This is a genomic window from Polaribacter sp. Asnod6-C07 (assembly GCF_045063625.1).
Lineage (GTDB): Bacteria > Bacteroidota > Bacteroidia > Flavobacteriales > Flavobacteriaceae > Polaribacter > Polaribacter vadi_A.
Map to the genome: position 1 here is coordinate 3632902 of NZ_JBEFOF010000005.1, position 115343 is coordinate 3748244.

At 29.2% G+C, this 115343-nt stretch carries 84 protein-coding genes, 1 tRNA gene and 3 pseudogenes (1 of these 88 running past the window's edge); 47 read left to right on the forward strand and 41 right to left on the reverse strand.

Going from position 1 to position 115343, the window contains the following annotated elements:
• Positions 1-147 precede the first annotated feature (147 nt).
• The 4 genes from ACJJVK_RS15880 to ACJJVK_RS15895 all read left to right on the forward strand — a co-directional run bounded on the left by ACJJVK_RS15880 (position 148) and on the right by ACJJVK_RS15895 (position 3170).
• Positions 148-867, forward strand: a complete 720-nt coding sequence (locus ACJJVK_RS15880; protein ID WP_405567778.1) for a hypothetical protein — start codon at positions 148-150, stop codon at positions 865-867.
• Positions 868-1028: 161 nt separating this feature from the next.
• Positions 1029-1622, forward strand: coding sequence for a phosphopantetheine-binding protein (locus ACJJVK_RS15885; RefSeq protein WP_405567781.1), 594 nt, complete (start codon positions 1029-1031; stop codon positions 1620-1622).
• A 185-nt stretch (positions 1623-1807) separates the two neighbouring features.
• Positions 1808-2248 carry an SMI1/KNR4 family protein gene (locus tag ACJJVK_RS15890; RefSeq protein WP_405567783.1) on the forward strand — a complete coding sequence of 147 codons (441 nt, stop codon included), beginning with the start codon at positions 1808-1810 and terminating at the stop codon, positions 2246-2248.
• Positions 2249-2483: 235 nt separating this feature from the next.
• A complete protein-coding gene (locus ACJJVK_RS15895; protein ID WP_405567786.1) occupies positions 2484-3170 on the forward strand; it encodes an SLATT domain-containing protein in 687 nt (228 codons plus the stop codon).
• Between the two features lie 159 nt (positions 3171-3329).
• Here the strand turns inward: ACJJVK_RS15895 and ACJJVK_RS15900 are convergent.
• Positions 3330-3449, reverse strand: a pseudogene (locus ACJJVK_RS15900) (IS110 family transposase); the annotation flags it as partial.
• 850 nt (positions 3450-4299) lie between these two features.
• Between ACJJVK_RS15900 and ACJJVK_RS15905 the strand changes: the two are divergent.
• A complete protein-coding gene (locus tag ACJJVK_RS15905) occupies positions 4300-6324 on the forward strand; it encodes a hypothetical protein (RefSeq protein WP_405567788.1) in 2025 nt (674 codons plus the stop codon).
• Positions 6325-6494: 170 nt separating this feature from the next.
• On the forward strand, positions 6495-8096 hold the full coding sequence (locus ACJJVK_RS15910; RefSeq protein ID WP_405567791.1) for a hypothetical protein: 1602 nt from the start codon (positions 6495-6497) through the stop codon (positions 8094-8096).
• A 335-nt stretch (positions 8097-8431) separates the two neighbouring features.
• Here the strand turns inward: ACJJVK_RS15910 and ACJJVK_RS15915 are convergent, their stop codons facing one another.
• The gene (locus ACJJVK_RS15915; RefSeq protein ID WP_405567793.1) at positions 8432-14542 is read right to left on the reverse strand and encodes a beta strand repeat-containing protein; all 6111 of its coding nucleotides are present in this window, start codon (positions 14540-14542) and stop codon (positions 8432-8434) included.
• 633 nt (positions 14543-15175) lie between these two features.
• Between ACJJVK_RS15915 and ACJJVK_RS15920 the strand changes: the two genes are divergently transcribed.
• From ACJJVK_RS15920 to ACJJVK_RS15955, 8 genes are all read left to right on the forward strand, one after another.
• Positions 15176-16387, forward strand: a complete 1212-nt coding sequence (locus tag ACJJVK_RS15920) for an RsmB/NOP family class I SAM-dependent RNA methyltransferase (RefSeq protein WP_405567796.1) — start codon at positions 15176-15178, stop codon at positions 16385-16387.
• Between the two features lie 74 nt (positions 16388-16461).
• The gene (locus tag ACJJVK_RS15925; protein WP_405567799.1) at positions 16462-18633 is read left to right on the forward strand and encodes an endonuclease; all 2172 of its coding nucleotides are present in this window, start codon (positions 16462-16464) and stop codon (positions 18631-18633) included.
• Positions 18634-19632 (forward strand): endonuclease, encoded by a 999-nt coding sequence (locus tag ACJJVK_RS15930; RefSeq protein WP_405567801.1) that lies wholly within the window; start codon positions 18634-18636, stop codon positions 19630-19632. It begins immediately after the preceding gene.
• A gap of 152 nt (positions 19633-19784) precedes the next feature.
• The gene (purL, locus tag ACJJVK_RS15935; protein WP_405567803.1) at positions 19785-23456 is read left to right on the forward strand and encodes a phosphoribosylformylglycinamidine synthase; all 3672 of its coding nucleotides are present in this window, start codon (positions 19785-19787) and stop codon (positions 23454-23456) included.
• Between the two features lie 94 nt (positions 23457-23550).
• Complete coding sequence (locus ACJJVK_RS15940) at positions 23551-24759, forward strand: threonine/serine exporter ThrE family protein (protein WP_405567806.1); 1209 nt, start codon at positions 23551-23553, stop codon at positions 24757-24759.
• Between the two features lie 302 nt (positions 24760-25061).
• A complete protein-coding gene (locus tag ACJJVK_RS15945; RefSeq protein ID WP_405567809.1) occupies positions 25062-25844 on the forward strand; it encodes a pentapeptide repeat-containing protein in 783 nt (260 codons plus the stop codon).
• 278 nt (positions 25845-26122) lie between these two features.
• Positions 26123-27898, forward strand: coding sequence for an AMP-dependent synthetase/ligase (locus tag ACJJVK_RS15950; protein ID WP_405567811.1), 1776 nt, complete (start codon positions 26123-26125; stop codon positions 27896-27898).
• A gap of 31 nt (positions 27899-27929) precedes the next feature.
• Positions 27930-28346: a BLUF domain-containing protein gene (locus ACJJVK_RS15955; protein ID WP_405567814.1), complete on the forward strand. Its 417-nt coding sequence runs from the start codon at positions 27930-27932 to the stop codon at positions 28344-28346.
• Positions 28347-28400: 54 nt separating this feature from the next.
• Here ACJJVK_RS15955 and ACJJVK_RS15960 read toward each other — a convergent pair whose 3' ends face one another.
• The gene (locus tag ACJJVK_RS15960) at positions 28401-29006 is read right to left on the reverse strand and encodes a thioredoxin family protein (RefSeq protein ID WP_405567817.1); all 606 of its coding nucleotides are present in this window, start codon (positions 29004-29006) and stop codon (positions 28401-28403) included.
• Positions 29007-29012: 6 nt separating this feature from the next.
• Positions 29013-29546 carry a redoxin domain-containing protein gene (locus tag ACJJVK_RS15965; protein ID WP_405567837.1) on the reverse strand — a complete coding sequence of 178 codons (534 nt, stop codon included), beginning with the start codon at positions 29544-29546 and terminating at the stop codon, positions 29013-29015.
• A 159-nt stretch (positions 29547-29705) separates the two neighbouring features.
• Here ACJJVK_RS15965 and ACJJVK_RS15970 point away from each other — a divergent pair, with 159 nt between their 5' ends.
• Positions 29706-32381, forward strand: a complete 2676-nt coding sequence (locus ACJJVK_RS15970) for a chondroitinase-B domain-containing protein (protein WP_405567840.1) — start codon at positions 29706-29708, stop codon at positions 32379-32381.
• Positions 32382-32459: 78 nt separating this feature from the next.
• On the opposite strand, the gene ACJJVK_RS15975 is transcribed toward ACJJVK_RS15970, so the two are convergent.
• The gene (locus ACJJVK_RS15975) at positions 32460-33242 is read right to left on the reverse strand and encodes a S1/P1 nuclease (protein ID WP_405567843.1); all 783 of its coding nucleotides are present in this window, start codon (positions 33240-33242) and stop codon (positions 32460-32462) included.
• A gap of 122 nt (positions 33243-33364) precedes the next feature.
• On the opposite strand from ACJJVK_RS15975, the gene ACJJVK_RS15980 reads away from it, so the two are divergent.
• The 10 genes from ACJJVK_RS15980 to ACJJVK_RS16025 all read left to right on the forward strand — a co-directional run bounded on the left by ACJJVK_RS15980 (position 33365) and on the right by ACJJVK_RS16025 (position 42139).
• Positions 33365-34225 (forward strand): SPFH domain-containing protein, encoded by an 861-nt coding sequence (locus tag ACJJVK_RS15980; protein ID WP_405567845.1) that lies wholly within the window; start codon positions 33365-33367, stop codon positions 34223-34225.
• A gap of 3 nt (positions 34226-34228) precedes the next feature.
• On the forward strand, positions 34229-34387 hold the full coding sequence (locus tag ACJJVK_RS15985; RefSeq protein ID WP_215995236.1) for a hypothetical protein: 159 nt from the start codon (positions 34229-34231) through the stop codon (positions 34385-34387).
• Positions 34384-34542 carry a DUF4177 domain-containing protein gene (locus tag ACJJVK_RS15990; RefSeq protein WP_215995237.1) on the forward strand — a complete coding sequence of 53 codons (159 nt, stop codon included), beginning with the start codon at positions 34384-34386 and terminating at the stop codon, positions 34540-34542. The genes ACJJVK_RS15985 and ACJJVK_RS15990 overlap by 4 nt, the downstream gene beginning before the upstream one ends.
• Before the next feature lie 2 nt (positions 34543-34544).
• Positions 34545-35045, forward strand: a complete 501-nt coding sequence (locus tag ACJJVK_RS15995) for a hypothetical protein (protein WP_215995238.1) — start codon at positions 34545-34547, stop codon at positions 35043-35045.
• Complete coding sequence (locus ACJJVK_RS16000) at positions 35042-35953, forward strand: alpha/beta hydrolase (protein WP_405567848.1); 912 nt, start codon at positions 35042-35044, stop codon at positions 35951-35953. Before ACJJVK_RS15995 ends, ACJJVK_RS16000 begins: the two co-directional genes overlap by 4 nt.
• Position 35954: 1 nt before the next feature.
• A complete protein-coding gene (locus ACJJVK_RS16005; protein ID WP_068364181.1) occupies positions 35955-36119 on the forward strand; it encodes an Arc family DNA binding domain-containing protein in 165 nt (54 codons plus the stop codon).
• 104 nt (positions 36120-36223) lie between these two features.
• On the forward strand, positions 36224-39400 hold the full coding sequence (locus ACJJVK_RS16010) for a hypothetical protein (protein WP_405567852.1): 3177 nt from the start codon (positions 36224-36226) through the stop codon (positions 39398-39400).
• A gap of 5 nt (positions 39401-39405) precedes the next feature.
• Complete coding sequence (locus ACJJVK_RS16015) at positions 39406-40086, forward strand: DUF2490 domain-containing protein (RefSeq protein ID WP_405567853.1); 681 nt, start codon at positions 39406-39408, stop codon at positions 40084-40086.
• Positions 40086-41393, forward strand: coding sequence for a DUF819 domain-containing protein (locus ACJJVK_RS16020; protein ID WP_405567856.1), 1308 nt, complete (start codon positions 40086-40088; stop codon positions 41391-41393). The genes ACJJVK_RS16015 and ACJJVK_RS16020 overlap by 1 nt, the downstream gene beginning before the upstream one ends.
• Before the next feature lie 41 nt (positions 41394-41434).
• On the forward strand, positions 41435-42139 hold the full coding sequence (locus tag ACJJVK_RS16025) for a DUF4369 domain-containing protein (protein WP_405567859.1): 705 nt from the start codon (positions 41435-41437) through the stop codon (positions 42137-42139).
• Between the two features lie 258 nt (positions 42140-42397).
• On the opposite strand, the gene ACJJVK_RS16030 is transcribed toward ACJJVK_RS16025, so the two are convergent.
• From ACJJVK_RS16030 to ACJJVK_RS16065, 8 genes are all read right to left on the reverse strand, one after another.
• On the reverse strand, positions 42398-44044 hold the full coding sequence (locus ACJJVK_RS16030) for an alpha-amylase family glycosyl hydrolase (RefSeq protein ID WP_405567861.1): 1647 nt from the start codon (positions 44042-44044) through the stop codon (positions 42398-42400).
• Between the two features lie 62 nt (positions 44045-44106).
• Positions 44107-45981: an alpha-amylase family glycosyl hydrolase gene (locus ACJJVK_RS16035; RefSeq protein ID WP_405567863.1), complete on the reverse strand. Its 1875-nt coding sequence runs from the start codon at positions 45979-45981 to the stop codon at positions 44107-44109.
• Between the two features lie 9 nt (positions 45982-45990).
• Positions 45991-48414 carry a TIM-barrel domain-containing protein gene (locus ACJJVK_RS16040; RefSeq protein WP_405567866.1) on the reverse strand — a complete coding sequence of 808 codons (2424 nt, stop codon included), beginning with the start codon at positions 48412-48414 and terminating at the stop codon, positions 45991-45993.
• Positions 48415-48479: 65 nt separating this feature from the next.
• Positions 48480-50414, reverse strand: coding sequence for a glycoside hydrolase family 13 protein (locus ACJJVK_RS16045; protein ID WP_405567870.1), 1935 nt, complete (start codon positions 50412-50414; stop codon positions 48480-48482).
• An 18-nt stretch (positions 50415-50432) separates the two neighbouring features.
• Positions 50433-52724, reverse strand: coding sequence for a glycoside hydrolase family 65 protein (locus ACJJVK_RS16050; RefSeq protein WP_405567873.1), 2292 nt, complete (start codon positions 52722-52724; stop codon positions 50433-50435).
• Between the two features lies 1 nt (position 52725).
• The gene (pgmB, locus tag ACJJVK_RS16055; RefSeq protein WP_405567876.1) at positions 52726-53379 is read right to left on the reverse strand and encodes a beta-phosphoglucomutase; all 654 of its coding nucleotides are present in this window, start codon (positions 53377-53379) and stop codon (positions 52726-52728) included.
• An 8-nt stretch (positions 53380-53387) separates the two neighbouring features.
• Positions 53388-54758, reverse strand: a complete 1371-nt coding sequence (locus ACJJVK_RS16060; protein WP_405567879.1) for an MFS transporter — start codon at positions 54756-54758, stop codon at positions 53388-53390.
• A gap of 140 nt (positions 54759-54898) precedes the next feature.
• Positions 54899-55921, reverse strand: a complete 1023-nt coding sequence (locus ACJJVK_RS16065) for a LacI family DNA-binding transcriptional regulator (RefSeq protein ID WP_215995252.1) — start codon at positions 55919-55921, stop codon at positions 54899-54901.
• 198 nt (positions 55922-56119) lie between these two features.
• On the opposite strand from ACJJVK_RS16065, the gene ACJJVK_RS16070 reads away from it, so the two are divergent.
• The 4 genes from ACJJVK_RS16070 (at position 56120) to ACJJVK_RS16085 (ending at position 65103) form a co-directional block, all read left to right on the forward strand.
• Positions 56120-59032 (forward strand): SusC/RagA family TonB-linked outer membrane protein, encoded by a 2913-nt coding sequence (locus tag ACJJVK_RS16070; RefSeq protein ID WP_405567883.1) that lies wholly within the window; start codon positions 56120-56122, stop codon positions 59030-59032.
• A gap of 10 nt (positions 59033-59042) precedes the next feature.
• The gene (locus ACJJVK_RS16075; protein ID WP_405567885.1) at positions 59043-60932 is read left to right on the forward strand and encodes a RagB/SusD family nutrient uptake outer membrane protein; all 1890 of its coding nucleotides are present in this window, start codon (positions 59043-59045) and stop codon (positions 60930-60932) included.
• 11 nt (positions 60933-60943) lie between these two features.
• Positions 60944-62263 (forward strand): SusE domain-containing protein, encoded by a 1320-nt coding sequence (locus tag ACJJVK_RS16080; protein WP_405567887.1) that lies wholly within the window; start codon positions 60944-60946, stop codon positions 62261-62263.
• A 62-nt stretch (positions 62264-62325) separates the two neighbouring features.
• Positions 62326-65103, forward strand: coding sequence for an alpha-amylase family glycosyl hydrolase (locus ACJJVK_RS16085; protein ID WP_405567890.1), 2778 nt, complete (start codon positions 62326-62328; stop codon positions 65101-65103).
• A gap of 39 nt (positions 65104-65142) precedes the next feature.
• On the opposite strand, the gene ACJJVK_RS16090 is transcribed toward ACJJVK_RS16085, so the two are convergent.
• Both ACJJVK_RS16090 and ACJJVK_RS16095 read right to left on the reverse strand, forming a co-directional pair.
• A complete protein-coding gene (locus ACJJVK_RS16090) occupies positions 65143-66276 on the reverse strand; it encodes a cysteine desulfurase family protein (protein ID WP_405567892.1) in 1134 nt (377 codons plus the stop codon).
• Between the two features lie 15 nt (positions 66277-66291).
• Positions 66292-66837, reverse strand: a complete 546-nt coding sequence (locus tag ACJJVK_RS16095; RefSeq protein ID WP_405567893.1) for a Smr/MutS family protein — start codon at positions 66835-66837, stop codon at positions 66292-66294.
• Between the two features lie 67 nt (positions 66838-66904).
• On the opposite strand from ACJJVK_RS16095, the gene ACJJVK_RS16100 reads away from it, so the two are divergent.
• The gene (locus ACJJVK_RS16100) at positions 66905-67537 is read left to right on the forward strand and encodes a hypothetical protein (protein WP_405567896.1); all 633 of its coding nucleotides are present in this window, start codon (positions 66905-66907) and stop codon (positions 67535-67537) included.
• Positions 67538-67561: 24 nt separating this feature from the next.
• On the opposite strand, the gene ACJJVK_RS16105 is transcribed toward ACJJVK_RS16100, so the two are convergent.
• Genes ACJJVK_RS16105 through ppk2 (ACJJVK_RS16120) form a run of 4 tightly spaced genes read right to left on the reverse strand, consistent with a single transcriptional unit; the run spans position 67562 to position 75239 of the window.
• Complete coding sequence (locus ACJJVK_RS16105; RefSeq protein ID WP_405567898.1) at positions 67562-68518, reverse strand: type IX secretion system membrane protein PorP/SprF; 957 nt, start codon at positions 68516-68518, stop codon at positions 67562-67564.
• The gene (locus ACJJVK_RS16110; RefSeq protein ID WP_405567899.1) at positions 68518-73554 is read right to left on the reverse strand and encodes a cadherin-like domain-containing protein; all 5037 of its coding nucleotides are present in this window, start codon (positions 73552-73554) and stop codon (positions 68518-68520) included. Before ACJJVK_RS16110 ends, ACJJVK_RS16105 begins: the two co-directional genes overlap by 1 nt.
• Before the next feature lie 34 nt (positions 73555-73588).
• A complete protein-coding gene (gene ppk2, locus ACJJVK_RS16115; protein WP_215995262.1) occupies positions 73589-74374 on the reverse strand; it encodes a polyphosphate kinase 2 in 786 nt (261 codons plus the stop codon).
• Between the two features lie 4 nt (positions 74375-74378).
• The gene (gene ppk2, locus ACJJVK_RS16120; protein ID WP_215995263.1) at positions 74379-75239 is read right to left on the reverse strand and encodes a polyphosphate kinase 2; all 861 of its coding nucleotides are present in this window, start codon (positions 75237-75239) and stop codon (positions 74379-74381) included.
• A gap of 92 nt (positions 75240-75331) precedes the next feature.
• Here ppk2 (ACJJVK_RS16120) and ACJJVK_RS16125 point away from each other — a divergent pair, with 92 nt between their 5' ends.
• On the forward strand, positions 75332-76282 hold the full coding sequence (locus tag ACJJVK_RS16125; protein WP_405567902.1) for a lipid A deacylase LpxR family protein: 951 nt from the start codon (positions 75332-75334) through the stop codon (positions 76280-76282).
• Here ACJJVK_RS16125 and ACJJVK_RS16130 read toward each other — a convergent pair.
• Positions 76279-77706, reverse strand: a complete 1428-nt coding sequence (locus tag ACJJVK_RS16130; protein WP_405567904.1) for an ATP-dependent RecD-like DNA helicase — start codon at positions 77704-77706, stop codon at positions 76279-76281. The two genes, ACJJVK_RS16125 and ACJJVK_RS16130, sit on opposite strands and share 4 nt — an antisense overlap.
• A gap of 102 nt (positions 77707-77808) precedes the next feature.
• Here ACJJVK_RS16130 and ACJJVK_RS16135 point away from each other — a divergent pair, with 102 nt between their 5' ends.
• Genes ACJJVK_RS16135 through ACJJVK_RS16145 form a run of 3 tightly spaced genes read left to right on the forward strand, consistent with a single transcriptional unit; the run spans position 77809 to position 79905 of the window.
• Positions 77809-78543, forward strand: a complete 735-nt coding sequence (locus ACJJVK_RS16135) for a hypothetical protein (RefSeq protein ID WP_405567906.1) — start codon at positions 77809-77811, stop codon at positions 78541-78543.
• The gene (locus ACJJVK_RS16140; protein ID WP_405567908.1) at positions 78512-79345 is read left to right on the forward strand and encodes a DUF3822 family protein; all 834 of its coding nucleotides are present in this window, start codon (positions 78512-78514) and stop codon (positions 79343-79345) included. Before ACJJVK_RS16135 ends, ACJJVK_RS16140 begins: the two co-directional genes overlap by 32 nt.
• Positions 79345-79905, forward strand: a complete 561-nt coding sequence (locus ACJJVK_RS16145) for an RsmD family RNA methyltransferase (RefSeq protein WP_405567911.1) — start codon at positions 79345-79347, stop codon at positions 79903-79905. Before ACJJVK_RS16140 ends, ACJJVK_RS16145 begins: the two co-directional genes overlap by 1 nt.
• On the opposite strand, the gene ACJJVK_RS16150 is transcribed toward ACJJVK_RS16145, so the two are convergent.
• From ACJJVK_RS16150 to ACJJVK_RS16170, 5 genes are read right to left on the reverse strand one after another with little or no spacing between them, the layout of a single operon-like run.
• The gene (locus ACJJVK_RS16150; RefSeq protein WP_405567913.1) at positions 79902-80855 is read right to left on the reverse strand and encodes an AAA family ATPase; all 954 of its coding nucleotides are present in this window, start codon (positions 80853-80855) and stop codon (positions 79902-79904) included. The two genes, ACJJVK_RS16145 and ACJJVK_RS16150, sit on opposite strands and share 4 nt — an antisense overlap.
• Positions 80855-82234, reverse strand: coding sequence for a peptidylprolyl isomerase (locus tag ACJJVK_RS16155; protein ID WP_405567915.1), 1380 nt, complete (start codon positions 82232-82234; stop codon positions 80855-80857). Before ACJJVK_RS16155 ends, ACJJVK_RS16150 begins: the two co-directional genes overlap by 1 nt.
• Positions 82200-83048, reverse strand: coding sequence for a hypothetical protein (locus ACJJVK_RS16160; RefSeq protein WP_405567917.1), 849 nt, complete (start codon positions 83046-83048; stop codon positions 82200-82202). The genes ACJJVK_RS16155 and ACJJVK_RS16160 overlap by 35 nt, the downstream gene beginning before the upstream one ends.
• Positions 83048-84682 carry a peptidylprolyl isomerase gene (locus ACJJVK_RS16165; protein ID WP_405567920.1) on the reverse strand — a complete coding sequence of 545 codons (1635 nt, stop codon included), beginning with the start codon at positions 84680-84682 and terminating at the stop codon, positions 83048-83050. The genes ACJJVK_RS16160 and ACJJVK_RS16165 overlap by 1 nt, the downstream gene beginning before the upstream one ends.
• A gap of 4 nt (positions 84683-84686) precedes the next feature.
• Complete coding sequence (locus ACJJVK_RS16170) at positions 84687-84968, reverse strand: DUF493 family protein (RefSeq protein WP_215995273.1); 282 nt, start codon at positions 84966-84968, stop codon at positions 84687-84689.
• A 252-nt stretch (positions 84969-85220) separates the two neighbouring features.
• Between ACJJVK_RS16170 and ACJJVK_RS16175 the strand changes: the two genes are divergently transcribed.
• The 5 genes from ACJJVK_RS16175 (at position 85221) to ACJJVK_RS16195 (ending at position 89705) form a co-directional block, all read left to right on the forward strand.
• Positions 85221-85772 carry an AAA family ATPase gene (locus tag ACJJVK_RS16175; RefSeq protein WP_405567923.1) on the forward strand — a complete coding sequence of 184 codons (552 nt, stop codon included), beginning with the start codon at positions 85221-85223 and terminating at the stop codon, positions 85770-85772.
• Positions 85769-87658 (forward strand): ATP-dependent DNA helicase RecQ, encoded by a 1890-nt coding sequence (locus ACJJVK_RS16180; protein ID WP_405567926.1) that lies wholly within the window; start codon positions 85769-85771, stop codon positions 87656-87658. Before ACJJVK_RS16175 ends, ACJJVK_RS16180 begins: the two co-directional genes overlap by 4 nt.
• Before the next feature lie 5 nt (positions 87659-87663).
• A complete protein-coding gene (gene fmt / locus ACJJVK_RS16185; RefSeq protein WP_405567929.1) occupies positions 87664-88608 on the forward strand; it encodes a methionyl-tRNA formyltransferase in 945 nt (314 codons plus the stop codon).
• A gap of 164 nt (positions 88609-88772) precedes the next feature.
• Positions 88773-89069, forward strand: a complete 297-nt coding sequence (locus ACJJVK_RS16190) for an HU family DNA-binding protein (RefSeq protein ID WP_303436773.1) — start codon at positions 88773-88775, stop codon at positions 89067-89069.
• Between the two features lie 78 nt (positions 89070-89147).
• The gene (locus tag ACJJVK_RS16195) at positions 89148-89705 is read left to right on the forward strand and encodes a YqgE/AlgH family protein (protein ID WP_405567932.1); all 558 of its coding nucleotides are present in this window, start codon (positions 89148-89150) and stop codon (positions 89703-89705) included.
• On the opposite strand, the gene ACJJVK_RS16200 is transcribed toward ACJJVK_RS16195, so the two are convergent.
• Both ACJJVK_RS16200 and ACJJVK_RS16205 read right to left on the reverse strand, forming a co-directional pair.
• On the reverse strand, positions 89702-90535 hold the full coding sequence (locus ACJJVK_RS16200) for an aminotransferase class IV (protein ID WP_215995277.1): 834 nt from the start codon (positions 90533-90535) through the stop codon (positions 89702-89704). The genes ACJJVK_RS16195 and ACJJVK_RS16200 overlap by 4 nt on opposite strands.
• A 104-nt stretch (positions 90536-90639) precedes the next feature.
• On the reverse strand, positions 90640-91023 hold the full coding sequence (locus tag ACJJVK_RS16205) for an START-like domain-containing protein (RefSeq protein WP_405567934.1): 384 nt from the start codon (positions 91021-91023) through the stop codon (positions 90640-90642).
• A gap of 110 nt (positions 91024-91133) precedes the next feature.
• Between ACJJVK_RS16205 and ACJJVK_RS16210 the strand changes: the two genes are divergently transcribed.
• The 7 genes and pseudogenes from ACJJVK_RS16210 to ACJJVK_RS16240 all read left to right on the forward strand — a co-directional run bounded on the left by ACJJVK_RS16210 (position 91134) and on the right by ACJJVK_RS16240 (position 96168).
• A tRNA-Met gene (locus tag ACJJVK_RS16210) sits at positions 91134-91207 on the forward strand.
• Between the two features lie 53 nt (positions 91208-91260).
• Positions 91261-92625 (forward strand): tyrosine-type recombinase/integrase, encoded by a 1365-nt coding sequence (locus ACJJVK_RS16215; protein ID WP_405567936.1) that lies wholly within the window; start codon positions 91261-91263, stop codon positions 92623-92625.
• Complete coding sequence (locus ACJJVK_RS16220; RefSeq protein ID WP_405567938.1) at positions 92622-93599, forward strand: hypothetical protein; 978 nt, start codon at positions 92622-92624, stop codon at positions 93597-93599. The genes ACJJVK_RS16215 and ACJJVK_RS16220 overlap by 4 nt, the downstream gene beginning before the upstream one ends.
• Positions 93600-93800: 201 nt before the next feature.
• On the forward strand, positions 93801-94019 hold the full coding sequence (locus ACJJVK_RS16225) for a hypothetical protein (protein ID WP_405567941.1): 219 nt from the start codon (positions 93801-93803) through the stop codon (positions 94017-94019).
• An 11-nt stretch (positions 94020-94030) separates the two neighbouring features.
• Positions 94031-95026: an AAA family ATPase gene (locus ACJJVK_RS16230; RefSeq protein WP_405567944.1), complete on the forward strand. Its 996-nt coding sequence runs from the start codon at positions 94031-94033 to the stop codon at positions 95024-95026.
• Between the two features lie 40 nt (positions 95027-95066).
• Positions 95067-95267 (forward strand): hypothetical protein, encoded by a 201-nt coding sequence (locus tag ACJJVK_RS16235; RefSeq protein WP_405567947.1) that lies wholly within the window; start codon positions 95067-95069, stop codon positions 95265-95267.
• A gap of 37 nt (positions 95268-95304) precedes the next feature.
• Positions 95305-96168, forward strand: a pseudogene (locus tag ACJJVK_RS16240) (DUF6371 domain-containing protein).
• Positions 96169-96348: 180 nt separating this feature from the next.
• On the opposite strand, the pseudogene ACJJVK_RS16245 reads toward ACJJVK_RS16240, so the two are convergent.
• Positions 96349-96903 (reverse strand): annotated as a pseudogene (locus ACJJVK_RS16245) (REP-associated tyrosine transposase).
• A 381-nt stretch (positions 96904-97284) separates the two neighbouring features.
• Between ACJJVK_RS16245 and ACJJVK_RS16250 the strand changes: the two are divergent.
• On the forward strand, positions 97285-98289 hold the full coding sequence (locus tag ACJJVK_RS16250; protein ID WP_405567949.1) for an IS110 family transposase: 1005 nt from the start codon (positions 97285-97287) through the stop codon (positions 98287-98289).
• Between the two features lie 343 nt (positions 98290-98632).
• On the opposite strand, the gene ACJJVK_RS16255 is transcribed toward ACJJVK_RS16250, so the two are convergent.
• From ACJJVK_RS16255 to ACJJVK_RS16315, 13 genes are all read right to left on the reverse strand, one after another.
• Positions 98633-99460 carry a hypothetical protein gene (locus ACJJVK_RS16255; RefSeq protein ID WP_405567951.1) on the reverse strand — a complete coding sequence of 276 codons (828 nt, stop codon included), beginning with the start codon at positions 99458-99460 and terminating at the stop codon, positions 98633-98635.
• Positions 99461-99623: 163 nt separating this feature from the next.
• Entirely contained in the window at positions 99624-103868 is a 4245-nt protein-coding gene (locus ACJJVK_RS16260) for a DUF6443 domain-containing protein (RefSeq protein ID WP_405567953.1), read from the reverse strand.
• A 2-nt stretch (positions 103869-103870) separates the two neighbouring features.
• Positions 103871-105358: a tetratricopeptide repeat protein gene (locus ACJJVK_RS16265; protein WP_405567955.1), complete on the reverse strand. Its 1488-nt coding sequence runs from the start codon at positions 105356-105358 to the stop codon at positions 103871-103873.
• 143 nt (positions 105359-105501) lie between these two features.
• Entirely contained in the window at positions 105502-108642 is a 3141-nt protein-coding gene (locus tag ACJJVK_RS16270; protein WP_405567956.1) for a hypothetical protein, read from the reverse strand.
• Between the two features lie 326 nt (positions 108643-108968).
• Positions 108969-110096 (reverse strand): type II secretion system F family protein, encoded by a 1128-nt coding sequence (locus ACJJVK_RS16275; RefSeq protein ID WP_405567958.1) that lies wholly within the window; start codon positions 110094-110096, stop codon positions 108969-108971.
• A gap of 17 nt (positions 110097-110113) precedes the next feature.
• Positions 110114-110599 carry a type II secretion system protein J gene (locus ACJJVK_RS16280; RefSeq protein WP_405567961.1) on the reverse strand — a complete coding sequence of 162 codons (486 nt, stop codon included), beginning with the start codon at positions 110597-110599 and terminating at the stop codon, positions 110114-110116.
• The gene (locus ACJJVK_RS16285; protein WP_405567963.1) at positions 110589-110918 is read right to left on the reverse strand and encodes a hypothetical protein; all 330 of its coding nucleotides are present in this window, start codon (positions 110916-110918) and stop codon (positions 110589-110591) included. Before ACJJVK_RS16285 ends, ACJJVK_RS16280 begins: the two co-directional genes overlap by 11 nt.
• 20 nt (positions 110919-110938) lie before the next feature.
• Entirely contained in the window at positions 110939-112219 is a 1281-nt protein-coding gene (locus ACJJVK_RS16290; RefSeq protein ID WP_405567965.1) for a hypothetical protein, read from the reverse strand.
• Complete coding sequence (locus ACJJVK_RS16295) at positions 112219-112677, reverse strand: hypothetical protein (protein WP_405567968.1); 459 nt, start codon at positions 112675-112677, stop codon at positions 112219-112221. Before ACJJVK_RS16295 ends, ACJJVK_RS16290 begins: the two co-directional genes overlap by 1 nt.
• Before the next feature lie 12 nt (positions 112678-112689).
• Positions 112690-114102: a GspE/PulE family protein gene (locus tag ACJJVK_RS16300; protein ID WP_405567971.1), complete on the reverse strand. Its 1413-nt coding sequence runs from the start codon at positions 114100-114102 to the stop codon at positions 112690-112692.
• Entirely contained in the window at positions 114102-114584 is a 483-nt protein-coding gene (locus tag ACJJVK_RS16305) for a prepilin peptidase (RefSeq protein WP_405567974.1), read from the reverse strand. Before ACJJVK_RS16305 ends, ACJJVK_RS16300 begins: the two co-directional genes overlap by 1 nt.
• A 7-nt stretch (positions 114585-114591) precedes the next feature.
• On the reverse strand, positions 114592-115116 hold the full coding sequence (locus ACJJVK_RS16310) for a hypothetical protein (protein ID WP_405567976.1): 525 nt from the start codon (positions 115114-115116) through the stop codon (positions 114592-114594).
• Positions 115109-115343, reverse strand: partial view of a hypothetical protein gene (locus ACJJVK_RS16315; RefSeq protein ID WP_405567978.1) — the end only. 938 nt of this gene lie beyond the right edge of the window; 235 of the gene's 1173 nt are visible here — the last part of the coding sequence; its start codon lies off the right edge, out of view; it ends in the stop codon at positions 115109-115111. Before ACJJVK_RS16315 ends, ACJJVK_RS16310 begins: the two co-directional genes overlap by 8 nt.

A 115343-nucleotide genomic window follows, 5' to 3' on the forward strand; every position in this document is an offset into this window, starting at 1 on the left:
TATTGCTGGCTTCTTGCTTACTTACGAAAGTCCTCGCGGACTTTCTTGGTCGGTAATTATTTACTAAATTAGTTGCTTGAAACACGCAACAAACCATATACAACAACGTTGGCAGTAATTTAAGAAAAACCCGAACAAACGAACAAAATGAAAATATTAATTATTTCAGGAATTGTAGCATTTATTGCATTATCTGTTTGGTATGCTAAAAGAAATGGAGCGACAGTTGAATACAAATCTGAACCAAAAAAAATTCTGTCAGAACAAGACAAACCGATTGATTTTGGTTATAAAATAGTTTGGATTGCTGTAAAAACAGATAATAAATCGGAATTATCAAAAATACTTGGACTAAAAAATGTAAAACCTTCTAATTGGACAAGCGGAATTGAAAATGCGTACGAAAATAGCGTATTTATAACACCTCAAATTGGAGATTGGACTTTAGCAGTTGGAATGGGATTGCCACTTGGAGATAACAAGGAAAGTATTGAAAAGCTAGAGAAAGTGCTTAACAAATTAAGTTCTGAATTTGGAGAAGCTCATTTTTTCGGAACACACAGAGTTGTTGAATATCATAACTGGATGAAATCTGTTAATGGAAAAATGGAAAGAATATATTCTTACGTTGGAGAAAGTATGGAAAACATAAAAGTATTTGGAAATCCGACTGAACCAGAAAAAGGACTAAAGTTATTTAATTCACTTTCCGAAGAGGCAAAATCAGACGAATATTTTGACAGAGAAGATTTGGATTATGCAGACGAAGAACTTGTTATGAAAATAGCGGGAAATTGGAGCATAAATCCAACTCAATTGACTGAACGAACTGATATAAAAAACGAATTAGGAATGGTAGGAAAATAAAAACTACTGCCAACATCGTGTATAAAAAAATGCTACATTAGTGCTTAAATAAAGTTAGTTGCACTTTTGTTACGTCTGATTTTCCTACGGAAAATCCTCGCTTACAAAAACGCAACTTTTCATACACAAACACGTTGGCAAACATTTAAAACGAACCGATAATGGGATTAGATTCAGTAGAATTATTGATGTCAGTTGAGGACAAATTTGGAATTCAAATTGAGGATTCCGAAGCGGAAAAAATATATACCGTTCAAAATTTTGTAGATTCTGTTTACAGCAAAATCATTACAAATCCGAATGACAAATGTCTGACACAAATCGTGTTTTACCGAATCAGAAAAGCAGTTCGGAATCTAAAACTGACCGATAAAGAAATTAAACCCGATACAAAAATAACGGAATTACTCTCTCAAACAGAATTGAAAGAAAATTGGCACCTATTGAAAACAGAAATCGGACTTGAATTACCTGAATTGGTTGCACTTGATTTCAATCCAAAATTAGGTTCTCACGTCAAAATATTTGGAATTAAAACCATAAAACGAACAACACCAGTTTCAAGCGGAACAATACGTGAATTAATTGATTGGACAATCGCTTTGAATCAGGAAAAACTGATTGATATAAAAAAAATCACAAACAAATACGAGATTGAACGAATTATAATCGGAATAATAAACAGAAATTTAGGAATTCCAATTAGTGAAATAAAATTAGAACACTCAATTACGAACGATTTAGGAATTGATTAAATAATAAAAAACGATTTGCCAACACCGTATATAATTTATTGCTGGCTTCTTGCCTACTTACGAAAGTCCTCGCGGACTTTCTTTGTCCGTAATTATTTACTAAATTAGTTGCTTAAAACACGCAACAAACCATATACAACAACGTTAGCTGTAATAAAATCGAACTCCTAAACCATATCGTTTGTATGAAAGAATTAATAGACTTAATAGTCAGAAAACATAAGGAAAACGGAATTGAAATAAATAAACCTGCTACTCATTCTGAAATTATTGACTTTGAAAATGAAATTGGATTTAAACTACCAAACGATTTGAAAGAATTCTATTTAATCTGTAACGGATTTGGTTGTACTGAAGATATATTTAATATTACTCCGCTTTCTGAAATAACGGAATATCAAAAAGATTATGGAAAGAATTGGTTTTACTTTTCTGAATATATGATTTACTCAGATATGTGGGGAATTAGAATTTCGAAAATTGGAGAATATGAAATATTTAATGGAAGTTATCCTGAAAAAAAATTGACATCATCTTTTGTGGAATTTTTAAAACGATTTTTAAAAGGAGATGTATTTGAAAACGGAGGACTTTATGAATGGCAAGAAGAACTCGGAATAAAATAAACTACAGCTAACACCGTGTAAAATTTATTGCTTTTTAAGGTTTTTCTGGCGAAAAACCTCGCAAGCTTAAAAGTCTGGTTTTATTAGTTATTTTTAGCTAAATTTACGCAACAAACCTTACACAACAACGTTAGGTATAATTACTCACTTTTACGAAAAAAAAACTCTGAAAATCAAAAAAAACACTAACAATTGATTTTCATAACACTATAAAATTGTTAGTCAAAAGAAAAAAATGTACAGTACAAAAGAAAAAAGGAGAGTAAGCGCAGGTCATAATTTAGCATTTAAAATGTGGTCGACTAAAGGAGCAAGATTTGTTGCAGATGAAAGATGTAAGAAATCTTACAGATTATCAAGCTTCACTATTGCATTTCTATCTTTTGAAGTAATTGCCATAAGTATATATTCACTAACTGGAAGTTTTGATAGTTTAATTGAATCTAAAATAATAACTTCTTGGACATTAATTCTTTCAATACTATTCTTAGTTTTAAGTATTTTTGAAAACACAAAGAACTATAATGTTAAAGCTAAAGATTATCATAATTGTGGTTTAGAAATTGGTAAAGTTTATAGCAAACTTAAAATGATATTAGCAACAAATAAAGATGGGGATTTTAATGACCTGAAAATACTCAATCCTTTACAAGATGAATATGACAAAATTTTAGATAAATACGAAAATCACGAGGAAGTTGATTATGCTCAATATAAAATTAATAAGAAAAAAGATTTCAAAATTAATTACGGGTACGTATTAAAAAACCAAGCAATAATATATTTTAACACTAAATTTTTATATCATTTTCTTATTATAATTGTTCCCATAATATTAATAACCTCAATAGTGTTAATCAAGGAGACGAATACTAAAAAAAATGATTTAGATATTGAAAATAATATTGAGATTACGGAATAAAAAAACTATACCTAACAAAGAACTGAGTTAAAAAACAAATAAATTCTTCATTAAATTTAGGCAATAGTTTTCTGGCATTGTTGAAGTAGAATAAATCTCCTTTAGTCGATTTATTTCCAATTCAACAAGCTATAATTATCATTATTATCTTTTATTTTTTTATTCAGTTTTTAATACTGATATATGATTTGCATCATAGGGCTTGCCTGATTTTGCAATCGCAAATGCTTGTTTTAATAACTTGTTTGAAACGGCAATTAATGCTAACTTTTTACTCTTCCGCATAACAAAGTATATAATTTATTGCTAGTTCTAGCTTGCTTACGAAAATTCTCGCGAATTTTCTATTCGGTTTTTATTTGCTAAATTAGGTGCTTAATCACGCAACAAACCATATACAGAAGCGTTGCAAGTAATAGCGGAAACCACTCAGATTCTTAAAATATAAAGCATAAATGAAAACTTTTTTTTCAGAAAACATAATTTGGAAAAAACTTGAAAATCAGAAAATCAAAACATTTTCAATAATCGGAATATTTTTATTCTACATTATTTACAATTTGAATTTCAATAATCAAAATAATGTGGAAATGTCTTTTTTGGAATTATTATTAGGTTTAATAATATCAATGAGTTTGGGAATATTTGTTTCTGGAGTAATTCTTTATAGTTGGTTTAATATAGAGCAGAAAAAAAATAGTTTTCTTAACAAATCTGAAATCTTGAATTTTGATTACTTCTTAAGAATTTACATTCTTTATTATCTAATTATGTTACCAATTGGAATATTATTCTAACTTTTGGAATAGTTCTTTACTCATAAAAGACTTTGAAAATTTATAATAATAGGAAATCACTCAAACTCTGAAAATTAGAATTGAAAACTTAGAAATTGTCGTTTATAGTCTAAATTTTAAAAATCGGAAAAGTAAAATAAAACGGAATTATAAACTGAAAATAAACTACTACTTGCAACACCGTATAAAAAAAATTGCTAAATTAGTGCTTAACCAAAGTTAGTTGCATTTTTTGCTACTTCTGAATTTCCTACGGAAATTCCTCGCACGCAAAAACGCAACTTTCTTTATACAACAACGTTGTCTATAATACCAAATAAGAACTCAAAAGAATGATTGTACCTGTAGAAAATATTGTTGAAACCGTTGATTTAACAGCTGATGACGTTCTATTGCCAATGATGGAATGTATTGTAAATTCCGTTATTAGTTTACAACAATCAGATAAACCATTTAATGAAAAAGTAATTCAGGTTAAAATTCAAAGAGGAAGTTCACCTAAACAAACAAACCTGAATAATATTAACACCATTAAAAGTATAATTATTACGGATAATGGAATCGGTTTTAACGAAAAGAACTACAAATCTTTTGAAACACCTTTTTCTAAAATAAATAAGGAATTTGGATGTAAAGGAATTGGTCGTTTTACAGTACTTGCTGCTTTTGAGAATCTTAAAACAAGAAGTAATTATTTTGAAAATGGACAATGGAATTATAGAGAATTTGAATTTAATTCAGATGATGAACTTAAACCTTTAAAGTTTGAAAAATCTGAAGTTAAAGAATATAAAACGACAGTTGAGTTAAGTAATTGTTTTAATGAAATCATAAAGGAAAAATCAGCTTTATCTTTATTACAGATTTCAGAAAAAATAATGGAACATTGTTTAATCTATTACCTCAATGATTCCTTGCCAAGTATCGTTGTTTATGACGAAGATGAAAAAGAAGCTGAATATATAAATGATTTATTTGCAAAAGTTTCTAAAGAAAAAGAGAGAAGTTTTAAAGTCAAAAACAAACCTTTTAAAATTTATATTACAAAAACACTAAAAGAAGGGAACAGGAAAAACAATTATGTTTATTACTGTGCAAATTCTCGAGTAGTTGGAAATCCAAAAAATATTAAAAATTTTAATAGTTTATTTAATTATCCTATTTCTAAAAATGGTAATCTATATTTTTTAGATGTTTATGTTGTTTCTGAATTCTTAAATCAAAAAGCATTTAGCACTAGAAATGGATTTAATATTCCAAAAGAAAATGAAAATCTACTTTTTCACAATAATGAAATTATCGCATTTCAAGATATTGAAGAAAATTTGACAGAAATTTTAGAAGATGAATATGACCAATTTGTAAAAGAGTCTAAAATTAAAAGCCAAAAACAAATAGAAAACTATATAATTGATAATGCACCTAGGTATAGAAGTTTTTTAAAAAATCCCGCTATTTTAGATGCTATTCCACCAAATCTATCAGAAGATAAACTTGAAGAACATTTATATAAAATATCATATTCTGCTCGAAAAAAAGTTGAAAACCATATTGAAAAATTTATTTCCAATAAACAAATCAACGAAGAATCAATTGAAAAAATTAAAGACGACATAAGGGAAAAAACAGCTTATGACATCGATAGTTTAGCAGATTATATGACTAGACGAAGAGCTATAATTCAATTATTTGAAAAGTTTTTAGATGCAGACGAAGAAGGAAAATATAAATTAGAAGAAGATGTACATAATATAATCTTTCCTATGGGTTTAACTAATAATGAAACCTCATACGAAAACCATAATCTTTGGCTTTTAGACGAAAGATTTATTAATTATAAATTTATTGCTTCTGACAAATCAATTACTTCATTTTCACAAAAGAAAAGTCGTAAAGAACCTGATTTACTTCTTACAGATAGCGCAGATATGTTTGAAAACCCAATTAGTTTTGGGAATCGAAATTCAGGAGAAGTTAACTCAATGGTTATTTTTGAATTTAAACGACCAGGAGAAATTGCCCATCAAAAAAACAAAGGAGATTATAGATGGGAATTTTCAGATTTAGTTGAACCATATTTTGATGAATTTCTATATAAACAAGACAAGAAGAACTATAAAGGAAATCAAGTCATAATAACAGAAAACACACCAAAATTTGGTTTTATAGTTTTAGATGTTATTCCATCTCAATTAGAAAAATATAATAAAGGAAAAGGATGGAAAAAAACACCATTTGGAACTTATTACAAAATACAATCTGAATTAAATTTACATATAGAAGTTATGACATTCAGAAAGTTATTAGATATAGCACAAAATAGACATAGTGCATTTTTCGATAAACTTTTTGCTTAAGAACAAAGTACTATAGACAACACCGTATATAATTTATTGCTAGTTCTAGCCTACTTACGAAAATCCTCACGGATTTTCTATTCGGTTTTTATTTGCTAAATTAGGTGCTTAAACCACGCAACAAACCATATACAACAACGTTAGCAGCAATAAAAAACCACTCTTATAAAATGAACAAACTCTTATTCGAAGACAAAATCGATTGGTTAAAAAAAGAAAAAAGAACCAACGAATGGACAACAATTTATAAGAATATAAGAGATGATGAAAATGAAGAAAATATTTTCGCCATTATTTTCCCTGAAAACTTAAGAAATAATTTTTTAGAACATTCTAGCTGGACTTTAAATTCAACACAATTTAAACCTGAATTTGTTCACGCATTCGGAGAAAAACCTGAATATCAAAGATGGGGTATAGAAAGCAAATATGAACCTATAATCTTTCAGAGGTTTTATAATAAAATATATCCTACAAAAATTGAATTAATTGAGGAGTTTAGACTTTATTATAACTTGTATTTTGATGAAAAAAACAATGAATATATTTCTGTCGATTTATATTCAAAAGAAACTGTAATTGTCAAATTCACAAGTGAAGAAATAAAAGTCAAAACAGATTCTTTAAGAAAATTTTTGTTTGCTAAAAAATTCATTTTAGGAATACAAATTGATGATTTTAGATTTTCTGCTAGTAATTTAGAAGATTATAACTTAAAAGAAGAAGATTATTTTCACAAAACTACTAATCAATATTGCTATAATATTGATTTTCAAAAATCAACTTGGTCTAATAATCCTAATAAAAAAATTAATTCTAGACTATTAGCTAAATGTATTATTGAAGGTTATAAAAATCTTGATATAAAAACCGATTACGAAGAAAGTGAAAATGAAGAAAGTTGTTCATTCATTGTTGCTTTAGACTTAGATTTAGGAATTCCAATATTAGAAAACTGCAACAAAAGTAAATTCGACAATGAACAAGATAAATACGGTTATTTCACACCTATTTCTTTTTCAAGAGATGTTTTAACAAAATATTTTCAAAATCCTAATAGATTTTCAATAGAAGACAATAGTGTTAAACTAAAAGGTTCTTGGCGCTTAGATATTGATAATAATATTGACGATTGTATTATAGTATATTTAGGTGATTTAAGAACTATTCCTTATGAAGAACAATTGTATTGGAAAAGTTTTAACATAAATCCTAAACAGGGAATTAGTAAAAGAAAATTCCAAATAGATTTTTTAAGCGAATATGTTGAACCAGAAATTGAAGATTTAAAATTTAAAAACGAATATATAAATATCAACAAAGAATGGAATAACACATTTGGATTTAAACTTTTTACAGATTTTGACTCAGATGATGTTCATTGTTTTAAATCTTTAAGAATTCCATTAAAAAATGATAAATCAGAATTTGATAATCTAATATTAAATTTAGCAAAAGTATTTATCGATTATATTAATATTAAAGAAATTAATAATCATATTTCTACAGAAAGTAAAAGTTTAAATTCAATTGAAAAACTAAGAATATATCTTGAAAATCTGAGCAATAAAGAACAACCTGAAATAATCAGTTTCTTTAAAGATTTACATAAACTTAGGTCTGTTGGTTCTGCTCATAGAAAAAGTTCTGATTATAATAAGATTTTGAAAAAAATGTCAATTCAAAATAAATCGGAAATAGAATCATTTAAAAGTATTTTAAAACGAGGAATATCAACAATTAATTTATTAAGAAATATTATTGAAAAATAACTGCTGCTAACACCGTGTATAATTAATTGCTGGTTTTAGCCAATTTACGAAAGTCCTCGCGGACTTTCTATCTGTGATTTATTTACTAAATTTAGTGCTTAAAACACGCAACTAATCATACACAAACACGTTATGCTACATTAGACCAATGAGACAAACATTATTACTTTTAATTGGAATTTTAGTTTCCACAACAACTTTTTCGCAGAACAAAGCGACTGAATTATACACTTCTGGAAATTCGAATTTCAAATCGGGAAACTTTCAAGAGGCAATTTTAAATTATACCGAATTAATGGAATTGGTGGACGATAAATCTGTCCGAAAAACTTGTTTTATAAATCGTGGACTTTCNCTAAGCCCCAGTTACCATCTGCATGATAAAATGCATCTTCAACTTCATCTTCTACTTTAATTAAAGCATCATACTCATAACCATCAGCAATATCAACTCTTAAACTTTGTTGAATTTCTGTACTTACAGTATTATATCTGTGTTTGATGTTGTTTGCAGTTTCAGAATATAACTCAACCATAGAAATATCTGCAGTATTACCTTCTTCTGTACTTCTTAATGCTACAACTAACTCACCTTTATCTCTGTAGATTTTAGAAGCGTAAGTTTCTGGAAACTTCTGTACTTCTGTTTGTGCAACAGGAATATAAGATTTTAAGTTGTTTAAAATATCAGCTACTAATTTCTGAGTATCTGCTGGTCTTGTAGACCATACTTGGAAGTTGTACACATCATTAAACTTGGTATAGTTATTTACATACCAGTTTGTTTGAATTGTATAATTTGCATCGTTATTGTTCTTAGCAGTTGCAAAAGAGATGGCATATTCTATTTCTCCACTTCTTTGCTTAATTCCTTGCATTAAGAAATTATAACCTTCAATTTCTACTTTCTGAATGTTTAAAATCTCAGCACCTCTTAAACGATCACAAGAAGCTTTAGTGTGATTGTAAATTTTATCAGAAGTTTTAATACCTAAAACAACACCTTTTGTTTCACCATTTAAAGAGAAGTCTACAGACAATACTTCATCAGCAATTGTGTAATCTAAGATATCAGTAGGAGAAGTAACGTTTGCTACATTACCAGCATATAATTGAGCTGGAAACATATCTAACATTGTTTGTCCTTTACCTTGGTAAGGTTGAGATTTCTTTAACTTGGTTTTGTTAAATAAGTTTTCACTAGATTTTACAAACTGAGTTGGTACAGAGTTCTTTTTTCTACCTACGTAGATTTTAGAGATTGCATCTCCTAAAGATTCAGACTCAACACCTCCAGAGTTTCCACCAGAAGTTCCTCCTGTTGGAACGATATAAGCAAAATCTTGATCTAAATTATCTTCACCAGCACCTAAGTTAATTGTACTGTTATTTGGTGTACCAACACTATCCCAATCATAAGTTTGTACTAAGTCAGCTGCAGTTTCACCTGCAGGAATTCCAGAGGTTACAGTGCTAACATCTACACTAATTGTATAAGTTCCTGCTGGTAAATTATCGAATAAATAATTTCCATTTGCATCAGTTGTAGTTGTAAGGTCATCACTTGCATCTCCAGGAGTTCCTGGATCTAAAGTTACAGTAGCCCCACCTAAACCAGCTTCGCTAGCATCTTTTATTCCATCTCCATCTGTATCATACCAAACTGTATCTCCTATAGAACCTAATCCATTATCACCAACATAACCAAAGTCTTGATCTAAATTATCTTCTCCTGAAGCTAAAGTTACATCGCTTGTGTTAGGTGTTCCTATTCCATCTGCATCAAAAGTAGAAACTAAATCTGAAGCTGTAACTCCTGAAGGTATTCCTGCAGTTACAGTTGTTGGATCTACTGTTATTGTATAATTACCAGCTGGTAAATTATCGAATAAATATGTTCCATCTGGAGCTGTTGTTGTTATAATATCATCACTTGCATCTCCAGGAGTTCCTGGATCTAATGTTACAGTGATACCTGGTAAACCATTTTCACCAACACCTTGAACTCCATCTTTATCTGCATCATACCAAATTGTGTCTCCAATAGAAGCTGGTGCATAATAACCAAAATCTTGGTCTAAATTATCTTCTCCATCAGCTAATGTAACATCACTTACATTGGCAGTTCCAATTCCATCATTATCATAAGTTTGATCTAAATCTGCAATTGTAACGCCTGTTGGTAATCCACCAGTTACTGTACTTAAATCTACACTTACTGTATAATCCCCTGCAACTAAATCATCAAATAAATAATTTCCATTTACATCTGTTGTTGTAGTTACATCATCACTTGCATCTCCAGGAGTTCCTGGATCTAAAGTTACTGTTGCTCCTTCTAATCCGTTTTCACCAACATCAGAACCATCTTTGTTTGTATCATACCAAACTTTATCTCCTATTGAACTAGGTGCATAGTAACCAAAATCTTGGTCTAAATTATCTTCTCCATCAGCTATTGTAACATCACTTGCATTGTCAGTTCCTATTCCATCATTATCATAAGTTTGATCTAAATCTGCAATTGTAACGCCTGTTGGTAATCCACCAGTTACTGTACTTAAATCTACACTTACTGTATAATCCCCTGCAACTAGATCATCAAATAAATAGTTTCCATTTGCATCTGTAGTTGTAGTTACATCATCACTTGCATCTCCAGGAGTTCCAGGATCTAATGTTACTGTTGCTCCTTCTAATCCGTTTTCACCAAGACTAGAACCGTCTTTGTTTGCATCGTACCAAACTGTATCTCCTATTGAACTAGGTGCGTAATAACCAAAATCTTGGTCTAAATTATCTTCTCCTGCAACTAAAGTAACATCACTTGTATTGGCAGTTCCTGTTCCATCATTATCAAAAGTTTGATCTAAATCTGCAATTGTAACGCCTGCTGGAAATCCACCAGTTACTGTGCTTAAATCTACACTTACTGTGTAATCTCCTACAACTAAATCATCAAATAAATAGTTTCCATTTGCATCTGTAGTTGTAGTTAAATCATCACTTGCATCTCCAGGAGTTCCTGGATCTAGGGTTACTGTTGCTCCTTCTAATCCGTTTTCACCAAGATTAGAACCATCTTTGTTTGCATCGTACCAAACTGTATCTCCTATTGAACTAGGTGCATAGTATCCAAAATCTTGGTCTAAATTATTTGCTCCTAATCCTAGAGTTACATCACTAGTATTTGCAGTACCTATTCCATCATTATCAAATGTTTCTGATAAATCTGATGCTGTAACTCCTGCTGGTAAACCACTTGTTACTGTGCTTGCATCAACTGTAACAGTATAATCACCTGGAGGTAAATTATCGAATAAATAATTACCATTTGCATCTGTTGTAGTGGTTACATCATCACTTGCATCTCCAGGAGTGCCAGGATCTAATGTTACAGTTGCTCCTTCCAATCCGTTTTCACCTACATTAGAACCATCTTTATTTGCATCGTACCAAACTGTATCTCCTATTGAACCTGGTAAAACTGTTAATTTTGCTGATGCAATTTCTTCTAAACAAACTTTATCTAAATGTGTTAGTTTTACATAATACTCATTACCATCTAAACTGTTTGTAGTTGGATTTATAGTTAGAGATGCAGTATTTACACCTGAATAAGTACCAGCGTTATTTAATAAAGTTCCTCCATTATTAGGATCTCCTAAATACCATTGGTATAAAATTCTACCTGAAGCATTTCCTGGAGAATCATAAACTGGATTACCTGATAAATAATTAGTTGCCATATCTGCAGAACCTACAACAGTAAATGTAGCAGATTGACCTGTACCTACAGTTTGATCTGAAGGAGGTGTATCTATTGACATTTGATGTGCAATCGTTTCTTTACCTTCTGTACCATTGTAACCTCCTGTACCACCAGTTACTAAACCATCAGCATCAAAACCAGTTCCATCTATAATTCCATCATTATTTAAATCTAAACCTCCTGATTCTTCTACATCTAAACAACCATCACCATCAGAATCTAAATCTTGTGAGTTTGGTATACCATCTCCATCTGTATCTAAACAAACTTGGTTACCTGTTAAATCTACATTTAACACTTTAGCCCCATCATTTGTACCAGAAGCTGGTCCATTTGAAAAAGCTGTAACTGTTAAACCATTTCTTAATTCTAATAAGTAAATAACACCAGATCCATTATTACCTAAGTAAATTTTACCATCTAAAGTACTATAAACTGCTCCGTAAATACCAGAAGGTAAATTAACTACAGAACCAACAAGGCTAGAAACTTCATTAGTAGTATCGAACTTATATAAATTACTTGTATTATTTGCAACTCCATAGAAATTACCATCTGAGGCATTAAAAGCAATATCAGAAACATTAAAACCACCTGCTGAAAAAGAAGATATTTCAGTTTTATAGGTAGCTGAACTAGGATCTGCATCTATTACTGTTACTTTTGAAGAAGTTGTAATAACATATTGTTTTTTAATAGGATCGTAAGCACCTGAATAAGCTGATGTACTGATTGGTAAAGTTTCTATAATATTAAATGTTGTAGGATCTATAAGAACTACGTTATTTGCTGTTCTATTTACGGCCCAGAATAAATTATCTGCTTCATTTGCAGCAACTGCATTTGCTTGAAATGTTAAATCTTTATGCGGAGTGGAAACTCCCGTAGTTAAATCTACTAAATATACTTTTGTAGGGTTTCCTTGAAAAAGGTAACCTTTAGTAGCATTTGGAAAAGTAGATACTGCATTTCCACAACCTTCATCTTCATCTAAAATTCCATCATTATCATCATCTAAATCACAAGAATTATTAATTCCATCTGCATCTGGATCGTTAGCAGTTACTACACCCACTGTTGCTCCAATTGAACAACGTGATGAATAACCAAAATCTTGATCTAAATTATCTTCTCCAGCACCTAAAGTAACATCACTTCTACTTACACTTGCTGTTCCATCATTGTCATAAGTTGGTGTTAAATCATCTGTTGTTACATTAGCTGGTAAACCTCCTGTAACTGTTGATGTGTTTACGCTTACTGTATAATCGTCAGCAGGTAAATTATCAAATAAATAATTACCATTAGCATCTGTTGTTGTAGTTACATCATCACTTGCATCTCCAGGAGTACCTGGATCTAAAGTTACTGTTGCACCTTCTAAACCGTTTTCTGTACCGTTTAAAGTTCCATCTCCATCAGCATCATACCAAACTGTATCTCCTATTGAACCTAATTGTATAATTCCAAAATTTACTTCTGTTTCTATTTCTGTACCTACAGAAACTGAGATAATTCCGTTTGTATTTCCATCATTACCTGCAGATGTTCCTTGATTTTCTCCTGTATTTGACCAATTTACAGGTAAATTAGGAGTAGTACTTCCATTAGGATTCGTATTTAAAACTATTGTGTAGTCAGTATTTGGCTCTACATCATCTAAAAATGAATAAGAACCATCACTATTAATTGGTACAGTATCTATAATAGTATTAGAACCATCAACCAAACTAGCATATAATTGTGTTCCACTAGGAGTATCTATACCTGTACCATCTACTGTATTATCTGTAAGTCCATCCAAATCATTAAATACATTACCTGTAACACCTGGCACTAGAGGATTTGTTGGATTATTTTCGAATGTGTCATCTGAGATACCATAAAACTTAACATCAGCATCTCCATTATTATCTATTCTAAACCCATAAATTGGTTGGTTAGTATTAAACAACTCTACGTCTACTACTGAAAAGTATTGTGGTTGATTAGCATTTCTACCTGCAGAACCATATCCTATATTCCAATCGTATCTATTATTACCATTGCTTGATGTTGTTCCTGTTTGAAAACCAAACCTTAACTCTCTTGCAGTAACTATAGGATCACCATTAACATCTAAAGGAATTATTCTAAAAAAAGTATTCCCATCTCTTTCACTAACTACTAAATAATCATCGTTAGTTAAAGCCTTGGACCAGTATATATCAAAGTCATCAGCAGCTGGAGTATTAGAAGAACCATCATAAAACATATAACTTAATGCATTACGATTTGTTACCATGTCTTGCATAGCATCCTCCCACTCACTAACTCCGTTAGAAATTAATGTTTCTGTACCTTCTGTATAAATACCTACACCTGCTGTAGCATTGGTAAAATTATTACTGGCTAAATAAGCTCCTTTTGCATTTAAAAAATCAAGAGTTTTAGTAGTACCTCCATCATTAATTTTAACATAATTCATTAAAACTGGAAGCGTAGTTCGGCTAGCTACTGGTGTTGGGTCTATACCTCCACTTGTTTGCGTAATTGTACCTCCATTAAATTCAATTTGTACTTCTGTAATAGGCACGTTATCTGTCCCCAAAACAACATTATACATTGTTTGAGCTTTTATTATTCCAGAAAATAGAAAAATGAGAAGAATTGATAAGGGTAATTTTATTTTCATTTGATAATTGTTTTTTTATTTATTTGATAGATTGTTAATTTGAATATAATTTTAAGCTCTTTAAAATTTAGATACGATAGTTATTATGATTCCATTCCTAATCTAAAGAATAGATTATAAATGAAAAATATAAAAGTTTTCAATTGTATATATTGAGTGTTTTTTTATTTAAGAGGTAAATAGAAGTACTTTCATTTTTTTAGCTTAGGGTTTTTAGGTTTACTTTAAAAGGGTTATTTATTTAATGTATTATTATTTACAAATATAATAGTGCATTCTTATTCTATTAAGAGAATAAAGATGAACTGTATTTAAACATAGTTAAATTGCTAAAAAATTAGGGTAATACATTGTTTAAAAAAGACAAATAACTATAATTCTAATTTAAGAATTATGGGGATGTAGTGTAGGGTAAATCTAAAAAGCTTTTAAATTTATTTATTCACTTTAATATACAATTTTTAGCTAATTTAATATAGGCTAAAACTAGAACTTGCATTAAAATAAATTGAGGTAGTACAAATTTACAAAAAAAATATTAATAACAAATACATTATCATTTATTTATCTTAAAAAATAGAACACTGATACTTATATTTTCATGTATATTTGCAGCCCATTAGTAGAGAGAAAATGAGATTACACAGAAACTTAACATTTGCTGTTATAGACAGCATTAGAGATATATTTAACGAAGGTGTTTATGCAGACAAAGCTGTAGAAAAAGCACTAAAAAGAGATAAACGTTGGGGAGCTAGAGATCGTAAGTTTGTGGCAGAAACAATTTACGATATTGTACGTTGGAACCGTTTATATGCAGAAATAGCAGAAGTAAAACCCCCTTTTGATAGAGATAATATTTGGAGACTATTTTCTGTTTGGTGTATTTTAAGAGGAATTGCATTACCAGATTGGAACCAAATTGGTGATGTACCAGAAAGAAGAATTAAAGGTCGTTTTGCAGAATTATCTAAAACTAGAAAATTTAGAGAATCTATACCTGATTGGATGGATGAACTTTGTGCCAAAGAATTAGGCGAAGATACTTGGACAAAAGAAATTGCTGCTTTAAACGAACAAGCCAAAGTTATTCTTAGAACCAATACATTAAATATATCAAGAGAAATTCTTCAGAAAAAATTAAGATCTGAAAATGTAATTACAGAAATTGTTCCTAACCATCCAGATGCTTTGGTATTGCCAGAAAGAGCAAATGTATTTAGAACAGAAGCTTTTCATAATGGATATTTCGAAGTGCAAGATGCTTCATCGCAATTAGTAGCAGCTTACTGTGATGTAAAACCGGGAATGAAAGTAGTAGATACTTGTGCTGGTGCTGGTGGTAAAACTTTGCATTTATCTGCATTAATGGAAAATAAAGGACAAGTAATTGCAATGGATATTTACGAAAGTAAATTGCGTAAATTAAAAGTAAGAGCCAAAAGAAATAAAGCACATAACATTGAGTTACGTGTAATAGATTCTACAAAACCAATTAAAAAATTACATGGTAAAGCAGATAGAGTTTTAATTGATGCTCCTTGTTCTGGATTAGGTGTTATCCGTAGAAATCCAGATTCTAAATGGAAATTACAACCTGAATTTATTGATAATATTAAAAAAGTACAACAAGAAGTTTTACAGCAGTATTCTAAAATGGTAAAACCAGGAGGAAAAATGGTTTATGCTACTTGTTCTATTTTACCATCCGAAAATCAAAATCAAGTTAATACTTTCTTAACATCAGAAGCAGGAAAAGATTTTACTTTTGTAAAAGATAAAAAAGTGTTAGCTCATAAATCTGGCTTTGACGGGTTTTATATGGCTCTATTAGAAAAAAAATAGTTTTTATACTTTAATTGCTGGTATAAAAATTTAGTGGTGTTGAAAAAGAAATCATTTCAAATTAAAACATAATAATGAAAAGATTATTCAATTTACTTTTAGTATTAAGTATTAGCTTAAATACTTTATCACAAGAAAACTATTACAATGATGTTAATTTAAATGTAACTGGTTTAACTTTAAAAGAAGAACTGGCTACAAAAATTATAAGTACTCATACTCAGTTTTTATTTTATGATCAAGTTTGGGATGCAAGTAAAGCAACAGACGTAAATCCTAATAATAGCAACCAAGTATTATTAATCTATGGTTTTGAAGATGGTTCTGATACAGATGTAACTAACGATCGTGAACGTGGAATTAATGATAATAGTGGTAGTTCTGGAGATTGGAACAGAGAACATGTTTACTCACAATCTTTAGGTACACCAGCTTTATCAGATTCTGGTCCAGGTTCAGATGCACATCATTTAAGACCAGCAGATGCGCAAAGAAACTCATCTAGAAACAACAGAAAATTTACAACTGGTTCAGGTAATTCTGGTATTCAAACTGATGGTGGTTGGTATCCAGGAGATGAATGGAAAGGAGATGTTGCAAGAATGATGATGTATATGTATGTAAGATATAATGATCGTTGTTTGCCAACAAACATTGGTTTTGGAGACAACTCCTCTACTCCAGATGATATGATTGATTTATTTTTACAATGGAATGTTGAAGACCCTGTTTCTGACTTTGAAAGACAAAGAAATACGTATCACGAAAATACTACCAATCAAAATGCACAAGGAAATAGAAATCCTTTTATAGACAATCCAATTTTAGCTACCAGAATTTGGGGAGGCACAAAAGCTGAAGACTCTTGGGGAATTTACACCAGTTCAGACACAGAAGCTCCTACTGCTCCAACAAATTTATCAACAACTAATGTTACTACCTTTTCTTTAGATTTATCTTGGATAGCAGCTACAGATAATACAGCTGTTACAAGTTATGATGTTTATATTGATGGCAATTTAGTTACTGCTACTTCAAATACATCAGTTACATTATCAAATTTATCATCAAATACAAATTATAGTTTTACAGTTTTTGCTAAAGATATTGTAAATAATTCATCAGAATCTAGTACTGCTTTAAACGTTTCTACTTTAGCTGATAATGAAGCTCCAACAACACCAACTAATGTAACTATTAGCAATGAAACAGAATCTACATTTATTGTTTCTTGGTCTTCATCTACAGACAATACAAAAATAGATTTTTACGAGGTTTATATTGATGATTTATTTGTGAACTCTTCAGAAAATGAGATGTATACAGTAACAGGCTTAACACCTTCTACAACTTTTAAAGTAGAAATTTTAGCTGTTGACGAAGTTGGCAATAAATCAAATTTATCTAATGCTGTAAGTGCATCTACCACAAATGGCTCTACAGTTGCTAACGAATTATTTTTCTCAGAATACATAGAAGGTTCTAGTAATAACAAAGCATTAGAAATTGTAAACTTAACAAATGCTGATATAGACATCTCTATCTACAGTATAAAAAGACAATCTAATGGAGGTGTAAATGGTGATGAATGGGAATATAATTTACCACTAACTGGTATTATAAAATCGCAAGATGTTTATGTAATTGTAAACGAAGCTGCAGGTGAATTTACTTCTTCAACTTCTGAAACAGTTAAAGAAGCTGGGCAATTTTTAATAGAACAATCTGATTTTATTCAAATTCATGATGGAGACACAAATTTTGGAGCTCCTATAAATTTTAATGGTAATGACCCTGTTGGCTTATTTAAAAATGATGTTTTAATTGATATTATTGGGACTTATAATGGTGGTACTTCTAACTTTGCAAAAGACAAAACTATACGTAGAAAAAGTGGTGTTTCTCAACCAAACACAACATTCGATTTAGAAAATGAATGGGATGTTTTTGCAAAAGATAATGCAGAAGATTTTGGCTCTCATAGTGCCATTGTTCTTTCTACAGATCAATTTAATTTAGATGGAATTAAGTTTTATCCTAATCCTGCAAACGATTATATCAGAATACAAAACAACTCCAATAAAGTTATTAAAAACCTAAGTATTACTAATGTTTTAGGCAAAAAAGTAGTTTCTGAGCAAAATCCATCAGAAGAAATTAACATTCAACAAATATCAAAAGGTATTTACATTCTTCAATTTCAAGTTGATGGAAAAATATATTCAACTAAAATCATTAAAAAATAAATGAAAAAAACATTACTTTTAATTGCTATTCTTAGTTTTTACAGTGCAATAGCACAATTAACACCTCCATCAGATTTACAAGACTATTATAAAGATGTAGATTTCAATTTAACTGGCACAGATTTATTTGATGATTTGGCTGTAGAAACTATTGCGAAACATACAAATATTTTACAATATTCTGAAAGACATAATTATTTATACAATGCTGATAGCGATTTAAACAATGCGTCTAATGTGGTATTAATGTACAGTTCAGAAAGTAGAGATAAAAGAGAATATTTATCTGGTAACAATTCTTATTCTCCACAAACTTTTAATACAGAACACGTTTACCCTCAATCTTTAATTGGTAACACTGCAAAAGGAGATTTGCATCATTTAAGAGCTTGCGACACCAATATAAACAGTTCTAGAGGTAACAACCCATTTGCAAGTGGTTCTGGAACTTATGCAAACTATAATTCTTCTTGGTTTCCTGGAGATGAATGGAAAGGTGATGTTGCCAGAATGATTATGTACTTAAACTTAAGATATGATGAATCTTTTAGTGATATTGGTTCTTTGGATTTATTTTTACAATGGAATGAAGAAGACCCAGTTTCAGATTTTGAAATTCAACGAAACAACGTTATTTCAGCAACCCAAGGTAATAGAAATCCGTTTATAGACAATCCATATTTAGCTACCATAATTTGGGGAGGTACTGCAGCAGAAAATCGTTGGTCTACATTAAGTACAGACAATTTTTCTTCTATTAGTAACATTAAAGTTTATCCAAACCCAACATCAATAAATAGCATAACTATTGATGTTCCTGTTGGTTTAAATATTTCTTCTGTAACCTTGTATTCTGTTATTGGTACTAAAGTTTACGAAGCTAAAATTCCTAACCTTACTAACAATAAAATTAAGATTCAAAACCTTAAAAACGGAATGTATCTGTTAAAAATTAATAGTGATAACAAAAGTATTACCAAAAAAATCATTGTTAAATAACTTGAACATCCAATAAATAATCATAAAAGACGGCTTTTCTAGTCGTCTTTTTTAGTTTATAAGTAAGTGAATAACTATTCATTTAATCTTATGTTTTAATTTGAAATTAGGTATTTTTGCATTTTACAACAAAACGCAAACACTACTTAAAAATGATTCATTTCTTTGGAAACAAAAGCAGCAAAGTATTCGCTGTTCAAACTACAAAAGAATTATCTTCAGAAAATATTTCTAAATTGGTATGGCTTTTTGCCAATCAACCTAAAATAGAAGAAACATCAATAGATGCTTTTTTTGTTGGCCCAAGAGCAGCAATGATTACTCCTTGGAGTACAAATGCAGTAGAAATCACTCAGAATATGGGGATTTCAGACATCATCAGAATTGAAGAATTTTTAGCTTCAACTGAAGAGTTTTCTGATTTCGATCCAATGATTTCTGAAAAATTTAATGGATTAAATCAAGAGTCTTTTTCTATTGATATTCAACCAGAAGCAATTTTAGAAATTGAAGACATAGCTACTTACAACACTCAAGAAGGTTTATCTTTAAGTGAAGAAGAAGTTGAATACTTAGAAAGTGTTGCTAAAAAAATCGGTAGAAAATTAACAGATTCTGAAGTTTTTGGTTTTTCTCAAGTAAATTCAGAACACTGTAGACATAAAATATTTAACGGAACTTTTGTTATTGATGGAGAAGAAATGCCTACTTCCCTATTCAAATTGATAAAAGAAACGTCTAAACAATTTCCTAACGATATTGTTTCAGCCTATAAAGATAATGTTGCCTTTGTAAAAGGACCAAAAGTGGAACAATTTGCACCTAAAAGTGCAGATAAACCAGATTTTTATGAAACATCAGATTTCGAATCTGTAATTTCATTAAAAGCAGAAACTCATAATTTTCCAACTACTGTAGAGCCTTTTAATGGAGCTGCAACTGGTTCTGGAGGAGAAATTAGAGATAGACTTGCAGGTGGTAAAGGTTCTTTACCTTTAGCAGGAACAGCTGTTTACATGACTTCTTATTCTCGTTTGGAAGAAAATAGGTATTGGGAAAAAAAGTTTGAAGCTAGAGATTGGTTATACCAAACTCCTATGGATATTTTAATAAAAGCATCTAATGGAGCTTCAGATTTTGGAAATAAATTCGGTCAACCATTAATTACAGGTTCTGTTTTAACTTTTGAACACGAAGAAAATGCTTCTTCAAGTGATGCTGCTGCAAGAAAACTTGGTTTCGACAAAGTAATTATGCAAGCTGGTGGAATTGGTTACGGAAAAGCAGCACAAGCTTTAAAAGACACACCAAAAGAAGGTGATAAAATTGTAATTCTTGGGGGTGAAAACTACAGAATTGGAATGGGTGGAGCTGCAGTTTCTTCTGCAGATACAGGAGCTTTAGATTCGGGTATTGAATTAAATGCTGTACAACGTTCTAATCCAGAAATGCAAAAACGTGCTGCAAATGCAGTTCGTGGAATGGTAGAAAGTGATGAAAACTTTATTGTTTCTATTCATGATCATGGTGCAGGTGGACATTTAAATTGTTTATCAGAATTAGTTGAAGATACAGGTGGTAAAATAGATTTAGATAAATTGCCTGTTGGAGATCCTACATTATCAGCAAAAGAAATTATTGGTAACGAATCTCAAGAAAGAATGGGATTAGTAATTGCTGATAAGCATTTAGATACTTTACATAAAATTGCAGATAGAGAACGTTCTCCTATTTATGATGTTGGTGAAGTTACAGGAAATGATCGTTTTACTTTCGAGTCTAAAACTACTGGTGAAAAACCAATGGATTTAGCTTTAGAAGACATGTTTGGTTCGTCTCCAAAAACAATTATGACAGATAAAACTGTCATCAGAAAGTATAAGAATCCTCGTTATAAAACGAAGAATTTAGAAATCTATTTAAAGCAAGTTTTACAGTTAGAAGCTGTTGCTTGTAAAGATTGGTTAACAAATAAAGTAGACAGATGTGTTGGTGGTAAAGTTGCCAAACAACAATGTGTTGGTCCGTTACAAATTCCGTTAAACAACGTTGGTGTAATGGCTTTAGATTATAATGGTAAAGAAGGTGTTGCTACTTCAATTGGGCACTCTCCTATCTCTGCATTAATAAACCCAGAAGCAGGAAGTAGAAATGCAATAACAGAGTCTTTAACAAACATTATTTGGGCACCTTTAAAAGATAATTTAGATTCAATTTCATTATCTGCAAACTGGATGTGGCCTTGTAAAAATGAAGGTGAAGATGCTCGTTTATACAAAGCTGTAAAAGCTGTTTCAGAATTCTCTTTAGGTTTAGGAATCAATGTTCCAACTGGTAAAGATTCTTTATCAATGAAACAAAAATATCCTGATGGAGATGTAATTGCTCCAGGAACTGTAATTATTTCTGCTGCAGGTAACTGTAATGAAATAAGTAAGGTTGTTGAGCCTGTTTTACAAGTTAATGGAGAAAACATCTATTACATTAATATTTCTCAAGACGAGTTTAAATTAGGTGGAAGTTCTTTCTTACAAGTTTTAAATACTATTGGAAATGAGGCACCAGATGTTACAAATACTGCTTTTGTAAAAAATGCATTTAATACAATTCAAGATTTAATTAAAGGGGATAAAATTACTGCAGGACATGATGTTGCTTCTGGAGGATTGATTACCACTTTATTAGAAATGTGTTTTGCTGATGTTAATTTAGGAGCAGATTTAGATATCTCTTCACTAAATGAAGAAGATTCATTAAAAGTATTATTCTCAGAAAATTCAGGTATTGTTTTTCAAGCTGATGCTTCTGTTGAAACTGTTTTATCAGAAAATAATATTGAATTTTTCACCATTGGCTCTGCAAATAATTCAGGAACTGTAAACATTAAAAACAACGAAGATAATTTTACGTTTGATGTTACTGAAATGAGAGATGTTTGGTATAAAACTTCTTTTTTATTAGATCAAAAACAAACAGCTAATAATTTAGCTCAAGATCGTTTTGATAATTTTAAAAATCAGCCATTAACGTATAAATTCCCAGAGAATTTTACGGGTAAACTTCCTAAAATCGGAAAAGACAAACCAAAAGCTGCTATTATTCGTGAAAAAGGATCTAATTCTGAACGTGAAATGGCAAATGCAATGTATTTAGCTGGTTTTGATGTAAAAGATGTACACATGACAGATTTAATTTCTGGTCGTGAAACTCTAGAAGATATTCAGTTTATTGGAGCTGTTGGAGGTTTCTCTAACTCAGATGTTTTAGGTTCTGCTAAAGGTTGGGCAGGAGCTTTTAAATATAACGAAAAAGCAAAAACATCATTAAAGAATTTCTTTAAAAGAGAAGATACTTTATCTGTTGGTATTTGTAATGGTTGTCAGCTTTGGATGGAATTAGATTTGATAAACCCTGAACATAAAGTTCATGGAAAAATGGTTCATAACGATTCTCAGAAGCACGAAAGTTCATTTACTTCTGTAAAAATTCAAGAAAACAATTCTGTAATGTTATCTTCTTTAGCTGGTACAGAATTAGGTGTTTGGATTTCTCATGGTGAAGGAAAATTCAGTTTACCAGAATCTGAAGAAAACTATAATATTGTTGCAAAATACGGTTACGAAGGTTACCCTAACAATCCTAATGGTTCTGACTTTAACACTGCAATGATGTGTGATGCTTCAGGAAGACATTTAGTAACAATGCCTCATATAGAGCGTTCTACTTTTCAATGGAATTGGGCAAATTACCCAACAGATAGAAATGATGAAGTTTCTCCTTGGTTAGAAGCTTTTGTAAATGCAAAAAATTGGTTGACGAAATAATATTTCGCCCTAAACTTTATATTTAAAAAGGGCTTAAAAGCCCTTTTTTTTGGGTCTAATAAAAAAATTATATATACTATTTAATCAATAAAATATGATAATTCCAAAAAAATATAGATTTATAGTTGAATTAGGAAGAGCACTTCATATTTATGGGATTCCTTCTTATAAAATACAATCTTACTTAACAGAAGTCGCAAATAATAAAGGAATTAAAGGAAGCTTCATGGATTTCCCAACGTGGATTAATTATGCTTTTTATGATGATGAAGAATCATTTAATTATATAGAGTGTATACCTCCAGGAATATTAAATTTAGGTGCTTTTTCTAGGGTTGCAGAACTTACCAAAAAAGTAATTAATTCTGAAGTTGACAGTGATGAAATTAGTGAAGAATTAAGCATAATACATCAAAAAACAAAAAAAGTAAATCACTTATACTTAACATTAGCTTACGCTTTTGCTGCTGGTGCTTTTAGCTTAATTATTGGTACTAACTGGATTTCTTTTTGGCTATCGTTATTAACTGGCTCATTGGTTTATTTAATGGTTTATTTAACTTCAAAATCAAAATATATAGAAAATGTATTTGAATCACTAAGTGCTTTGTTAATAACTATAATTAGTTGTCTAATAAAACAAGTTGTTCCCGAATTTAATGTTGGTTTAACCATTCTTGCTTCCATAATTATCTTTGTACCAGGCTTAGGTATAACAACTGCTTTAGAAGAAATTACTTCTAAAAATTTAGTTTCTGGTAGTGCTAAACTTTTTGATGCTATTATCTTATTATTCAAACAGTTTTTTGGAGTTTTATTAGGTTTTGGATTAATGACCACTTTAATGGAAGTTGATATAGTAGATACTACATCAGAAATGCCTAAATGGATTAACTTTTTTGCAATTCCTGTTCTATCTATTTCGTTATTCCCTGTGCTTCAAGTAAGAAAAAAAGACATGTTTTTTGGTGTATTAACAGGCGCAATCTCTTTTTCTATTATTATATTATTATCTGGCTTAGGTATTTTAATAAGTACCTTTATTGGTACTTTAACTGTAGTTGGTATTAGTAGTTTATTTGGTAGAATTTCTAAAACCCCAAAAACTGTATATTTAATACAGGGTATAATTATTCTTGTACCTGGTAGTAAATCTTTTATTGGTTTAAGCAATTCTTTTTTAAATAAATCTGCAGTATCTTCTGGCAACGTTTTTGAAGAAATTGCATTTATTTTAATGGGTATAATTGGTGGTTTACTTTTTGCAGGTACTTTTAGAGACAATAGTAGTAGTAGAGATTAATTAAGTAAAAAAAACTGTTTCAATTTCTTGAAACAGTTTTAAAATAAAAAAGTTGGGGGAATATTTTAGTTTTTAGAAAGCTATTAAAACCTTACCTCCAAAAAAAAAGGGTAGCTAAATCATAAACAGCTACTAATAAGTACTTTAATTTAATTCTAAATAAAAATTTATTGAGTGTTAATTAACAATCTTTAAGGTAAGAATAATTAATCATTTTTTAATATAAAGTCTAAATTTTATTTTAATATGTGTCACAAATTAGTTTTTAGTTGGTCTTTAAAGAAACAACTCAACTTTTAAATATGAAAAATAAAATTACATTATTAGTTACACTTTTTTTATCAGCAACATTTTTTGCTCAAAAAAACATTGAAGCTTCAGACATTTTGCAAGACATTAAAAACGGAAAATCTATTACTTACCAAAATGCAACAATAGTTGGTACTTTAGATTTTACTTATATGGATGAAGCTATGGAAAAACTACCATCTAAAAGAAAAAGTAGTTGGTGGGGAACTGGAAGTTCAACCAATGAGATTAAGAAATTAATTGAAGTTAAAATTTCTTTTATAAACTGTACTTTTAAAGATGATGTTTTAGCTTACATTCCAGATGAAGATTCAGGTTACACTTTTACTGCAAGTTTCGAAGATATTGCAATATTTAAAAACTGTAATTTTGAAAGAAAAGCAATGTTTAAATACTCTCGTTTTGAAAGAGAAGCAGATTTTTCTGGTTCTACTTTTGATGATGATAGCACTTTTAAATATGCTAAATTTGATAGAGACATTAGTTTTGAAAACTCAAAATTTAGTGAAATTTCTACTTTTAAATACGCTAAATTCAGTAGAAAAGTAAGTTTTGCAAATGCTGTTTTCGAAGACTCAGCTGTTTTTAAATACACAAAATTTAATGATGGTGTTTCTTTTAATAATACCAATTTCGAAGAAGATTTAAATATTAAATACATGCAAGTTTCTGGTGATTTCGATATTTCTAAAATGAAAGTTGGTTATGATATCGATTCTAAATACACCAAAATAAATGGTAAAGACTTTAATAAATACTTATTGAGTAACAATTAGAAAACACATAAAATCGAAGAAAAGGTTGGCAATTTGTCAACCTTTTTTTTTGATAAACCTTTAAAATAAAAATATTGATTTTATATTAATTTAAAATACAAAATATATAAATCAAGATAAATGTTAGCTACATCACATAAAACCAAATAAAATAATTTTAAAGGAAAACACAATATTAACCATCAAAAAATATATAATTCATAAAATAACAAGTCTATTAATTAGTATTTGTAAATTCAAGTAATTTTAGTACTTTGCAATACTACAAAATAGAATATATGCCCATAGAAATTACAAGGTTATTTGATTTTCCTTATTATCAATTAGAAAAATACAATCTTAAAAAAGCATTCTCTACAAAATACAATGGAAATTGGCAATCAATTTCTACACAAGAATATATAGATAAATCGAATCAATTAAGTAGAGGCTTACTTAAATTAGGCATACAACCTAATGATAAAATTGCCATTATTTCTACAGAAAATAGAACAGAATGGAATATCTGCGATATTGGTATTTTACAAACTGGCGCACAAACTGTACCTATTTATCCTACAATTTCTAAAGAAGATTATGAATATGTATTAAGTCATTCAGAATCTACTTATTGTTTTGTTTCTGATGAAGAAATTTTAGAAAAGCTAAATAAAATTAAAGGTAATACCAAACTTAAAGGCGTTTATACTTTTAAAGACATTAAAGGAGAAAATAGCTGGAAAGAAATCTTAGAATTAGGTAAAGAAGCCGATAATCAAACAGAGGTAGAAACAAGAAAAGCTAATGTAAAATCTGATGATTTAGCCACCCTAATTTACACTTCTGGTACAACTGGCAAACCTAAAGGAGTTATGCTTTCTCATAACAATATTGTATCTAATGTTTTATCATCAGAAAAAAGAGTTCCATTAGAATATGGTAATTCTATTGGTTTAAGTTTTTTACCTGTTTGTCATATTTTTGAACGTATGATTTTATATCTATATCAATATTGTGGAGTAGATATTTATTTTGCAGAATCTATAGAAAAATTATCAGAAAATGCAAAAGAAATAAAGCCACATGTAATGACAGCTGTACCTCGTCTTTATGAAAAAATTTACGACAAAATTATTTTAAAGGGAGAAGATTTATCAGGCATTAAAAAGAGCTTATTCTTTTGGGCAGTAAATCTAGGTTTAAAATACGAACCAAATGGAGCAAATGGTTGGTGGTACGAAAAACAATTAGGTTTAGCACGTAAACTTATTTTTTCTAAATGGCAAGCTGCTTTAGGTGGAGACTTAAAATTAATGGTTTCTGGTAGTGCTGCATTACAACCAAGATTAACGCGAGTTTTTGCTGCTGCAGGAATGCCAATTATGGAAGGTTATGGTTTAACAGAAACATCTCCAGTAATTGCTGTAAATGATCAAAAAGACAGAAACTTTAGAGTAGGTACTGTTGGTAAAGTTATTGATGATGTAGAAGTTAAAATTGCTGATAATGGAGAAATTTTAGTAAAAGGACCTAATGTAATGTTAGGCTACTACAAAGATGATGAAAAAACAGCTAGTGTTATGAATGGCGAATATTTTTGTACAGGTGATAAAGGTGAATTTGATAAAGACGGTTTTTTAAAAATTACAGGTAGAACCAAAGAAATGTTTAAAACTTCTGGGGGTAAATATGTTGTTCCGCCTTTATTAGAAGGTGAACTAAAACAATCTCTTTTTATAGAACAAGTAATGGTTGTAGGTGAAAGTGAAAAAATGCCTGCTGCTATTATACAACCTAACTTTCAATTTGTTAAAGATTGGATTAAGCATAAAAATCTAGAAATTGGTACAACTAACCAAGAAATCATTACTTCTGATATTGTTATAAAGCGCATACAAAAAGAAGTAAATAAGTGTAATAGTAATTTTGGTAAATGGGAACAAATAAAACGTTTTGAACTCACGCCTGAAGAATGGTCTATTGATGGTGGTCATTTAACCCCAACAATGAAAATGAAAAGAGAAGTTATTAAGAATATATATATTAATCTTTACGAAAAAATTTATAGAGGTTAAAATTATTCTATATTGCTTTAAAATTCAATTAATGTTAAAGCAATTAGTATATTATTCCATTGCTAATCAAATTATTTCAGATAAAATTATTGGTGATATTTTAGAAACTTCTCGAAAACATAATTCTAGCAAAGAAATTACAGGTTGTTTACTTTATTATGACAATGTTTTTTTACAGCTTTTAGAAGGTAAAAAAGAAGATATTGACGCATTATACAAGAGTATAAAAAAAGATCAAAGACACTTTAATGTTACCTTAATTGCAGAAGAATTTGTTAATGAAAGAATGTATCCAGATTGGAGTATGGCCTATCATAAATTTAGAGCAAATCAATTAGCAAAAGAGAAATTTAGAGAGAGTGTTGTATTTTTATCTAATTCCATTCCTAAAAAATCAGAAGCAATTGATTTTTTTTGTTATATGGCTAAAGAAATCGTTAATAAATAAAAAAATCCCTAAAACTAAATTTTAGGGATTTTCATTTAAAATAAAATAATATTATTAAACTTTAATAGAACAACCAATTGCTCTAGTTTCTGTTTTTTGTACTGTTTTACCTGCTAATAAAGCATCAACAGCGTTTTCTACATACTTTTCTGTAACAGCATCTGGATTTCTTGAACTATTATCAATTGCACCAATATACTTTACTTTCATATCATTTTTAGTAACAATAAACACGTGTGGAGTTTTAGTAGCTCCGAATTTTGGATATACTTTCTGTCCTTCATCTAATAAATAAGGAAAGTTAAAACCTTTCTCTTCTGCTCTAACTTTCATTTTTTCGAAACTATCATCTGGCACAGCAGCTGGATTATTAGGATTAATTGCAATTACAGGATAACCTTCATCTTCATACTTATCATTTAAAGCGATAATTCGATCTTCGTTTGCAACAGAATAAGGGCAAGTATTACAAGTAAAAATAATAATAAATCCTTTTGCATCATCGTAATCTGATAAGGATAAGAAATCTCCATCTATATTTTTTAACTTAAAATCTTCTATTTTATCGCCTACTTTATAGCCAGCATCCGATTTTAAAGTAAAAGCTGCTGCAGTAATTACAACAACTGCAAGTAATAAAATGTTTTTTATTGTTTTCATAATTTATTAATTTAAAAATGTTTTTAATTCGTTTTCTAAAGTGATATAATCAAAAGATTGCTCGTAAAATTCTCTTTTATTTTTATTGTAAATTATAGTTGCAGGTATTGCCCCACTCCAAGTTTCATCAATAGCTTTTATCCAAACATCTTCATTTACATCATTTAAATAAACAACTTCAGACTGTAAATTTCTTTTATTAATAAAAGGAATCAATTTTTTTTCAACTTGTTTCGGAAAATCTAAACTCACCAAAATAACCTCAACATTTTTGTCTGCATAATCTTTATTAATTTTCTCAAAATAAGGTAATTCTTTTACACAGGGTGCACACCAAGTAGCCCAAAAATTTACAACATAAATTTTATCATCTTTCTTTTCTAATAAAGGTTTTAGTTGTTCGTAATTATATGTTTTTACAGATGTAACTTGTTGTGTTTCTTCTATTGATAATTCTTCAGTAACTTCTTTAGTAACTTCTTTTTTACAAGAAGAAACTACTAATAAAATGGAAAGGAATAATAATGTCTTTTTTATCATATTATAAAAATACATATTAAATCAAATTGTATCTTAAAATTAACTCATAATTAACATTTCAATAAGAGTATATCCTTTTAAAATTCTTGCTTACAGATTATTAATTTCATACTTTTGGTAAACCAATTTGGTAAACCAATTAACTAAAAACATTAAATTATGAGAAAAAACTATTTCAAAAGCAAATTTTTTGAACATTTAACAATTGCATTATGCTTCTTTTCTGCATTATCTTCCTATGCTCAAACCACCTACAACATTGATGATCCAGAAGATTTAAGAAATGTAATCTATAGTCCTGGAGATGAAATTATTCTAAAAAACGGAACCTATACCACAGATGAACGTATGCGATTTTTTGGTTCTGGTACTGCAGAAAATCCTGTTATTTTTAGAGCAGAAACCCCAGGAGGTGTTATTTTTACTGGAGGTGCACGTTTATCTATTGGTGGTGAAGATGAAGATGGAGTAAAAATTGCAACTGGTGAATATTTAATTGTAGACGGTTTTCATTGGAAAGGAGGTTATGGTGCAAGTACTTTTATCGAATTTAGAAATGGTTCTGAAAATGCTGCACATCATAGTACAATTCAGAACTGTGTAATAGATGGCCTAGGTGTTGATCCTGATGAATTGGCAGAAGATTTAGCTGATGAACAAATTCCAAAACACAATTGGGTAGTTTTATATGGAACCCACAATACCGTAATTAATTGTTCATTTATGAATAAAGTTACTGCAGGTAATATTGTTTTAGGTGAATATGCTTATAATGCTTTCCCTGATGAAGATGATGATAATTTAAATACAAGTTGTATAGAAGTTGGTCATAAAATAATGAATAATTATTTCTTTAATTATGAAAAAGTGACTGAATTATATGGGCAGAAAGAAAATGGTGATGATTTATCAAACTCTGGAGATAGTGAAACTATACGTTTAGGAACAAGTTCTTATCAAATGGTAAATAGTAACGGAATTGTAAGCAACAATTATTTTGTACAAGCAGATGGAGAAAACGAAATCATTACCAATAAAAGTAAAGGAAATACGTATACCAACAACACTTTTAGAAGATGTAGAGGATCTTTAGTGTTAAGACATGGTTCTTATGGAACTGTAGATGGTAATTACTTTTTAGGAGAAGATGTAGATGGTACAGGTGGTATTAGAATAGTTGATAGTGAGCATACAATTACAAACAATTATATTCAAGATTGTGTAACAATAGAAAGCAATGCAAAATGGAATAATGGTTTTACCTTTTTAGGAGGTAGTGCTAATGCTGATGTAGACTGTGCAACAGATGATGTTTCTAATGGATATCAAAAAGTAGTAAATATTAATGTTGCTAACAATACTTTAGTAAATACAAATGCTCCTTTATTTTATAATGAAGATAAAGGTTCTACAGATCCAACAGGAACATTCACTAATAACCTAATTTATTTTACTGATGCAGACCCAAATTTAACAGCTGTTATTTCTGGAGATAGTGAAACTGCATTTAACAATTTAGGTACTAAATTAACGTATTCTGGCAACGTATTTACAGGTACTTCTTTAGGTGCAACAACAACTGGATTTTCTGAAGAATCAGGTATTACAGCAACTGCAAGTGGTGAGATTTTTACATTTTCTGGAGCAACAGGAAAAGGAGCAGATATGGGTACTTATGAACCAGCTACAGATGCTATGGTTGGTTATGGAATTGGTGCTTGTTTTATAGATTATACAGGTTCTAGCATTATTGATGGTAATTGCACAATACAAATCAGCGAATCTATTAGTGTAAGTGGTTTAACATCTCTTTCTGCTGAGGCTGCAGATTACGATGTAACTGTAACTGCAAATGTAGGTTGGACAGCAATTTCTAATAACGACTGGATTACTATAGATACCAATTCAGCTGCTGGTGATGCTACAGTTTCTGTTTCTGTAACTAAAAACGAAAGCTCAGAAACTAGAACAGGTACAGTAACTTTTACACAAGTTGCTGGTGGAGATGACATTATAAAAACCTTAACAGTAACTCAAGAAGGTGCAGATTTAACTTCTTTATACACCTTAATAAACACAGGTACAGGTTTAGATACAGATAAAGTAACTGTACATTCTTTTTCTAAACAAAACGATTCTAAATCTCCACCAGAATTGGCAATTCACTCTCTAGATAAAGATTTAGATACAGAATGGACAGCAGAAGATGGAGCTATTCTTTCTGGCGATTTTAAAGGTGATGGAGAATATGTAATTTATGATTTAGGTGATGAGTACAACTTAGATTTAATAAGATTTAATACTACTAGTAAATCAGATGCTTTTGGAGTACAAATTTTAGTTTCTACAACAGGAACAGAAGCTGCAGATTTTACGCAAATATTACCAACTTCTGGAGATATATTATTTTCGGCTACAAACACAACCGATTTTAATAATTACGAAATAGATACAGATGCTAAATACGTAAAGCTAATTGGTTTTGGTAGATTTAATGAAGCTGGAGATAATAGAGAAAGTGCATGGACAGCCATTACAGAAATAGAGTTTTATGGAGAATCTACTTCTTTAAGTGTTAATGATTTTTCTACAAAAGACTTTAGTGTATATCCTAATCCTGTAAATAATAACTCGTTATTTATTAAAACAGCGTCTACAGATTTTAATCAAGTAAATATCTATACTTTATTAGGTCAAAAAATATTAGAAACAAAATTAACTTCTAATTCTACTATCAGTAAAATTGATGTGTCTGCTTTAAATTCTGGAATATATTTTGTAGAATTAAGCAATGGCAAACAAAAAGCTATCAAAAAAATAATCGTTACTGAGTAAATATTATTTTATTTATGATACAAAAAAAAGGTCTTCTATTTAGTTAGAAGACCTTTTTAACTTTTAGTAAATTAGCTATTAATTAAAAATATCATTTAAAACTTTAGCCAAACGAATACCTCCTTTTTGTAGCTGAGTTCTTACAGTTCCAAAATGATCATAATTGTATCTATAACGTAAATTTTCTCCAATTTTAGCAGATTTATAAACTTCTGCAGAAATTTCATGTACTTCATTTACCCAATCTACAATAGATCCTTGCTCAATTAATTCTATTTGTTTTTTTGATAAATCTTTAGCATTATCAGCTAAATCAGAATAACTCATTCCATAATCATCAATCATTTTACTATCCCAAACACTGTGCAAATTTGTTCCTTTTCCAAACCATTGTACTTGTACATCATTACCTCCTTTATCCTCTTTTCTACCTATGTGTAAAGGTTGATGTAAATCACCAATAAAATGAACTAACATTTTTAAATGAAAAACCTTGTCTTTTTCACTGCTATTTTCATCCTCTAAAACTTTAATACAAGTATCTATACCTGTTACTAAATCTCCTTGCGGATTTTTCTCAGATTCTTCATAAGTCTGATTTAAATCCATATTTACATAATGCCAAGGCGAATATTGTCTGTAAGCTCTATCTGATTTTATTTCATCAGCAAACGTAGATACAAAAGCTAAACTCTGCCCTTTTAATAACTTATCTATTTTCTTTTTGGCTCTGTTTGTTAAATAATTTTCAGCAATTTTACCTGTAACTCTATGCCCATTTTTACCCCAAAAAACAGTTTCTTCTGTAGTTGAATTTGTTAAAAAAAAGAAAGGGATTAACAATAATAATTTGATATTCATTTTTCTGAATTAAATTTAATTATGGCAAAAGTATAAAAATATTTATCAGAAGTTTTGTTAAATCATCAAAAAATATTATATCTTTGTGATATCATTTTAATATCACTATAAATTCAAATAATATGAAAGCAGAGAAAATTATTAAATTAGCAAACGGTTACTTAATGTTGTTTATCGTTTTATTGTTGTTTTTTGGCGGAATTGCCATGTCTTTCTTTAAAGAAACTCCAATTTTTATTCTAGCTTCTATTGTTGGGTTTATTGGTTTTTTCGGCTTTATTCTTGTTAACCCAAATACTTCTAAAGTTATCTTACTTTTTGGTAAATATGTAGGTACTATAAAAGAAAATGGTTTATACTGGGCAAATCCACTTTATAGAAAAAAAACAATTTCTTTAAGAGCAAGTAATTTTGATAGTGAGCGTTTAAAAGTAAACGATAAACTAGGAAATCCTGTAATGATTTCAACCATTTTAGTTTGGCGAGTTACAGACACTTACAAAGCTGCTTTTGATGTAGATAATTACGAAAATTTTGTACGAGTACAAACAGATGCTGCTGTTCGTAAATTGGCCAGTATGTATCCTTATGACAATTTTGCTGATGAAGGCCATGATGAAGATATTACATTACGTTCTAGTGTTAACGAGGTTTCTGAAGCTTTAGAAAAAGAACTAGAAGAACGTTTATCTATTGCTGGTATAGAGGTTTTAGAAGCTAGAATTGGTTACTTGGCTTATGCTCAAGAAATTGCTTCTGCCATGTTAAAAAGACAACAAGCAACAGCAATTGTAGCTGCAAGACATAAAATTGTACAAGGTGCTGTAGAAATGGTAGAAATGGCTTTAGAAGAACTAAATAAAAAACAAATTGTAGAGTTAGATGAAGAACGAAAAGCGGCTATGGTTAGTAATTTATTAGTTATTTTATGTGGTGATAAAGAAGCATCTCCTGTTGTAAATGCAGGTACTTTAAGTCATTAAAATATGGAAAAAGACAAAAAACAGACTAAAGGGACAGGGATTGCAATAGGAATAGCTATTGGAGTTGCATTAGGAGTCGCACTAAATAATATTGCCATAGGAATTAGTTTAGGAATCATTTTCGGGGTGATATATGATAAAAATAAAAAGACTAAATCATGAAAGAATATAAAGTAGTCAATTGGAAAATGGGATTATCCAAAAACAATCAAAAACTTGAAGACACTCTAAATCAGTTTGCAAGGGAAGGTTGGGTTTTAAGACACCTTGCAGAAAACACAGCAAGAATTGTTTTAGAAAGAGACAAAAATAGATAAATATGAAGGTTTTTAAAGAAGAACAACGTTTTACACAATTGTGGTTAATAGTTTTAATGGCAGTTAGTTTAATTGTTCCTGTAACTATAATTATTAAAGAATACAACCAAACAAACTCTTCTTTATCGCAAAATAAATTAATAGGTACTATCATAATTATCATTGCAACTGCGCTTTTAATTTTTACTTTTAAGTTAACAACTAGAATAGATGAAAAAGGAATTTATTACCAATTTTTTCCTTTTCATTTAAAGTTAAAATTGATTACTTGGCAAGATATTTCTAAAGCTTATGTTAGAAATTACAGTCCTATTAGCGATTATGGTGGCTGGGGATTAAAAGGTGGTTGGTCTAGTGCAAAAGGCAAAGCAATAAATGTTTCTGGAGATGTTGGCATTCAATTAGAACTAAAAACGGGCAAAAAACTATTAATAGGTACACAAAAAGAAAACGAAGCCAAAAGCGTTTTAGCAACTTATGCATCAAAAATAAATTTATCATGATACGTTTCATCAGTTATTTAATTTTTACTGTTTTTTCAATTTCGGTTTCATTGGCACAAATGAATTCGGAAGAAATCCTGATTAATAACTATGCCATTCAATTGCCAGGCACTTTAACGTATTCTCAAGAAAAATCAGCTTTAATTATTTGGGTTCATGGTTCTGGTGCTGTAGATAGAAATGGAAATCAAGCACAATACATCAAACAATTTAGAAAAGCTGTTAATCAAGAAAATATTGCATTTTTTAGTTTTGATAAAAGAACTGCCAACCCAAAAAATAGTAACATTATACAACAAGATGGAATTATTTTTAACGATTTTGTTAGCGATATAAAAGAAGTCGTAAATCATTTTAAAAATGATAATCGTTTTACAGAAATTATTTTAGCAGGTCATAGTCAAGGATCACTAATTGCAATGTTAGCCTTAGAAAATGTAGACAAATACATTTCTATTGCTGGTGCAGGAGAAACTATTGATAAAACCTTAGTAAAACAAATTTCAAAACAAAGTCCTATTTACGGAGCCTTAACAGAAAAATACTTGAAAGAGTTAAAAGAAACAGGGAAAATTAAAGAAATAGACCCAAATTTAATGTCGCTTTTTGCGCCTCAAAATCAACCTTTTCTAAGTTCTTGGATTACATTAAAGCCAACAGAAGAAATTAAAAAAATAACAATACCTACTTTAATTGTAAATGGTGATAAAGATTTTCAGGTTTTGGTTACAGATGCAGAAAATTTAAAAGCTGCAAAACCTGATGCAAAAATTGTTATCATAAAAAACATGAACCATATACTTAAAGACATTCAGAAAAATGAAGATAATTTAGCATCTTATACGAATCCAAATTTTACTATTTCAGAACAACTGATCAAAACTATTGTTGAATTTGTAAAAAAATAAAATGGCAAAAAAGAAAGCTTTCGCATTGCGAGTAAATGAAGATATGATAAAGGCTATCGAAAAATGGGCTGCAGACGAATTTCGTTCTACAAACGGACAAATAGAATGGATGTTAATGCAAGCATTAAAAGAAGCCAAAAGAGAACCTAAAAAGAAAGAAGAATAGTTTAAAACACACATTTTTAATTGTTAAAAAAACGCTCAATTTTTATTGAGCGTTTTCTATTTTGTATATTGTTGGCTAAATTCAAATTCAATAAATCTTACACAATGAAAAAACTACTAACCTTACTTTTTTTATGCACTACATCCCTACTCTTTTCTCAAGAGTTTTCTATGGATTTAGTAAAAAATATGAAACCTAGAAACATTGGTCCAGGAGGCATGTCAGGTCGTGTTACAACCATAGATGTTGTAGAATCTAATCCAGAAATTATGTACGTAGGTACTGCTTCTGGTGGTATCTGGAAATCTACTTCTGGCGGAATTAAATGGGAACCAATTTTCGAAAAAGAACTAACAGCTTCTATTGGTGCTATCGCCATTCAACAATCTAACCCAAGTGTTATTTGGGCAGGTACAGGAGAAGGAAACCCAAGAAACAGTTTAAATGGTGGTTTTGGTATTTATAAATCTTTAGATGCTGGTAAAACTTGGACAGCTATGGGTTTAGAAAAAACAAGACACATTCATAGAGTTATTATTCACCCAACAAATCCAGATATTGTTTACGCTGCTGCAATAGGTTCTCCTTGGGGAGAGCACAAAGAACGTGGTGTTTACAAGACTACAGATGGTGGTAAAACTTGGTCACAAATTTTATTTAATAATGTAAAAACAGGAGCTGCAGATTTAATTATGGATCCTACAAATCCTAACAAATTAATTGCAGCAATGTGGGAGCACAAACGTGATCCTTGGTTTTTTAATTCTGGTGGTAAAGGTAGTGGTTTATACATAACTCATGATGGTGGAGATAACTGGAAAAAAATTACAGATAAAGAAGGTTTCCCTAAAGGGGATTTAGGAAGAATTGGTGTTGCAGTAGCACCTAGTAATCCTGATGTTATTTACGCTTTAGTAGAATCGAAAAAAAATGCACTTTACAAAAGTGAAGATGGTGGTTTTAAATGGAAAAAAATTAACGATAAACCAGGTATTGGTAACAGACCTTTTTATTATTCAGAAATTTACGTAGATCCACAAAACGAAAACAGAGTTTTTTCTGTATTTACTTATGTAAATGTATCACAAGATGGTGGTAAAAACTTTAAACAATTAATGCCAGCTTATGGTGCAAATAATGGTATACATCCAGATCATCATGCTTGGTGGATTCATCCAAACAATGGTAAATTTATGATTGATGGTAATGATGGTGGATTAAATATTACCAAAGATGGTGGTAAAACTTGGCGTTTTATAGGTAACATTCCTGTAGCCCAATTTTATCATATTAATGTTGATAATGAATTCCCATACAATGTTTATGGAGGTATGCAAGATAATGGTTCTTGGAGAGGACCTGCTTATGTTTGGAAAGCACAAGGAATTAGAAATTCTTATTGGCAAGAAATTTCTTTTGGTGATGGTTTTGATGTAGTGCCAGATAAAGACGATTCTAGATATGGATGGACAATGAGTCAGCAAGGTTCTGTTTCTAGATTCGATTATTTAACAGGTAATAATTATGGAGTAAAACCAACACATAAAGACCCAAATGTAAAATTACGTTTCAATTGGAACTCTGCTATTAACATAGACCCTTTTGATAATTCTACTTTATATTTTGGTAGTCAGTTTGTACATAAATCAACAGATAAAGGTTTAACTTGGTCTGTTATTTCTCCAGATTTATCTACCAACAATCCAGAAAAATTAAAACAAGCAGAAAGTGGTGGTTTAACTATGGATGCAACTGGTGCAGAAAATCACTGTACAGTTTTAGTAATAGAACCAACAGTTTTAGAAAAAGGTGTTTTATGGGCTGCTACAGATGATGGCCAAGTACACATCACTAAAAATGGTGGAGAAACTTGGACAAATGTTGCTAAAAACATTAAAGATTTACCTGCAAATAGCTGGATTACACAAATTAAAGCATCAAACAAAAACAAAGGTGAAGCTCTTTTAATTGCTAATGATTATAGACGTTTTAACTATACACCTTATGCATACAGAACCAAAAACTATGGAAAAACTTGGGAGCGTATTGTAGATGAAAATGATGTACAGAGTTATACTTTATCTATTATCGAAGATCCTGAAAATGCAAACTTATTGTTTTTAGGTACAGATGATGGTTTATATGTTTCTATTGATGCTGGTGATAAATGGACAAAATGGACAGAAGGTTTCCCTACTGTGCCTGTTAAAGATTTAGTTATTCACCCAAGAGAAAATGATTTAGTTATTGGTACTTTTGGTAGAGCTGCTTGGGTTTTAGATGATATTAGACCATTAAGAAAAATGGCTGAAGAAAACATTATTTCTAAAAAATTAGAATTATTTACACCACCTACAGCATATCAATCTGCATACCAACAACCAACAGGAAGTAGATTTGGTGCAGATGCATTATACCAAGGAGAAAACAGAAAAGGTGGAGCAATTATATCTTATTACATCAACAAACCAAAGGTTGATAAAAAAGCAGAAAAAGTTAAAAAGAAAGATAAATCTGCAGTTAAATACGATTCTATAAAACTAGAAATTTTTGATGGTGCAAGACAAATTAGAACTTTAAAATTTAAAACTCCTAAAGAAAATGGTGTTCATAAAACTACTTGGTATTTAAGAGAAAAAGGTGTTGATAGAGCTTCTAGAAGAGTAAGAAAATCTACAAGAGAGCCAGGAGGTGTTTCTGTAAAACCAGGTACATATAAATTAAAAATGACTTTTGGTGATGCTGTTTCTGAACAAAATATAAAAGTAGAATTCGATCCTAGATTAGAAATTTCTGATGCTGCAATTAATCAAAAATATAATGCTAGTAAAGAACTAGAAAAGTATCAAGAAAAAATTACAGGTATTGTAACTCAATTAATAGAAAGTAAAAATACAGCAACTTCTATAAAATCTGATTTATCTAAAGAAGACAAGAAAAAATACAAATCAGAAATTAAATCATCAACAGAAATTATTAAAAAGATTGATAGTTTAACTGCAATGTATTTAGGTACAGTTGATAAAAGACAAGGTATTACAAGAAACCCAGAAATAACCGTAAACCAACGTTTTGGACAAGCAAGTAGATATATTCGTTCTCGTTTTGGAGAGCAAACAGCTACAGAAACTGTTTTAATGAATCAATTTATAGAAGAATTTAAAAAAGTAGTTGCAGAAACAAATGCCTTTTTTAATAATGATTGGGTTGCTTATAAAAAAGCTGTTGAAAATATTAAAATATCACCTTTTAAAGAAACTAAAATCTATTCTACGAATTAACATTTATGAATAAAATTTTATTAATTATGGGTTTGTGTCTTATTTCTTTTAAGGCGCAAACCCAAAATTCTGCCGAAAATAAACTAGGAACATGGTATATGTACAATGGTTCTCATAAAATATCAGAAAAATACGCTATTAAAACAATGGCTCATTTTCGATATTATGAATTAGCTAGTGAGTTTCAACAAGAAATCTACAGATTGGGTGTAAACTATACATTTAACCCTAAAACAAATATAACTTTAGGTTTAAGTTATTCAACAGCAGATCTAGTTTATGATGGACCATCTTCTGGTTTATATGAATGGCGTTTTTATGAAGATTTAAATTTAAAATCTAAATGGTGGCAATTCAATGTAAAACATCGAATTCGTTTTGAACATCGTTTTATTCACAAAAATTTAATAGAAGATGTTACGCAAACTTGGGTACGTTATAACTTAAATATAGGTTATCCTCTTTCTGAAAAGTGGAGTGTTTACGCTTTTAACGAATTATTTTTAAATTTAGATAGAGGTAAAAGATTTGCTCAAAACTGGACAGGTGCAGGATTTTTACATCAATTAAACCCAAGAACTAAACTTAAAATGGGCTATTTTCAAATTAAATCTCCAACAAGAGTTTTAAAAAGATTACAGTTAGGAATAATTTTAAACACAAATCATATTAAAAACAAAAAATAATGACAGCTCCAATTATTACTAATGATGCCATTGTTTTTGGTATTTTAATGATTTCTTTAGGTTTTGTTTTTTATACAGAAAATCTAAAATCTGGTTTTTGGCCTAAGTTTTACAAAATAGTTCCAGGCTTATTTATGGCGTATTTTATACCTGCTATTTTTACAACTTTAGGAGTAATTGCACCTGAATGGGAAACCGAAAATAATTTAGGCGAAGCTGTAAAAAATAGCTCTAATTTATACTATGTTTCTAGTAGATTTTTATTACCAGCTGCTTTGGTTTTAATGACGTTAAGTATCGATTTAAAAGCCATTTTTAATTTGGGGTCTAAAGCATTAATAATGTTTTTTACTGGTACTGTTGGTATTGTAATTGGTGGTCCTATTGCCATTTTATTAATCTCTATTTTTTCTCCAGAAACTGTTGGTGGTGCAGATTTTGATGCAGTTTGGAGAGGTTTATCTACACTTGCAGGAAGTTGGATTGGTGGTGGAGCCAACCAAACTGCAATGTTAGAGATTTATAAATATAACCCAGCAAAATATGGAGGAATGGTTTTTGTTGATATTGTTGTTGCCAATATTTGGATGGCAATTTTATTAATAGGAATTGGTAAAAAAGACAAAATAGACAGGTGGCTAAAAGCAGATACTTCTGCCATCGAAGATTTAAAGAATAAAGTTTCTCAATTTTCTCAAAAAGTAAAAAGAAATCCGTCTTTAACAGATTTAATGATTATGCTTGCTATTGCATTTGGTACTGTTGGTTTTGGTCATTTTGCATCAAAATATTTGAGTGCTTTCTTTACTGATTTTGTAAACGGAATGGATTCACAAACTTGGCGAAATATTTTCTCGTTTTTAGGTTCTGGTTTCTTTTGGCTGATTAGTATTTCTACAATTGTTGCCATAATTTTATCATTTACAAAAGCAAAAAATTACGAAGGTGCAGGTGCCAGTAAATTGGGTAGTGTTTTTATATACATTTTAGTTGCCACAATTGGTATGAAAATGGATTTATTAATGATTCTAGACAATGTTGGTTTAATTGCCATTGGTTTAGTTTGGATGTCTATACACGCAGGTTTGTTAATCTTTGTTGCCAAATTAATTAAAGCACCTTATTTCTTTTTAGCTGTAGGTAGCCAAGCCAATGTTGGTGGTGCAGCCTCTGCTCCTATTGTTGCACAAGCTTTTCATCCGTCTTTAGCTACAGTTGGTGTTTTGTTAGCTGTTTTTGGTTATGCCATTGGCACTGTTGGTGCAATTTTATGTACGATTTTAATGGAATTATCTGCCACAATTTAAATAAAAATGAGCATATTTGCTCTCCAAAATTTTAATTTAGAATGAAAAAATTTATAACTGTTTTATCACTTTCATTAATCCTTTTTGCTTGTTCATCAAAAAAAGAAGGAAATATGATAGTTCAAGGACAAATTAAAGGCCTTAAAAAAGGAAAATTGTATTTACAGAAAATGGTAGATACTGTTTTAGTTTCTGTAGATTCTGTTGCATTATTAGGTAAAGATACTTTTAAACTAACAGACAATGTAGAATCACCTGTTTTATACTATTTAACTTTTGATGGAAATACAACTGATAAAAGAATTTTATTTTTTGGAGAAAAAGGCACAATTACCATCAATGATAAGGTTGATAATTTTGGTTCTTTCCCAAAAATTTCTGGTTCTAAAAACCAAGAAATATTAGATAATTACAATGTGGTTAGTAGAAAGTTTCAAAACCAACGTTTAGACTTTATCAAAAAAGATTTTGATGCTAAAAGAGCTAAAGACGAAGATTTAATAAAACAATTAGAAGTAGATTATAAAAGACTTGTAAAAAGAAGAGTTTTATACACAACTAATTTTGCACTTAACAATTCAGATTCTGAAGTTTCGGCTTATATAGGTTTAACAGAAATGTACGATGCTAGTTTACAAATGTTAGATACTGTAAATAATAAACTTTCTGAACGAGTTAAAAAATCTGATTATGGTAAACGTTTTCAAGAATATGTAAACAGTATAAAAGCAGCAGAAAAAGAGTAATAATATATCTTTTAAGCATAAAAAAAACCGAGCAAATGTTCGGTTTTTTTATGCTTAAATTATTCAGCTATCCTTTCTTTTTTAAGGTGATAAGTGATTATTATGTTACCTACTTTTGCTGAATGAAAACTTTATTCGAATTGTACAACTTATGTATTATCATTCAAATAATATTTTCAGGATATAACTAAAGAGTTTACGTCACAAGCAATAAATGCAATTACAAAACATAAAACACCTAAACTGTTTTTTCCATCACTATTTTTTTTCTAAAAGAACAATATTAAAACCTGAGTTTAGGGCTACTTTTCCATCTTTTACCTCAAGGGTTTGATTTGAATAAAAATCATGCAATTGCGCTCCATTTTTAAATATAGAAGAAACCTCTATTTCTTTGTTTCCTTTTGGCAAATCAATTCCGATTACGACTTGATCATTATTTCTAACTCTAGAAAAAACCAATCCATTTTCTTCTGAAATTAATTGATGTTTACCAGCACCAACAGCCATATGGTTTACTCTAAACTGACCTAATTTTTGCCAATGCTTTATTATTTTTTGAGTTTCTGCATCAGCATCAATAGCATCCCAATTCATAGTAGAACGTAAAGTAGCATCACCAACAGTTCCTTCAATTATTAAAGGTCTTGCAGATTCATCACCATAATAAACCTGAGAAGTTCCTGGTGTTAAAAATAGCATGGTTGCTGTTTTATAAGGCAATTTTCTTTCTTTATCAAAAGGTTGTCCATCATCATGAGAAGTCATGTAATTTAATACGCCATAATCTTTTAAATCATTTTGTAAAATACTGTCGTATTTGTGAAAAACAGCGGCTGCTGGCATTTGTTTGGCATTCCATTTAATCTCAAAATTGATTAAACTGTTGAAGGCATTGTCAAAATAATTTACTTTTTTATCACCAAAATCAAAAGCTTTTCCGTGAGAAATTGCATAATTGTACACTTCACCAACTAGATAAAAATGGGTGTCATCTAAAATTTTATCAGGATTATTTTTCTTGAATTCCACGAAAGCAAAATCACATGCTTGCTTAAATTCTTGCCAAACATATTCTTCTGTGTGTTTAACAGTGTCCACTCTATAACCATCAATTCCGAATTCAGTAATATAATCTGTCAACCATTTCATGATGTAAAAACGCGGCGCTCTTGGATGCCCTGTTCTTGCAAAAAATTCATCTAATTCTTTAACTTCTTGCTCATAACGTCCTTCTGCTTTCCATTTTGCAACTAATTGCGGAGGCAAATCCACAGTTTCATTACTTTCTGTTTTAATATCTGGCAAGTTGTTTACCAAAGTACAACTAATGGTATTTTCGTAATTATTGTATTCGCATTTAGGTTCCGTTCTTACCCAATTGCTTGGCCAAACAGGATCTTTTTCGGTAACAGGCCCTGTGTGATTGATGACAGCATCTAACAAAATTCTAATTCCGTTTTTGTGTGCAACAGCCACCAATTCTTTTAAATCTTCTTTGGTTCCATAATTTGGATCGATTTTGGTCCAATCTTTGGCCCAATAGCCATGAAAACCGTAAGAAACTCCTGTTCCTTCATCTGTGCTTCCATGAATTTGTTCAACAATTGGAGTCATCCAAATGGCATTGATTCCTAATTTGGTAAAATAGCCTTCTTTAATTTTTTGAGTGATTCCTTTTAAATCTCCTCCTTCAAAACCACGTAGTTTCCCTGTTTCTTTGGTTCTATTAAAATTAATATCATTTTTGGTATCACCGTTATTAAAACGATCTGTTAACAAGAAATAAATATTTGCTCCTTCCCAAACAAATTCTTTTTGAATCGTTTTTTTATCATCTTTTTTATCTGAAGTAGCACAACTATAAAATGCTACTAGACTTAAGAATAAAAATATTTTTTTCATAATTATATGGTGTAAATAGTAGAACTTTCAGATTTTAGAAACCTGAAAGTTACTTATAGGTATTATTGAAGTTTTAAAATAAAAGATTGCAAAGGTTTTATATCTATCCTAACTTTTGCCTGATTGTTTTCTACTTTTAAAGTTGATGAATATTCGTTATACAATTGGTCTTCTAGTTGATATTCACCATCCTTTAAATTCCATTTTTTAATAATATCTCCTGGTAAACTCAACTCAAAACCATAAGTGTTTTCTGCATTAAAATTAGCGATAATAATCAATTTTTCATCTCCTTTATAACGTACAAAAGACACTACTTTATCATTGTACCATTCTGTATTGTATCTGTTATGATGATGTATGTCTTCATATTCACCCATCAATGCATCACTTTGAATGGTAAAGTTTAATAGTCGTTTGTAAAAATCTCTTAAACTTAATTCTTCTGCAGTAGATTTCCCTCCATCAAATCTTTTTTTATTTACCCATCTTTGTAAAGATGGTACTCCAACATAATCGAAAATTGATGTTCTAGATGGTGTTCCAAATCCTGCTTTTTCAGAACCATCTTCACCAAATTCTTGACCAAAATAAATCATTGTGGGTGCTGTAGAAATGGTGGCAGAAACTACCATAGCTGGTTTTGCTTTTAATGCATTGCCTGCAAATTCTGGGCTTGCAATTCTTTGCTCATCATGATTTTCTAAGAAATGTAACATATTGTGTTCAATATCTTTTAAATCATCTTGAATTTTAGCAATATTGTCTGTAGAACCACGACCTTGCATGATGTTTTTAATGGTATCATACAACTGAACTTTATCGTATAAATAATCCATTTTTCCTTTTTTAATATAATCTCTGTATAAATGAGGTTGATACACTTCTGCCAATAAAAATGCATCCGGATTTTTCATTTTGATAGAAGAATTCATAAAACTCCAAAACTCAACTGGCACCATTTCTGCCATGTCAAAACGAAAACCATCCACATCTTTGTCTAACCAATACAAGGCAATATCTCTAAATTTAATCCAAGAATTGGGTATTTTTTTATCTTGCCAAAACTCAAAATGTTTTTTGTAATCTAGGTTTTCTGCACCTTCTGGTAAATCAGAAAAATCTTTTTTGCCATCTGGTGATATTCCATAATTCACTTTTACAGTTTCGTACCAATCGTAAAAATTTGGCTTTACAGATCTTGCTCCATTTCCTGTCCATTTGGATGGATTTTCATCAAACATGCCATCAGATAAAGGATGATTTTCTCCACCCAAAGGTGCATAATCATTTAAAAATTCTGGAACTTGAAATGGTTTCTCAGGATTGTAATAAAAGTTGTTATCAACATCGTAAACCACAGAAGTATCATCTTCGGCTCCAAAATTTTTAACTCCTTCAGGATTAGAAAGACTTTTGTAATTTCTGGCCACATGATTGGGAACAATATCTATAATTACTTTTAAATTATTGTTGTGAGAACGCGCTATTAAAGCTTCAAATTCTTGCAATCTGTTTTCTACATTTACAGCCAAATCCGGATTTACATTGTAGTAATCTTTTACGGCGTAAGGAGATCCTGCTCTACCTTTTACTACATCTGGATCATCGTTAGAAATGCCATATTTTGTATAATCACGAATTACATCATGATGTGGCACACCTGTGTACCAAATATGCGTAACTCCTAAATCTTTAATTTCTGATAAAGCTTTATCTGTAAAATCATTGAACTTACCAACTCCATTTTCTTCAATGGTTCCCCAAGGTTTATTGGTGGTATTTGGATTCCCAAACAAACGCGTAAAAACCTGATAAACAACTGCTTTTTTCTTTACACTAGGATTTTTCATTTTTTTTTCTGATACTTTTTCTGATGTACAACCAATTACGATTGATAAAATTACAGCTAATGAATAAGAATGTATTTTTTTCATAATTGATATTTATTTTAATGCTATTTTAATTTTTAATTCTTTATTTGGATTCCATTTTAACGGAATTGTAAGTGTATTTTCTTTGGATGAAATTCGAACTCTTTTGCCATCAACTTTTATCTTTTTAGGATTGTATTTGATGTTATGAATAATTAGTTTGATTTCTTTTTCAGATACTTTCCAATTTTCACCAAATTCTGCTTCAAAATCAATCTCTAAATATCTTTTTTCGAATTCTGCTTCAAACTCTAAAATTTCAAATTCACCTTTTTCGAAAGCATTGGCAGTTAAACCATCATCATTATAATAAGTTCTTTCAGAATTTTCTTTTTTATCTAAATAATAATGTAATTCTAATTGATTTGCTTTATAATTATCTGTAGATTGTACTAATTCACTCATCAAAATAAAAGATCCACCTCTTACATAAGTTGGAATTGCTTTTTCTTTAACTTTTACAATTTTGGTTTGTCCTCCTTCAATTTTCTCTTCATTGTAATAAAAATTAAACCAATTGGCAGTTTTCGGAAAATAAATTTCTTTTGTTTTTACAGAATCTTTTAAAATGGGTGTGATTAAAAAATCTTTTCCCCATAAATAAGTCGTTGAATTTGTCATTAAATTTGCATTCTCTTCTTCAAAGAAAACAGGACGCATTAAAGGTGTTCCTTTTTGATTATTTTCGAACGCCAAGTTGTAATTATAAGGTAATAATTGATAACGCAACTCTATAGCTTTTTTTGCTAGTTTTTTTGCCTTTTCACTTCTAAAAATAGGTTCACTTGGCACATCTTCTTGTGCGTGAGGTCTAAAAATTGGCTGAAAAACACCATATTGTAGCCAACGTGTGTATAAATTATCATCTAAATTGGCACCTGCAAATCCGCCTAAATCTGAGTGCATATAGCCCAAACCTTGCATTCCCATTTGTAAGGCAATTTCTGGTTGCGATTGTAAACCTCCCCAAGTTCTATTGACATCTCCAGACCAAGGAATCATTCCAAAACGTTGCGAACCAGAAGATCCTGCACGCATTAAAATAAAAGGTCTTTCGTTTTCATATTCTTTTTGATATCCTTCAAAAATTAATCGTGCCCAATCATGACCATACAAATTATGAATTTCATCTGCTTTTTGATTGTTGCCAAAAGTAGCCCAAGAAGGCAATACTTCTGGTTCTCCTAAATCCCCCCAAAGTCCTTTTGCACCCAAATTTAGAATCTCTTTGTAAATATCCCAGAACCAATCTTTTCCTTCTTTTTTGTAAATATCTACAATACTTGTGTTACCAAAATAGAAATCATATTTTGCTGAATTGCCAATGCTGTCTTTAGCCAAAACTTCTTTTTGATCTGCTTCTTTCCATTTTTTAGAATTGGATAAAATAAAAGGCTCAGTAATTAATACCGTTTTTACGCCTTTGTCTTTTAAACGAGCAATCATTCCTTTCATATCTGGGAAAGAATCTTTATCTACTTCTAAATTCCCCATGGTTCCTTGTACTGTTTTTCCAAACCAATACAAATCTAAAATAATGGCATCTACAGGTATATTTTCTTCTTGAAACTTAGCAATGGTTGCTTCTGTTTCTTGTTGAGAATGATATCCAAATCTACTTGAAAAATTACCTAAAGTCCATCTTGGAGGCAAAGGTTGTTTCCCTGTTAAATTGGTATAATTTTCAATTAAATCTTGCCAAGAATCACCAACGATAACTTGATAGGTTTTACGTCCAGAAATCGTTTCGTAAGTTAATGAATTGTCTTTTTTACTGTCTAAATCTAAATATCCAATTGGAGCATTATCAAAATGAATCATATATTTTTTTGATGAAATCACTAAGGGAATTGTAAAATTCATCAACTCAGATTTCGTTTCATATCCATAATGTGCTCTATTGTACAAAGGTAATCTGTAACCTCTTCTATTCATTCCTAAAGCTCTTGCTCCTGTTCCATATAAAACCTCATCATTGGTTAAATTGAATTCGATTTTTTCTGTTTTATCGTACTCAATATTTCCTTTTACCATTTCTAAAGGAATGTGATTTGATTTGTAATAGCCTTGTTTTTCTGATGTTACAACTTCTTCTTTAAATTTATACGTTATTTGAAAAGGTTTATGAGTGACATGGACTGAAATTCCATCCGTAGAAAAAACACTTTCATTTTTTGAAATAACAGGAATTATTTCAACTTTTTCAGCCTCTAAAACAACTGCGTGAGAACTGTTTAAAAACTCTTCTCTTTTTGGAATAAATGAAGTTTCAACAATTTTATCAGAATAAAATTTTATAAGGTATTTACCATCATCAACATTAATTTCTAATCCGTTTTTAGTTTGATTAACATCTTTAAAAATTCTATTGGAATTTTGTGTAAAAGAAAATGAAGAAATTAAAAGAGTTAAAAAAATGGTTATTAAGTTTTTCATAATTAAAGATTCCTCGATTAAAATTTTCTTTTATCAAAATCACTTGAAATGACATTGAAGTTTTATTAATGTTTCGTGGTTAAAATAATACTTCCTTTTTCTTTTAAAATAATTTTATCTCCCCAAGTAAAAGTTTCTCCTGAAATAATATTTTTCAGGTTTTTTCCTTCTAATCCAATCTCTTCATATCTTTTTAAATCAATGGTAATTGGTTTTTCATTTTTGTTGATGATATGCACTACAGTTTCATCATTTTTAGTTCTGAATAAGAAATATGTATTCATAAATGGTGCAAAATGAATTGTTTTTCCTTCTTGAATTGCCTTGCTGTTTTTTCTATAATTTAAAACAGTTTTTACAAAATCTTGCATTGATTTTTGATCATCAGTTAACCCCAAACCAGTAAAAGCATTTATTTTATCGCCTTTAAATCCGCCAGGAAAATCGGTTCTAATTAAACCATGATCTCCAGGATTTGCAGTATCATTCATTAAAATTTCTGTTCCGTAATAAATTTGTGGAATTCTAGGTAACATCAATAGATAACTTACAGCAATTTTTGCTTTAACAACATCTTCTTCTAAAGCTGTAAACATTCTATTTTCATCGTGATTATCAAGAAAAATTAGAATATCTTCTGGAGTAGCATAATGGAAATCATTTGCCAAACCTTCGTATAATTTCACCAAACCTTTGTCCCAAGATTCTTCTTCGTTAATTCCCTCAATAATTGCTTTTTGCATTGGGAAATCCATTGTAGATTTTAAATTAGATTGATATCCATCTTTGTTTTTAGCACCTTTTTGCCAGTAACCTACTAATAAAGGATTGTAACTCCATTCTTCACCAACAATTGAAAAATTTGGGTATTCATTCATAATAGCACCTGCCCAATTTGCCATAAAATCTTTGTCTGGATAAGGATAAGTGTCTTGTCTAATTCCGCCTAAACCTAAGGTTTCTATCCACCAAATTGAATTCTGAATTATGTAATTCGCCATAAACGGATTTCTTTGATTTAAATCTGGCATTGTTGCCACAAACCAACCTTCATTATTTCCTTTTCTATCAGCTTCTGAAGCATATAAATCTTGATTTGTAGTTCTTCTATGATTTGAATTGATATTGGTTTTATAGTTCCAATTCTCAATATGGTTTTCGTAATTTTTTTGATGATTTACCCAATCTTCAAAAGGTAAATCTTTCATCCACCAGTGTTCTAAACCACAATGATTTGCAACCTGATCCATAATTAATTTCATTCCTTTTTCTCTTAATTTATCAGCTAAATTTTTATAGTCAGATAAATTTCCAAAACGAGGATCTACTTTATAATAATCTGTAATTGCATAACCATGGTACGAACCTTGGTACATATTATTTTCTAAAACAGGAGTTGGCCAAACTGTTGTAAAACCTAAATCTGAAATGTAATCTATTCCGTTGATAATTCCTTGTAAATCACCTCCATGACGTTTGTACCCATCAGTTCTATCAATAATAGTTTCGTTTAAGTTTTGGTTGATGTCATTGCTCTCATCAGCATTTGTAAAACGATCTGGAGTAATTAAATAAATAGCATCTGTACTGTTAAAACCTTCATATTCATATGCAGTTTTTTGTCTTTGTTTTAACTCGTAAGTGTGTGTTTTTGTTGTTTGATAGTCAAAAGTAAAAGTGATGTCAAATTTTCCTGATTTTGTAGTTGCATCAATATCTAAATCAAGAAATAAATAATTGTTACTTTTTGCTTGGTTTACTTTTTTAATAGTAACTCCAGGGTAAGAAATTGATGGTTTAGATTGCCCAATATTTTCTTCTTTTACTAATAACTGGAGTGAAGTATTTTTCATATTTACCCACCAGTGAAGAGGTTCTACTCTTTCTAAAAAAGTTTTAGAAACTGAAACTTCAGAAACATCTTTTTTGGCTTCTGTATTGTTACAGGAAATAAAAATGATTACTGATAAGACTAAAAAAATGTTTCTGAAATGTTTCATAATTTCTTTTAAATATATTTATTTTGGAGATACAGTTACTTGTTCTCCATTTACTAAAATGTTAATTTCTTTGGTTCCTTCTAATTCAAATTGAGTTCCATTTTGGCTAACATTAACCGTAATTACTTGTTGTCTAAAGTTTACTTTAAACGAGTAAGAATCCCATCCTTTAGGAATTTTTGGCGAAAAAGAAAGTGAATTATCTACAACTCTCATTCCTCCAAAACCTTCTACAATACTCATCCAAGTACCAGCCATAGATGTAATATGTAAACCTTCTTCTACTTCGTGATTGTAATCATCTAAATCTAAACGAGACGTACGTAAATAGAAAGTATACGCTTGCTCCATTCTATCTAATTTTGCTGCCTGAATACTGTGTACACAAGGCGAAAGCGAACTTTCGTGAACTGTAAATGGCTCGTAAAAATCGAAATGACGCTCTAATTCTTCTGTTGTAAAATGATCTTCGAACATGTAAAAACCTTGCAAAGTATCTGCTTGTTTTATGTAAGGAGAACGTAAAATTCTGTCCCAACTCCATTTCTGGTTAATTGGTCTTTGGCTCTGATCTAAATCTGCAACAGTAATTAATTCTTTGTCTAAGAAACCATCTTGTTGTAAATAAACATTGTGCTTTTCAGAAAAAGGGAAATACATATTATCAGCAACATTTTTCCAAGAAGCCAATTCTTCATCAGTAATATTTACTTTTTCTTTAATTCTGATATAATCAGAAATATGATCGATTTTAACAATATCAATATTTTCTAGTGCATAATTAATACACCATTTTGCAATGTAATTGGTGTAAAAATTATTGTTGATGTTATTCTCGTACTCATTTGGACCAGTTACACCTAACATTACAAACTTGTCTTTATCCGTAGAAAAGTTCACTCTTTGATGCCAAAAACGTGCAATACCAATTAAAACTTCTAATCCTTTTTCTGGAATGTAAGAATAATCTTCTGTAAAACGATGGTAATTATAAATTGCAAAAGCAATAGCACCATTTCTATGGATTTCTTCGAAAGTGATTTCCCATTCGTTATGGCATTCTTCACCATTCATAGTAACCATTGGGTACAAAGCAGCTCCGTTTTTAAAACCAAGTTTTTCTGCATTTTCAATCGCTTTTTCTAAATGATTATATCTGTACTCTAACAAAGTTCTTGCTACAGATTGATCTTTGGTTGCCATATAAAAAGGAATACAATATGCTTCTGTATCCCAGTAGGTGCTTCCTCCGTATTTTTCTCCAGTAAATCCTTTGGGACCGATGTTTAAAGAAGCATCTGTACCTAAATAGGTTTGGTTAAGTTGAAAAATATTAAAACGAATACCTTGTTGTGCTTCTACATCTCCTTCTATAGTGATGTCTGACATGCTCCAGATTTTTGCCCAAGCTTCTTTTTGTTTTGCTAACAAAGCATCAAAACCTAAGCTAACTACTTTGTCTAAAGCCGTTTTTGCTGCAGCAACTAATTCGTCTTTATCGTGATTTCGATCTACAACATAACCACCAAATTTATGGATAGTATATGTTTGATCTTTCTTAATTTCTTGTTGATGTTTATTAGCCGTAAAATTGCTTGATTGCTCATTAACACAATTTGTAGTTACCTCATTATTATCGATAAATAATTTAGATTCCATAAAAGTACATGTATAAAAATGTGTCTTCATGGTTCTTGCTTCTATAAAAGACTGATGATTGTCTTGAGAAACTCCTAAAACATCCCAAAATTGATCATCCCAATTGGTATCTTCATTGGTAATACCAGCATCTAAGTAAGGAATATAGGTTATACTAACATCGTTACTTAAAGGCGTAATACTGTAATTAATTGCGCCTATTTCATCGAATTCTAAACTTAAAAAACGTTTGGTATCTACTTTAATTTTGATGTCGTTTTGTAAAACGGCCTCAAAACTTCTAGACAACCAACCTTCTTGCATGTTTAGTTCTCTTTTAAAATTCAAAACTTCTTTACACGCATGTAAATCTAGTTTCTCATCGTTTACTAAAACGTTAATTCCTATCCAATTTGGAGCATTTAAAACTTTTGCAAAATACTCTGGATAACCATTTTTCCACCATCCAACACGTGTTTTATCAGGATAATAAACACCAGCAATGTAACTTCCTTGAAAGGTTGGACCTGTATATTCTTCTTCAAAATTTGCTCTTTGTCCCATAGCACTATTACCAATGCTAAATAAACTTTCTGAAGATTTTACCATTTCTGCATCGAATCCTTCTTCAAGAATCGACCACTCATTTGGTTGTATATAAACTTGATTCATTTTATTTCTCTATTAAATCTTTAATAAAATTGGTACTGATTTCTGTGAAATCATTAAAATTAAATTGCGCTTCTGTAAGTACATTTTTGTCACCAATACCAATACTTATCATTTTAGCAGCATTGGCTGCTTGTACACCAGCAACTGCATCTTCAAATACCACACAATCATCTGCATGAACACCTAATTGTTTTGCGGCTAATAAAAATACTTCTGGATCTGGCTTTGCCTTTGTAACATGATTACCATCTACAATTGCATCAAAATAAGGTAACAAACCAACTTTTTCTAAAATAGGTTTTGCATTTTTACTTGCAGATCCTAAAGCAATTGGTATGTTATTTTCCTTTAAATATTCTAATATTTTTGGTACATCAGGTAGTATTTCTGATGCATCCATATTTTTTATAAATTCTAAATAATCGACATTTTTGTCAATCATCCATTTATCAAATTCTTCTTGTGTTGCTTCTCTTTTACCTATTTCTAATAAAATTTCTAAACAGCGTTTTCTACTAACACCTTTAAAAAGTTCGTTTTGTTCTTCAGTAAATTCGAAACCTAATTGGTTAGCTAATTTTTTCCAAGCTAAATAATGGTATTTGGCAGTGTCTACGATTACACCATCCAAATCAAAAATAAATCCTTTTTTCATCTTAATTTCTAAATTTCTTCTTGATAACTAATTGCATTTTTGTTTGTAATTAATAAATTACAAAACCCTGCTATTACTAGACTAATACCTGCAATAGTCATTGCATTTATAGCTTCTTCTCCTAATAAATTCGATACATAATTGATACCTCCTAAAGCTGCGATAATTTGAGGAATTACGATAAACATGTTAAAAATCCCCATAATAACTCCCATTTTTTTAGGATCTACAGAACTAGACAACATTGCATATGGCATAGATAAAATACTACCCCAAGCAAAACCTATTAATACAAAACAGTATTTTAAAGTTTCTGGAGAAGCATAATTCATCATAATAAAACCAATACCACCTAACATTAAAGAAAAAAGATGTACATACTTTCTGTTGATATTTCTTTTTGATGTGTAAAGTGTTAATAGTAATGCAAATACCATAGATGATAAGCCGTAAATACCCATAGCTGAACCCACTGAATTTGAGGATTCTTGAAATTTAGTATTGGCTATTTTAAATGCTTCTGCTTGTAAAGTATCTGTCATATTATATGCAGATTCTATTGGGGCTGGATTATGAAAAACATGTTCTGTTAATGCAGGGTTTGCCATAGACCACATTGTAAAAAAAGCGAACCAAGAAAAGAATTGGATAACCCCAAGTTTTTTCATAGTTGTTGGCATACTCCCTATATTGTTTAAAATATCTGGAATAAAATTATTCTTTTTTGCCTTTTCTTTCTCAAACTCCTCCATATCTTCTGGCGGATATTCATCTGTTGTAAAAACAGTGTAAAGAATACTTGCCAAAAAAACGAAAGCACCAATTGCGAAAGCTACTTTTACAGACATAGGAACTACACCTGATTCTGCTTCGTTACTTACTCCAAATTGAGAAACCATCCAAGGTAAATTACTTGCAACCCATGTACCAATACCTATAATTAATGTTTGCACAACAAAACCATAAGATCTTTGAGATTGTGGTAATTTATCTGCAACTAAGGCTCTAAATGGCTCCATAGAAACATTAATAGAAGCATCTAAAATCCATAGAAAACCTGCAGCTACCCATAATGCTGGAGAATGAGGTACAAAAAATAAAGCTAGTGAGCTTAAAATTGCACCCACTAAAAAATAAGGTCTTCTTCTACCCCATTTTGCACTCCAAGTTCTATCGCTCATATAACCAATAATTGGTTGTACAAGTAGACCTGTTAAAGGAGCTGCAATCCAGAGTAAAGGAATATCTTCTTTACCTGCACCTAAAGTTTGAAAAATTCTTGACATAAATCCACCTTGTAGGGCGAATCCAAATTGTATTCCTAGAAACCCAAAACTCATGTTCCAGATTTGCCAGAAGCTTAATTTACGCTTTTCCATTATCGTAATTATTAGATTATACGATAAGTGCTTTGACTTATCAATTAATAAATTTTGTGGAATGTAATTTATTGATAAATCTTAATAATGTAACAAAGATATATTATTTTTATCAAGTTGATAAAAATGAATACAAAATTCTACGACGACGGTTTCGTAGATTCTCGTAACTTTAAATTGCTAGAAATAACGATTTTTTTAGGGCTGTAAACCTCAGTTTCTTTTTCTATTCTTTCTATTAAAAGTTCTACAGCTTGTTTACCCATTGTAAAACCATGTTGTGCTATTGTTGTGATAGATGGAGAAGAATATTCTGATATTAAACCATCAGTAAAGCCAATAACAGAGAAGTCTTTAGGTACATTTAGCCCTTTTTCTTTGGCTATTCTCATAGCATTTGCAGCATAGATCTCATTAACCGCAAAAACACCATCTATTTCTTGATTAAAAACAAATTCTATTTGTTTTCTTACATCACTATTTTCATCAATTTCAACAATTAAATTTTTATCTGTTTTTATATACTCTTCTATTAATGCTTTTTCATAACCTTGTCTTCTAAGAGTACCAACATTAACGTGTTTTGGAGTAGTAATTAAAGCTATTCTTTTTCTACCATTATCCAACAAATGCTTTGTTGCTTTATAGCCTGCACCAACATCATCTACAACTACTTTATCACATAAAATATCATCTACAACTCTATCAAATAAAACTAAAGGAATTTCTTCTGACACCAAGTCTGTAAAGTGCTTAAAATCCTTATTTTTTAAGGTTTCATTAGCTATAGAAACTATCAAACCATCTACACTACCATTAGATAAAACTTTTAAGGTTTCTACTTCTTTTGCATAAGATTCATTAGAAAAACAAACCATAATATGATAACCTTTTTCTATAGCACCTTCTTCTATACCCATAATAACAGTAGAGAAAAAATGGTGTACTATTTTAGGTAAAATAACCCCAATAACTTTTGTTTTCTGATTTCTTAATTGTAACGCTAAACTGTTTGGTTTGTAGTTATAAAGGTTTGCATAAGCTTGTATTTTGTCTTTTGTTTCTTTACTAATCTCATGGCTATCCTTTAATGCTTTAGAAACTGTAGATGTAGAAACCCCTAATTCTTTAGCTATTGTTTTTATGGTAATTTTTTGCTTCATTTCTTTTTAAAAAGACAATTTTAAGTGATAAATATTACTAATTTAATGATTTTCAATAAAAAAGTTGTTAACACGAAACCGTTTTCGTGATTTTTATCATATTGATAACAGGCTTCTTGTTTCTATATTTACAATGTGGAATGTGAATTTATTGTTAAGTCGAAATCAAATTTACAGTTATTATTTAACAAATTATACATGAAAAAATTTAAATTATTGTTAATTGGAATTCTTTTGACTTCATCATTTACAATGTTTGCGCAACAAACAATTAATGGTGTTGTAAAAGAAAAAGCAACAGGTGAACCTTTGCCTGGTGTTAGTATATTGGTTAAAGGTACAACAAAAGGTACCCAAACCGATTTTGACGGAAACTTTTCTTTAGATAAAGTTAAAACAGGAGATACTTTAGTATTCCAGTATTTGGGTTATGCAGATCAAGAGCTTATTGTTGGTGCTGTTTTTAATCTTACAATAGAACTTATTGAATCTTCTGAGCAATTGGATGAAATCGTTGTAGTTGGTTATGGTTCTATTAAAAAAGAAGATTTAACAGGTACAACAGATCTATTAACTAGCGACGACTTTAATAAAGGACCAATTGTATCTGCACAATCACTTATTAGTGGTAAAGTTGCTGGTGTAAATGTTATTGCAGGTTCTGGTGCTCCTGGAGATGGACAAACGATTAATATTCGTGGTACAGGTTCTTTATCTTTAACAAGCGAACCTCTTTATGTTATAGATGGTATTCCTTTAGATAATGGAGGAGTTGGTGGATCTAGAAATCCGTTAAACTTTATCAACCCAAATGATATTGAAACATTTGTAGTTTTAAAAGATGCTTCTTCTACTGCCATTTATGGTTCTAGAGCTGCAAATGGTGTAATTTTAATTACAACTAAAAAAGGTAAAGACAGAGAATTTAAATTCAATATTAGTTCTCAAACAACAGTTTATACGTTAAGAGATAAAGTTGATGTTTTATCTGCTGATCAATTTAGTACATTAATTAATGATATTGGAACTCCTAATCAAATTGCTTTATTAGGTAATGCTAATACAGATTGGCAAGAAGAAATCTACACTACAGCAATTGGACAGGACCATAACTTTAGTGCTTTAGGTAACCTTTATGGTGTGCCAATGAGAGCTTCTTTAGGGTATTCTGAACACGAAGGTATTTTAAAAGGTGACAATTTAGCACGTACAACTGCTTCTATAAACTTATCTCCTTCTTTTTTAAATGATCATTTAAAAGTAGATCTTAATGCAAAAGGAATGTACACAGAAAACGAATTTGCCAATAGAGATGCAATTGGTGGTGCAATTACTTTTGATCCTACACAATCTGTTTTCGATCCAACTTCGCAATATGGTGGTTATTTTGCTTGGTTAGATGCAGGTACAGGAAACCAAAATAATTTGGCTCCTACAAACCCTGTGGCATTATTAGACTTAGTAGATGATTCTGCAGAAATTAGACGTTTAGTTGCAAACGCTAAAATAGATTATAAAATACACGGTTTAGAAGATTTAACTGCTACTATTAATGTTGGTTTTGATACTTCTAATAGCCATGGTAGAAAAGTTACTTCTGAATTAATACCAACTTCGGATGCAACCTTTAATGGTTCATTAACGAGTTTTATTCAAAAATCAGATAATAAAGTTTTTGATGCCTATTTAACTTATACAAAAACTTTTAATGAAGCACACAACTTAACCGTAGTTGGTGGTCATGCTTATCAATCTTTTGAATATGACAATTATAGTTTTGATAGTGAAGCTCAAGAAGATGGTAATACTTTCGAAGTTGTAGATAAATCTAAAAATGTATTATTATCATATTTTAGTAGAGCTAATTACGATTATAAAGGTAAATACTATTTAACTGCTACTTTAAGAGCAGATGCTTCTTCTAAATTAAATCCTGATGATCGTTGGGGAATTTTCCCATCATTTGCAGCAGCTTGGAGTATTCATAAAGAAAGCTTTATGGAAGACTCTTTCTTTAATGAATTAAAATTAAGAGTTGGTTATGGAGAAATAGGTAATATTAATGGTTTAGGAGATTATCAATTTTTAACAAGATACCAAAGTAGTACAGATACTGCAAATTATCAATTTGGTAATGCTTTTTATCAAACCTTTAGACCAGAGCCTATCAACAAAGATTTACGTTGGGAAGTAGGTAAGACATTTAACCTAGGTATAGACTTTGCTTTTCTTGACAGAAGAATTTCGGGTTCTGTAAATGCTTATATTAAACAAACTAACGACCTTATTGCAAGTTCAATTGTAGATCCTTTTACAAATTTTGGAAATAGAATTAATGCTAACATTGGTAATATGGAAAACAGAGGTTTAGAATTCAACATAAATGCTACACCAATTAGAACTGATGATTTTGAATGGTCTGTTAATTATAACATTTCTTTAAACGATAATGAAATCACACAATTGTCTGTAGATCAACCTCAAGGAGGAATATCAACAGGTGTTGGTAATAATGTTCAAGTTCATAGAGAAGGACAAGCAGCTAATAGTTTTTTAGTATTTCAACAAGTTTATGATACTGATGGTAAGCCTTTAGAAGGTGTATTTGTTGATAGAAATAATGATAACACTATTAATGATGATGATAAATACATTAACGAAGATCCTTTTGCTGATGTTTTAATGGGCTTTAACACCAATATCAATTATAAAAATTGGGATTTATCTATACAAACTAGAGCAAGCTTTGGTAACTATATGTACAATGATGTTGCAGCAAACAGAGGTGTACAAATAAACGCAACAAATAACAACATATTATCAAACTTACACTCAGACTATTACAACAGTGGTTTTACTGTAATTAGTGATAAAACTGCTTTAAGTGATCATTTTGTACAAGACGCATCTTTCTTTAAAATAGACAACATCTCACTTGGTTATACCTTAGATAAGCTTAAAAACACAACATTTAGATTCTATGGATCTTTACAAAACGTGTTAATCATTACAGATTATGATGGTTTAGATCCAGAAATTAATTTAGGTATTGATAATAATTTTTACCCAAGACCAAGATCTTTTGTCTTAGGTGCAAACATTAACTTTTAAATAAAAAATAATGCAACAAAAATTTAAATATTTAATTGTAATCATGTTATTCTCTTTAGGAGTAATATCATGTCACGAAGACTTGAATCAATCTCCAATTGATCCAGATAGTTTTACAGAAGAAGATGTGTTTTCTAATGCAACAGATGCACAAGGTGCACTTGCTAAATTATATGCAAGTTTAGCTCTAACAGGTCAACAAGGACCTTCAGGACAAGCAGATATCTCAGATATTGATGAAGGTTTTTCTCAATATTCAAGAATGTTATTCAACCTAAACGAATTAACTACAGATCATGCAGTTGTTGGTTGGGGAGATGCTGGTTTACCAGATTTACATGGTCAATATTGGTCTGGTAGTAACGATTTTACAGAAGCTATGTATTATAGATTAGCTCAAGAAGTATCTTTTTGTAATTCTTTTATAGACAATGCTTCTATTTTAACAGATACAGAAGTTGCTGCTTATATTGCAGAAGCTCGTTTTTTAAGAGCTTTTGCTTATTATAACTTAATGGACTTATATGGTAGTGTACCTTTAGTAACTAAAGTAACAACAGAATTACCTGAACAGGCTACAAGAATTGAATTGTTCAATTTTATTGAATCTGAATTGTTAGAAATTACAGATCAATTAAAACCAAGTGGTGCTAACGAGTATGGTAGAGTAGATCAAGTTGCTGCATGGGCTTTATTGTCTAAATTATACTTAAATGCAGAAATTTTTACAGGTACTCCAAGATATGCAGAAGCTGTAACATTTTCTAATAACGTAATGTCATCTAGTTATTCAATTAACACAAATGATGCAAATGGAAATGGAACTGCTTATGACGAGTTATTCTTAGCTGATAATGATGTAAATGGTGCTCAAAATGAATTTATTTTCACTTTAAATTTCGATGGTTTAAGATCACAAACTTATGGAGGATCAACTTTTTTAGTACACGCTGCAATTGGTGGTACTATGAATGCTACAGAATTTGGTGTAAATGGTGGCTGGGGAGGCTTAAGAACTACAAAAAGTTTAGTAAATAAATTTGTTGTAGATGTTACAACTCTTAATCCTAATCTAGGACCAGTAGCTAGTTGGGGTATTATTGGAGATTCTACTCCAAATGGTTGGAATGATCCTGATACAAAAATGTATGAAACAGGCACAGATACTTATGCTATTTATGCGAATTTAACTCCAGGTGAATTAAAATTCAGAATGAATAATGATTGGGGTATTAATTATGGTGATGATAATACTGATGGTTCATTAGAAGCTGGTGGATCAAATATTCCTGTTTCAACAGCAGGCACTTATTACATCACTTTAGATTTAAATACCTTAACTTATGCAATAGAACCATTTGTTGGTGATAGCAGAGGAATGTTCTATAAAGACGGACAAACTTTAGAAATTGACGAAATACCAACTTTCGAAAACGGTTATGCTGTTACAAAGTTTAAAAACTTAGACTCTAATGGTAATCAAGGTTCTGATGCAGCAGGAGATTTTGTTGATACAGATTTACCTTTAATTAGATTAGCAGAAATTTACTTAAACTACGCAGAAGCTGCTCTTAGAGGAGGTGGTGGTGATTTAGGTCTTGCTGTTACTAAAATTAACGAACTTAGAGAAAGAGCTTTTGGCAACTCTAGTGGTAACATAACAAGTGGAGATTTAACTTTAGATTTTGTTTTAAACGAAAGATCTCGTGAATTATACTGGGAAGGACAAAGAAGAACTGATTTAATAAGATATAACTATTTTACAACTGATGCTTATTTATGGCCTTTTAAAGGAGATTCTAAAGATGGTACAAGTGTAGAAGATTATAGAAATATTTTCCCTTTGCCAAATAATATTATAACAACTAATCCTAATTTAACTCAAAATACAGGATACTAATAAATAAAGACATGAAAAAAATATTAAATTCATTATTCGCTCTAATTATTGTATCAATTGGTTTTACCAGTTGTGAGGATATTAGTGATCGAGTAATATTAAATGAAAACGTAGAAGCTACTACAGAACTTATTGTTGTAGAAACTACACCAATTGTACTTTTAGAAGCAAATCAAGATGACATTGCTTTGAATACGAATTGGGCAGAACCAGATTATGGTTTTAATGCAGCACCAACTTATAAAATTCTTGTTGATTTAGCTAGTGGAGATTTTAGCAATGCTACAACTATTGATGTTGGTGATGATTTAGAGAAATCTTTTGGTACTTTAGAGTTAAACTCAATTGCTTTAGGTTTAGGAGCAGAAGCAGATATGGCTTCAGATTTATCAATAAAATTACAAGGTTTTGTTGGTGGACAATTATTAATTAATTCTGATGCAAAAACAATCAATGTAACTCCATATTCTAGTATTTTAGATTTATCTACTACTTGGGGTGTTGTTGGTTCTGCAGCAAATGATTGGGGTGCAACTCCAGATCTACCTTTCTTTACTACAAGTGATTCTGGTGTTTTAGTAGCTTATGTAACTTTAATTGATGGTGAAATTAAATTCAGAGAAAATAACGATTGGACCAATAATTATGGTGATACTGGTGTAGATGGAACTTTAGATGCAGGTGGAGATAATATTGCTGTAACTGCTGGTTCTTATAAAATTCTTTTCAATTTAAACGACCTTACTTACACTATGGAAGAGTTTACAATAGGTATTGTAGGTTCCGCATATAATGATTGGGGTGCAACTCCTGATTACGCATTAACTTATGATTCTTATTCTGATCAATTTAGAGGAATTGTAAAATTAGAAGAAGGTGAAATGAAGTTTAGATTAAATAATGATTGGGGAACTGCTTATGGTGCTGGTGCTGCTGGTTTCTTAGATACTTCTGGAGGCAATATTGCAACTACAGCAGGCAGATATATTGTTAATGTAAATTTAAATGATTTATCCTATTCTTTAGAAGCAATTGATAATATTTGGGGACTTGTGGGTTCTGCTTATAATGATTGGGGAGCTACATCAGATGCAATTTTCACAAGAGATTGGTCTCAACCTAATGATGATATTTGGATTCTAAATAATGTTACTCTTTTAGACGGAGAATACAAATTCAGAGCAAATGAGGCTTGGGCTTTAAACTATGGTGATACTGGTTCAGATGGAACTTTAGATAATGGAGGTGATAATATTATATCTGTTGCAGGTACTTACTCTTTTGTTTTAGATTTTACAGATCCAGACAACCCTACTTACACAATAAATTAAGTTTTTTTTAAACTTAACAAAGGCTACCAATGGTAGCCTTTGTCTTTTAAAATCGATACAATATGAAAAAAATTACGATTCTATTTTTATTAATCAGTTCTTTAGGCTTTGGTCAAATAACCATAACACCAAATCCTTTTGACATGAACGCATCTATTACCATTAGTTTAGATGCTACTAGTGCTGCCACAGATTGTAATGGATTGAATAATCCATCTAAAGTATATTTACATTCTGGTGTGGGTAATGCAAGTGATGCTTGGGGAGCAAGTGTTGTTGGTAATTGGGGACAAGATGATGGAGTTGGAGAAATGACTTATAATTCATCTAACAATCGTTGGGAAATTACTTTTGTACCAAAAACCTATTATTCGTTAACAGATGCAGAAGCAGCAAGCATAACCAATATGGGTATGGTGTTTAGAAATGCTGCTGGTAACCAAGAACTAAAAGACAATGGTTGTGCAGATTTTATTTTTAATGTGGGTTCTTTTCAATTAACATTAAATACACCATCAACCTCAACTACAATTTTAAATGCTAGTGAAACTTTGTCTATAAATGCATCAACTTCTTTAAATGCAAACTTTACTTTAAAAGCAAATGGCGCTACTATAGACCAAAAATCGAACTTAACATCTTACAGTTTTTCACCAACAGTTACAGAAAACACAACTTATATTCTAGAAGCTGTTAATAATGGAGAAACTAAAAGCACAACGTTTCAGGCTATTGTAAAGCCAACTGTTACAGAAGCTACGTTACCTGCAGATTTAAAAGATGGTATTAATTTAAATGCTTCTGATAACACAAAAGTTACCTTAGTTTTTTACGCACCAGGAAAGGAATTTGTACATGTAATTGGTAGTTTTAACAATTGGGAAATTGACAACAATTACTTATTAAATAAAGACTCCTCTAAAAATCGATTTTGGATAGAACTTACAGGTTTAACTCCACAAACCGATTATACTTATCAATATATGATAGAAGCAGATTTAAGAGTTGCAGATCCCTACTCTACTGTGGTTTTAACAGAATATAATGATCAGTATATAGATGATGTTACTTATCCAAACTTACCCAATTATCCTTCAGGAGAAACAAATCACGCAGTTACATTGTTAAGAACTGGTGATGCAGATTATGTTTGGCAAAACACAAATTTTACAAAACCTGCTAAAACAGATTTAGTAATCTATGAACTTTTAATTAGAGATTTTGATGCATTACATTCTTATGATGCTGTAAAAGCTAGATTAGATTATTTAGAAGAATTAGGTATCAATGCTATTGAATTTTTACCAGTGATGGAGTTTGATGGTAATGAATCTTGGGGATACAATCCTTCTTTTCATATGGCTTTAGACAAGTATTATGGAACCACAACTGCTTTTAAACAATTTATTGATGAATGCCATAGAAGAGGAATTGCTGTAATTATTGATGTTGCCTTTAACCATGCTTCTGGTCAAAATCCATATTACAGAATGTGGAATACTGATAATGGTGGTTATGGTGGACAAGCAAGTACAGACAGTCCGTTTTTCAATCCTATTGCAAGACATTCTTACAGTGTTTTCAACGATTTTAATCACTCTAAACAAGATGTTAGAGATTATGTAAAAAGAGTTTCTCAATATTGGATTGATGAATATAAAATTGATGGTTTTAGATGGGACTTAACCAAAGGATTTACTCAAAACTGTACTGGTAGCGATGCTTGTACAAATGCATATCAACAAGATAGAGTGGATGTTTTAAAAGAATATGCAGATTATCAATGGGAAATTGATTCTGATTTTTACATCATTTTTGAGCATTTAGGTGGTAATCCTGAAGAAACAGAATGGGTAAATTACAAACTAAATGAAGGTAAAGGAATTATGGTTTGGGGCAACCACAATCATCAATACAACCAAGCTACAATGGGTTTTGGTAGCGATTCAGATTTTTCTTGGATTTCTTTTAAAAACAGAGGTTGGTCTGTGCCTGCAAATGTAAGTTATATGGAAAGCCATGATGAAGAACGTTTAATGTATAAAAACTTACAATTTGGTAATTCTAGTGGAAGTTATAGTATAAAAAACACAAGTACAGCTTTAGATAGAGAAGAATTGGCTGCTGCTTTTTATTTTACAGTTCCAGGACCAAAAATGATTTGGCAATTTGGCGAATTGGGTTATGATATTTCTATCGATCAAAATGGAAGAACAGGTAATAAACCAATTTTATGGAATTATTTTGATGATCAAGATAGAAAAGATGTGTATAACACTTGGTCTAAATTAATTCAGTTAAAATTAAAATTCGCCATTTTTGAAACGTCTGATTTTACCATGGATGTTGCAAATACGAATGGATTAAAGAAAATTCATTTAACTGATGATACTGCTCAAGAAATTCAGTATGTAACCATTGTTGGAAACTTTGGAATTACTACGCAAAATATAACTCCTTCTTTTCAAAAAACTGGAACTTGGTATGATTTGTTAAATGATGATCAAACCATTACTGTAAGCAATGTTAACGATGTTATTTCTTTAGCTCCTGGTGAATTTAAAGTTTATGGAAACAGTAAAGCTGCTTTATCTACAGAAGATTTATTTTTAGATGATGAAGTTTTGGTTTATCCAAATCCTGCAAAAAATGCATTCAAATTAAACATCAATGCAAACAGCGTTCGTATTTTTGATATGAATGGAAAAAAAGTAATGGATTTTTCTGGAAACTTTAGTGCAAATGAAACTTTTAATGTTCAGCAATTAAACAAAGGAATTTACTTTTTAGAAGTTAAAAATCCGGAAGGAAAAGCTTATAAAAAATTAATTATAGAATAAGTATTTTCCTTAATAATTTAAGATTAAAAAAGAGTTGCTTTACAGCAACTCTTTTATTTTTTTTACAGTTTCTGTAATTTCTTCTTTGGTTGTATACTTTGAAAAAGAGAAACGTACAGAAGTATTATCTGCATCTTTTTCATTTAATATTTCAGCAAGCACATGAGAGCCAATATTACTTCCACTTTGGCAAGCAGAACCTCCAGAAACAGCTATTCCTGCCATATCTAAACTAAATAGAAGCATCTCATTTTTTACAGGAAAACGCACATTTATAATAGTATAACTGCTTTTATTTAAATCTGATGAACAACCATTAAATTGTATGTTATCAGAAATATTTTTTAGTTCAGAAATAAAGTAAAGTTTTATACTTTCTATATAATTTCTGTCCTTTTCTAAATTGGTATAAGCAATTTGCAATGCTTTTTCCATACCTAAAATGCTATGTACATTTTCTGTACTAGACCTTGCTCCTCTTTCTTGATCTCCTCCATGTAACATTGGTAAAATTCCAAAACCTTTTTTAAAATAAGCAAAACCAACACCTTTTGGCCCGTGAAATTTATGGGCACTTGCCACAATAAAATCGATTGGAGCTTTTTGTAAATCTAAATGATAATGCCCAATGGCTTGCACAGTATCTGAATGAAATAAAGCATCGTATTTTTTACAAATTCTACAGATTTCATCCACAGGTAAAATACTACCAATTTCATTATTAATGTGCATTAAACTCACTAAAGTTTTATGATCTGAGTCTGACAATAATTCTTCTAAATGAATTAAATCTATACATCCAAATTCATCAACTTTTACAAAATCTAATTGTATATTTTGTTTTTTTGCTAAAAACTCGCAAGTGTGTAAAACTGCATGATGTTCTATTTTAGATGTAATAATTCTGTTAACGCCTAAATTTAAAACGGCATTATTTAGAATTAAATTATCGGCTTCTGTACCACCAGCTGTAAAAACAATTTCACTAGCAGTTACATTAAAATGTTTGGCAATATTTTTTCTTGCTGTTTCTACAGCAGATTTTGCTTTTCTACCAAATTGATGTGTAGAAGACGGATTCCCGAAAAATTCTTGCATAGAATTATACATCAATTCTAAAACCTCATCATCAATTTTTGTGGTGGCTGCATTATCTAAATAAATGGCTTTCATAGGGCAAAAGTACAACTAATTCACATTCTGATATACATAAACTTCAGTCGCTCCTAAACCATATTTTTTATAAGAGGCATCATAATATTTTACAGGATACTTATTTAGCAATGAATGTAATTCGCTTTTTAAAACACCTTCTCCTACTCCGTGAATAAACACAATTTTAGAAATTCTTTTACTAATTGCATACTCTACTTTTCGTTTTGCAGTATCAAGTTGCAGGTTTAACATATCGTAATTATCTAAACCTCTTGTAGATTTTATTAATTGATTAATATGCAAATCAACTTCTAAAATCACCTCGTTTTTCTCTTTAATAAAAGCACTTTTATTCTTTTTTTGAGAAGCTATTTTTTCTTTTAAAAATGCATTGTTAATGTCAGAGAATTTAGTAAGCTCATGTTGTTCTTTTTCTATCTTAACCAACTCATTACTTTTAAAAATAAAAAGCATTCCATCTTCGGTTTTAACTGAAATATCATCACCTTTAATATTTGTGACTATTCCTTTTAAAACATCATCTAAAACTGCTACTTTATTTCCAATTTCTAAACGCATTCTTAACATTATATTAATTTACAAAAATACAATTTTAGTCTAATTTTGTTGAAAAAATAATGTGAATATGCTGAAAACTTCAAACACCTCCACAAAAAACTTTTTCGAAAATTCTTATAAAAAACTTTCTATTTCTGAGGATAGAACAAAACTTCTGTTAAAAATAGCAGAAACTATTGCTAAAGAGTATGCAACTAATGAGATTATCAATTTGAATTTTATATGCACACACAACTCTAGAAGAAGTCAAATGGGGCAAGTTTGGAGCTATTTTGCTGCTTATTATTTTAACCTAAATATTAATGCCTTTTCTGGAGGTACAGAAATTACAGCTTTTTACAGAAAAACAGTAAAAACTTTACAAAAAGCTGGGTTTTCTTTTCAATTATCAGATTTTTCTCATCAAAACCCAACTTATCAAATATCTTTTGAGGGTTCTTATAGCCATATTCTAGGTTTTTCTAAACTGTATAGTAATCTTATAAATCAAGAGCCTTATATGGCTATTTTAACTTGTAATGATGCAGATAGAAATTGCCCTTTTATACCTGCAGCTACACATCGTTTTACATTGCCTTTTTTAGATCCAAAATTCTCTGATGGAACTACTGAACAAGAACAAGTTTATTTGCAAACAAGTACCCAAATTGCTGGTGAAATCTATTTAATTTTTAATCAAATTAAAAAATTACTTTCTTAAGGTGTTTTGAACTATTTTCTACGATTAAAAATAACATAGGTTATGAATTAACCACCTTGTATTTCGTTTAAAATTAAGATCGATGTGAAACATAATTTCATGAGAACTTAAGTTACCACCCAATGTAGAAAATCGATGGTCATAAGCATAACCAATTCTAAATTTCTTATTTAAAATTACACTAAATAAAGCACTTACAGAACTTTTATGACGATAAGATAAACCACCTTCTATCATATCTTTATACAAGAAATTTGTATTTATGTCTACAGATATTGGTAAGTTTTTAGTATACCTAACCATTGTTGATGGTCTAAACATTACATCTTCTGATAGTTTAAACAAAACTCCACTAGACAAAAAGTAATTTGGGTTGGTTGCTAAACTTCCTTTTTTATAATTGTCTTCGATATAAAATTGTGGGGTTTCTAATAAATAAGGAATAGAGAATCCTACATAAAATTTTCTATTGTAAAATAAAGCCCCAAAACCTACATTAGAAAAATTACCAGTTGTTGATGCGTATACATCACTATCTGGAGTTATACCATCAAATAAATTGTTATTAAAAAAGGTAAAACCGCCTTTTAAACCTAATGCGACTCTACTATATCTAGAAGTTATTAGAGTATATGATGCATCTAAATTTAAATTTGTAGTTTCTGATAAACCTATTTTATCATTTACAACTGTTAAACCTAAACCTAAACCTTTTCTTGTTCTAGCATTTAAAGAAAATGTATTGGTTTTAGGTGCACCTTCTACTCCAACCCATTGTTGACGTGTTAAAATTGATGCACTTAACTCTGCTCTATACCCTACAAATGCAGGGTTAATTATTTGCATATTGTACAAATATTGTGTGTAATGTGGCACTTGCTGACTTTGCATTTTTAGACTTAAAAAGCAAACAACTAGAAGTATTAAGTTTAGTTTAAACTTAATACTCTTTTTTAAGATAATTTTAGTTTCCTGAATCATTATCTTATTAATTGAATAAATTTAGTAATAGGTTCTGATTCCCCATCATTAAAATCTAATTGATAAAAATAGACGCCTGTTGGTGCAGGATTACCATTATAAGTTCCATCCCACCACAAAGGATTTACATTTCCATTATTACTGTAGTTGTAAATTTTGTTTCCTTGACGATTGTAAATCGTTAATTTAAAGTTTGGATAATCTTCTATACCAGAAATTTCGAAAACATCACTTTTACCATCACCATTTGGTGAAAATAAATTAGGATAATCGTTATCTTTGATAGTACCTACGCCTCTTGGAGCTGCTATGTTTGCTACATTAAAACTAAACAAATCTGCCTGTAAATACATTGTTTCTGTATCTTCATTTAAATTATCGTTTAACGTTTTTACAGTTTGAGTTATTGTTGATGAATATGCAGGTATTGTAACTTGTTCTGAAATTGATTCATAATCAAAATTACCTGTTGTTGTACTATCAACAGTAATAAAATTCAAATTGATTGGTAGATAATTTTGCATTAACTCATCAGAATCATTTAAAAGATTAATTGTAAAATTTAAGCTTTTGCCTTCTATAGTTTCTTCGTTAGTTATAACTACTAAAGGATTTGGATCTACATCTACAATTGTGGCTGTTTTTGTTAAATCTTGTATACCTACATTATTAGTTTGCACAATACCAACTACATCTAAAGGTTCTAATTCTAACTCGTTTAAATTGTCTAAAAATGATGAAATTGTAAAAGAAACTTCTGTATTTGCGTTGTTTTCATCAATTGTACCAGCTATAACTAAAACATCAGAAAATGACGAGTAATCATCTGGACTTATCGCAAAATCATCACTTGTATTTACTTCTATTTCTATTGGTGTTGAACAAGGATGAGAAATAACAATAGTATGTTCTAAATCTACATTTTCATCTTCTTGAGTATTGTTCATTGTAATATCTGGAGCAACATCATTATCTAAAATTGTACCAATACCACTAAAGTTTGTATTGATTGTATTGTTGGATGTAATTGTACCATTTAAGGTAAAAAACTCTGTTAACTCGTAAATATTATCTTCTAGAGTTGTTGTAGAAAACTGTTCTGTATTCATTAATGGGGGAATTGTAAATACTGTATTTAAAACACTAAAGTAATCAAAAGGAGCAATAGCAGCATCATATTGACCAGTTAAATTTGTACCATTTGTGGTTGAAAAATTTATTGTTATTGGAAATGCACTTTCTATTAATACAGAATTATCGTTTTTGGTTACTAACCTTAATGTAAAAACAAATTCATTACCTTCTGAGAAACTAACATCATCTATAAGTACAACTATTGCAATAATTTCTCGCCAATCTCTTTCTGGAGTATCTGAATTATCAAAATTTGGAAAACTTTGTGGTGTTTGTCCATTTGTTGGATTTAGTAGACTATCATTATTATCAAAAGCATCATCTAAACCATCATTATCTGCATCAGAATTTGTGGCTACAGTTTCTGCAGTTCCATCACTATTTGTATCCCAACCTTCAATAATATCATCTCTTATATCATCATCTGAATTTATATCTATATAATCTGGAATGTTATCATTTTCAGAATCTATAGGTGTAAGTCCATTTGGGTAAGCTGTATCTATACCTGCATCTGTAAAAACACCTCTTGTTGTTACATAATTATTGGTGAGTTGCGCTTCTATGTTATCTACAATTCCATCTCCATCTGCATCAATATCTAAAAAATCTGGATTTGTTGTACCATCTGTATTTGGTAAATTATAGTTAATAGTCGCATTTGAACCATCATTGGTTTCATTAGAATTATCCAATCCGTTTGCACCTACATTATTATTTGTTCTACCATTTTTACTGACATCATCTGATGTATTACCTGCTTCTACAATGTCTAAAATCCCATCATTATCGCTGTCTAAATCAAAATGATTTGGCACACCATCATTATCAAAATCAAAAATATCTACAATTCCGTCTGCATTATTATCTGAACCATAATCAGTATCTCTATAATTGGGTATAAAATCGGCATCATCATCATCTAGAGGATTTAAACCATCATATTCTAAAACATCTGCAATAGTATCATTATCATCATCTAAATCAAAATCATCTATAATACCATCATTATCTGTATCTGTAGATGCATTTACACTAGTTGAGTTTGATGATGAAATTTGTCTATCTAAAGGATCATTTGATGTAAAAGAAGCCGAATTTGAACCAATACAAGACTCACTATACAACACTGTAAATTCTACTGTAATTGTTTCTCCAATTTTTAACAATCCAGAAGTACCATCAAATAAATTGGTGTCTGAAACGCCATCATAATTTGAATTTAAATTAGGGGTTGTAGTTGCTGATGAACTAAAAATTGTTGGGGTAGAAACCGAAAGTATATTACCACCACAAGTACTATTTAAATTATCTGTGATTTGCAATTCATCTAACTGAACAGAATCACTTGTATTCTCAATAGTAATTTGATAGGTAATTTCTTCGTGTTCTAAAATACCATCTGGCACTTTAACAACATTAGTAATTCTTTTATCTGTTTCTGATTCTGCATCAAAAATAAAACGCATACCAGCAATTGTACAAGTACAATATAAACTTGATGTTATACTTGCTGAAGCTGAATTAGCAAAATAATAACGATCTAAATGACTACCCAAACCATCTGACCAACTTACAAAGGTAAAAGCACTTTTATTTGCATCTGATAAAGCATCAAAACCATCTGCATTTCCTTGAGTTTGCGATAAACTAGTTTGATTAAAATAGCTATAACTACCATTATCTATTGGGCCAATTTTATAATAAATTTCTAAAACAACAGTTTCTCCTGCAGGCAGAATGTTATTGGGTGTTAATAAAGTTGTTTCGTTATTTCCATCGTAATTGGTGTTTACTGTAACATCTGGCCCTGAAACTTGTGATATTAGAAACTCTGTAAAAACAACTCTATTTCTAAAATCGTCTAACCCCATATTAAAATTAATATTTTGGGCATCTACTGCTCCTTCATTTGTTAATATAATAGTGTTTACGTAATCGTAAGTACCATCAAAATTCACCAAACCAGGAGGATCTATAGTTTGATTATTAAACTCTGGCACATATAAACCCGCAGAAACAACAGCTTCTGTTGTATGAAAATCGTTTAAAGTAATAGCACTTATTGCGTTATTACCTTTGTCTGTATTTGCTGTTATTGTATTTGTAAAATTAATACCTGAACCTGATGGAGTTGGATTAGGTCTTCCATTACAAAATGGATTTACGGTTACACAAAAACTAACAAAAATAGATTGCCTTGGGTATAGAATTAAATTATTAATAGCATTATCATTAAAAACAGCACTTGAATTCCCATTTAAAAATCCATTATTGATTGCTGAATTATCAAAATCCATTGGAAAGTAAGAACTTTCTGCAATGTTTTCTACTAAATTGTTACTTACTGTTGCAGCCTCTACATTTACAACACAACCAACTCCAAAAGCACTTTGTAAATCATCTATTAAATCGATATTTCTAATTAATGCTGGTTCGTGTAAATCTCTAGCATTATTTATATTAGTAAGTATTAGGCTGTATACAATTTTATATTCTCCATTTGCATTAAAACCTTGATTACAACTACCTAAATTACTAATTTCTAACAAGTCTTCTGTAGGTTCTACTGTTAAATATAAATTAGCCGATCTTGTAAATGTACCGTCTGTAATTGTATAAACTATGGTTGGCACTTCACCTATATAATCTGTTGTAGGCTCAAAAATATAACTCCCATCTTCTGCTATAGTTAAATTACCTTGTGCTAAATTAGCTGTTTGACCTGCATTGAATGTAAAACCATTTACAGAAAACTGAGTTACAGTTAAAATATCTTGTACGTTGATGTCTGTATCATTTATAAAAACACCAGGTATAGCAACATTTAAGGTAGTATTTATATCTACTGTATCATAATCGTTATTGGCTACAGGTGGCTCTGGAGGTAAATAAACTGTAAGATTTAATATAGCTGAACTTTCAAAAACCCCATCTGTAATAGTATAATTTACAGGAGGAACATCACCCACAAAATTTTGAGTTGGTGTGTAAGAATATGCTCCATTTGCTGATATAATAATTGAACCTTCAGAAAAAGTGGCTGTTTGCCCAGCATTATAATCTAAACTATTTACTGAAAATTTAGATATTGAAAGTAAATCTCCATCTAAATCAGTATCATTTATTAAAAGCCCAGGAGTTGCTTCTGTTATTGAAAGATCTACGATTGTAGAATTATCATCATCATTGGCTTCTGGAATGTTTTCTACAGAGATATTTAAGTCTGCTGAACTTGTAAAATTTCCATCTGAAATGGTATAATTTATTGTTGGAACATCACCTGAAAAATTTAAAGTCGGCGTAAAATTATAACTACCATCAGGAAATATTAATATACTTCCTTCAGAAAAACTTGCTGTTTGACCTACATTATAAGTTGTTCCGTTAATTGTAAAATTGGTAACTACTAATACATCTTGATCAGCATCTGTATCATTTTCTAAAAGCCCTGGAGTAATTTGATTTATAGCTGTATTAACAACTGCAACAATTGTATCGTTATTGGCAATTGGAGCATCTTTAATAGTAATGTTTAAGTTTGCAGAACTTGTAAAAGTGCCATCTGTAATTGTATAATTTATGGTTGGTACAATTCCTCTATAATCTAATGTTGGAGTAAATGTATAACTTCCATCTTTAAAAATCTGAATAGCACCTTCTGTAAAACTTGCTGATTGATCTGCTGTTAATTCTATTCCATTAATTGAAAAAGATGTAACTGTAATTGTATCACCATCTGTATCTGTATCATTTGCCAAAACACCTGGAGCAACTATGTTTAAATTTGTGTTTTTTAATACAACAGTATTATCGTTACTAGCTATAGGTGCAGTTTGAGAAACTAGTAATTGTACACAAAACAATAAAGAAAATAATGCTATGAAACGTTTAATTAGCATACTATAAATTTAAATTGGGGGATTAAGCAATAAACTAAATTTCTAAATTTTTATCATAAGGAATTCTTTTTAAAATATGATTTATCACATTTACTCTAGCTTCTGTTTTTCTATTGGCTCTTATAATTTTCCAAGGAGAAATTTCTGTATTTGTTCTTTCGAACATTGCATTTTTATATTCTGTGTATTGATCCCACAAATCTTGTGCCTTTTCATCTAACTTTGTCATTTTCCATTGTTTTAAAGGATCGCTTTTAATATCAGCAAAACGTTTGGCTTGTTCTTTTTTAGAGATAGACATGTAAATTTTCACCAAGTGTATGCCAGAATCTAAAATCATTCTTTCAAAATCATTAACTTGATTCATAAAAATTTCATATTCTTCTGGTGTACAGAAACCATTTACAGGTTCTACTACTGCTCTATTGTACCAACTTCTATCAAAAAAAACCATTTCACCTGCTTTAGGCAATTGCTCTACATATCTTTGAAAATACCATTGAGATTTTTCATCTTCAGTAGGCTTTGGTAATGCAACAATTCTCATAAAACGTGGATTAATACGTTCTGTAATTCTTCTTATTGCTCCACCTTTACCTGCTGCATCTCTACCTTGAAAAACAACAATAATTCTTTCATCATTATTAATTACCCAAGTTTGTAATCGAATTAACTCAGTTTGTAATTTTTTTAATTTTTTTTGATAATCTATATATCTTAAAGCTCTTTCTACATTAAAAGGTTCTTTAGACAGTAATGCTAACAACCCTTTTTTAGAGTTAAGTTTTTTTACATCAGACTCTGTTAAATTATTACTCATTTATTTAATCTATTTGATGAATATTTGAACGATAATAACGCATAACAACATTAGGATCAGGATTTAAAACTGTACCTGCTTCAGTTTTACCTTCATAATCAAACTGAGACAAAACATGTCTTATTGCTTCTAATCTTGCAACTTTTTTATCATTAGTTTTTACAATCATCCAAGGACTGTAGGTTGTGTGGGTTTTGGTAAACATTTCTTCTTTATAATAAGTATACTTATCCCAAAGAATTTGGCCTTGTCTATCTACAGGGCTAAATTTCCACCTTTTCAACGGGTCTTCTTTTCTGCCTTCAAAACGCTTAGCTTGTTCTTCTTTTGTAATAGACAGCCAAAATTTTATAATAATTACACCATCTTCATACATCATGTGCTCAAATTCTGGCACTTGCTGTAAAAATTCTTTATATTGTGTATCTGTACAAAAACCCATAACTGGTTCTACAACTGCTCTATTATACCAGCTTCTATCAAAAAAAACAATTTCACCAGGATTTGGTAATTCTTTAATATATCTTTGAAAATACCATTGTCCTTTTTCTACTTCTGTTGGTTTATTAAGTGCTACTAACCTACTAGATCTTGGGTTTAAATGCTCCATAAATCTACGGATATTACCACCTTTACCTGCAGCATCTCTACCTTCAAATATTATAGCAACTCTTTTATTATTATTAGAAACAAATCGTTGTAATTTTACCAATTCTATTTGTAGCATACGTAGTTCATTATCATAAGTAAGTGTGTTTTCTACTTTTGAAAATGACATGTTTTTTTCTTTAATAAGCGCTAATAATTCTTTACTACTTGTAATTTTATTAAAATCTTCTGCAGTTAAAGTTCCCTTAGAATTCATATTTTTAGTTTAATTGCTCTAAAATAAAACCTTTTTTTAAAATTGCGTTAAATTTTATCATTTTAAATTGATTCATAATATATTTGTCTTCGATGAAAAACCGAATTTTTATAATTATTTTTTTTGTATCACTATCTATTTCTTCTCAGCAAAAATATGCTAAAGAGATCAGTTTTGTTAATGATAATGACCTCTATGCTTCTGTAGACAGAGATCGTTATTACACAAATGGAATGTTTTTAACCTACAGATACTTAACTAAAAATAACAATAAAAACTTAGACAAAAAAATTATAGAATGGCAAATTGGCCATAAAATGTACACCCCCTATAAACCTGTTGTAAAAACTATTAATTTACATGATAGACCTTTTGCAGGTTATTTATACGCTGGTTTTGGATTAAAAAAAGTATATAAAAAAAATAAAATCTTAAACACTTCTTTACAAATTGGTATTGTTGGACCAAATGCTTATGGCAAAGAACTACAAGATTTTATTCACGACATCTATGGTTTTGAAGAAGCTACAGGATGGCAATATCAAATAGAAAATGCCTTCGGTTTAAATTTTGGTACAGAATACATTACCTCCTTAACAAATAACGAATCGAATACTTTTGATATTTCTTGGGCAAATTCTGCTAATTTAGGTACCGTATTTACCAATATTAATTCTGGTTTTAATTTAAGATTTGGTTTTACAGCGCTTCAAAAAATGGCAAACTCAATAGCTTTTAATACAAATTTAAATGATGATAAAACAAAATTTAAAAGAGAAATAGAGTCTTTCTTTTATATGAAACCTATTCTACAATATAATTTTTATGATGCTACAATTCAAGGTAGTTTTTTAAACAATAACAGTTTGGTTACTAAAGAAATAGTTCCTTTAGTATTTAATATAGAACTTGGTATTAAATTTACAGCTAATCGTTTTAATTTTGCTTATATATTTAATTATAACACCAATAAAACCAAAGATTTAAGATATACTTACGGCCATAAATACGGAACTATAAGTATTAATTACTTGTTGCGTTAATCTTCAAAAAAATCATCTTTAAAACCTATTAAATATAGTTTTTTTTGCGCTCTTGTAATAGCTGTATATAACCATCTAAAATATTCTTTAGAAACCCCATCTGGCAAATAAGGTTGCTCTATAAAAACAGTTTGCCACTGACCTCCTTGCGATTTATGACAAGTCATTGCATAAGAAAACTTAACTTGCAATGCATTAAAATATTTGTTCTTTTTAATGGCTAGAAATTGTTTGTACTTTAATTTTTCATCTGCATAATCCTCTTTAACAGCTTGGTACAATTTATTAGATTCTTCGTAAGTTAAAGACGGACTTTCACTAATTAAAGTATCTAACAACAAAACCGTTTCAAAAGGTTGCATTTCTGGGTAATCTATCATTTTTAACTCAACTTCTGCAAATTTAAATCCATATAACTCTTTAATAGAGAATATTTTTAAAACTTGGCAAATATCGCCATTGGCGATAAAACCAGCTTTTGAAGATTCGTTTAGCCAAAAATAATTATTTTTTACAACCATTACATAATCTCCTGCAGAAATTTCATTTTCTTGTCCACGAATTTTCATTCGTATTTGTTGGTTGTATTGGTTGGCTCTTTTATTAGAACGCACAATAAAAGCAGTCTCTTCTACTCCTCCATCATTATCATAAGCAGTAACCAAAGCATCTTCTATATCATAACCATCAATTAATCTTTTTATATCAGGAAAATCAACATCAAACTGAAAATTATCTCCATTATTTTGCAATAAAAGTCTTAAATGTGTTGCATTTGCTAATATTCCAGAATTCTCATGCTGACGCATTACTTCATCCAACTCAATTTCTTCAACATTTTTATGATAAGCATATTTTAACGTCTCTTCTTCTAAAGCAGGGCTTATATCTAACTTAACAGGAGGTAACTGAGCAGTATCACCAATAAAAATTAATTTACAATTATGACCATTATAAACGTAAGAGATTAAATCATCTAATAAAGAACTAGAATCAAACAATTTTTGATTTTGCCTACCATCAGGAATCATAGAAGCCTCATCTACTATAAAAATAGTATTTCTATGTTTGTTGGTTTGTAAAACAAAATCTACAGAACCATTACCTTGCTTTTTAGGAAAGTAGATTTTTTTGTGAATTGTAAAAGCTGGTCTTTTAGAATATATGGCTATAACTTTAGCTGCTCTACCTGTTGGCGCTAACAAAACTGCTTTTTTACCAGAAGCCCAAAGCGAATTTACAAATGTACTTATTGTAGTAGTTTTACCTGTACCTGCATAACCCTTTAATAAGAACAACGCATCTTTATCATCATTAAAAATAAAATTACTTAATAATTGTAATAATTGGCCTTGTTTTTGTGTAGGATTATGTGGAAATTTCTTTTGAAGTTCTTTGTAAAATTCTGCAGGTATTTTTATCATAAAAAAATTAAAGGTTCAAAGATACATTTCTTTGCAAAGAAATTTTTATCATTGAAAAAAAATTGTAGATTTGCGATAACACTATTAAAAAACAAATAAAAAATGAATTTAATACTAATGATTATAGGAGCTGTGCTGGTATCAGTTCTTATCGCTTTTATTATAGTTAAATATTTACCTTTAAAACTAAGATGGCTTCCTTCTATCTTATTGTTGGTTTTAGCAATCTTTTTAGGTGTTAAAATATACGATGGTATTATGGAACCTATCAAATTTGCTAAAGAAAAAGTTGAAAAATACAATCCTGTTATTAAAAGCTTAAAAATTATTAGAGACGCAGAAGTTAAGTTTTACGAAGTAAATGGTGTTTACACTAAAGATAAAGCTGGTTTAATTAAATTTATTGATACTGCTCAATTAGCTTTAACAGAAACTAAAACTGTTATAGAAAAAGTTAATAAAGGTGGTGGTATTATTGTAGATGAAGAAGTAAGAGTAACAGATACAATTGGTTACGAACCTGTATTAAAGTACTTTAAAGGTAGAAAGTATAATGATATGTTTAAAGTTCCTGGTGTAGAAGGTACTGAATTTGAACTAGAAGTTGGTTCTGTAGAAAAAGTACAAGGTTTAGTTGTACCTACATTTAGAGCTAGAACTCCTAAAACAGGTATTTTAAAAGGAATGAACAAATCTTTAATTAAACAAGAATTAGAGGCTATTGAATCTGTACAAATTAAAGGAGAATATGTTTCTGTAGGATCTTTAGAAGAAGTTTCTACAGGTGGTAACTGGCCTCCTTCTTATGATAGAAAAGACGGTGCAGAAAAAGAGTAGCAAAACATCTTTACAAAAAATAAAGGATATAAAATTATCCATCCAATTTAGTTTGGATGGATTTTCTTTTTGTATCTCAGATTTAGAAACTAAAAAAAAAATATTTTTTACAGAATATTTATTTGATGACACTCTAAATTCGCCTGTAGATTTATTAAATAAAATAGAATCTATTTTTAAAAGTGATGCAAACCTTCAGCTAGAATACGCTAAAGTAGATGCAATTCATCAAAATAACTTATCTACACTTGTACCAAATGTTTTTTTTGATGAAAATAACTTAGATGCTTACTTAAAACATAATATTAAAACGTTAAAAAACGATTTTATAACTTATGATGATCTTACTAATATTGAAGCTAAAAATGTTTACATACCTTTTGTAAACATCAACAATTATTTGTTTCAGAATTTTGGTGAGTTTGAGTTTAATCATCATTTAACTTTATTAATAGATAAACTTCTAAACAAACATACTTCTGATGAAAAAGTAATGTATGTAAATGTTGATAAGAATAGTTTTGATATTGTCATCATAGAAGATAAAAACCTAATCTTATCTAATACATTTGGTTATGCTTCTAAAGAAGATTTTGTCTACTACATATTATTTACTGCAGAGCAAACTCAATTAAATACAGAAGAATTTAAATTGTATTTTATTGGAGAAATTAATTCTGAATCTGATATTTATAAAATTGCTTATAAGTATATAAAAAATGTTTTTATTTTAGAAAGTGAAAACACCATTTTTAATGATTTAGACTTACCAAATCAATCAAATTATATATTGTTAGGATAATGAGAATTATATCAGGAAAATTTAAAGGAAGACGATTAAAAGCACCTAAAAACCTACCTGTTCGTCCTACAACAGACATGGCTAAAGAAGGTTTATTTAATATTATAAATAACCATTATTATTTTGATAGCATTGCTGTGCTTGATTTATTTTCTGGCACAGGTAATATTAGCTATGAATTTGCTTCTAGAGGTACAAAAAACATTTATGCTATTGATGCAAATTACAATTGTATTAGATACATTTACAATACTGCAAAAGAGTTTGATTTTGATATAAACACATATAAAAGTGATGTGTATAAATTTTTAAATAAAACTTCTATTCAATCTGATATTGTTTTTGCTGACCCTCCTTATGACTTTGAGGCTGAAAAATTTTTAGAAATTGCAGATCTTGTTTTTGAAAAAAACTTACTTAAAGAAGATGGTATTCTAATCATAGAACACTCTAAACATACAGATTTAACTATACACAAAAACCATAGTTATGATAAACGTTATGGAGGAAATGTGTTTAGCTTTTTTGAAAATTCTGTTGAAGCAGAAAAAGAAGACTAAAGCAAAGAGTTAATTATATCAGCAATTGTAATTCCTTCTGCTTCTGCTTTGTAATTTTTTACAATTCTATGAGATAATATAGGTATAGCAACTGCTTTTACATCTTCTATATCTGGTGAATATTTTCCGTTAATTGCTGCATGTGCTTTTGCCCCTAAAATTAAGTTTTGAGAGGCTCTTGGACCTGCTCCCCAATCTAAATAGCTTTTTACCATTTCTGTTGCTGCATCAGATTTTGGTCTTGTTTTACCAACCAAACTAACTGCATATTCTATTACATTATCTGTAACTGGTATTCTTCTAATTAATTTTTGAATCGCTATAATTTGATCTGCAGAAAGAATTCCGTTTACTGTTTGAGCTATAGCACTTGTAGTACTTTTTACAACTTCTACTTCCTCTTTAAACGTTGGATATTCTAAATTAATAGAAAACATAAATCGATCTAACTGCGCTTCTGGTAAAGGATAAGTACCTTCTTGCTCAATTGGGTTTTGTGTTGCTAAAACAAAAAATGGTAATTCTAATTTATAATGATTTCCAGAAACTGTTACAGAACGCTCTTGCATAGCTTCTAATAAAGCTGCTTGTGTTTTTGGTGGAGTTCTGTTAATCTCATCAGCTAAAATAATATTCGAAAAAATTGGACCTTTTATAAATTTAAACTGTCTGTTTTGATCTAAAATTTCGCTTCCTAAAATATCTGAAGGCATTAAATCTGGTGTAAATTGAATTCGATTAAATTTTAAACCTAAAACATCAGAAACTGTATTTACCAATAAAGTTTTGGCTAAACCTGGTACACCAATTAAAAGTGAATGACCACCACAAAAAATAGACAATAAAGTAAAACTTACTGCTTCTTGTTGCCCAATAATTACTTTACCAATTTCAGATTTTAATGATTTGTATTTTAAGACTAAATCATCTACAGCTTTAACATCAGACATTATTTACCTGTTTCTTTTTTCCAATTTTTAATAAAAGTACATTTTCTATGAGCATCTGCCATTTTAATATAAGTATCCATTATCTTTTCTTTTGCCCACTTATCTATAGTTTCTTCTTTCTTTTTTGTTAAAGCTAATTCTTGTACCTTAACATAATCATTGACTAAATCTGCAATATGTGTATTTGTTCTATCTCTCATTATAATGAACTTATACATTTTTTCTCCACTTCTATTTTGATCAAAAAACACATCAGAAAGTTCACCTTTTTTTAATTCTGCAACTCTAGCATACAAAGCAGGATCCATACCTGTTAAATCGAAAGTAGCTTCACCTGTATAAGGGTTAATAATTAAACCTCCATTATTTTTAGTTTCCTTATCATCAGAATATTTTTTAACAGCTTCTTCAAATGTAATTTTACCTGAATTTATGTCTTTAACAATTTCTTCTGCTTTTTCTCTAGTTTCTACTAGTTTAGAGCTAGGCACATCTGGTTGCATTAAAATATGCGATGCAACTCTCATATTACCTCTAACTTCATGCAATTGCATTAAGTGATAACCAAAGTCAGATTTAAAGGGTTTAGAAACTTGACCAACATCTAAACTAAATGCCATTTCTTTGAATTCTTTAATAAATTGAGATTCTTTTGTAATCTCATATCTACCTCCATTATTAGTAACACCTGGATCATCAGAATTAATAATTGCTTTCATTTTAAAAGGAGCTCCATCTTCAATTTCTTTCTTTAACTCATTAAGCTTATTTAAAATTCTTTCAGTTTCTTCTTTAGCTGGGCTTGCATTAATTACAATTTGTGCCAATTCTATTTCTGCAGAAAATTCTGGTAATTCTCCTTTTTCTTTTAAGCCATTATAAAAAATACGTACCTCTTCTGGAGTAACATCTATTTTTTCTGTAATTTTTAACTGCTCTTTTTCTATTAAAATATTTTCTTTTTGAACAGTATATAATTCCTTTTTTAAATCATCTAAATCATTAAAACCATAGGCTTTAATAACTTTATCTACAGAACCATATTGTTGCGTAAAATACTGTACACTTCTGTCTACTCTATCTGTAATTTCTGAATCAGCAACTGTAACACTATCTATAATTGCATGATGTGCTAATAATTTTTGTTGCATTAACTCTTCTAACATTTCACAATCAGAAATTTTAATTTTACCTTCTGAACGTACTTCAATTTCTTGCTTAAATTTATCTATATCAGAATCTAAAACAATATTTTTACCAATTACTACTGCAACACCATCTATTTTTACTTGTGCAAAATTTGCGATGCTAATCAACCCAAAAAAGGCTGTTAAAAGCGTTAATTTAGTATACTTTGAAATTGTTATTTTTTGTTGCATCTTTTACTAATATTTTTTCTATATCTCTAATTAATTGGATTTTACGTTTGTGTAAAATCATTTGTTTTATGGTTGGTTTTATATAGCTTAATGGTGCTATATCGTTTCTAACCAATACATCTTTTATAGCGACCAAATATAAACCTAATGAATCTTGTTTTTGAACAAATTTTGTTTTTTTTAACAGGTTTTCTTTAGAAAAGGGCAGTTTTAACAAAACCTTATCTAATTGCGTCCAAACTGAATCGTTAAATTGATAAAACTTAAAACTTAATTGCTGTTTTTCTAAAGCTTCTATGTCTTCTATACTATCAGATTTAAAGAGTGTTGTAATTTCTTTTTTGTTGATAATATTGTTATCAAAATGAAGATATTTTATTTTTAAAAGCTCTTCATTTAACTTAAAGTTTTCTTTATATTCTGTGTAAAAAAGATCAATCTCATCATCATCAATAATTGTATCTAATTGTTGCTTTATTAATCTTTCTTTATAACTGTTAATCAATAAACTTTCTTTGTAATCTTTTACAAGCGAGTTTATTTCTTGTACGTCTTCTAGAGAACTATTGGTTTCTGCTTTTTTTAGCAACAACTGTTTTATAGCCCAGTCGTTAATATAACCTCTAACAAAAACAATACTATCTTGCTTATTTAAACTAGTAGGTAAAACACTTTTTAAATCTTCTCTAAAAAGTTTTTCTGTGTTTACAATTGCAACAATTTCTGATGTTGTTTTTTCTTTTTCTTGCACCTCTAAATAATCACAAGAAATAAATGTACACAACATTAAAAAAAGAACTGCATATTTATTCATTAACCTTTATTGTAAAATTTAATTAATTTTTTAAGTTGTTTTTTATCTACTTTAATAACACTTTTATTTTTTAAATCTGCAATCCAATTTTTCTCTAAATAGTTCTGATAATCATTCATAACCTCACCTTTCACCTTTTTAAACTCTTTATTATGGTATTTGGTAATATTAGTAGTATAATGATTTTTTAAGCCTAAAGTATCTTTAGATGATTTTTCCCAAATTTCTCTTTGCATTAACTCAAAAAGTAATAAACCATCTTTATATTCTTGTAATGTATTAGCAAATTCAGGCTCCGTTTTTTCTAAATTTGCTTTGTAATAGGTTAAAATTTCTTGGTCTTTAAAATCATTAAATAATTCAAAAACAGGTTTATTTTTTCTATTTTTAATATAGTTAACAAATGCTTCTTGTTTTATTTCTTTTTTATTTATCGTTAACAAAACTGATTGTAAAGAATCTTTTGCAATTGTTCTTATTTTATCATTATCAAAAATTTCTTTTGCAATATTATTTTCAGAAATTGTATATTTTTTCTTTAGTTTATTGATAACAGCCTTTTCTGATAATTGAGCTCTTTCTCCAGATTTTACTTTGTTTTTTAACTCTCTTTCTATTTCATTAAAAGATTGTACTGGATGTTTTTTTATTAACTGTACAATATGCCAACCAAAACGAGTTTGAAAAGGTTTAGAATATTCACCTTCTTTTTCTAAACTAAAAGCCACATCTTCTATAGGTTTTACCATAACTCCTGTTCCGAATTTTCTTAGTTTACCTCCTTTAGATTTAGAGCCAGTATCGTTAGAATATTTTCTAGCCAAAGCTTTAAACTGCACATCTTTTTCTAATTCATTATAAATTGAATCTATTAATACTTTTGCATTTTTTGTTTCTTTAGTTAACAAAATATGTGCAACTTCTACTTCTCCTTTAGATGGTCTTACATCATCAACTTTTAAAATATGGTAACCATAACGTGTTCTAAATGGTTTAGAAACCTCCCCTACTTTTGTTGTATATGCAGCTTCTTCAAAAGGAAAAACCATTTTAAAAGCAGAAAAATAACCTAAGTTACCTTTGTTACCTTTACGTTTTCTTTTATCATCATCTCTTGCAGATGGATCTTCTGATGTTTCTTCTGCAACAGCTTCAAAATCCTCACCTTTTAAAATTCTATTTCTTATTTCAGTTATTTTTTTATATGCTGCCAAAGTATCTTTTGGTGATGGAATTTTTGGCGTTCTTATTAAAATATGTTTTGCTTTTACTTCATTTTTTGTTCTAAAATATGCGTCTTTAACCAACTTATTAATAAATAAAGTATCTTGCATATAAGGTGCAGAAAGTTGATTTTTAAAACCTTCCATTTCTTTAATATAAGAAGGCAAAGTATCTAACTTAATATTATATGCTTCTTTAACTTTTAACTTGTAATTAATATACAATTCTAAATTTTTCTCTAAATCCTTAGCTTCTTCATTATCAATAACGTCTAGATTTTTTTCGTAAACCCTTTTAAAATCAGAAACTGTTGTTACTTTACCATCAATTGTTAACAACCCTTTATCTTTCTTCTGTGCAATAACTACGCTAGAAAAACATAAAACTACTAATAATACTAACTTTTTCATAAATTTATAATGATATAATTCCTTTAATTTTTTCAACTTTTTTATAATAACCAATCACTTCATCAGCATTTATTAGTTTTAAAACTATTGTAATACTGATATATTTGCCAGTTTTAGATTTCTTAGTTTTTATTACTGCTCCTTTATTATCAAAAATAGTTTGCACTTCATCTAACTGATTACCATCAGTAGGTACAATAAATTTGTACATATAATCAGCAGGAAATTTTGTTGTATCTTCTAACTGACCTTTTAATTTAGTATAAAAAGCATTTTTATCACTCATATTTATAATTGTATTTTACTAATAACAAATAGCAAGCACAAAATTACATTAAAATTTAGTTTTATAAAGCGAATGATTTATTTTTGTGGATCTCACTTAAATGCAAATTTCAAAAATAACAGATTTTTAATTTTATCAAAGTAAAAAATCTCTATTTTAGATTTAAATTTTAATGAGAACAACATTATTATAGAATTTTTACAAATAAATTTAAAATTCTATTGACTTTTAATAATTTATAAAATTAAATACTTGCAAAAAAATCAGCAAAAAATTGTTTTAATTGGTGGTCCAGGAACAGGAAAAACAACTGTTTTAAATGCTTTAAAAGAAAAAGGTTTTTTTTGTTTTGATGAAGTTTCTAGAGCTGTAACCTTAAAAGCACGAGAAAAAGGTATTGAACAATTATTTTTAACAGAACCACTTCTGTTTAGCAAAATGCTTTTAGAGGGCAGAGAAGAACAGTATTCTGACGCCTTAAATAGCAAAGAAAATTTAGTTTTTTTTGATAGAGGTATACCTGATGTTTACGCATATCTTAACTATTTTAAAACTGATTACCCTTCTTTTTTTATAGAAAAAAGCAAGGAATTTAAATATGATATCGTTTTTCATTTTTCTCCTTGGAAAGAGATTCATACTACAGACAACGAACGTTACGAATCTTTTGAAGAATCTATTGCTATTGATAAATTTTTAATTAAAGCTTACTCAGAATTGGGCTATAGAATTATAACTATCCCTTTTGGCCCTGCAAATGAAAGAACCAATTATATTATAAATTCGCTTTCTTGCGATTTATGATTGCTGCTAAAAACATACTAAAACAATATTGGGGATATACAGCATTTAGAGAACCACAAGGAGACATAATAAATGCTGTTTTACAAAAAAAAGACGTAATTGTACTATTACCAACTGGAGGTGGAAAATCGATCTGTTTTCAAGTACCTGCTTTAATAAACGAAGGTGTTTGTTTGGTAATCTCTCCTTTAATTGCATTAATGCAAGATCAAGTAGAAAACCTAAAGAAAAGAGGTGTAAAAGCGACAACTATAAAATCTGGAGCATCACAAGATGAAATTATTACTCTTTTTGATAATATAAAATTTGGTAATTTTAAATTCTTATACATTTCTCCAGAAAGGCTTCAAACCTCTTTAATTCAACAAAAAATTAAAGAACTTAAAATAAGTTTTGTTGCTATTGATGAAGCTCATTGTATTTCTGAATGGGGACACGATTTTAGACCAACTTACAGAAATATTAAAGTACTAAAAGAACTAAAGCCAGATATAAATTTTATTGCGCTCACAGCAACTGCCAATAAAAAAGTATTAGAAGATATTGCAAAAAATCTAGAATTAAAACAACCTCAACTTTTTAAAAAATCTTTTTTTAGAGAAAATTTAGCGTATCAAATTTTTGATATTGAAGATAAATTATTGAGGCTTATTCAGATTTTTACGAAGACAAAATCACCCGCAATTGTTTATGTAAATTCGAGAAAAAAAACCAAAGACATTGCCAACTTTTTAAATGCAAATAATTTTAAAAGTAGTTTTTATCATGGAGGATTATCTTTAGCAGAAAAACAAATTGCTTATGAAAATTGGATGTCTGAAAAGACAAAAATAATTGTTGCAACCAATGCATTTGGAATGGGAATTGACAAACCAAATGTTGGCATTGTTGTACATTTTGATTTGCCTTTTTCTATAGAAAACTACATTCAAGAATCTGGAAGAGCAGGTAGAAATGAAAAAAAATCTTTTGCGGTTTTATTAAAAAATAATAGCGATATTTTAATTCATAAAAATCAACTTAAAAAAGAGCTACCATCTTTAGCAGAAGTAAAAGAAATTCACAGAAAATTATATCAATATTTTAGAATTTCAAAAGGCGAAATTTTAGAAGAAATGTTTCATTTTCAGATTTCTGAATTCTGTAAAACTTATAAATTTTCTCAAAAAAAAGTAACTTCAGTTTTAAAAATATTGTCAAATAATGGTATCTTAGAAATCTCAAATACGTTCAATCAAAAATCTACTGTAATTTTTAATTCAAGTAGTAAAAAGGTTATTTCTTACACTATAAACAATATCTATACTAAGAATTTTATAGACACATTTCTAAGAACTTACACAGGTTTATTTCAACAAGAAGTTAAAGTAGATGAATTTCTATTAGCAAAGAAAACAAATAGCACTTCTAGACAAGTAATTGCACATTTAGAACGTTTACAGCAAGACAATATCTTAACTTATAAGCGCGTAAAAACTGATGCTGAAATCCGTTTTTTAGTACCAAGAGAAGATGATAGAACTATAAATATATACTCTAAAGAAATAGTACAATTCTTAAAACAAAAACAAAAAAAATCTAATGATTTCTTAAACTATATTCAGAATAATAATACTTGTAGAAGCATTCAAATTTTAGATTATTTTGATGAAAAATCAACCAAAAAATGTGGAATTTGCGATGTTTGTTTATCAGAAAAAAAGACAAAAACTCAAGATATTTCTTCGAATATTTTATCGCTTTTAGCAAAAAAATCGAGTTTAACATCACAAGAAATAAATCAGAATTTACAAGCAAATGAAAAAGACATTTTAATACATTTGCGAATGTTATTATCTGAAAATAAAGTGCAGATAAATCATCAAAACAAATACCATTTAAAATAAAATTTATGAAAGATTTACGTATCGTTTTTATGGGAACTCCAGATTTTGCAGTAACAATTTTAAAACATTTAGTAGATAATAATTATAATGTTGTTGGTGTAATAACTGCAACAGATAAACCTGCAGGAAGAGGAAGAAAATTAAATGAGTCTGCTGTAAAAAAATATGCATTATCTAAAGATTTAAAAATACTACAACCTAAAAATTTAAAAAACGAAGACTTTAATAAAGAACTAAAAAGCTTAAACGCAGATTTGCAAATAGTAGTTGCTTTTAGAATGTTACCTAAAGCAGTTTGGCAAATGCCAAAAATGGGTACTTTTAATTTACACGCTTCTTTATTACCAGAATACAGAGGTGCTGCCCCAATTCATTGGGCAATTATTAATGGAGAAACAAAAACAGGTGTTACAACTTTTTTTATTGATGATAAAATTGACACTGGAGAAATCATTTTACAAGAAGAAATTAATGTTGATGACACAGAAACTGTAGGATCTTTACATGATAAATTAATGTTTTTAGGTGCAGATCTTGTTGCTAAAACTGTAGATTTAATTGAAAAAGGAAATATAAGCACTCAAAAACAACCTGAGTTAGAAGAAAAATCGGCTCCGAAACTAAATCCAGAAAACACAAAAATAGATTGGTCTGATTCTTTAGACAGTATATATAATAAAATTAGAGGCTTAAATCCTTTTCCTACAGCTTGGACTTTGATTAACAACGGAGATGTTGAGATTTCTGCTAAAATTTACGCTATTGACAAAGTAGTAGAAATGCATAATTATGAATTTGGTAAGCTAGTTATTTCTAAAAAAGAAATTAAAGTAGCCGTTAAAAATGGATTTATCAATATTAGAGAAATTAAACTTGCAGGAAAGAAAAAAATGGATGCTACTAGCCTACTAAATGGCTTCAGTTTTGCTGAAAATGCAAAAATGCTCTAACTCCTTTACTGACAAGCTTTTTAACGATTTTTCACTTTTTCAACTTCCCTTATTAACAATTTGGGGCTATTTATCAACAAAATAGTGTTTTTTATAGACACAAATTTGCGCAAACCCTTAATCCGTCTATATTTGTTAAGCTTTTTAGCAATAAAAAATATACAATTAATTTTAAAAATTTATTTATTATGAACAAGTCAGATTTAATCGACGCAATGGCTGCAGATGCAGGAATCTCTAAAGTAGCAGCTAAAGCAGCTTTAGAATCTTTTACAGATAATGTAACTTCTGCTTTAAAAGGTGGAGGAAAAGTAGCTTTAGTTGGTTTTGGAACTTTTTCTGTTTCTCACAGAGCTGCAAGATCAGGTAGAAATCCTCAAACAGGAAAAACTATTGAAATTGCTGCTAAAAATGTAGCAAAGTTTAAAGCAGGAGCTGGTTTAAGCGATGCTGTAAACTAAGAATTACAATATAATTTATAATAAAACTCTCTTTTTAAGAGAGTTTTTTTTATTCCTATATTTTACCTACTTTTACTTATGCCCTATTTAAAACCGCTTAAAGGAAGATTATTAATTGCTGAACCTTCTATTTTAAACGACAGCTCTTTTAACAGAGCTATCGTTTTAATTACTGAACATACAGATTATAATTCTGTAGGTTTTATTTTAAACAGACCTTTAGATTACACATTGCAAGATTTAATCCCTGAAATTGACTCTGACTTTACAATTTATCAAGGTGGACCTGTAGAACAAGATAATTTATACTTTGTACATAAAGTACCAGAATTAATACCAGAAAGCGTAGAAGTTGCAAATGGTATATATTGGGGTGGTAATTTTGACTCTTTAAAACAGTTATTAAACGATAATTTATTAGAAAAATCTGATATTAGATTCTTCTTAGGCTATTCTGGATGGGGTAAACATCAACTTACAGATGAAATAAACATAAATTCTTGGTTTATTTCTGAAAATGATATTGATAATATTTTTTCTAAAAAAGGAGATTCTCTTTGGAGAAATAAAATTCTTCAAAAAGGTGGAGATTACAAACTTTGGGCAAATGCTCCTAGTGATATTCAATTAAATTAATTAGAAGTTACCTCTAATACTTTTAAGCTTTTACTTATTTTATTGGCAAAACCGACAGAAAACTGCTTCTTTTTATAGTTGGTTACTGGCTGAATACCCATAATAGCATTTGTAATGAAAACCTCATCTGCTTTTTGAATTTCGAAAGGAGAAATACTTGTTTCTTCTAAAGTATACTCTGTATTCTTTGCAATTAACTCAATAACCTTCATTCTTAAGATTCCTTTTACACATCCTTCTGATAGAGCTGGTGTTTTTATGGTATTTCCTTTTAAAATAAAAATATTAGCATTTGTTACCTCTACTACTCCTTTCTTTTCATTAATTAAAACACAATTATCTAATTCATTTTCATCAGCATAAATACTAGCTAGAGTATTTACCATTCTATTATTGGTTTTTATGGTAGATAACAAACCTGAATAATTATAAAAATCTTTAAAAACATCTACTTTATAGATTTCTTTAGTTTGATAGTTACTTTCTTTAACTTCAATTAAATAATTAATCTCATTAGTTTTTGGAGTATATAAACCACCATCTTTTCTAAAAACGCTTAAACGAACTCTAAATGTTGCTGCATTATCTTGCACTGCTACAGTTTTTAAAATTTCTTTTTGTAAAAACTCTAAAGTAAATTGCATTGGTATTTTCATACGCAGCATTCGCATAGAAGCCATTAATCTAAAATAATGATCTTCCCAAAAAACAACCTTATTGTTATTTACTTTTACGGTTTCAAAAATTGCATCACCATATTTAAAACCTCTATTATCAGAAGATAGTTTTACATTTTCACTAAAAAGTAATTCACCATTAAAATTAATCATCTACAGTTATTTTTTGTGAATGCAAAATTAGTGTTTTTTGTTAGATTTAAAGCACAAAAAAACCCAACCTTAAAGTTGAGTTTTTAAATTATATAAATTTATATTTAAGCTCCAATTGTATGTTTTAACTCATCTATTTGATTTTCCCAAAGTTGCTTAGATTCTTCAACTTCATCTTCGTCTTCTGCAAAATCAGTTATAATGAGTGATACATCTTTTGTTAGAGCATCAACTTGAATCTTTATCTCAAAAAAACTTTCATCATCTTCGCTTTCTACCCATTTAAAGCGAATTCTTTCGTCAGATTTTTTCGTAACAAGTTCTGCTACCTCTTCTGTTCCATCCCAACTAAAAGTAAAAATTTTACCTCTAGAATTTACACTATCTGCAAACCATTCTTGCAAATTAGAAGGTGATGATATGTATTGATACAACATATTTGGGGAGGCATGAACTGGTATTTCCAATTCGAATTTAACTTTATCCATTTAATTTAACTTTAGATGACAAGATAGGTATTAATTCTATTTAAAAAAAATTTTAAACACAACTTGCCAGAATGCAAAAATCTATTATATTTGCACCCTCAAATATAAATGGCGAGGTAGCTCAGTTGGTTAGAGCGCAGGATTCATAACCCTGAGGTCACGGGTTCAAATCCCGTCTTCGCTACAAGCTTAAAGCTAATTAAATCAACGAATTGTGTCTCACAATTCGTTTTTTTTATGCCTTCATTTTTCTTACTTTTACAAAGAGTACACGATAGAGTACACGATTTACCTATGAAACTGAATTATTCTGAGCCAAAAATCTTTACTGGCGGAGTAGATATAACTACTTGGTCTAAACTTTCTGCGAAAGCTAAAAAAGAAGCTTTATCAAAAAAATGGTACATCTATTATTCTTACAGAAACCCAAATACAGGTAAGCTAGAAAGACAAACTAATATTAAAGCAGGGGTTAACCTTTATAAAGACAAAAAAAGTAGATATCACATTTTAATTCAACTTAAAGAAAGCTTAGAGTTTATTCTAAAAAATGGCTACAACCCTTATGAAGATAATACTTCATTGGAGGAATTTATTGAAAACCTACTTTCTTCTGAAAATTCTGAACAAAAGGAAACAAAAAAGAGCAATACGAATCAAAAAGAAAGCCAAATAGTTACCGAAAAGAAACCTGAACTACCTACCTACTCTATTAAGTCATCTTTCGAATTGGTTCTTCAAACCAAATCAAATGTTTTAAGTGCAACCTCCTATCAAAATTTTAAAGGAAGAATAAATAGGTTTAGTAAATGGTTAATTCAGCAAAAGATAGACCCAAAAGGAGACATTTCTATCATCACTAAAAAAGTTGTAATACAATATTTGAATACTGTATTACAAAATTCAAGTGCTAGAAATAGAAATAATACAAGAACAGATATCAGTTCTTTATTTCAAACTTTAGAGGACAATGAAGTGATACAAGATAATTTTGTCAAGAAAATTAATGTATTAAAATCAAATCCTGAACGAAACAAAACATATACCTCTACTGAACAAAAAGAAATTTTCAAATATCTAAAAGAAAAAGAGCCTGTATTACATTTGTTTGTTCAATTTGTGTCTTACAATTACTTGCGACCTGTAGAAGTTTGCCGACTAAAAATTGGTGATATCGATTTAGTTGACAAAAGAATCTATGTTAGAGCCAAAAACAAGGCTGTTAAAACGAAAATTATACCTAATATTTTAATAGAGCAACTCCCTGATATTTCTAAAATGGATAAAAACCATTATTTGTTTACTCCTACTAAAATTGGAGGGGAATGGGATACTAAAGAAAATAACAAACGTGATTATTTTTCAAAACAATTTAAAAAAGTAAAAGATCATTTTGGCTTGGGAAAAGATTACGGTTTATATAGTTTCAGACATACCTTTATTACCAAATTGTATAAAGAAATGGCTAAAACTGGAACACCTTTTGAGGTGAAAAGTAAATTGAAATTAATTACAGGTCACGCAACAATGGATGCTTTAGAATTGTACCTAAGAGATATTGATGCTGTATTACCAGAAGATTATTCAAATTTATTAAAATGATGATTAAGAAAAAATATTACAACATTTTACCCAACCAACTATATAGAACAAACAATATAGACCTAATAGCAGATTTTCTAATTGAAAATAATATTTGCGAAAGATTTATATCAAAAAGTTTCTCAGGTAAATTCGAAAAGACAGATACATTAGGAGAATGGAGTGCCAAAGGTCAATTAAGTCAAACTGATGAAATTTTAGTATACTCAAACAAAGTTACAAGGGAACTGTATACTTTTCTTTTAACTCACTACAAAGCAGGACTTGGAAAACATATTACTTTTAATTTAAAATTTTATCAAGACACATTTGGTTTGAATTTTTTAGAAAGTAAGAAAATTGCCTTAGAATATTTTAACATTTATTATAATAATATACAAATCAATCCTAGTTTTAATTTAAAATTTGATGAAAATAGAAATATAATACCAGCTACAAACTTTGAATCACTCAAAAGGCACAAAGAATATTTATTTTTAAATCTTGAAAAAAAATCAGAGTTAATGATTCCATATTTGGCTGGAGATAATGAATACTTCAACAGAACCCTATTTGAAAATAACTCAATGATTAGAGAAATATTTGAGTTTGAGAATAATTTAAAAATCATATTGGAGTTAAATAGGAAATATCAGCTTGAAGATGATGACATTTTCACTCCAAAACCTAAATCAAGCCTTATTTTTGAAGAATATTCAAGTAAATTCCATTCACTAAAACAAGTTCAGTTTATTGAGCAACAACTAATATGTGAGGAAAATAGAAATCGTGCATATGTAGTAAGTTTATTCTATTTTTTTAAAGATGAAATAAAAATAAAAAAAACATCAGCAGATTTATTTGCTGAATTGATTATAAAAAATTTTAATTTCAATTTTGGAAAAATTCAGTTAAGTGATCCCACAAATAATGAACATAAAAATAGGGTGATAAAAATTAAAGAAGATTGGGATAAGTTTATTACTTCACCATAACTTTCACTCAAATACCCTAGTCGCCACTTTTTTCACCTAAATTCACCTATAAGTAACCTTTTTATTCCCTTTTACAAAATATATTGTATCACAATATTGCACCTAGTTAAATCTTGTTAATTAGGTAGTTATCTATTGATGTAAAATCACCTTACTTTTTAGCAAGCATTTATTTAACTATTAATGTTTAAAAAAAGTAAAATGGAAAAAACCATCAATTTTAGAATTTCAGAAGAAACTAAGCTTGAATTGCAATTTATTGCAGAGAAGAAAGAAATTAAAGTATCTCATTTAATAAGAGAGATCATTACCGATTTTATAGAAAATTACTACGACGTTGACAATACTATTATTATGTATAGTCAAACACCTATCGAAGTTTTTCTAGATGATTCCAATAATGATCATTTTAATCAATAAATCGATTTACTATGGTATCAGAAAAAGTCGATTTGATTATTAAGGATATTAATATCCACCAACAAAAATTAAACTCCAATACTACAGAAGCAGGTTGTTTAATTGTAAAAGAAGCCAATACTTGGGTTGATGAAGCAAAAAATAGACCAATACCAAATATGCTGTTTAGCGAACTTTGGTATGAGAATGAAGTCTGTATTTTATTTTCTGATACTAATTTAGGTAAATCAATACTTGCTGTTCAAATAGCGGATAGCTTAAGCAAAGGAAAAGCTATATATGGTTTCAAATTAGAAGGTTCTGCCAGAAAGGTATTGTATTTAGATTTTGAGTTATCTGATAAACAATTTGAAAATAGATATTCAGATAATTTTACGAATCATTATCAATTTAATGATAATTTTTTAAGAGCTGAATTAAATACTGATTCGAGATTACCAAATCAATATAAGAATTTTGAAGAATACCTTTGTAATACTTTACCTACAAGTATCTCTAAAAATCAAGTATCAATTTTAACTGTTGATAACCTTACCTTTTTAAGTGCTGAAAATGAAAAAGCCAAAGACACTTTGGTATTGATGAAAACGCTAAAACAAATCTCAAGAACTAATAGTGTATCAATTTTAGTATTATCCCATACCCCAAAAAGAGATGAATCTAAACCCATCACAAAAAATGATTTAGCAGGCAGCAAAATGTTGATGAATTTTTGTGATAGATGTTTTACAATTGGCAAAAGTTCTCAAGACACCTCTTTAAGATATATTAAGCAAATAAAGCAGCGAAACACAGAACATATCTATGATTCTGACAATATCATATTATGCAGTATTGATAAAGAAACCAACTTTTTAAGATTTCTTTATGAAGGCTTTGATTCTGAAAAAAACCATCTCCAAACTGGTAACAAAATAAGCTCTGACCAAATAAATGATCAGATAAAAATGCTAGTTGCTGAAGGTCTTACAAATGATAAAATTGGAAGCAGACTAGGCTACTCTTAAGCAGAAATTAGAAAAAGAAGAAAAAATTTAGAACTTTAATATGGTTGCTTCTGATGTATATAACATAGCGAAAGCTCTTCCTAAAGAAGAGTTTATAAAGCTATACAATATACTCAGAACTGATATTAATAAAAACAACTTAAAGATTAGAAATAAACTCCCAGAGTTTACCAAAGAAGATGCTTTACGCTATTTATTAGAAAATCACATTAAAAAAAATCGTACCAATCGTACCAAATAAATAGTACGAAAAGTACGATTCGTACCAATTTTATAAGATGAACAGAAATTACAAATACAGTTTAGATAAAACAAGTAGAAAATTCACTTGCCCAAATTGCAATAAAAAGAGTTTTGTAGAATACATCAACAATAAAACAAACCTTTATTTAGATACTACTATTGGCAGATGTGACAGGGAAAGTAAATGTGGTTATTTTAAAAAATCATCAGGTAATACAATTTCTACTATTTGTAATACAAATTGTAATACAAATCTGTTACAAACTACGTATCACAACCAAAATCTATTGCAACAATATGCAAACAGCATACAACAAAGCAATTTTATTACTTATTTAAACAAGCATTTTATGCAACAAGATGTATTACGTATTGTAGAAAAGTATCACATTGGTACTACAAATTACTGGTTTGGTGCAACCATATTTTGGCAGATTGATGAAAACCATAAAATTAGAGGAGGAAAAATAATGCTATACAACTCTATTTCAGGCAAAAGAATAAAAACTCCTTTTAATCATGTTAGTTGGATGCACAAACAATTAAAACTATCCCATTTTGTATTACAGTAGTGTTTATTTGGGTTACATCTAATTAATACCATTTCTAAAAGTGATACTATTTGCATTGTAGAATCTGAAAAAACTACCATAATTATGAGCCTTTTAATTCCTGATTATCTTTGGTTGGCTACTGGTAGTAAAACAGGTTTTAAAGAAAAGTTATTGACACCAATTAAAGACTATACAATTATTGTTTATCCTGATAAAACAGAATACTCTAAATGGAATGAAACTGCAAAGACTTTAAACTCAAAAGGTTTTCAAATTGAATGCAGTGATTTATTAGAAATTTTGGATATTGAAGATGGTGGTGATTTGGTGGATTATTTAAATTAAACACTGTAAAGTATGATATTTTAAATCTATAATACATTTACAAGAAAAGTCTTACTATTCCTTTATTTTTTTTCAAAGATATAATTAATTTATATTATAAAGCCTGTTTCATCTATTTCTAAAACAGTATTATCTTCTTGATAATTTCTGGTACTAGAATATCACTTATTAAGAATAACATTAAAAGATTTCTAACTTTATAATTGCCAACTCACTATTTAAGTCTGCATAATTTCTTGCAGAACTAAAAACATAATCTTCTGCTGATGCAACAATTTTTTCTACTACAGGATTTTGATGGATATAATTGAGTTTTTGTTTGATAAATTCATTTGAGTAAATATGTTCTGCATGATAACCATCTTGCCAGACTTTAAAATGCTGTTTTCTTTTTAAATGAGCACAGGCTTCTTGAAAATAGCGTAACATCCACTCTCGTCTGCTTTCTGGTTAGTCAATTATAGTTTGTACTATTTTTTTTGAAGTAAACTTCTTAAAATCTCTTATGATATTAGATAAAGGCTCTTTTTCTGAACTCTTGCATAACATATGCAAATGACTAGACATTATACAATATGCATAAATTTCTAGACCTCGTTCTTTTTGGCAATGTTGTAATGCATCTATTAAAATATAACGCTGTTGTAATCGGGTAAAAACATCTACCCAACCTACAGTAGTTATGGTGATAAAATAAGCGTTACCTATTACTGTGGCTTTGTATTTTGTAGACATTCAATTTTTAACTGCAAAATACAAAAATTAACGCATTACTGGGTGGGCACGGAATACAATTCCGAGCTATCACTTTTGTGAAGATATATCCGCGCCATCTGGTTATTATTATTATTATTATTATTATTATTATTATTGACGGTGCTAGTAAATAATAGCCTTTACTTTGTAATAAGGTAATTTATTGAAAAACAACTATCTTTAAAAAGAAAAGTAAAGGTGAACTAGAACAGCTAGCTAGTTTACCAAGAACCATCTAGTGCATTAGTCCTTTACTTCTCTTTTTTACCGTTGAATAGCTTCAAATAGAATGATAGATTCAAGATCTAATAAAGGCTCTAAAGAAGTTCAACATTTTTATTAATTCTTAATCATAAATATATGAAAAATTATTCACTCATTATTGGAATTGATATCTCTAAATCAAAATTAGATATCATTGGTATTAACGCTAATTCAGAGACAATACTACAGCATCAAATTATAGACAATACAAAGACTAAAATTAATTTATTTCTTAAAAAAATAATTAATAAATATAGCATAGTAAATGTATTAGTTACTTTTGAAAATACAGGGATTTATGGATATTTATTAGCCTGCTCTCTTGAAAAATTAAACATGGACTATTGCAATTTATCAGCTCTAGAGATTCATAAATCCGTTGGTATTAAAAGAGGTAAGTCAGACAAAAAGGATGCATTAGTAATTGCTCAATATGCCATAACAAATAAGTATAAATTAAAACTTTCTGTAGCTACAGAAAAACACTTAACTGAATTAAAACTGCTACATACTCAGAGAGAAAAAATCACTAAAGCTATTCGTCAATTTCAAAACAATAAAGAAACGGAACTGTTTTTACCTAAAAAAATGCTTTCTGAATTTTTAAAATCGAACACTAGCATTCTTAAAAATCTTAGGAAAAATTTAAAACTTATAGATGCTCAAATATTAAATATTATAAAAACTAATGATGTGCTTAAAACAGATTATGAACTAACACAGAGTATCCCTGGAATTGGACCACAAACTGCTACTTATTTACTAATCGTCACTAAAGGTTTTACTTGTTTTGAGAACGCTAGACAATTAGCTTGTTATGCTGGTGTAGCTCCTTTTCCATATCAATCTGGATCAAGCATTAAAGGTAGAAACAAAGTAAGCCATTTGGCAGATAAAAAATTAAAATCACTACTAAATATGTGCGCTTTAAACGCTAAAAAACATGACCATCAAATGAATACATATTTTGAAAATAAAGTAAAAGAAGGTAAAAACAAAATGCTAATCTTAAACAATATTAGAAACAAGCTTTTACATCGTGTTTTTGCGGTAATAAAAAGACAGCAACCTTATGTAAACATACATAATTTTGCTGCCTAAAAATTTAAAAAATACATAATGATGTTTTTGGATTGTTGAACTGGAAATAACTCGACTTTTCGAGAGTTATTCTATTTCAATAATGCCTCCAAAATTTATCAGTTTTTATTTGGTTTTACCCATAGAATGCACTATCGTGTTATACTAGCGCCAGCTGGGGATTTTAATTTGCTTACTAATCGTTAGCATTCTTGATAAAACTATATTTTTTAGATATTTTCAATAGAACATCTGTTTATTATCTCTTAGCCCTTTTTTGATATAATTCTTTGAATTACATTTTTTACATTTCATAGCACTTACTTTTTCAAGTGCCAATTTAGGACATTACCAAGAAAGTCTACTAAGATTTTTTATTAACTTTTGAATATTCATACAGTAAACTTGGGTCAGAAATTTTAACTAATATTGTATCTTTAGATATCTCTTTAAAATTCAAAAATTGAGGTTTTTTGTTCTGATTATCTAAAAATAGAATTTTAGTTTTAGAATTATAAAATAAGAAATAACTAGGGTCAGAAAAAGAACCATTATTAAAAATCCTAGTAAGTGAATCTTTTGATATAATAATCTGAGAATAATCAAAACTTTTTTTTATTGAATCAAATTTATTAGATTTATAATTAATTACTTGATAGTTAGAAATTTTTTCTAATAAGTTAAGTTCTTGTTTTTTAATTTTGTACTTATTTGTATTTCTCCACTTTCCAATCAATAAGGAGTCTATAGGATTTTTATTGATTTTTTTGAGAAAATATTTAGCATTTCCTCCACTTGAATGTAAATAAATAAGAGTTATTGAATTATTATCACAACTTACTACAGTGTAAGGTAAAAAATCTGAAAAAAAATGAAATTTATTAAAAAAATTGCCTGTATACTTATTTGAAGATAGAACTTCAGTTGATGTATTATTTTTTTCTAATAGAAAATTATGTACTGTATTTTCCTTATCAAAAAATTTATAAAATTTAGAAGAATCTTTTTCTATTTTCCAACATGTGTTTTTTAAGTCATTCATATCAAAATTATTATAAATAAATTTTACAAGAGTAATATCTTTTTTATTTTCTAAGAAATTAAAAAGTTTAATTGAATCATTTGAATAATTAAAGAAATCATATAATTTATTGCCTATTTCTAGTTTATTCTTTTTTAATTTTAAATTCATAATGTTTTTAGTTGAATCTAAAAAGTTATAATAAACTATTTTGTCTTTTTTAACTTGATAAATAATGTTATTACTTTTGTCAAAATAGTGACCAATTATACTGGGTTTATTTTTACTTTTACATGTTACTAAAAGTATAATTGATAAAAAGTATAATGTTTTTTTATTTTTTCCTAAATTTTTTAACATATTCTGATCTTAAATTTTCGTAATAATTTAAATATTTTTGTCTAGACTCATGACTTTTAAAATTAATGCTTAAGCCCAAAAAATTAATAGCATATTTATTTCTAGAAAAATAAGCAGGTCCTGGATGAAATGTCCAAACATTCGGCTTATTTTCGTAATATGGTATTTTACTATCTAAAGCAGGTATAATGCCTTTATTTGCGTTATAAATTATAATAGTTTGAAATTCGAAATTTTTATAAGATGCATTTTTTAATTCATTTTTTTCATCAAATTCTATAGTACCCCAAAAATCAATTCCTGAACTAACTCCAAAAACTCCCATGAAACCTTTAACTTTTTTTTGTATATCCTCTAAATTTATTGCGTTGTTATTTCTAATTCTTTTACTTTTATACTCTTCCCAATTAGCACCAACTACATCTAGAAGTGCTTGATTATAGGCGTTTGCTTTAAAGTAAGTATTTATTCTATTAGTAATAGTTTTAAAAACGCCAAAAGCAAAATCATCTTGATTTTCAATTTCGATTCCATTTTTAATAAAGTTTTTATATTCTTTTTCAGAGATCACTTTCATTGAACCATCTTCATATCTGGCCATATGTGTACTAGAATTATCACTTGTAGCTTGGTAAGAATAACGAAATCCGTTTTTACCTAAACTTAATCCACCTCCAACTATAGTTCTCATTCCAAAATTATCTGTACCATCTTCCCAGTCAGGATGCATACCGTTTGGGTCAGTAAGGTTTATAGGGTTGTTCCAAGTATAAGCATAAGGTGATTTATCTATTTGCATTGTGCTATTTGCCAATGGATCCACATTAAAAAACCTCCCTAAAGCAGCATCATAGTTTCTTGCCCCATAATCATACCAATCTAATTTTTTGCCATTAATTTCTTCATCTTGGTATTCTTTACCATTGTATTTATAATTATCTTTAACACCAATTATATTGGTATTAAATCCAAGCATTTTCATACCAAAGGGATAATAATTGTTTTCCTCTTTAATTTGTAAATTTAATACTGTTTTATTACCTGTATTGGTATAATTTAAGCGTATGTTACCTAAATGATCTGTGTACTGGTATATATAGGTAAAAGAACTCCCATTAACTTCTATATATCCTTCTGGATGGCTAAAATGCTTAAGTACATTGTTTTCATAAATATACCCATTCGCATAATTGGTTGTAGTACTACCTCCATTTAACACTTTCTTTTCTATTTTGGAGCCAGAAGCTGTATAAAGATATTCAATTCTATTACTACTACCAAAATGTACTCTGGTTGGTAAATTTAAAAAGTTATATTCAATATTGGTAATTCCTTTACCTGTATCTTTGATTAAGTTACCATTATGGGGGTCATAAGTATAATTTGTAAAAGAAGATTGTACACCTTCTGTATAATTATTAGAAGCATCTTCTAATGCAATTAATTTGTTAGACGAGGTGCTATATTCGTAGCTTAAATCATCTATTGCACTGCTAGTACTTCCATTACGTATTAAATTGTTTAAATTACCATTCTTGTCATAATCATAAGAGGTTTCAAACTTACCGCTTCCAGAAAGTAAATTATCATTTTCTCTGTAATTAGCCCCTATTATTCTACTTAAATTGTCATATTTATATTGATAAGCTCTTTTTTTATAATCGCTCTTAGTTCTCCAAATGGTTTCACTAATATTTCCATTATACAATGAAGTGTAATCTGTTGTTGTTGATATATCTTTGTTATTATAATTTACTTTAAAAGTAAATAAATCGTTTCCAATTGTATTTATATCATTAATATCTGTAAGCCAGCCTCTAACGTTATATTTATAATCTACCTTTTGTAAGGGTGTTGCTTCTGTATTACCAACATCTTTGCCTTCTAAAGCACCAAGTTCATCGTATTTATTCTTTACAATCAATTCTTCCAATTGAGAATTAATTTTTTGTTTTTGGGTGATCATTCTACCAAGATGATCGTAACTGAAATAATTTTGGGTAACTACATCTAATTTTCCTGTTTTTTTATGTGTTGTTTTTGTTTCTAAAGCTCTTCCTGTAAAATCATCTAGTTTACTCTCTACAATATCTATTGTATTTAAATAATCGTTAAATGAGTATATATAAATTGGTCGTGCCTTTTCATCGTAATAAGTTACTGTTGTAATCCAGTTATTTTTATCTAACACTCGTTCTTTGCTAACTGTAGCTAAGTTTTTAGTATTTGTTGTCGAAGTTACTCCGTAAGTTGTTGTTATTGTATTTAACAAGCCAGAAGGTAAGTTTATGTAAGTATCATAATAATTTATAGTATATACTTCATCTACTTGTATTGGTATTACTGCTTTTGAATAATAAACAGTTGTACCTGAATTTGAAAAAGAATCATTATTATTTTCAAAAAGAGCATAATTACCATTATCTATATTTACTTGCATAGTTGCCCTACTAAAACTATTGCTAGTGTATCCTGTATAAGCAACCCTACCAAACATATCATATTTGGTAAATAACCATCTGTTTTGAGAGTCTAATTTGGCATCTTGAGTAAGTACTGGTCTATCTAATTTATCATATACTATATATTCCCATCCTTTTCCTGGAATCTTTTTCTCAATTAACCTGTTTTTAGTATCGTATTTATATTGATAACATAGTTCTGATAACTCAGTTGTACTTATAGAATTGTTAACAACATTAATAATAGTAACTTTTGGCGGAATTACATAAGATAAGTTTCCGTATACATCATAAACATAATAGGTGTCATGCCTGTTATTATTATCAAAAGTTCTTTTTAATATTACTCTTCCTCTATAATCCTTGAAAGTATGTGTTGTGTTATCATCTACATCAGAAGCTTTCCAATTTTCATTTTTTGTTATAAATTTATACAAAGTAGGGGCTTTAAAAACTCCTTGAGTTTGTCCTTCCACTTCAAAATAGCCTTTATTGACTAATGAAGGTGTACCATTAGAATTAAAAGAAACTTGTAAATTATAAACTTGATCTGTATTTTCTATTAGTCTATACTCATTTTTAATGGTATGCTCATTCGTAATTCCTTGTTTCCAATCATTCCCTGGAGCAGAAACTTCTACTGGTAAATTTAAAGGAGAACCATCAAAGAAAGTTTCGCTATAGGGGTTAGTTGTATTTTGATATTTAGGTTGATCGTAAAATTGATTTGTTTCAGTTAAAGCATTATTTATAAACTTACCATCATTAGTTCGAAATGAAAAAGGAAGATAGTTTTTTGGTTGCCTACCTAAATCATCGTATTCTATATGAGTAATAATATCTCTTCGAGATGTTGACTGCTGTATAGCAATTTTTTGTATAGGTCTACCAAGACCATCAAAATAGGTAACATTTTGAATTTTATCTGCTGAACTTACATTTGATAATTGATTTTCTTTTTTAGCAACCTGGTAAGTTGTTGTATGTATATAATTTTCATCAGAAAGAGAAATAGGAATATCTTCTAAATCAGGTATGTCTTGTTTAGGTAGTAAAGGAACATAAATATGTATATCAAAAGGTTTAGCTTCTCCATTTTGAAAAAGACTATTATTTCCATTTTTATAAAAAGCATCATAACTGGCTAATCTTATTCCTGTTTTATGACTTGCAGGAATTGCTCCTGTATGTGATAAGTTCTCTTTATTATCTAAGCGTCGATAGCCATAAATAGGCTCAAAATTATGTTGATTAAGCAAATTATCCAAGTCAATTTCTAAATTCTGTCTATGTTTCCAACCTACAGGGTAATAAGAGGCATCAGATATTAATTCATCATTTGTATTTTTTAAATGAATTTTCTCAATATTGTTATTGAGTATAAAATCACTTTGTAAGATAATATCTTGCTCATAACCTGAGGCTTCTGGAAAAAGCTGTATAAAAAGTGATTTTGTTGCTGTGTATGTAATAACTTTAAAACCTCCTGAACTTATGATTGTATTATTAGGTATGGTAAATGAGCCTACATTGTCTTCTATTTTCCATCCAGAAATATCTATGTCCTCTGTAGAACTATTATACAATTCTATAAATTCCCCTGCATGATGATTGGCATAGCTCTGATCTTCTACCATATAGGAGTCAAAATAAACTTCTGAAATAGCAACTTTTCCATATTTAGATTGAGAAATTATAGAATTTATAGTAAATAAGTTAATAATTACTACAAATAAAAATATTTTTTTCTTTTTCATGATTAACTTCTTTTTTTTGCAAATTTATTTTCAGAATCTATTGCAAGCAATTGATTTAAAACAAGTTTTTGTTTATCAGGTAATCCTTGTTGTTTATAAACTCTATATAAAGTATAATGCAATGGAATTAATTGTTTCTTAGAGCTTTTTTTAGCTAAATAAATTTTGTTTGCTATAAAATCTGGAATTAAATCAGAGCTAGTATCTTGGTCGTGTTCAAGAATAGATTTTAAAATAGTTTCAGAAGATGTTAGTTCATTTTTTTTAAGAAGAGAAATGGCATATCCATTAATAATTCTATTTAATAATCCTATAGACTTTAAAGTCTCGTTTTTAAGAATTTCTTCATAAATTAATTTTGCTTTATTCTGTTTTTTCTGTTTTAGTAAACTTTTAGCTTTATTATCTAATATTGTTATTCTTAATGATCCTGTAACTCTCCATTTTTTACTTAATAGATCATTACAAATTGAAGTTACTTCTGCTAGAGAAACATTTAATCCTTTCTTATGGCCAATTTGAATGGCTTTTATCAACCCTAAATAGCTCCACACATTTGGATTGTTTTGGACTTGCCGTCTTCTAAAATCAATGAGTCCTTGGTAGTTTTTTGATTTTAAATATAAACGAATTAGTTTTTTTACAACTTGTGAATCTCTTGGAGCAAGGGTATACCAAACCAATGCTGTATTCATAGCAGAAGAAACGTCTCCACTTTTTCTATATTTTTTCTCTAATAAAGTTAAAATTAAAATCTTTTCTCGCAAAGAGGTAACTTGTCTATTTTCGATATCCTTTGTTAAAAATAATTTGTTTCTTTTTTTAGCATCTAATTTTAACAATTGATTTTCTAGCTCTTGAATTGAATATTGATTAAACCTTTTTTTGTGTTTTACAATATTCTTTTTTTTCTTTGCTTTATAAGTCTTATCTAAACGATAATCTACCCCTTGATTTTGTTCCCTTAATTTTTTCTGTACTTTTTGTAATCCAACAGTTAAATATTTTTGATTGGGACTAATTTCTAAAGCATCTTTATATATTTTTTTAGCTTCTATTAATAAAGATTTTGTAGATCCATTTTTGTATTGAACTGCCATTTTTTTATTTCCAATTTCCAATTGCATCAAACTGCGAGCCATCCTGTCATGAAAAGCTAAGTTTTGTGGATTGAAAGCTATTCCTTTTTTAAAAAGTTCTAAAGAATCAATATATTTTCCTTGAGCTCCATAAACCGCTTTTAAATTATCATAATAACTTAATCGAGTAGGTACTAATTCTATACATTTTCTGTAAAAACTTTCAGATTTTAAATATTCTTTTTTAAAGAAATATTGTTTGGCTTTTTTTGCTAATTCTCGAGCTTCAATAAAATTTGAATAGTTATTAGTCTTTAAAGGAGTATTTAAAGCAAAAAAGGGTGCTGGAATTGTTGTTGCTAAAATACTTAAGGAGGTGAGTTTTAAAAAATTTCTTCTATTATTCTTCATAGTTAAGTAATTCATGAAGAAAGAAAAAAAGGAGAAGTCGGGATTCAAACCCTGATTAATGCTCTAAAAAATAGAATTGCTCTTAATAAGCTACTTCTCCTGTTTATACTTTCAAATTTATGATTTTTTTTTCAATTAAACAATTAATTATTTTTATAATGATATTTGTTTTCGTTTAAAACATTCTCTTCTGAATCTTTTATATATTTTAAACGATTAAAACTATCATAATGGTAATAAACTGTTTTGCCTCTAGGATCTGTTACACTATTTATACCCACTAAATAATTATATGTGTAAGAAGTTATTCGTGTATTTGGCAAAGCTAATCTTAATTCGTCCATTATTTGCCTAATCTGAACATCATTACTCATAGTAGATTGATTATAAGATGTTTGTATATTGTTTCGCAAAGTATAAAGAACATCTGAATGCGTAGAGTTTACTACCTCTGCTACTAAATAATCTAATTTTTCATATCCAAAAATTCTGGATACAAAAACACCATCCTTCCTTTGATATTCTAAAACCCTTCCATTAGCCCCTCTTTTAGTTATTCTATCTGACTTTGTAATATTATCATCCCTTGAAACAAAATCTATATTTTCTAAAGCTATAATGTTATAATCAAAATTCTTGTATATGTGATTTTCAGAAGCAATAATATCCCCATCTTTATTCTTAAAATCTACTTTTAATGGTGTTGATAATCTGTTTTGTGCAATTAATTCAGTAGCCAATGGCATTGCACTTATAGTAGATGTTTGACCAATAAATTTTATAGGGTAAGTAATTTCTTTAGAAACTCGATCATCATAATCAGAACTAAGTGCAGTACAGTCTTGAGTATTTCCTTGATTAGATTCTTCGCTACAACTTGAAACTCTTTTTGTTTCTTTTATAAGTAAAGGAAGTATTTCATCATATACATAATTTTTATTTGTTCTAAATGTATATGGAATATTAACACTTTCTCCTTGAGTTCCTTCAATTATATTTCCAACAGGGTAGTCTCTTGTAACAACTGTAGTTAATAAATCTCTTGCTACGGGTAAGTCTATTTCTTCCCAATACCCCCCACATTTTCCATTGTGATAATTCATATTATATCCAGTCCAAGAATTACTGTAACATCCATCATTTGGGTCGAATGATGACTTATTCAAATATCTAAGTTTTATTGAAGAGAACTCTTTCTGAGTATATATATATTTTGTTTCAGCCCTTAAATCACCATCTTTGGTATAAACATATTCATTAGTAATTTTACCTCTTAGAAAATCTCTATCAAGAAATAATGAAGGTGTTCTAATTGCTTTCCAATTTAGACTTTCAGCATCAGCAGCAGAAGATGGGATAGTAATTGAAGCTTCTAAATTTTTATAAGCAGATAATCCTGGATTTGTATAATAAAACTTTTTATATCCATTGTTGAGTCTATTTTTAACTATTACATTGCTATAACCAACGAATGCTCCTTGGGTAAATTCAACTTGAGATTGTGGAGAAAGAAATGTAGTTAATCCAATACCTGTTTGAGTAATAGAATTTGCTCCGTTAATGGGTAAATCACCTTTAAAAAGTCCATAAATAGGAAAATTAACTATATAACCACTACCATAAGTATAATCTAAAATTTGAGTATTACCTTTATCATCATATAGTTTTTGAGTTTTTATTCTTAAACCTCCCCCTTGTCGAACCTTACTTAAATAATAAAAAGTATTCAATTCGTATTCATATTCATTATATCCTCCTGAAGGAAACGTAATTTTTTTTAGTGTATATGTTTTAGCATAATTTACATCTGCTTCCAAGGAAAAATTACCTGTAACATTAATATAATTAACATCGTAAAAAGGAGTAAGTCTTATGTATTTTGTAAAAGGAGAATTATGATAATATAAATATAATTTTGGAATTGGGTTTGATATGGATAAATTATATGACCCATTATTGTACCCTAAAAAATCGTGTGCATAAGACCCTCTTGGAGGCATTTGATAAGTATTTTCATATGTAAATGTATGCCCAGGTAATTCATTCAAATTCTGATCCACTTCATATACTTTGTCTAAACGTAAACGTTTACTTTGTGCACTATTAGTATTTATATTTGATTGAAAATAATCATATGATAGCTTAATATGTTTTATAACATTACCTTTAATATCTTTTACCTTTATTTCTGTAAGAGCCTTTTCATCTGGATTATCTAACCTGTTAAATCCATAAATAAATTCAACCTCTCCTTTTTCATAAATAATTTTTTTTAGACGATGTAATTTTGGATAGGTAGTAGTTGAATTACCATTGTTTCTAAAAACTATTTCAGATCCACCATTATAAGTACCTCCAGATTGTTTAGTTTCGTCATAAAAATTCACGACATATTCTTCATATTCAAAATCGATTGTTTGATTTGAACTTGGATCAAACATTTTATCTAATTTATAATTTGATACAGTTTCTCTGTATCCTGAAAAAGTTGTATATTTTCCTTTAAATGCTAAATTAGATCTAGAAGTTTCTTCTGAACCAAAACTATATTTGACTCCAGAAATAGAGGTAATTTCTGTATTATCAAAACCTTTTACACCAAAAGTTGACGTTACACCAACAGATGAGGATGGAGGATGAGGTTTATATGTTATATCTATCTTATTTCCTTTGTGCTCTAATTCAACAGGAACAGGTAACCTATTAATAGCGTAAGTAACACCATGTATATTTTGAGCGTAAGAATCTTTGAATATATATTTAGTTGAAATTCCTGGTGCGTTAACAGTAAATATATCTGGTTCGGCATCTTGATATTGATTTATTGAAGTTGCGTAATTAACTCCATCAGTATAACTCAACCATCCACCAGGTTGAGCTGAACCGTTTTTAACATATATTGGATAAAAATCATCCATTCCTTTTGTTAATTTAGAAATCATACCTCCCGCATTTAGACTCCAATTTAAACCAACAGAAGAAGCCATATCATTAACCTTTACGCCAGATGTATTGTAAGATAATGAAATGGGAACACTCATTAAGCCTGAATTAATAGTATAAATCGGAATCCCGACATTTACTCTACCTGTGTAGTTACTTACAGGTACAAAGTTCACTTTTTGAAACGCTGCAACGTCAGGAGGCTGAGGGGCTGAATTTCCAATAACCTGTGAGGCAGTATATAAACTAGAACTTAGGTTTTTGCCATAATAATCTTCTTGAGCATATAAAAGCTTACTACATAACATAGTTATGTAACACAAAAAAAATAGTTTTCTCATAGTTTTTTTTTATTTATGTACAGCCACTACTTAAATATAAGTTTTTTTTTAAAGAAGTTAACTGTTATCTGTAATTCTATCAAATAACTAATTATTTGAAACTCGATTAAAAATACAAATAAATTTTCTTATTTTTTTCCCCATAAATGGGGAAATTTAGATCTCCCCATTTATGGGGAGGTATCTCCCCATAAATGGGGAGATCCAGAAAAAAAAAAACTTGATTACCAGTGAGTTATTGTTTATTTGAATTTAAGATATTGATATTCTTTTAAAAAAAAATAATATGATTTAAGTCAGCTATAGAAAAATAAGCGCTGAAAAATTCAAGAAATTACTGTACTTAATTTAAACATCGGTAAATACATTGCAATTAAAATTGTAGCCACAATTACACCTAATATTAAAATGATAAATGGTTCTATAGTAGCAGAAATCATTTTAGATCTGTACTCTATTTCTTCATTGTATTGGTCAGTCAACCTATGAAAAATAGTTTCATTTTGATTGGTTTCATCAGCAACTTTTATTAGAGAAACCATCTTTTTATCAAAAATTTTATATTTAATCATACTTTGATGCAGGCTCTTTCCTTGGAGAATGTCATATTCCACTTTTTCTAAAGCATTTTCTAAAGGATAAAAGTCTATCATTTTTTTTGTGAGCTGAATCCCATTTAACAAGGTTACTTTTGCCCCAGTTAATAAAGTAATGGCTTGGGTAAATTGAGCTATCTTAACTTTTCGTACAAACTCTCCTATTAATGGTAATTTTAATAAAAACTTAGATGTGTATTTTTGATACCATTGTTTTTTGTTTACTAATTTTCTGATCACAATTAGTGAAATTATTAATGGGAAAACCATCCACCAATACTCTTGAAAAACATCAGAGGTTATCATAATTTTTTTGGTTATCCAAGGCAGCTCTACTTTGTTTTGTTTAAAAATATCTGCAAACATTGGTACTACAAATTGCAACATAAACAAAATAGCTAAAAAAGCTGTTAATAAAACAACAATCGGGTAAGACAATGCACTTATAATAATTCTGCGTTGTTCATTTTTACGTTTATAAAACACACCTAGTTCCTTGGCTACTTTTTGCAAAGCTCCTGTTTGTTCCCCTATCTTTAAAGAATGGTATTCGTATGTTGAGAATTCTTTTTGCTTTTCAATAGCATCTGAAAGATTTTTACCACTAATCAAATCTGTAACTATTCCATTAATAAGCCTTTTATCATTATCTTTTTTTTGTTCTTCTGCAATTAAAACTAAAGCATCTTTCAAAGTTAAACCAGTATTTAATAAAACATACAACTCAGTGTAAAATCCTTCCTTCTTTTTATTAGGAAAAGAATTACCAAAAGCAATTTCCTTTTTTAATATTTTATCAATATCAAAAGAGGAATTTTTCTTTTTTTGCTTTTCTATGTTTTTTAGTTGAAATGCCATAAACCTTCTTCAGTTTTTCAATAAACAGTGTCCAATAGTTTTTTATGATTAATATAGTAAGAAGCATCTTTTACTTTATGCATAAAGAGGAATTTTTCTCCATAGTTTTCTGATAGATTCATTTCAATAGCATCAATGGTATTTTCTTTAACAATTTTCCCATTTAAAAAAAACTTTTTATTAGTAACTTCAATTTTAAAAGTATCTCTATTTCTAATAATTAAGTAATCTTTAAAAACATACAAAACACTGTCTTTTGTGTTTTTGAGTATCAAATGATTATTATCTTTATTATAGAAAGCGTTTCTAGCATTAAAATCTCTTGTTAAAGTAGCTTCAAAAAATTGAACTTCTTGTTTTTTTTGATAATTATTTTGAATAGATATTACTTGACTTTTCACCATATTTAACACCAAAAAACCCATAGCAATAATTATACTAGCTAAGACTAAAACTACCAGCATTTCTGCCAATGTAAAGGCTTTAAGTTTTTTATCTTTCATTGTAAATATTAGTTATAATTCTTTTGACTTTACTTTTACCCTTATTAATATCTTGAATAGAGAATTCAATACATTTTATATCATTCAGAATAACATTTTTAATCTGAATAGAATATCCACCTTCCTGATAAGAAAGCGGAATTTCTAGCTGTTTATTTTGATATTGGTATATTAATTTCTCAATTTTCACATCTAGATTTTGTGTATCTTTTTGAATACTACTAACCATCAAATTATTTAAAGTAACTATGGCTATTGCAAAAACAATTAATAAAATAGAAGTTGCTACAATAATTTCTGTTAATGAGGACGCTTTCAATGATAAGGAGATTTTCTTTTTTAATCTACCCATTTCGCCAGTTGATTTGATGATTGATTAATTTGTAACCCTGCAAACTCATGTGGAATTATGTTTGCATTAATTTCTCCATTATAAATATGATTTACATAAATATCTCCCGATTTTTTGATGATAAAATTATTCGTATAAATTGATCCAAATACTTCTCCTTGAAACTGAACATTTTTAGAACAATATACCTCCCCCACTACTTTTGCATTTTCTTCAATTTTAATTTGAGCATCATAATTGCTTTGAAGATTTTCTGAATGATAGACTACCAAACCTCTAACATCTGTATTTTCATTTAAAACAATTGAAAATTCTTCATTTGTTGATTTTTGATTTTGAGAAGTTATCCCATAATTCGCATTTGATTTATTTAAAAGAACCAATGCAGACGGATAGAGTAAATTTGAATTTGAGTTTATTTCTATTTTCTTAGTAGCAATAGCTTGAAAACTTCCTGTTGTTTTACCTTCTACAATAATTTCTGGAGCTATTAATATTACATCTTCTAATTTTGCAGTTGAAGTTACCGTAATTTTCTTTTGTGAGACAATTAATATATGGCCACTTAACCAAATGTTAGAAATTAGTATTGGTGCATCATCTTCATATAATAAACCTTTATCGTTAAATGATTGATGCAATTTTAAACCGTTAACTAATTCAAAGGTTACAAAATCTTCTTGAGCGTAATTTTTTACAAAGTTTTTTAAATACTGAATATTTTGAATTTGAGGTAATTGACTATCACTTTGTTTTTTATATCCATAAATAAGTTGATTCCCATAATAAGATTCTCCTGCAATATTTCCTGATTTAACCCCTAGTTTTGGTAAATATGCATTTCCCGTAATTTTTGTTTTTCCTACTAGTACTAAAGATGAATTGTTTTCTTTTAAATATAATGCATCTCTTTTTTTATTTTGAGAACCTAAAATTGCAATCTTATGAAAATATTCATTTTTTACTTTTGAAGTAGCAATTCCGATATCAAAAATACCCCAATGCTTTTTTATAAATGTGGTATTTGAAAATTTTGTATCAGATAAGTTTAGCGTAATTTCTTCATTATAACTTATCTCTTTTTGTTTTAAATAAGAAAAAGGCATAATTGTATTAGTTATAGCTTCTTTTGTAAAACTATGCTTTATTATCATTTTTTGTTGCAAATACACTAATGAAATAAAAGCAAAAATAATAATAGCAATGATGATTGAAATCACCAAAACATATTGTAATGCTCCTCCTTTTATTTTTTTTGTGAACTGCATTATTGTTTTAAAATGATCTTGGTTTCGTTTAAAAATCTGACTACAGCTTCTTCTTTATTCGCCTTAATTAATTTTACCTTTTGAAATGTTTCACCTTTTTTTAAAAATTCTTGACTTCCATTAATGGTTAAGATATAAGATGTCTTCCTTTCACCTTGAATTAATCCATTATAAATCACTTCTGGAAATGTTTTTTTTGACTGTTCTTGCTTGGTTTTATTTTTGACTAGGATATTTTTCTTTTTAGGAAAACTCCCCAAAAAAGGATCTCTATATTCTGCTTGAAGTTCATACATAGAAGATGTAACTGAAGGTATTTTTTGAAAGCTATTTTGAGCTAGTAGAACTTTTAACTCTGGTACACTTGGATTCATTCTATTATAAATTTGATACCCTATTGTTCCCCAAATTCCTAAAACAGCAAGTAGTAATATATATGTTTTTTGTTTTTTTTTCATTATTATTTTTTTTTATGAAATTAAAAAAGGATACACTTCTTCAATAGAAGTAATTCCTTGTTTCACCAATGCTATCATATTTGATTTTAAAGTAGCAATATTATTCTTTTTTAAATAATCATAAATTTCTACATTTTTATTTTCAATACTTTTTACCAACTCTTCTGTTATTGGAATAATCTCATAAACTGCCTTCCTTCCTTGATAACCTGTTTGATAACAACTAGGACAGCCAACTGCTTCGTAATGAAAATCTATTTTTGAAAGTTCTTGAACAGCATCTAAGTTAAGATTTACATCAGCCTGAGATCGTTTACAATTATTGCAGAGTTTCCTTACCAATCGTTGAGCTACACTCACATTTAAAGTACTCGCAATTAAAAAAGAAGGTATACCCATATCTATTAAACGAGATACAGTTGCCCAAGCTGAATTAGTATGTATAGTCGACAATACTAAATGACCAGTTAAAGAAGCTCTTATTGCCATATTTGCAGTATCTACATCCCTTATCTCACCCACCATAATAATATCTGGATCTTGTCTTAAAAAAGTTCTTAAAGTACTTGCGAAATCTAATCCTATATTTTGTTTTAATTGCACTTGATTTACTCCTTCTAAAGTATACTCAATAGGATCTTCTATGGTTAAAATATTAGCATCATTGCTATTTAATAATTTTAACGTAGCGTACAAAGTCGTAGTTTTACCCGAACCTGTAGGCCCAGATATTAATATAATACCACTTGGTTTTTGAACAGCAGTTATATATGTTTTAATCTCTTCATCTGTAAAACCCAAATTATCTAATGAAAAAAGTATATTATTTTTTGATAAGATTCGTAATACTAATTTTTCTCCATATAAAGTTGGCAATGAAGAAACACGTATATCAAAATCTTCTTGTGACGTTCTTAAGTTTATTCTTCCATCTTGAGGTAAACGTTTTTCAGAAATATCTAAACTTGACATTATTTTAATCCTATTGATGATTTTCGGATATTCATCCAAAGAAATTACATAACGTTCTATGAGTTTTCCATCAATTCGTAATCGCACACGTGCTTGTTTTTCAAAAATTTCAAAATGTATATCACTACTCCCAATCTCTTTTGCTTCGTATATAATATTCATTAAAAAATCTTCTGAATAATGCAAAGATTTTTGTTGACTTATTCTCTCTCTTTTACGATAGTTGATTTCTAAATAACGTTGAATTTTATCACTATCAACAATCTCCAATTTAATTTCTTTACCAAAGACAATTGCTAATTCTTGAGACAGGATCTCTTTTTGAACTGAATCTGTTTTAAATATCCATAAATTATCAACTTCTTCAATAGGGATGATACGATAGTGATAAGCCTGATCACTAGATATAAGCTGTGTTAAAATAGTTGATATTTCATATTGTTGTATTTCCATTACACTTCATAAATATTAACTACATTCATAAATTTATTTACCATTAATACAAGTAAAAAAAAAAGACTCTGTAATCCTGCTAAAGGCACTGTATCTTCTTTTAATTTTGATTTCAAAATTAGAAATACAATCAAAGCAAATATTATAGAAAAAATAAACACCATCAAAAAAGATAAAATAGGTAAACTAACTGCTAATACTATAAAAAATAATAAATCTCCTCTTCCAAAAACTTCAAAAATTTGCTTTTTCATTTTCAATTTTGCGTACCCCCATAGAAAGCAAAATACAAGTGCTATAAAAATAAGATTTATTAAACTGTTTATCACAAAAGAAATATTTGATAGCGATATAAAATTAATTGTTCCACCTAATAACAGTCCAAAAATTAATAACCATAAAGATACTCTTCTTTCTTTTATATCTTGATAAAAAAGTATTCCTAAAATAATCATCAATAAAATTTCTAATATTAATTTCATAAACTAGTTACTTATTCTTCTGTGTTAATTTTTGAATAAAGAATTTTCCTATCAATTCTTCTTTATTTTTTCTGTAATTTTTCTTTTTTTCAAAATCAAGAGAAATCAATTGTCCCAATTGTTGTCTTTCTAATGTATTTAAAAGTTTTAATAATGAGCTAAAAGTTCCTTTGATTTCAAAAGAATAAGTTTTTACAATAGTGTTATTCTGTTCTATAGTATGAGGTTCATTAAATGAAATAATACTTAAAGGAATAGATTTTTTAAAAGTATTTAATTTTTGTAACAATGTTTGCTGAAAAGAATTTTCTATTGATATTTCTTTTTTTGCTAAAATAGAATCTAAATATCTGTTTTCTTGCTGTAAATTGAGAATACGTTGATTTGCATTAGACAGTAATTCCTTTTCTTTTTTCAATTCATTAACACGTTTTTTTAATACAAAAGTATTTTTGATAGAGAATTGATAAGAAATAAATAACAGTATCAAAAAACCAATAACCAAAGCAGTATTTTTTTGTTTATCAGTCATTCGTTTTTATTATAAATTCAAAACTAGAAGTCATATTTTTATTTTTTCCTCTTCCATACTCCATAATTAAAACTTCTTTGATCCAAGATTTTTGTTCTAAAAAAGAAATCCAATTAGAAAATGCTTCATCATTCTTAGATTCACCTTTTACAATAATTATATTCTTTTTAAAGTTGTAGGGTTTATCATCTTTTTGAATTCCCTCTTTAGGTTGAAAATAGATTTGT

Bases quoted from the DNA above. Each gene is read 5' to 3' on its own strand.
- ACJJVK_RS15880 (WP_405567778.1), top strand. From the start codon at position 148: ATGAAAATATTAATTATTTCAGGAATTGTAGCATTTATTGCATTATCT.
- ACJJVK_RS15885 (WP_405567781.1), top strand. From the start codon at position 1,029: ATGGGATTAGATTCAGTAGAATTATTGATGTCAGTTGAGGACAAATTT.
- ACJJVK_RS15890 (WP_405567783.1), top strand. From the start codon at position 1,808: ATGAAAGAATTAATAGACTTAATAGTCAGAAAACATAAGGAAAACGGA.
- ACJJVK_RS15895 (WP_405567786.1), top strand. From the start codon at position 2,484: ATGTACAGTACAAAAGAAAAAAGGAGAGTAAGCGCAGGTCATAATTTA.
- ACJJVK_RS15905 (WP_405567788.1), top strand. From the start codon at position 4,300: ATGATTGTACCTGTAGAAAATATTGTTGAAACCGTTGATTTAACAGCT.
- ACJJVK_RS15910 (WP_405567791.1), top strand. From the start codon at position 6,495: ATGAACAAACTCTTATTCGAAGACAAAATCGATTGGTTAAAAAAAGAA.
- ACJJVK_RS15920 (WP_405567796.1), top strand. From the start codon at position 15,176: ATGAGATTACACAGAAACTTAACATTTGCTGTTATAGACAGCATTAGA.
- ACJJVK_RS15925 (WP_405567799.1), top strand. From the start codon at position 16,462: ATGAAAAGATTATTCAATTTACTTTTAGTATTAAGTATTAGCTTAAAT.
- ACJJVK_RS15930 (WP_405567801.1), top strand. From the start codon at position 18,634: ATGAAAAAAACATTACTTTTAATTGCTATTCTTAGTTTTTACAGTGCA.
- purL (WP_405567803.1), top strand. From the start codon at position 19,785: ATGATTCATTTCTTTGGAAACAAAAGCAGCAAAGTATTCGCTGTTCAA.
- ACJJVK_RS15940 (WP_405567806.1), top strand. From the start codon at position 23,551: ATGATAATTCCAAAAAAATATAGATTTATAGTTGAATTAGGAAGAGCA.
- ACJJVK_RS15945 (WP_405567809.1), top strand. From the start codon at position 25,062: ATGAAAAATAAAATTACATTATTAGTTACACTTTTTTTATCAGCAACA.
- ACJJVK_RS15950 (WP_405567811.1), top strand. From the start codon at position 26,123: ATGCCCATAGAAATTACAAGGTTATTTGATTTTCCTTATTATCAATTA.
- ACJJVK_RS15955 (WP_405567814.1), top strand. From the start codon at position 27,930: ATGTTAAAGCAATTAGTATATTATTCCATTGCTAATCAAATTATTTCA.
- ACJJVK_RS15960 (WP_405567817.1), bottom strand. From the start codon at position 29,006: ATGAAAACAATAAAAAACATTTTATTACTTGCAGTTGTTGTAATTACT.
- ACJJVK_RS15965 (WP_405567837.1), bottom strand. From the start codon at position 29,546: ATGATAAAAAAGACATTATTATTCCTTTCCATTTTATTAGTAGTTTCT.
- ACJJVK_RS15970 (WP_405567840.1), top strand. From the start codon at position 29,706: ATGAGAAAAAACTATTTCAAAAGCAAATTTTTTGAACATTTAACAATT.
- ACJJVK_RS15975 (WP_405567843.1), bottom strand. From the start codon at position 33,242: ATGAATATCAAATTATTATTGTTAATCCCTTTCTTTTTTTTAACAAAT.
- ACJJVK_RS15980 (WP_405567845.1), top strand. From the start codon at position 33,365: ATGAAAGCAGAGAAAATTATTAAATTAGCAAACGGTTACTTAATGTTG.
- ACJJVK_RS15985 (WP_215995236.1), top strand. From the start codon at position 34,229: ATGGAAAAAGACAAAAAACAGACTAAAGGGACAGGGATTGCAATAGGA.
- ACJJVK_RS15990 (WP_215995237.1), top strand. From the start codon at position 34,384: ATGAAAGAATATAAAGTAGTCAATTGGAAAATGGGATTATCCAAAAAC.
- ACJJVK_RS15995 (WP_215995238.1), top strand. From the start codon at position 34,545: ATGAAGGTTTTTAAAGAAGAACAACGTTTTACACAATTGTGGTTAATA.
- ACJJVK_RS16000 (WP_405567848.1), top strand. From the start codon at position 35,042: ATGATACGTTTCATCAGTTATTTAATTTTTACTGTTTTTTCAATTTCG.
- ACJJVK_RS16005 (WP_068364181.1), top strand. From the start codon at position 35,955: ATGGCAAAAAAGAAAGCTTTCGCATTGCGAGTAAATGAAGATATGATA.
- ACJJVK_RS16010 (WP_405567852.1), top strand. From the start codon at position 36,224: ATGAAAAAACTACTAACCTTACTTTTTTTATGCACTACATCCCTACTC.
- ACJJVK_RS16015 (WP_405567853.1), top strand. From the start codon at position 39,406: ATGAATAAAATTTTATTAATTATGGGTTTGTGTCTTATTTCTTTTAAG.
- ACJJVK_RS16020 (WP_405567856.1), top strand. From the start codon at position 40,086: ATGACAGCTCCAATTATTACTAATGATGCCATTGTTTTTGGTATTTTA.
- ACJJVK_RS16025 (WP_405567859.1), top strand. From the start codon at position 41,435: ATGAAAAAATTTATAACTGTTTTATCACTTTCATTAATCCTTTTTGCT.
- ACJJVK_RS16030 (WP_405567861.1), bottom strand. From the start codon at position 44,044: ATGAAAAAAATATTTTTATTCTTAAGTCTAGTAGCATTTTATAGTTGT.
- ACJJVK_RS16035 (WP_405567863.1), bottom strand. From the start codon at position 45,981: ATGAAAAAAATACATTCTTATTCATTAGCTGTAATTTTATCAATCGTA.
- ACJJVK_RS16040 (WP_405567866.1), bottom strand. From the start codon at position 48,414: ATGAAAAACTTAATAACCATTTTTTTAACTCTTTTAATTTCTTCATTT.
- ACJJVK_RS16045 (WP_405567870.1), bottom strand. From the start codon at position 50,414: ATGAAACATTTCAGAAACATTTTTTTAGTCTTATCAGTAATCATTTTT.
- ACJJVK_RS16050 (WP_405567873.1), bottom strand. From the start codon at position 52,724: ATGAATCAAGTTTATATACAACCAAATGAGTGGTCGATTCTTGAAGAA.
- pgmB (WP_405567876.1), bottom strand. From the start codon at position 53,379: ATGAAAAAAGGATTTATTTTTGATTTGGATGGTGTAATCGTAGACACT.
- ACJJVK_RS16060 (WP_405567879.1), bottom strand. From the start codon at position 54,758: ATGGAAAAGCGTAAATTAAGCTTCTGGCAAATCTGGAACATGAGTTTT.
- ACJJVK_RS16065 (WP_215995252.1), bottom strand. From the start codon at position 55,921: ATGAAGCAAAAAATTACCATAAAAACAATAGCTAAAGAATTAGGGGTT.
- ACJJVK_RS16070 (WP_405567883.1), top strand. From the start codon at position 56,120: ATGAAAAAATTTAAATTATTGTTAATTGGAATTCTTTTGACTTCATCA.
- ACJJVK_RS16075 (WP_405567885.1), top strand. From the start codon at position 59,043: ATGCAACAAAAATTTAAATATTTAATTGTAATCATGTTATTCTCTTTA.
- ACJJVK_RS16080 (WP_405567887.1), top strand. From the start codon at position 60,944: ATGAAAAAAATATTAAATTCATTATTCGCTCTAATTATTGTATCAATT.
- ACJJVK_RS16085 (WP_405567890.1), top strand. From the start codon at position 62,326: ATGAAAAAAATTACGATTCTATTTTTATTAATCAGTTCTTTAGGCTTT.
- ACJJVK_RS16090 (WP_405567892.1), bottom strand. From the start codon at position 66,276: ATGAAAGCCATTTATTTAGATAATGCAGCCACCACAAAAATTGATGAT.
- ACJJVK_RS16095 (WP_405567893.1), bottom strand. From the start codon at position 66,837: ATGCGTTTAGAAATTGGAAATAAAGTAGCAGTTTTAGATGATGTTTTA.
- ACJJVK_RS16100 (WP_405567896.1), top strand. From the start codon at position 66,905: ATGCTGAAAACTTCAAACACCTCCACAAAAAACTTTTTCGAAAATTCT.
- ACJJVK_RS16105 (WP_405567898.1), bottom strand. From the start codon at position 68,518: ATGATTCAGGAAACTAAAATTATCTTAAAAAAGAGTATTAAGTTTAAA.
- ACJJVK_RS16110 (WP_405567899.1), bottom strand. From the start codon at position 73,554: ATGCTAATTAAACGTTTCATAGCATTATTTTCTTTATTGTTTTGTGTA.
- ppk2 (WP_215995262.1), bottom strand. From the start codon at position 74,374: ATGAGTAATAATTTAACAGAGTCTGATGTAAAAAAACTTAACTCTAAA.
- ppk2 (WP_215995263.1), bottom strand. From the start codon at position 75,239: ATGAATTCTAAGGGAACTTTAACTGCAGAAGATTTTAATAAAATTACA.
- ACJJVK_RS16125 (WP_405567902.1), top strand. From the start codon at position 75,332: ATGAAAAACCGAATTTTTATAATTATTTTTTTTGTATCACTATCTATT.
- ACJJVK_RS16130 (WP_405567904.1), bottom strand. From the start codon at position 77,706: ATGATAAAAATACCTGCAGAATTTTACAAAGAACTTCAAAAGAAATTT.
- ACJJVK_RS16135 (WP_405567906.1), top strand. From the start codon at position 77,809: ATGAATTTAATACTAATGATTATAGGAGCTGTGCTGGTATCAGTTCTT.
- ACJJVK_RS16140 (WP_405567908.1), top strand. From the start codon at position 78,512: ATGATAGAAAAGACGGTGCAGAAAAAGAGTAGCAAAACATCTTTACAA.
- ACJJVK_RS16145 (WP_405567911.1), top strand. From the start codon at position 79,345: ATGAGAATTATATCAGGAAAATTTAAAGGAAGACGATTAAAAGCACCT.
- ACJJVK_RS16150 (WP_405567913.1), bottom strand. From the start codon at position 80,855: ATGTCTGATGTTAAAGCTGTAGATGATTTAGTCTTAAAATACAAATCA.
- ACJJVK_RS16155 (WP_405567915.1), bottom strand. From the start codon at position 82,234: ATGCAACAAAAAATAACAATTTCAAAGTATACTAAATTAACGCTTTTA.
- ACJJVK_RS16160 (WP_405567917.1), bottom strand. From the start codon at position 83,048: ATGAATAAATATGCAGTTCTTTTTTTAATGTTGTGTACATTTATTTCT.
- ACJJVK_RS16165 (WP_405567920.1), bottom strand. From the start codon at position 84,682: ATGAAAAAGTTAGTATTATTAGTAGTTTTATGTTTTTCTAGCGTAGTT.
- ACJJVK_RS16170 (WP_215995273.1), bottom strand. From the start codon at position 84,968: ATGAGTGATAAAAATGCTTTTTATACTAAATTAAAAGGTCAGTTAGAA.
- ACJJVK_RS16180 (WP_405567926.1), top strand. From the start codon at position 85,769: ATGATTGCTGCTAAAAACATACTAAAACAATATTGGGGATATACAGCA.
- fmt (WP_405567929.1), top strand. From the start codon at position 87,664: ATGAAAGATTTACGTATCGTTTTTATGGGAACTCCAGATTTTGCAGTA.
- ACJJVK_RS16195 (WP_405567932.1), top strand. From the start codon at position 89,148: ATGCCCTATTTAAAACCGCTTAAAGGAAGATTATTAATTGCTGAACCT.
- ACJJVK_RS16200 (WP_215995277.1), bottom strand. From the start codon at position 90,535: ATGATTAATTTTAATGGTGAATTACTTTTTAGTGAAAATGTAAAACTA.
- ACJJVK_RS16205 (WP_405567934.1), bottom strand. From the start codon at position 91,023: ATGGATAAAGTTAAATTCGAATTGGAAATACCAGTTCATGCCTCCCCA.
- ACJJVK_RS16215 (WP_405567936.1), top strand. From the start codon at position 91,261: ATGCCTTCATTTTTCTTACTTTTACAAAGAGTACACGATAGAGTACAC.
- ACJJVK_RS16220 (WP_405567938.1), top strand. From the start codon at position 92,622: ATGATGATTAAGAAAAAATATTACAACATTTTACCCAACCAACTATAT.
- ACJJVK_RS16225 (WP_405567941.1), top strand. From the start codon at position 93,801: ATGGAAAAAACCATCAATTTTAGAATTTCAGAAGAAACTAAGCTTGAA.
- ACJJVK_RS16230 (WP_405567944.1), top strand. From the start codon at position 94,031: ATGGTATCAGAAAAAGTCGATTTGATTATTAAGGATATTAATATCCAC.
- ACJJVK_RS16235 (WP_405567947.1), top strand. From the start codon at position 95,067: ATGGTTGCTTCTGATGTATATAACATAGCGAAAGCTCTTCCTAAAGAA.
- ACJJVK_RS16250 (WP_405567949.1), top strand. From the start codon at position 97,285: ATGAAAAATTATTCACTCATTATTGGAATTGATATCTCTAAATCAAAA.
- ACJJVK_RS16255 (WP_405567951.1), bottom strand. From the start codon at position 99,460: ATGAATTTAAAATTAAAAAAGAATAAACTAGAAATAGGCAATAAATTA.
- ACJJVK_RS16260 (WP_405567953.1), bottom strand. From the start codon at position 103,868: ATGAAAAAGAAAAAAATATTTTTATTTGTAGTAATTATTAACTTATTT.
- ACJJVK_RS16265 (WP_405567955.1), bottom strand. From the start codon at position 105,358: ATGAAGAATAATAGAAGAAATTTTTTAAAACTCACCTCCTTAAGTATT.
- ACJJVK_RS16270 (WP_405567956.1), bottom strand. From the start codon at position 108,642: ATGAGAAAACTATTTTTTTTGTGTTACATAACTATGTTATGTAGTAAG.
- ACJJVK_RS16275 (WP_405567958.1), bottom strand. From the start codon at position 110,096: ATGGCATTTCAACTAAAAAACATAGAAAAGCAAAAAAAGAAAAATTCC.
- ACJJVK_RS16280 (WP_405567961.1), bottom strand. From the start codon at position 110,599: ATGAAAGATAAAAAACTTAAAGCCTTTACATTGGCAGAAATGCTGGTA.
- ACJJVK_RS16290 (WP_405567965.1), bottom strand. From the start codon at position 112,219: ATGCAGTTCACAAAAAAAATAAAAGGAGGAGCATTACAATATGTTTTG.
- ACJJVK_RS16295 (WP_405567968.1), bottom strand. From the start codon at position 112,677: ATGAAAAAAAAACAAAAAACATATATATTACTACTTGCTGTTTTAGGA.
- ACJJVK_RS16300 (WP_405567971.1), bottom strand. From the start codon at position 114,102: ATGGAAATACAACAATATGAAATATCAACTATTTTAACACAGCTTATA.
- ACJJVK_RS16305 (WP_405567974.1), bottom strand. From the start codon at position 114,584: ATGAAATTAATATTAGAAATTTTATTGATGATTATTTTAGGAATACTT.
- ACJJVK_RS16310 (WP_405567976.1), bottom strand. From the start codon at position 115,116: ATGACTGATAAACAAAAAAATACTGCTTTGGTTATTGGTTTTTTGATA.